General features: G+C 54.3%; 126 protein-coding genes and 1 pseudogene (1 of these 127 cut by a window edge). 63 read left to right on the top strand and 64 right to left on the bottom strand.

What is annotated here, in order from left to right; genetic code table 11:
• Together QTO30_RS21230 and QTO30_RS21225 are read left to right on the top strand one after the other, a co-directional pair.
• The coding region (locus QTO30_RS21230; protein ID WP_340426164.1) for a hypothetical protein at nt 1-396 on the top strand (396 nt) is incomplete at its 5' end.
• Nucleotides 371-1,309 carry an alpha/beta hydrolase gene (locus QTO30_RS21225; protein WP_340426163.1) on the top strand — a complete coding sequence of 313 codons (939 nt, stop codon included), beginning with the start codon at nt 371-373 and terminating at the stop codon, nt 1,307-1,309. The genes QTO30_RS21230 and QTO30_RS21225, both read left to right, overlap by 26 nt.
• Before the next feature lie 259 nt (nt 1,310-1,568).
• On the opposite strand, the gene QTO30_RS21220 is transcribed toward QTO30_RS21225, so the two are convergent.
• The 3 genes from QTO30_RS21220 to QTO30_RS21210 form a co-directional block, all read right to left on the bottom strand.
• Complete coding sequence (locus QTO30_RS21220; protein WP_340426162.1) at nt 1,569-2,042, bottom strand: hypothetical protein; 474 nt, start codon at nt 2,040-2,042, stop codon at nt 1,569-1,571.
• 5 nt (nt 2,043-2,047) lie between these two features.
• Nucleotides 2,048-2,443, bottom strand: a complete 396-nt coding sequence (locus tag QTO30_RS21215; RefSeq protein ID WP_340426160.1) for a hypothetical protein — start codon at nt 2,441-2,443, stop codon at nt 2,048-2,050.
• Nucleotides 2,444-2,590: 147 nt separating this feature from the next.
• The gene (locus QTO30_RS21210) at nt 2,591-3,253 is read right to left on the bottom strand and encodes an autoinducer binding domain-containing protein (protein WP_340426159.1); all 663 of its coding nucleotides are present in this window, start codon (nt 3,251-3,253) and stop codon (nt 2,591-2,593) included.
• Between the two features lie 160 nt (nt 3,254-3,413).
• On the opposite strand from QTO30_RS21210, the gene QTO30_RS21205 reads away from it, so the two are divergent.
• The gene (locus QTO30_RS21205; RefSeq protein WP_340426158.1) at nt 3,414-3,944 is read left to right on the top strand and encodes an acyl-homoserine-lactone synthase; all 531 of its coding nucleotides are present in this window, start codon (nt 3,414-3,416) and stop codon (nt 3,942-3,944) included.
• Here QTO30_RS21205 and repC read toward each other — a convergent pair.
• From repC to QTO30_RS21150, 12 genes are all read right to left on the bottom strand, one after another.
• Nucleotides 3,941-4,249 (bottom strand): replication initiation protein RepC, encoded by a 309-nt coding sequence (gene repC / locus QTO30_RS22195; protein ID WP_445327203.1) that lies wholly within the window; start codon nt 4,247-4,249, stop codon nt 3,941-3,943. The two genes, QTO30_RS21205 and repC, sit on opposite strands and share 4 nt — an antisense overlap.
• Nucleotides 4,250-4,341: 92 nt before the next feature.
• A complete protein-coding gene (locus QTO30_RS21200; protein ID WP_340426157.1) occupies nt 4,342-5,178 on the bottom strand; it encodes a helix-turn-helix domain-containing protein in 837 nt (278 codons plus the stop codon).
• Between the two features lie 1,073 nt (nt 5,179-6,251).
• Nucleotides 6,252-6,533 carry a hypothetical protein gene (locus tag QTO30_RS21195; RefSeq protein WP_340426156.1) on the bottom strand — a complete coding sequence of 94 codons (282 nt, stop codon included), beginning with the start codon at nt 6,531-6,533 and terminating at the stop codon, nt 6,252-6,254.
• Between the two features lie 88 nt (nt 6,534-6,621).
• Nucleotides 6,622-6,831 (bottom strand): hypothetical protein, encoded by a 210-nt coding sequence (locus QTO30_RS21190; RefSeq protein WP_340426155.1) that lies wholly within the window; start codon nt 6,829-6,831, stop codon nt 6,622-6,624.
• Between the two features lie 49 nt (nt 6,832-6,880).
• The gene (locus tag QTO30_RS21185) at nt 6,881-8,002 is read right to left on the bottom strand and encodes an alanine/ornithine racemase family PLP-dependent enzyme (protein WP_340426154.1); all 1,122 of its coding nucleotides are present in this window, start codon (nt 8,000-8,002) and stop codon (nt 6,881-6,883) included.
• Nucleotides 7,999-9,189 (bottom strand): DUF1611 domain-containing protein, encoded by a 1,191-nt coding sequence (locus QTO30_RS21180; RefSeq protein WP_340426153.1) that lies wholly within the window; start codon nt 9,187-9,189, stop codon nt 7,999-8,001. The genes QTO30_RS21185 and QTO30_RS21180 overlap by 4 nt, the downstream gene beginning before the upstream one ends.
• A 59-nt stretch (nt 9,190-9,248) precedes the next feature.
• Complete coding sequence (locus tag QTO30_RS21175; protein ID WP_340426151.1) at nt 9,249-9,929, bottom strand: hypothetical protein; 681 nt, start codon at nt 9,927-9,929, stop codon at nt 9,249-9,251.
• A gap of 136 nt (nt 9,930-10,065) precedes the next feature.
• The gene (locus QTO30_RS21170; protein ID WP_340426150.1) at nt 10,066-10,419 is read right to left on the bottom strand and encodes a hypothetical protein; all 354 of its coding nucleotides are present in this window, start codon (nt 10,417-10,419) and stop codon (nt 10,066-10,068) included.
• Between the two features lie 412 nt (nt 10,420-10,831).
• Nucleotides 10,832-11,383 (bottom strand): 2OG-Fe(II) oxygenase, encoded by a 552-nt coding sequence (locus QTO30_RS21165; protein WP_340426149.1) that lies wholly within the window; start codon nt 11,381-11,383, stop codon nt 10,832-10,834.
• 58 nt (nt 11,384-11,441) lie between these two features.
• Entirely contained in the window at nt 11,442-11,840 is a 399-nt protein-coding gene (locus tag QTO30_RS21160) for a BLUF domain-containing protein (RefSeq protein WP_340426176.1), read from the bottom strand.
• Nucleotides 11,841-12,121: 281 nt separating this feature from the next.
• Nucleotides 12,122-12,754, bottom strand: coding sequence for a tyrosine-type recombinase/integrase (locus tag QTO30_RS21155; RefSeq protein ID WP_340426148.1), 633 nt, complete (start codon nt 12,752-12,754; stop codon nt 12,122-12,124).
• Nucleotides 12,755-12,910: 156 nt separating this feature from the next.
• On the bottom strand, nt 12,911-13,462 hold the full coding sequence (locus tag QTO30_RS21150) for a Crp/Fnr family transcriptional regulator (protein WP_340426147.1): 552 nt from the start codon (nt 13,460-13,462) through the stop codon (nt 12,911-12,913).
• Nucleotides 13,463-13,539: 77 nt separating this feature from the next.
• On the opposite strand from QTO30_RS21150, the gene QTO30_RS21145 reads away from it, so the two are divergent.
• The 6 genes from QTO30_RS21145 to QTO30_RS21120 all read left to right on the top strand — a co-directional run bounded on the left by QTO30_RS21145 (nt 13,540) and on the right by QTO30_RS21120 (nt 16,746).
• Nucleotides 13,540-14,124 (top strand): Spy/CpxP family protein refolding chaperone, encoded by a 585-nt coding sequence (locus QTO30_RS21145; protein WP_340426146.1) that lies wholly within the window; start codon nt 13,540-13,542, stop codon nt 14,122-14,124.
• 64 nt (nt 14,125-14,188) lie between these two features.
• On the top strand, nt 14,189-14,524 hold the full coding sequence (locus QTO30_RS21140) for a hypothetical protein (protein ID WP_340426144.1): 336 nt from the start codon (nt 14,189-14,191) through the stop codon (nt 14,522-14,524).
• A 58-nt stretch (nt 14,525-14,582) separates the two neighbouring features.
• Entirely contained in the window at nt 14,583-15,050 is a 468-nt protein-coding gene (locus QTO30_RS21135) for a DUF411 domain-containing protein (protein ID WP_340426142.1), read from the top strand.
• Nucleotides 15,051-15,148: 98 nt separating this feature from the next.
• Entirely contained in the window at nt 15,149-15,514 is a 366-nt protein-coding gene (locus QTO30_RS21130; protein WP_340426141.1) for a c-type cytochrome, read from the top strand.
• 12 nt (nt 15,515-15,526) lie between these two features.
• On the top strand, nt 15,527-15,871 hold the full coding sequence (locus QTO30_RS21125; protein ID WP_340426140.1) for a copper resistance CopC family protein: 345 nt from the start codon (nt 15,527-15,529) through the stop codon (nt 15,869-15,871).
• The gene (locus QTO30_RS21120) at nt 15,868-16,746 is read left to right on the top strand and encodes a CopD family protein (RefSeq protein WP_340426139.1); all 879 of its coding nucleotides are present in this window, start codon (nt 15,868-15,870) and stop codon (nt 16,744-16,746) included. The genes QTO30_RS21125 and QTO30_RS21120 overlap by 4 nt, the downstream gene beginning before the upstream one ends.
• Before the next feature lie 4 nt (nt 16,747-16,750).
• On the opposite strand, the gene QTO30_RS21115 is transcribed toward QTO30_RS21120, so the two are convergent.
• Nucleotides 16,751-17,023, bottom strand: a complete 273-nt coding sequence (locus QTO30_RS21115; RefSeq protein ID WP_340426137.1) for a metal-sensitive transcriptional regulator — start codon at nt 17,021-17,023, stop codon at nt 16,751-16,753.
• 132 nt (nt 17,024-17,155) lie between these two features.
• On the opposite strand from QTO30_RS21115, the gene QTO30_RS21110 reads away from it, so the two are divergent.
• A complete protein-coding gene (locus QTO30_RS21110) occupies nt 17,156-17,941 on the top strand; it encodes a MauE/DoxX family redox-associated membrane protein (protein ID WP_340426136.1) in 786 nt (261 codons plus the stop codon).
• 787 nt (nt 17,942-18,728) lie between these two features.
• Here the strand turns inward: QTO30_RS21110 and QTO30_RS21105 are convergent.
• The 9 genes from QTO30_RS21105 to QTO30_RS21065 all read right to left on the bottom strand — a co-directional run bounded on the left by QTO30_RS21105 (nt 18,729) and on the right by QTO30_RS21065 (nt 25,221).
• Nucleotides 18,729-18,992 carry a hypothetical protein gene (locus tag QTO30_RS21105; protein WP_340426175.1) on the bottom strand — a complete coding sequence of 88 codons (264 nt, stop codon included), beginning with the start codon at nt 18,990-18,992 and terminating at the stop codon, nt 18,729-18,731.
• Nucleotides 18,993-19,108: 116 nt separating this feature from the next.
• Complete coding sequence (fmdA, locus tag QTO30_RS21100; protein ID WP_340426135.1) at nt 19,109-20,338, bottom strand: formamidase; 1,230 nt, start codon at nt 20,336-20,338, stop codon at nt 19,109-19,111.
• A 21-nt stretch (nt 20,339-20,359) separates the two neighbouring features.
• Nucleotides 20,360-21,049: an urea ABC transporter ATP-binding subunit UrtE gene (gene urtE, locus QTO30_RS21095; protein ID WP_340426133.1), complete on the bottom strand. Its 690-nt coding sequence runs from the start codon at nt 21,047-21,049 to the stop codon at nt 20,360-20,362.
• A gap of 11 nt (nt 21,050-21,060) precedes the next feature.
• Entirely contained in the window at nt 21,061-21,807 is a 747-nt protein-coding gene (gene urtD, locus QTO30_RS21090; protein WP_340426132.1) for an urea ABC transporter ATP-binding protein UrtD, read from the bottom strand.
• A gap of 18 nt (nt 21,808-21,825) precedes the next feature.
• Nucleotides 21,826-22,962, bottom strand: a complete 1,137-nt coding sequence (gene urtC / locus QTO30_RS21085; protein WP_340426130.1) for an urea ABC transporter permease subunit UrtC — start codon at nt 22,960-22,962, stop codon at nt 21,826-21,828.
• A gap of 12 nt (nt 22,963-22,974) precedes the next feature.
• Nucleotides 22,975-23,262, bottom strand: coding sequence for a hypothetical protein (locus QTO30_RS21080; protein WP_340426174.1), 288 nt, complete (start codon nt 23,260-23,262; stop codon nt 22,975-22,977).
• Nucleotides 23,263-23,308: 46 nt separating this feature from the next.
• A complete protein-coding gene (locus QTO30_RS21075) occupies nt 23,309-23,848 on the bottom strand; it encodes an ABC transporter permease subunit (RefSeq protein WP_340426129.1) in 540 nt (179 codons plus the stop codon).
• Nucleotides 23,849-23,984: 136 nt separating this feature from the next.
• A complete protein-coding gene (locus QTO30_RS21070) occupies nt 23,985-24,179 on the bottom strand; it encodes a transporter substrate-binding protein (protein WP_340426128.1) in 195 nt (64 codons plus the stop codon).
• A gap of 1 nt (nt 24,180) precedes the next feature.
• Nucleotides 24,181-25,221, bottom strand: a complete 1,041-nt coding sequence (locus tag QTO30_RS21065) for a transporter substrate-binding protein (RefSeq protein ID WP_340426127.1) — start codon at nt 25,219-25,221, stop codon at nt 24,181-24,183.
• A gap of 260 nt (nt 25,222-25,481) precedes the next feature.
• Here QTO30_RS21065 and QTO30_RS21060 point away from each other — a divergent pair, with 260 nt between their 5' ends.
• From QTO30_RS21060 to QTO30_RS21050, 3 genes are all read left to right on the top strand, one after another.
• Nucleotides 25,482-28,811, top strand: coding sequence for a hybrid sensor histidine kinase/response regulator (locus QTO30_RS21060; protein ID WP_340426126.1), 3,330 nt, complete (start codon nt 25,482-25,484; stop codon nt 28,809-28,811).
• Nucleotides 28,798-29,700, top strand: a complete 903-nt coding sequence (locus tag QTO30_RS21055; RefSeq protein WP_340426125.1) for a DNA-binding response regulator — start codon at nt 28,798-28,800, stop codon at nt 29,698-29,700. Before QTO30_RS21060 ends, QTO30_RS21055 begins: the two co-directional genes overlap by 14 nt.
• Nucleotides 29,701-30,072: 372 nt before the next feature.
• Nucleotides 30,073-31,182 carry an IS110 family transposase gene (locus QTO30_RS21050; protein ID WP_340426123.1) on the top strand — a complete coding sequence of 370 codons (1,110 nt, stop codon included), beginning with the start codon at nt 30,073-30,075 and terminating at the stop codon, nt 31,180-31,182.
• Between the two features lie 600 nt (nt 31,183-31,782).
• Here QTO30_RS21050 and QTO30_RS21045 read toward each other — a convergent pair.
• Together QTO30_RS21045 and QTO30_RS21040 are read right to left on the bottom strand one after the other, a co-directional pair.
• Complete coding sequence (locus QTO30_RS21045; RefSeq protein WP_340426122.1) at nt 31,783-32,469, bottom strand: SOS response-associated peptidase; 687 nt, start codon at nt 32,467-32,469, stop codon at nt 31,783-31,785.
• Between the two features lie 28 nt (nt 32,470-32,497).
• Nucleotides 32,498-33,223, bottom strand: coding sequence for a hypothetical protein (locus tag QTO30_RS21040; RefSeq protein ID WP_340426121.1), 726 nt, complete (start codon nt 33,221-33,223; stop codon nt 32,498-32,500).
• A gap of 206 nt (nt 33,224-33,429) precedes the next feature.
• On the opposite strand from QTO30_RS21040, the gene QTO30_RS21035 reads away from it, so the two are divergent.
• From QTO30_RS21035 to QTO30_RS20940, 22 genes are all read left to right on the top strand, one after another.
• On the top strand, nt 33,430-33,810 hold the full coding sequence (locus QTO30_RS21035) for a hypothetical protein (RefSeq protein WP_340426120.1): 381 nt from the start codon (nt 33,430-33,432) through the stop codon (nt 33,808-33,810).
• A 66-nt stretch (nt 33,811-33,876) separates the two neighbouring features.
• On the top strand, nt 33,877-34,173 hold the full coding sequence (gene traL / locus QTO30_RS21030) for a type IV conjugative transfer system protein TraL (RefSeq protein WP_340426119.1): 297 nt from the start codon (nt 33,877-33,879) through the stop codon (nt 34,171-34,173).
• Nucleotides 34,174-34,175: 2 nt separating this feature from the next.
• Nucleotides 34,176-34,730 carry a TraE/TraK family type IV conjugative transfer system protein gene (locus tag QTO30_RS21025; protein WP_340426118.1) on the top strand — a complete coding sequence of 185 codons (555 nt, stop codon included), beginning with the start codon at nt 34,176-34,178 and terminating at the stop codon, nt 34,728-34,730.
• Nucleotides 34,727-35,440, top strand: coding sequence for a TraK domain-containing protein (locus QTO30_RS21020; RefSeq protein ID WP_340426117.1), 714 nt, complete (start codon nt 34,727-34,729; stop codon nt 35,438-35,440). The genes QTO30_RS21025 and QTO30_RS21020 overlap by 4 nt, the downstream gene beginning before the upstream one ends.
• Nucleotides 35,437-36,747, top strand: coding sequence for a TrbI/VirB10 family protein (locus QTO30_RS21015; RefSeq protein ID WP_340426116.1), 1,311 nt, complete (start codon nt 35,437-35,439; stop codon nt 36,745-36,747). Before QTO30_RS21020 ends, QTO30_RS21015 begins: the two co-directional genes overlap by 4 nt.
• A 208-nt stretch (nt 36,748-36,955) precedes the next feature.
• Entirely contained in the window at nt 36,956-37,243 is a 288-nt protein-coding gene (locus QTO30_RS21010) for a TraV family lipoprotein (protein ID WP_340426115.1), read from the top strand.
• A complete protein-coding gene (locus QTO30_RS21005) occupies nt 37,243-39,723 on the top strand; it encodes a TraC family protein (protein WP_340426114.1) in 2,481 nt (826 codons plus the stop codon). The genes QTO30_RS21010 and QTO30_RS21005 overlap by 1 nt, the downstream gene beginning before the upstream one ends.
• Nucleotides 39,723-39,917 carry a hypothetical protein gene (locus tag QTO30_RS21000; RefSeq protein WP_340426113.1) on the top strand — a complete coding sequence of 65 codons (195 nt, stop codon included), beginning with the start codon at nt 39,723-39,725 and terminating at the stop codon, nt 39,915-39,917. Before QTO30_RS21005 ends, QTO30_RS21000 begins: the two co-directional genes overlap by 1 nt.
• The gene (locus QTO30_RS20995) at nt 39,914-40,177 is read left to right on the top strand and encodes a hypothetical protein (RefSeq protein WP_340426112.1); all 264 of its coding nucleotides are present in this window, start codon (nt 39,914-39,916) and stop codon (nt 40,175-40,177) included. The genes QTO30_RS21000 and QTO30_RS20995 overlap by 4 nt, the downstream gene beginning before the upstream one ends.
• Nucleotides 40,170-40,556 (top strand): TrbI F-type domain-containing protein, encoded by a 387-nt coding sequence (locus tag QTO30_RS20990; protein ID WP_340426111.1) that lies wholly within the window; start codon nt 40,170-40,172, stop codon nt 40,554-40,556. The genes QTO30_RS20995 and QTO30_RS20990 overlap by 8 nt, the downstream gene beginning before the upstream one ends.
• A complete protein-coding gene (locus tag QTO30_RS20985; RefSeq protein WP_340426110.1) occupies nt 40,553-41,095 on the top strand; it encodes a S26 family signal peptidase in 543 nt (180 codons plus the stop codon). Before QTO30_RS20990 ends, QTO30_RS20985 begins: the two co-directional genes overlap by 4 nt.
• The gene (traW, locus tag QTO30_RS20980; protein ID WP_340426109.1) at nt 41,092-41,724 is read left to right on the top strand and encodes a type-F conjugative transfer system protein TraW; all 633 of its coding nucleotides are present in this window, start codon (nt 41,092-41,094) and stop codon (nt 41,722-41,724) included. The genes QTO30_RS20985 and traW overlap by 4 nt, the downstream gene beginning before the upstream one ends.
• Nucleotides 41,721-42,119 (top strand): hypothetical protein, encoded by a 399-nt coding sequence (locus QTO30_RS20975; protein WP_340426108.1) that lies wholly within the window; start codon nt 41,721-41,723, stop codon nt 42,117-42,119. Before traW ends, QTO30_RS20975 begins: the two co-directional genes overlap by 4 nt.
• Entirely contained in the window at nt 42,116-43,117 is a 1,002-nt protein-coding gene (gene traU / locus QTO30_RS20970) for a conjugal transfer pilus assembly protein TraU (protein WP_340426107.1), read from the top strand. Before QTO30_RS20975 ends, traU begins: the two co-directional genes overlap by 4 nt.
• Nucleotides 43,087-43,803 (top strand): type-F conjugative transfer system pilin assembly protein TrbC, encoded by a 717-nt coding sequence (gene trbC, locus QTO30_RS20965; protein WP_340426106.1) that lies wholly within the window; start codon nt 43,087-43,089, stop codon nt 43,801-43,803. Before traU ends, trbC begins: the two co-directional genes overlap by 31 nt.
• Nucleotides 43,800-45,488 carry a conjugal transfer protein TraN gene (gene traN / locus QTO30_RS20960; RefSeq protein WP_340426105.1) on the top strand — a complete coding sequence of 563 codons (1,689 nt, stop codon included), beginning with the start codon at nt 43,800-43,802 and terminating at the stop codon, nt 45,486-45,488. The genes trbC and traN overlap by 4 nt, the downstream gene beginning before the upstream one ends.
• Nucleotides 45,475-45,873, top strand: a complete 399-nt coding sequence (gene traF / locus QTO30_RS22190) for a conjugal transfer protein TraF (protein WP_445327201.1) — start codon at nt 45,475-45,477, stop codon at nt 45,871-45,873. The genes traN and traF overlap by 14 nt, the downstream gene beginning before the upstream one ends.
• Nucleotides 45,870-46,130 (top strand): hypothetical protein, encoded by a 261-nt coding sequence (locus QTO30_RS20955; protein WP_340426104.1) that lies wholly within the window; start codon nt 45,870-45,872, stop codon nt 46,128-46,130. The genes traF and QTO30_RS20955 overlap by 4 nt, the downstream gene beginning before the upstream one ends.
• Nucleotides 46,097-46,693: a conjugal transfer protein TraF gene (locus QTO30_RS22185; RefSeq protein WP_445327202.1), complete on the top strand. Its 597-nt coding sequence runs from the start codon at nt 46,097-46,099 to the stop codon at nt 46,691-46,693. The genes QTO30_RS20955 and QTO30_RS22185 overlap by 34 nt, the downstream gene beginning before the upstream one ends.
• Nucleotides 46,690-48,078 (top strand): conjugal transfer protein TraH, encoded by a 1,389-nt coding sequence (locus QTO30_RS20950; RefSeq protein WP_340426103.1) that lies wholly within the window; start codon nt 46,690-46,692, stop codon nt 48,076-48,078. The genes QTO30_RS22185 and QTO30_RS20950 overlap by 4 nt, the downstream gene beginning before the upstream one ends.
• Nucleotide 48,079: 1 nt before the next feature.
• Nucleotides 48,080-50,731 carry a conjugal transfer protein TraG N-terminal domain-containing protein gene (locus QTO30_RS20945; protein WP_340426102.1) on the top strand — a complete coding sequence of 884 codons (2,652 nt, stop codon included), beginning with the start codon at nt 48,080-48,082 and terminating at the stop codon, nt 50,729-50,731.
• Nucleotides 50,732-50,759: 28 nt separating this feature from the next.
• Entirely contained in the window at nt 50,760-51,335 is a 576-nt protein-coding gene (locus tag QTO30_RS20940; RefSeq protein ID WP_340426101.1) for a cell wall hydrolase, read from the top strand.
• A 4-nt stretch (nt 51,336-51,339) separates the two neighbouring features.
• Here the strand turns inward: QTO30_RS20940 and QTO30_RS20935 are convergent, their stop codons facing one another.
• The 8 genes from QTO30_RS20935 to QTO30_RS20900 form a co-directional block, all read right to left on the bottom strand.
• Nucleotides 51,340-51,669, bottom strand: a complete 330-nt coding sequence (locus tag QTO30_RS20935) for a hypothetical protein (protein ID WP_340426100.1) — start codon at nt 51,667-51,669, stop codon at nt 51,340-51,342.
• Nucleotides 51,670-51,792: 123 nt separating this feature from the next.
• Nucleotides 51,793-52,134 (bottom strand): thermonuclease family protein, encoded by a 342-nt coding sequence (locus tag QTO30_RS20930; RefSeq protein ID WP_340426173.1) that lies wholly within the window; start codon nt 52,132-52,134, stop codon nt 51,793-51,795.
• Between the two features lie 95 nt (nt 52,135-52,229).
• Nucleotides 52,230-52,508 (bottom strand): hypothetical protein, encoded by a 279-nt coding sequence (locus QTO30_RS20925; RefSeq protein ID WP_340426099.1) that lies wholly within the window; start codon nt 52,506-52,508, stop codon nt 52,230-52,232.
• Nucleotides 52,509-52,532: 24 nt separating this feature from the next.
• Nucleotides 52,533-52,796: a hypothetical protein gene (locus QTO30_RS20920; protein WP_340426098.1), complete on the bottom strand. Its 264-nt coding sequence runs from the start codon at nt 52,794-52,796 to the stop codon at nt 52,533-52,535.
• A 35-nt stretch (nt 52,797-52,831) separates the two neighbouring features.
• Nucleotides 52,832-53,041 (bottom strand): hypothetical protein, encoded by a 210-nt coding sequence (locus QTO30_RS20915; RefSeq protein WP_340426097.1) that lies wholly within the window; start codon nt 53,039-53,041, stop codon nt 52,832-52,834.
• 824 nt (nt 53,042-53,865) lie between these two features.
• Entirely contained in the window at nt 53,866-54,162 is a 297-nt protein-coding gene (locus QTO30_RS20910) for a hypothetical protein (RefSeq protein WP_340426096.1), read from the bottom strand.
• A gap of 519 nt (nt 54,163-54,681) precedes the next feature.
• A complete protein-coding gene (locus tag QTO30_RS20905; RefSeq protein WP_340426095.1) occupies nt 54,682-54,885 on the bottom strand; it encodes a hypothetical protein in 204 nt (67 codons plus the stop codon).
• Nucleotides 54,886-54,997: 112 nt separating this feature from the next.
• Nucleotides 54,998-56,080 carry a hypothetical protein gene (locus QTO30_RS20900; protein ID WP_340426094.1) on the bottom strand — a complete coding sequence of 361 codons (1,083 nt, stop codon included), beginning with the start codon at nt 56,078-56,080 and terminating at the stop codon, nt 54,998-55,000.
• Nucleotides 56,081-56,317: 237 nt separating this feature from the next.
• On the opposite strand from QTO30_RS20900, the gene QTO30_RS20895 reads away from it, so the two are divergent.
• The gene (locus QTO30_RS20895; protein WP_340426093.1) at nt 56,318-56,581 is read left to right on the top strand and encodes a hypothetical protein; all 264 of its coding nucleotides are present in this window, start codon (nt 56,318-56,320) and stop codon (nt 56,579-56,581) included.
• Here the strand turns inward: QTO30_RS20895 and QTO30_RS20890 are convergent.
• The 6 genes from QTO30_RS20890 to QTO30_RS20870 form a co-directional block, all read right to left on the bottom strand.
• Nucleotides 56,578-56,784 carry a hypothetical protein gene (locus tag QTO30_RS20890; protein WP_340426092.1) on the bottom strand — a complete coding sequence of 69 codons (207 nt, stop codon included), beginning with the start codon at nt 56,782-56,784 and terminating at the stop codon, nt 56,578-56,580. The two genes, QTO30_RS20895 and QTO30_RS20890, sit on opposite strands and share 4 nt — an antisense overlap.
• A complete protein-coding gene (locus QTO30_RS22180; RefSeq protein ID WP_445327200.1) occupies nt 56,781-57,215 on the bottom strand; it encodes a GIY-YIG nuclease family protein in 435 nt (144 codons plus the stop codon). Before QTO30_RS22180 ends, QTO30_RS20890 begins: the two co-directional genes overlap by 4 nt.
• A gap of 4 nt (nt 57,216-57,219) precedes the next feature.
• Nucleotides 57,220-57,528, bottom strand: coding sequence for a TSCPD domain-containing protein (locus QTO30_RS20885; protein ID WP_340426091.1), 309 nt, complete (start codon nt 57,526-57,528; stop codon nt 57,220-57,222).
• Nucleotides 57,529-57,601: 73 nt separating this feature from the next.
• On the bottom strand, nt 57,602-57,775 hold the full coding sequence (locus QTO30_RS20880; protein ID WP_340426090.1) for a hypothetical protein: 174 nt from the start codon (nt 57,773-57,775) through the stop codon (nt 57,602-57,604).
• A gap of 2 nt (nt 57,776-57,777) precedes the next feature.
• On the bottom strand, nt 57,778-58,218 hold the full coding sequence (locus QTO30_RS20875) for a hypothetical protein (RefSeq protein WP_340426089.1): 441 nt from the start codon (nt 58,216-58,218) through the stop codon (nt 57,778-57,780).
• Complete coding sequence (locus tag QTO30_RS20870) at nt 58,218-58,904, bottom strand: DsbA family protein (protein ID WP_340426088.1); 687 nt, start codon at nt 58,902-58,904, stop codon at nt 58,218-58,220. The genes QTO30_RS20875 and QTO30_RS20870 overlap by 1 nt, the downstream gene beginning before the upstream one ends.
• Before the next feature lie 88 nt (nt 58,905-58,992).
• Between QTO30_RS20870 and QTO30_RS20865 the strand changes: the two genes are divergently transcribed.
• From QTO30_RS20865 to QTO30_RS20830, 8 genes are all read left to right on the top strand, one after another.
• A complete protein-coding gene (locus QTO30_RS20865) occupies nt 58,993-59,940 on the top strand; it encodes a type IV secretion system DNA-binding domain-containing protein (RefSeq protein WP_340426087.1) in 948 nt (315 codons plus the stop codon).
• The gene (locus tag QTO30_RS20860) at nt 59,913-61,310 is read left to right on the top strand and encodes a type IV secretion system DNA-binding domain-containing protein (protein WP_340426086.1); all 1,398 of its coding nucleotides are present in this window, start codon (nt 59,913-59,915) and stop codon (nt 61,308-61,310) included. Before QTO30_RS20865 ends, QTO30_RS20860 begins: the two co-directional genes overlap by 28 nt.
• Nucleotides 61,311-61,313: 3 nt before the next feature.
• Nucleotides 61,314-63,023, top strand: coding sequence for a MobF family relaxase (gene mobF, locus QTO30_RS20855; RefSeq protein ID WP_340426085.1), 1,710 nt, complete (start codon nt 61,314-61,316; stop codon nt 63,021-63,023).
• A gap of 2 nt (nt 63,024-63,025) precedes the next feature.
• Nucleotides 63,026-64,246, top strand: a complete 1,221-nt coding sequence (locus tag QTO30_RS20850) for a hypothetical protein (protein ID WP_340426084.1) — start codon at nt 63,026-63,028, stop codon at nt 64,244-64,246.
• Nucleotides 64,247-64,257: 11 nt separating this feature from the next.
• Entirely contained in the window at nt 64,258-64,815 is a 558-nt protein-coding gene (locus tag QTO30_RS20845) for a hypothetical protein (RefSeq protein ID WP_340426083.1), read from the top strand.
• A gap of 532 nt (nt 64,816-65,347) precedes the next feature.
• Nucleotides 65,348-65,674: a hypothetical protein gene (locus QTO30_RS20840; RefSeq protein ID WP_340426082.1), complete on the top strand. Its 327-nt coding sequence runs from the start codon at nt 65,348-65,350 to the stop codon at nt 65,672-65,674.
• A 156-nt stretch (nt 65,675-65,830) separates the two neighbouring features.
• A complete protein-coding gene (gene rseP, locus QTO30_RS20835; protein ID WP_340426081.1) occupies nt 65,831-67,093 on the top strand; it encodes an RIP metalloprotease RseP in 1,263 nt (420 codons plus the stop codon).
• Entirely contained in the window at nt 67,087-67,299 is a 213-nt protein-coding gene (locus QTO30_RS20830; protein ID WP_340426080.1) for a hypothetical protein, read from the top strand. Before rseP ends, QTO30_RS20830 begins: the two co-directional genes overlap by 7 nt.
• A gap of 802 nt (nt 67,300-68,101) precedes the next feature.
• Here QTO30_RS20830 and QTO30_RS20825 read toward each other — a convergent pair.
• A complete protein-coding gene (locus QTO30_RS20825; RefSeq protein ID WP_340426079.1) occupies nt 68,102-68,263 on the bottom strand; it encodes a hypothetical protein in 162 nt (53 codons plus the stop codon).
• Nucleotides 68,264-68,280: 17 nt separating this feature from the next.
• A complete protein-coding gene (locus QTO30_RS20820) occupies nt 68,281-68,607 on the bottom strand; it encodes a hypothetical protein (protein ID WP_340426078.1) in 327 nt (108 codons plus the stop codon).
• Between the two features lie 363 nt (nt 68,608-68,970).
• Here QTO30_RS20820 and QTO30_RS20815 point away from each other — a divergent pair, with 363 nt between their 5' ends.
• Entirely contained in the window at nt 68,971-69,270 is a 300-nt protein-coding gene (locus QTO30_RS20815; protein WP_340426077.1) for a hypothetical protein, read from the top strand.
• 83 nt (nt 69,271-69,353) lie between these two features.
• Here QTO30_RS20815 and QTO30_RS20810 read toward each other — a convergent pair whose 3' ends face one another.
• The 16 genes from QTO30_RS20810 to QTO30_RS20735 form a co-directional block, all read right to left on the bottom strand.
• Nucleotides 69,354-69,770 carry a hypothetical protein gene (locus QTO30_RS20810; protein ID WP_340426076.1) on the bottom strand — a complete coding sequence of 139 codons (417 nt, stop codon included), beginning with the start codon at nt 69,768-69,770 and terminating at the stop codon, nt 69,354-69,356.
• Nucleotides 69,763-70,023, bottom strand: coding sequence for a type II toxin-antitoxin system prevent-host-death family antitoxin (locus QTO30_RS20805; RefSeq protein WP_340426075.1), 261 nt, complete (start codon nt 70,021-70,023; stop codon nt 69,763-69,765). Before QTO30_RS20805 ends, QTO30_RS20810 begins: the two co-directional genes overlap by 8 nt.
• A gap of 75 nt (nt 70,024-70,098) precedes the next feature.
• Nucleotides 70,099-70,617, bottom strand: a complete 519-nt coding sequence (locus QTO30_RS20800; protein WP_340426074.1) for a hypothetical protein — start codon at nt 70,615-70,617, stop codon at nt 70,099-70,101.
• A 585-nt stretch (nt 70,618-71,202) separates the two neighbouring features.
• Nucleotides 71,203-72,090, bottom strand: a complete 888-nt coding sequence (locus tag QTO30_RS20795) for a DUF2493 domain-containing protein (protein ID WP_340426073.1) — start codon at nt 72,088-72,090, stop codon at nt 71,203-71,205.
• Between the two features lie 910 nt (nt 72,091-73,000).
• The gene (locus tag QTO30_RS20790; protein WP_340426171.1) at nt 73,001-73,303 is read right to left on the bottom strand and encodes a hypothetical protein; all 303 of its coding nucleotides are present in this window, start codon (nt 73,301-73,303) and stop codon (nt 73,001-73,003) included.
• Between the two features lie 270 nt (nt 73,304-73,573).
• Nucleotides 73,574-73,768, bottom strand: a complete 195-nt coding sequence (locus QTO30_RS20785; protein ID WP_340426072.1) for a hypothetical protein — start codon at nt 73,766-73,768, stop codon at nt 73,574-73,576.
• A 383-nt stretch (nt 73,769-74,151) separates the two neighbouring features.
• Entirely contained in the window at nt 74,152-74,619 is a 468-nt protein-coding gene (locus QTO30_RS20780) for a zincin-like metallopeptidase domain-containing protein (protein ID WP_340426170.1), read from the bottom strand.
• Between the two features lie 342 nt (nt 74,620-74,961).
• Nucleotides 74,962-75,990: an IS110 family transposase gene (locus QTO30_RS20775; protein ID WP_340426071.1), complete on the bottom strand. Its 1,029-nt coding sequence runs from the start codon at nt 75,988-75,990 to the stop codon at nt 74,962-74,964.
• A 27-nt stretch (nt 75,991-76,017) separates the two neighbouring features.
• The gene (locus QTO30_RS20770; protein WP_340426070.1) at nt 76,018-76,449 is read right to left on the bottom strand and encodes an ArdC family protein; all 432 of its coding nucleotides are present in this window, start codon (nt 76,447-76,449) and stop codon (nt 76,018-76,020) included.
• 86 nt (nt 76,450-76,535) lie between these two features.
• The gene (locus QTO30_RS20765) at nt 76,536-77,180 is read right to left on the bottom strand and encodes an antitoxin of toxin-antitoxin stability system (protein ID WP_340426069.1); all 645 of its coding nucleotides are present in this window, start codon (nt 77,178-77,180) and stop codon (nt 76,536-76,538) included.
• Nucleotides 77,173-77,559 carry a hypothetical protein gene (locus QTO30_RS20760; protein ID WP_340426068.1) on the bottom strand — a complete coding sequence of 129 codons (387 nt, stop codon included), beginning with the start codon at nt 77,557-77,559 and terminating at the stop codon, nt 77,173-77,175. Before QTO30_RS20760 ends, QTO30_RS20765 begins: the two co-directional genes overlap by 8 nt.
• Nucleotides 77,556-78,011: a hypothetical protein gene (locus tag QTO30_RS20755; RefSeq protein WP_340426067.1), complete on the bottom strand. Its 456-nt coding sequence runs from the start codon at nt 78,009-78,011 to the stop codon at nt 77,556-77,558. The genes QTO30_RS20760 and QTO30_RS20755 overlap by 4 nt, the downstream gene beginning before the upstream one ends.
• Nucleotides 78,012-78,093: 82 nt before the next feature.
• A complete protein-coding gene (locus tag QTO30_RS20750; protein WP_340426066.1) occupies nt 78,094-78,486 on the bottom strand; it encodes a DUF3768 domain-containing protein in 393 nt (130 codons plus the stop codon).
• Nucleotides 78,458-78,781 carry a hypothetical protein gene (locus QTO30_RS20745; protein ID WP_340426065.1) on the bottom strand — a complete coding sequence of 108 codons (324 nt, stop codon included), beginning with the start codon at nt 78,779-78,781 and terminating at the stop codon, nt 78,458-78,460. Before QTO30_RS20745 ends, QTO30_RS20750 begins: the two co-directional genes overlap by 29 nt.
• Nucleotides 78,782-78,901: 120 nt before the next feature.
• Nucleotides 78,902-79,588 (bottom strand): DUF736 family protein, encoded by a 687-nt coding sequence (locus QTO30_RS20740; protein ID WP_340426064.1) that lies wholly within the window; start codon nt 79,586-79,588, stop codon nt 78,902-78,904.
• Nucleotides 79,589-79,735: 147 nt separating this feature from the next.
• Nucleotides 79,736-79,969 (bottom strand): hypothetical protein, encoded by a 234-nt coding sequence (locus tag QTO30_RS20735; RefSeq protein ID WP_340426063.1) that lies wholly within the window; start codon nt 79,967-79,969, stop codon nt 79,736-79,738.
• 456 nt (nt 79,970-80,425) lie between these two features.
• Between QTO30_RS20735 and QTO30_RS20730 the strand changes: the two genes are divergently transcribed.
• Entirely contained in the window at nt 80,426-80,770 is a 345-nt protein-coding gene (locus QTO30_RS20730) for an H-NS histone family protein (RefSeq protein WP_340426062.1), read from the top strand.
• 165 nt (nt 80,771-80,935) lie between these two features.
• Complete coding sequence (locus tag QTO30_RS20725) at nt 80,936-81,463, top strand: YecA/YgfB family protein (protein WP_340426061.1); 528 nt, start codon at nt 80,936-80,938, stop codon at nt 81,461-81,463.
• A 614-nt stretch (nt 81,464-82,077) separates the two neighbouring features.
• Here QTO30_RS20725 and QTO30_RS20720 read toward each other — a convergent pair.
• Entirely contained in the window at nt 82,078-83,301 is a 1,224-nt protein-coding gene (locus QTO30_RS20720) for a cysteine desulfurase (RefSeq protein WP_340426060.1), read from the bottom strand.
• A gap of 594 nt (nt 83,302-83,895) precedes the next feature.
• Between QTO30_RS20720 and QTO30_RS20715 the strand changes: the two genes are divergently transcribed.
• The 3 genes from QTO30_RS20715 (at nt 83,896) to QTO30_RS20705 (ending at nt 86,549) form a co-directional block, all read left to right on the top strand.
• A complete protein-coding gene (locus QTO30_RS20715; protein ID WP_340426059.1) occupies nt 83,896-84,423 on the top strand; it encodes a glutathione peroxidase in 528 nt (175 codons plus the stop codon).
• Nucleotides 84,424-84,547: 124 nt separating this feature from the next.
• Nucleotides 84,548-85,642 carry an FAD-binding domain-containing protein gene (locus tag QTO30_RS20710; RefSeq protein WP_340426168.1) on the top strand — a complete coding sequence of 365 codons (1,095 nt, stop codon included), beginning with the start codon at nt 84,548-84,550 and terminating at the stop codon, nt 85,640-85,642.
• A 247-nt stretch (nt 85,643-85,889) separates the two neighbouring features.
• Nucleotides 85,890-86,549 (top strand): HAD family hydrolase, encoded by a 660-nt coding sequence (locus tag QTO30_RS20705; protein ID WP_340426058.1) that lies wholly within the window; start codon nt 85,890-85,892, stop codon nt 86,547-86,549.
• Between the two features lie 103 nt (nt 86,550-86,652).
• Here the strand turns inward: QTO30_RS20705 and QTO30_RS20700 are convergent, their stop codons facing one another.
• Nucleotides 86,653-87,045 carry a dihydroneopterin aldolase gene (locus QTO30_RS20700; RefSeq protein WP_340426057.1) on the bottom strand — a complete coding sequence of 131 codons (393 nt, stop codon included), beginning with the start codon at nt 87,043-87,045 and terminating at the stop codon, nt 86,653-86,655.
• Nucleotides 87,046-87,194: 149 nt separating this feature from the next.
• On the opposite strand from QTO30_RS20700, the gene QTO30_RS20695 reads away from it, so the two are divergent.
• Complete coding sequence (locus tag QTO30_RS20695) at nt 87,195-88,520, top strand: Y-family DNA polymerase (protein WP_340426056.1); 1,326 nt, start codon at nt 87,195-87,197, stop codon at nt 88,518-88,520.
• 12 nt (nt 88,521-88,532) lie between these two features.
• Here the strand turns inward: QTO30_RS20695 and QTO30_RS20690 are convergent, their stop codons facing one another.
• A complete protein-coding gene (locus QTO30_RS20690; protein WP_340426055.1) occupies nt 88,533-88,715 on the bottom strand; it encodes a hypothetical protein in 183 nt (60 codons plus the stop codon).
• Nucleotide 88,716: 1 nt separating this feature from the next.
• On the bottom strand, nt 88,717-89,049 hold the full coding sequence (locus tag QTO30_RS20685) for a hypothetical protein (protein ID WP_340426054.1): 333 nt from the start codon (nt 89,047-89,049) through the stop codon (nt 88,717-88,719).
• An 828-nt stretch (nt 89,050-89,877) separates the two neighbouring features.
• Between QTO30_RS20685 and QTO30_RS20680 the strand changes: the two genes are divergently transcribed.
• From QTO30_RS20680 to QTO30_RS20650, 7 genes and pseudogenes are all read left to right on the top strand, one after another.
• The gene (locus QTO30_RS20680) at nt 89,878-90,069 is read left to right on the top strand and encodes a hypothetical protein (RefSeq protein ID WP_340426053.1); all 192 of its coding nucleotides are present in this window, start codon (nt 89,878-89,880) and stop codon (nt 90,067-90,069) included.
• Between the two features lie 477 nt (nt 90,070-90,546).
• Nucleotides 90,547-91,017: a Dps family protein gene (locus tag QTO30_RS20675; protein WP_340426052.1), complete on the top strand. Its 471-nt coding sequence runs from the start codon at nt 90,547-90,549 to the stop codon at nt 91,015-91,017.
• A gap of 103 nt (nt 91,018-91,120) precedes the next feature.
• On the top strand, nt 91,121-91,660 hold the full coding sequence (locus QTO30_RS20670) for a response regulator transcription factor (RefSeq protein WP_340426051.1): 540 nt from the start codon (nt 91,121-91,123) through the stop codon (nt 91,658-91,660).
• 1 nt (nt 91,661) lies between these two features.
• Entirely contained in the window at nt 91,662-92,108 is a 447-nt protein-coding gene (locus QTO30_RS20665; RefSeq protein ID WP_340426050.1) for a thiol-disulfide oxidoreductase DCC family protein, read from the top strand.
• A 2-nt stretch (nt 92,109-92,110) separates the two neighbouring features.
• Entirely contained in the window at nt 92,111-92,923 is an 813-nt protein-coding gene (locus QTO30_RS20660; RefSeq protein WP_340426049.1) for an isoprenylcysteine carboxylmethyltransferase family protein, read from the top strand.
• 121 nt (nt 92,924-93,044) lie between these two features.
• A pseudogene (ubiG, locus tag QTO30_RS20655) lies at nt 93,045-93,632 on the top strand (bifunctional 2-polyprenyl-6-hydroxyphenol methylase/3-demethylubiquinol 3-O-methyltransferase UbiG); the annotation flags it as partial.
• The gene (locus QTO30_RS20650; RefSeq protein ID WP_340426048.1) at nt 93,632-94,027 is read left to right on the top strand and encodes a DUF4149 domain-containing protein; all 396 of its coding nucleotides are present in this window, start codon (nt 93,632-93,634) and stop codon (nt 94,025-94,027) included. The pseudogene ubiG and the gene QTO30_RS20650, both read left to right, overlap by 1 nt.
• Nucleotides 94,028-94,062: 35 nt before the next feature.
• On the opposite strand, the gene QTO30_RS20645 is transcribed toward QTO30_RS20650, so the two are convergent.
• The gene (locus QTO30_RS20645; protein WP_340426047.1) at nt 94,063-94,422 is read right to left on the bottom strand and encodes a PAS domain-containing protein; all 360 of its coding nucleotides are present in this window, start codon (nt 94,420-94,422) and stop codon (nt 94,063-94,065) included.
• A 267-nt stretch (nt 94,423-94,689) separates the two neighbouring features.
• Between QTO30_RS20645 and QTO30_RS20640 the strand changes: the two genes are divergently transcribed.
• The 5 genes from QTO30_RS20640 to QTO30_RS20620 all read left to right on the top strand — a co-directional run.
• Entirely contained in the window at nt 94,690-94,998 is a 309-nt protein-coding gene (locus tag QTO30_RS20640) for a hypothetical protein (protein WP_340426046.1), read from the top strand.
• A 41-nt stretch (nt 94,999-95,039) separates the two neighbouring features.
• A complete protein-coding gene (locus QTO30_RS20635) occupies nt 95,040-95,513 on the top strand; it encodes a hypothetical protein (RefSeq protein WP_340426045.1) in 474 nt (157 codons plus the stop codon).
• A complete protein-coding gene (locus QTO30_RS20630; protein ID WP_340426044.1) occupies nt 95,485-96,030 on the top strand; it encodes a hypothetical protein in 546 nt (181 codons plus the stop codon). Before QTO30_RS20635 ends, QTO30_RS20630 begins: the two co-directional genes overlap by 29 nt.
• Nucleotides 96,031-96,092: 62 nt before the next feature.
• Nucleotides 96,093-96,281: a hypothetical protein gene (locus QTO30_RS20625; RefSeq protein ID WP_340426043.1), complete on the top strand. Its 189-nt coding sequence runs from the start codon at nt 96,093-96,095 to the stop codon at nt 96,279-96,281.
• Between the two features lie 17 nt (nt 96,282-96,298).
• Nucleotides 96,299-96,396 carry the start of an NAD(P)-dependent oxidoreductase gene (locus QTO30_RS20620; protein WP_340426042.1) on the top strand. Its footprint extends 523 nt past the window's final position, so the window shows 98 of its 621 coding nt (coding positions 1-98); its start codon is at nt 96,299-96,301; its stop codon lies off the right edge, out of view.

The raw sequence follows: 96,396 nt of genomic DNA, 5'->3' as shown, positions 1-96,396 counted from the left end.
ATCCTAACGTGGCTTTACACTGATTTTATTCAGGTTTTTGTGAATTCCGAACAGCACGAAAATATCATCGTGGGTTATTCATTGAGTCAGTTTTCAACCATCATTTTCACCTCGGTCATCGCCGGTGTTTTCTTGTATATCTATTTTAGCGCCAAAGCAGTTCTGCATGGCCGAGACGAGTCTTCTGAACACTCCAAGGCATATGCCCCATGGAGCAAGTGGCTGACTGTAGTGGTTCTCTTGCTAGTTAATTTTCTGACCGTTGGTCAAGTGAGGGGTTTTTCACTGTTGCTGTTGCTTTCGATAGTCGTGACGGCATATTGCGTGTTGACCCATCCCGGCAGAAACTTCGACCTAGATCAGAGACATCATGGAAACAGCCCCGCTGAACAATGAAGTGGCAGAGACCGACGAGGTCGGGGCTGCCTACTGGATCAATACTGAGGACAAGGTTCGCCTTCGTGTCGGTGTGTGGTGTGACGAACGAGCGGTTAGGGGCACGATCCTGCTTTTTACTGGGCGCACTGAGTTTGTCGAGAAATACGGGAGAACCCTTCCTGGTTTTCTGGAACAAGGATTTGCCATAATATCTATAGACTGGCGAGGCCAGGGACTGTCTGACAGAGTTGCTTCGGACGCTCATCTCGGTCATGTTCATCACTTTTCAGACTATCAGAAAGATGTTGCCGCAATGATAGATGCGGCGAGATCACTGAATCTTCCTAAACCTTGGTATTTGTTTGGACATTCGATGGGTGCCAACATCGGTTTGCGGTCATTGATTGACGGTATTCCAGTCGTTGCAAGCGCCTTCACCGCTCCAATGTGGAGTATTACTGTTCCTTCGTTTTTGGAGCCTGTTGCTAGGCCGTTATCACGTTTGGCAGTCATGGTCGGACTGGGTGAAATGTATACCAAATCCCAAAAGGGACGCAGCTATGCCATCCATAAGCCATTTGAGAGCAACTCAATCACGAATGATCGGCCTATGTATGAATTTTTTATCAGGCAGGCGACCCTGTTCCCCGAGGCTCATATAGGGGCACCGAGCATGAGGTGGCTTTATGAGGGGTTAACCGAGTGTGATAGACTTTCTAAGCTCCGGTCCCCAGAAGTGCCCTGCACTGCCTTTGTCGGTGTAGATGATGTAACCGTTGGTCGCAAAGCAATAGAAGATCGAATGTCTAGCTGGCGAGATGGTGCATTCACCATCGTTGACGATGCGAAACACGATCCGCTGTGTGATCGACCAAACATCAGTAAGAAGATAATTCAGGATGTTTGCGCATTTTTTCGGCAACATTCATAATTCGAATTCTTTACCGCCTCTAGTGTGCGTCCCTTTGCACAAGGGAAGTGCCTGTCCGTTGAACCCTCCCTGTCTGTCCGGTACTTCCTCAGCGGAACGCAGAGGCCGCCTGCGAAGCGGTTCTGTAAGCGTCCGTTGGACCCGACCTAACGGCGTCCTGCGGGCGCGAGGCCTTCAAATATCGTTCGATAATGCTCCTGGATAGACTGACAGCATCGGTTCCGTCATGGATCGAAATCTGATTTCTATCTTAGTTCGGTCAGGCTGAAATCTGTTCTGAGTTTTGCGATACTGATGCGGCTAGAGATGCGCAAAATGGTTCTTTTGGCGGCTTCAGCAAAAATGTAGCAGGAAAAACAGGGATCCCGAACATTGTCATCTGGGCACGATTATTCGCTATTTTGACTTCTCCAACAGAGAATTCAGGTTGGCAGCTCTCGTGGTCGATTAGAACCCCTACCTCGTTTGTTTCAGTGCCAAAGTCGTTGGAGAGTTCGATTTCGATGACCTGTCCTTTGATCGGGTAGGAAAAGAGCCACAACAGTAGTGCTCCGTGGTCTGTCTGGATAAGCGAGCCAATTTTCACGGTTTCGTTGCTGTTTGGTTTGGAAAGATAGGCGGTGCTTAAGCGAACTTCATCGACCCGTTTGCTATAATGTCGGCGGTGTTTTGTGTTTCCATGGCGAAGTCCTACCGGATAACTTGTGACACGTGGCGTTTGGGAATGTCCCATGTCGTTCAATGCTTGAGTTGATGGCTTAGATCGATGCTCTTGAGACCTTCATGTATCAGCACTCTAGATCCTTTGACCGGTTTGCCGAAAAATCTAAGGGTGGCTTGGTTCTCATCAAAAGAAGCTAACCCAATGGGAAACCGAGCCTCACCCCCATCAAAGGCAAAGACGCCGACGATTTCTGCCTTCGTGCAACCATAGGGCGGAGCCATGTTTATGCTGATCGATGTACCTGCGTCTGGATACTCTTCGATAAGCAATTCAATCGTGCCATCGCTGTTGTTTGTCACCGTACCTTTTTTGGTAAACCGCTTCCGACCTTCTGCCTTCAACACTTGGGCGTTCAGCAGCTCAGAGTCGTCTCTTGCGGTCTGACGGACCTGTCCTTTTGTTAGTTCCATCGTTTGTTCCCTTGACGTCGTGTTGGCTGGCTCTAGCGAAGCATGATTGCCTCAATTTTTTCAAGGTTTAACCATTGGGACGCCTAATTTTAGCGTTTTGGGCTATCTAATTGGTATAGCTAATTTGGTAATTTTTCCGTTTTCACGTCACCATCGCATGCCACCTGGTATGTCGATCATGCCTCGCTGTTGAGCTATGGCGATCGCGTGTGTTGTTGATGTGCCGCGCAAGGTTCGAGTTGCTGACGCCAGTTGTAGTTTTACATATGCTGGCGACTTACCCATTTCTCTGGCGATTTCTTTCTGCGTGAAACCTTGTGCCGCCAACTCTAGAGACAGAAGTTCGCTCTTTTTTAACAGCACGGTTTCTTTGATGATTTTTGTACACTTAACGAAGGTAGTCCACAGTTCCTCACCTTCCGCGTCGGTGACTTCACGGTCTGGTCGTGCGACAGATAGGAATGACCATCCATCTGTGAATTCCGGATCTTTGCATGCTAAGGACATGCCAAAGTTCAGGCCATGTTTTTTGGCCCTTTTCATGACGATGTTGTTCAATGAGAAGGTTGCGTCCCTTCCAATGTCGGTCCAGCGTTTTGTGCCCTCGGATGACACGCACCATTTAGCTATCGGATCTACACTTACATACATTCTTTTCCGGTACTCCTCCCACCAAGTGGCGGGATAAGTGACTTCGATCACTTCCGGTCTTAGATACCGGATGTTCACAGCCAGGACGTATCCAGTTGTTCCGATTGTTCTCAGTTGGTCATCGATTTCGTTGAAATGGGGAATATAGTCTCGGATCATGACTGTCCTTCTCGCCATCTTGAAAAGTTACCACATTTGGTAATTTTGCCTCTTGGCTTCCACTCGTCAACCCTTGGTAGTAGTGGTTGGTCGATGACTGCAGGTTGAAACAATGCAATACTCTGTCCTACGCCTTCCACATTCGACCACAGGTTGGGCCTTGGTTTATGGTTACTATCGCCTTCGTAGTGATGTGTTCGTCGGCAAGTTGGGCTGGCCTTTAGAGGTGACCGGTGAGAACGTTGAATCCGAGCAGTATGATGCTGCACCCATTGCGCACTACGTCATCGCGCATGATCATCAAACAGTTGTTGGTGGGGCCAGGCTCGTAAATTGCAGCTTAGAGTTTGGCCATGGGCGGTCAGCTATCAGCTACATGATCCGAGATGCGTTTTTGGGTCGTATCAGTCTTCCTTCTGAAATATGGGCCGATGGTGAGCCGCCAACGGATGACAAAACGTGGGAGCTAACTCGCCTCGTTTCCGTTGATAAAAACCCTGAAACCACAAAGAACATCTTGGGCGCCTGCAACGAATACATCAAACGCATGGGGGCTGAACGTTGCCTTTTTTTGACCAATCCGTTGTTGCTCAAGATTGGCAAGCGATATGGTTACGATCCAATCCCGCGTGGTCCTGTCCTTTCGAATGACGACGGCCGTTTCTTGGCGTTTGAGTGTCCTGTGCGCTAGTTTCGTGTCCTCTCCGATATGGCGATCAGCGATGCGATAATGTTCAGTTTCCCGTCTTTGTGCTGCTTAATAAGTGTTCTCATGTAGGCCCCTGGTGATCGTACAGGGTTGTTCGGCCTGTTCATGTTTGCATCTGTGATAATGACGCAGGTTGTTGCTGCCGGACTTCCCATCGACTTACATGCTTCGTCCCAGATCGATTTGCTGATCCCGATTTGATACAACCGTTCGTAAGCTGCTTCCTCAAAGTCATGGTCTGCAAGTGTGGATCGTCCCCTCTGGGCAAGTTGGACTAGCTCTTGCATCTCTGGCGAACAAAAACTCAAGAACCGCTGTGGGCTGATCTTGTTCATAAATTCGTTCTTGTAGTCCGACGGTTGGTCTTCATACTTTTTTTCTATGCATGGTGCGGAGCCGTTAGGCGTAGCACCCGTAAATTAGCGTCCGAGGATTTATCCTCGGTCCATATTGCTTCGCTTGCGTTACAAGACTTATTTGAAGAATCTTGATTTGAATCTTGTATATAGGAAGCGCCCTTTTCTTCCGGTCGAGCGGCATATTCTTGGTATTTCAACTCTAACTCGATCACTTTGGCGCAAAGAGCTGCGGCTTCATCAACGTGATCGTAGAGGTCATCAAGTGTCATTCTGTGCAATGCAGAGCTATGAGGCCAATCATCGAACTTACAAAGTAGGTTGTTTAGTTCGGCATTTCGTCCGTATTGGGTAATCAGTTCGTTGAGCACGCCCTTGGTGTGTTTGTAATGGGTGCTCCGGAGCCCTCTCAGCTTGGCGTGTTCTCTTCGATCCGCTTCAGCCGCCTGGACCCGCGCTAGCATTTCTGGGATAGCGCGAATGGCAGCTGAGAAATAGATGCCGCACCCTTGAAAGCCTGTACGGGCTCCGTTTGCCATCGTCCGACGCTCTATCAAGCCTAGCTTCTCCAAAGCATGTTCGTGGTTGCGAACTGTCTTGGCAGACACCCTTAAGCTATGTGCAATCTCTGTTTGGTGGACGTAGCAAATGGGTTCGGCGTTTGGATCCTTGAAAGCTGACGGTTTTGTGCGCGAGATCATTGCCCGAAAGGTTGCGACGGCTTTAGCCTTCAGGCCGATCAAGGGTGCAACTTCATCGATCAGTCTGATGAGATTCTCGCGTTCCCAGTTGCTTGGTAGGCAAGGATGACCCTCGCTCTGTTGTCTTAGTTGCTCGATGTTGATGATGGTTTGTCCCATTCTATCTTCCTCACTTGGAGCAAGACGCAGCAGGCATATCTTCTCTGTTCGCAGAAATGCGTTTTTTTCTTGCCAGCTTTTTCAGGGAGTGTTAGAACCGAGCTTGAAACTTATAGCTGACTAGGGATTGCCGTCCCTTGGTTCTAAAACCCCCCGTTAGGTTCGCGCCTTGCGGGGGTTTCTACTTGTGGTGATTAGTTCCTTTCTTCCGAGTCGTAGTCATCTCGATCTTGTATCTTGTTTGGCTTTGATCGCAAATAGTTGTGATCGGCCATATGCTTTTGTTGATGAGTGACATGTCTCGGGTTTTCGTCCGTTCATTTTGAAATTCTTCAATCATTTGAAGCTGATTCACCTCGTTCATGCCATGTAGGATGAGGTTGCATCAAGAAAAAAGTAAATTTTATAAAATTACACCATTATCTTTTTTTCATAAAACAGCCATTTTTGGACGCTAATCGACTGTGTTTCCGACAGCTTGCGCTTTCTTCAGGCGTACCGATTCTCGTCCTGCAACCGTGTCCGCGTTGGTCGGCAACCGATGAGCGACAGAGTTTCTTTTCGTTCACTCGCCCAAAATACCAGATTTCCAGATCCATGCCTGCCGCTGGCCTTGGAGCTTGCGCACAGGTAGTCGGCCAACATGGGGTCGTTTGCGGGAGAGGGCGAAATGACACTCTAAGCTCTTTTCGGACTGTCCCAATTGAACCCCTTTGGTTCTGGACCTCTCAAAGTACTGATTTTGCGGGGTCGGATTCTGTATCGTTTGAACAACTGTTCTATTGGGACCAGCTGCGACAGCCGACCTTCGCTGCAATGCTCATGGATCAACATAACGCGGACAAAGCGGACTTGTGCAGGTGCAGCTATTGCTGACGCAGCATTTCTTCGCAGTCACACCATCGTTGTAGCTGCGATGCAGCTAACGTCATCGAAGCCGTCATTCAAACCTTCGGTTTTGAGCCGGTCGACACCAGCTTTTCGCATCGGCTGCGCCAATAGCCGTTTTTCTAACATACTCGGCCCATGGTGGGGGTACGTCTTTTGGGAGGCACTTTGCCAGAGGCGTGGTTCTAGAAGTCATCAGTTTCCGGAACACTCCCGAGCCTAACAAGAAAGCTCGGTGATCCAACCTCGCCACTCTCGGGGTCTTCACTAATCATATAGGCATCGGCACCGGCGCACTCCTCAGACTGAGCTTCCCGTTCTGCTCTGTTCTGAGCTTCTGCTGCCGTGGAATACTGAAATTGCTTGCCAATCTTCAGACTCGCTTGCTCGTCGCGCCTTGGCTTCTGTTCCACGTATGTCTGACAGATATAGTGAACTTTTGTTGTGCTCTCGTCTGCGTGCGTCATTGGCAAATTCCTTCTGGTGTGTCCGGTCGCTCAGGCAGATTGAAAGACGCAGGCGAAACGTGGGGTGCTGCGATGTAGTAGCCTGGGTTCAACCATTCCTGCGCCCCTGGCGCGACGGCTTTGTCGGAGTGTTGGCCTCCCGTTCAAGGCGCGCGTTGCGAAGACGGTCGTTCTTGGCTTGGCGCTGCTCAGCCTCTTCTGCGACCATCTTGCGAACGATGCGGGTTGTCTTGTCCAATGGTGTTTCCGCTTTGGAGCCTTGAGCCTTAAACACGCTTGTCTTTGTTAGTTTTGCCAAGTGATCATTTCCTTCTTGATTGCGCTTTGCCAGGCTCCAACACTGTCGGTCAAACCAATGCCAGGTGTTTCTTTGGACCATGGGCATCGTTTTCCTGTGACCGAGGCCGGTTATTGTGTAGACTCGTTTGAATGTCAGGCGCGGCCATGGCGCGCATCAATGCGCTATAGTTCATCTGAAACCGCATCTCCGATCCAACGCGGAGCTTCTGATCTGTCGTGCCAATGACGAGATGATCGCTTGTCGCACCGATAAGTGTACTGCCAGCAGGCATCGAAAGCCCGGCCACATCCACGTCTTGGTTTCCAAGGGCAAGAATAATCCTTGTCGTCTCGAGGGTGGCTGGAACGAGCCGAATGATTGCCGGTGCGTGATCCGCGGTACCCAAGAGTGGGCTCACTGTCTTGGTCTCGGTTTCGATAACTTCGGCGACAAGCGTAAAGCTGTCTCGAAACAAACCACCAATCTGAACTCCTGTGATCGGATCCATGCCAAGCAGTATGGCTTCGCCAATGCGCAGATCGTTGATCCGGCCGGTCGCACGCGAGCCGAACGCCCAAGGCAAATTTGCAGAATTGCCGCCAGATACTGTTTGAAGGAATGGGCCACACCGCCCCTCGACTTCATTGGCAAGTGCGGTCAAGGCCTGCATTTTGGTAGCTGTAGGGGCAATGCCGCTCAGACAGGCGAAATTGGCACCGATGCCTTTCAGCGCTACACCGGGCATGTCCACAACTTGCTGTCCTATACGTCCAATGTGTTGTGGCATGATCCCTTCGCGCAGGTCACCCATTTCGGCCATCAAGATGACGCCGTGAACCTTGTTTTGTCGGATTGCAGCAGCCGCCAATGCTGCGATCACAGGTATCTCTGTGTTGTAGCTCGCCTCACAGACTTGCACGATGTCATCGACCTGGCTCAACATTGGTGTGCGGATCAAGGTGATCGGACAAGTCACGCCAGCCTGGCGCAACCGCTTTACATTGCTCAAACGTGCCTCAGCCAACCCCGCCACACCACCATCAATCATGGCCTGGGCGACAGCCGGGTGCCCACACACGGCTTTGGTCACCGCTGTCACACCGATGCCACGTCCCTTCAACCGCTCAACAATGGTTCGCGTGTTGTGGCGTATCTTGCGCAGATCAATTTCTATACGCGGACCACTCATATCGCGGCCACGGGTGTTCTTTGCTGCAGACCGGGATAGGCCGCTACAACCATTGCCATTAAATGTGACGCTGGTCGCCTGAGTGCGTCGGTCACAGGCAGGCCGAGTTTCTCTGTTTGTACGCCAATTGTATCTGTAATTTCGGCTTCGGACATCCCCTCGTGATTGAGCGTTACACCGATGACCTTGGTATCAGAAAAAGCCTCGATCAAAGCAATCTCGCTTGCCGGGGTGGGCATTGGCATACTGGGAAAATCGCAGCGATGGCTGCGTTTTGGGGCATGCTGAAGGATGACGGCGTCGGGTTGGCTGCCGCGCAGGATAAAGGCCGATGTACAGAACGCCGGATGGCTGAGCGCACCTTGGCCCTCGATCAAAATGACATCGGGTTGTTCCGCCTCCGAGGCCGCAACGATCGCGCCTTCAAGTTCGCCACAGCAGAATTGGGGCGGGACGGCATCCATGGCCACGCCATATTTTGCGCCCTGCATCAGTCCCGTCTGACCGGTGCCAACCAGTACAGTCTTGATGCCCTTTGCGTTGAGGGCGCGTGCCAAGACCGTCGCAGTGGTCCGTTTTCCGATCGCGCAATCGGTCCCAAGAACGGCAATGCGCAGTGCATGAACACTTGCGACGCTGCCATCGAATAAGCGCATGACTTTGCTGAGCTTGGGTTTGCGGATATCGCGAATGGTGACCTGCCGTTCCGATGCCGCCTGCGCGATTTCGGTATCGTCGCTGAGGTATTCATGCAGGCCACTGACGATGTTCATGCCGCGCGCAATCGCATTCAGCACCACGTCACGATCAGCGGGCGAAAGCCGCCCTGTTGAGGGGGCCATTCCATAGATAAAGGTATCAGGCAAAGTAGTTGCATGGGCGATAGCGGCATCTAGACTTCCGAGAATTGGTATGGCGTTGATCACTTCATCAAGAACCTGACCGCTGTTCTCGCCGCTGTGCGCGTTGTCGATGACCGAGACGATCCTGTAGGCCTGTGAATGACGTACAAGGCCGTTGGCCGTCTTCCCGTCAATTTTGGCAAAGTTGCCCTCGCAATAGACAACCGCGGTCGGGATCTGAGTGCGCGAGGATGATCGTGTCGGTGCGGCTACGATCATGGGAGTCGCTTGCGTACTCCTGATGGGAAGGCGAACGGTATCTGCCGTCTGGAATTCGGTTTTCATCGTATTTTCCTTTTGATGACTAGCCCGTCTATTCAAACGGACGCTTTTGTGCGACGCGCTTAGTTATTGAGAACGCATTGGCCCTTGGACTTTTGGAAAATCCGGTTGCACTCCCAACGGTTTCCAGACCTGTCAAGATGGGCGTTTGCGGGGATATCGATTACAGCGCAGCCTGCACCGGAAACTTCATATCCCCTCTGGCACCTCCATCCCTCGCCGTAAGACGCATCGTCAAAGTATGCGAATTCTGGGATGACGACGGCCCGGCACTGACTATCCTGTTCGAAAAACCCACGTTCACATGACCAGGGTTGACCATAACGAGATCCGTTCAAGTAGCCGTTGGCGGGAACAGCAATGGCGCTGCAAAGGTCACCTGTCTGTTCAAACCCTCGATCACATTCCCAAGACGACCCACGGGACCCTTCCACCAGATAGGCGTTTTCTGGCACGACGACCTCTTGGCACGTATCGTCGACTTTAAAAAATCCGCGTAAGCAGTGCCAGCGTTCGCCAGATGGATCTAGAAACCCACCATCGGGGACAACGACTGCGACACATGCCGTCTCATCTACCTTGCGGAAACCGTGATGACATTCCCATCCGGATCCATAGGTGCGGTTAGTCTCATACGCATTGTCTGGGACGACAATAGCTGCACAGGTCTCGTCGGTTAGCCGATACCCGATATTGCATTCCCAACCGTCGCCATAGCTCTTTGCGCTGGCGTTTTCTGGCATGGTCTGGGCCATGGCGGGCATTACAAGGAGTAGCAGAACAAAGATTGGGCCCATGAAAACGGCCCAAAGTAGCCGAGCGTCCGCCAACATCGATGTCCCGCAAACTGTCTCTGACGATTGCGGCGGTATTTTCAAATTATGATCCATCCAACTCAAGCCCCGCGAGGCAAGCAGCTGCTAGGTCACGATCAGGCGTATCTGTACCGGGGCGCGTGGCCCAGCCCGTTTCCATCATTGCATTGCGGCGGCCAAAACTAGAGAGATCCTGAAGAGTTGCGAGCTTCTCTGTGCGTTCCGGATCAGCCGCTGACATATTGAGGCAGACCGGCACCATCGCCAAAGTCACCTCTTCAGCAGCCAAGTCCTGTGCCATGGTTTGGGCGTTGCTGCTTGTTGTCCAGCCACCCCAAGCGAAGCCAATTATAGAAACCGCAATCGCACCACCCAAAGCACCGTAGAGGCCGGGTTTCGTCCATTCTGGAAAAGTCATTTTTGATCCTTTGACGGAGAAAGCGCCGCCACGCTGTTTTTGCGCTGACAAAACATTTTGTCAGAGCGGCATCGAGATCGATTTATCGACAACACGCAATCCATGCCCGGGCGCAAATCGCTGGTCCGTCAGGCCGCCATGACGGAAAGTCATGACGCATGGGTGATGCGGTCGTGCGCCATCAGTCGGCAACCGTCCCAAGCGTCAAGTCCCTGTAAAGGCACGCCACAGTCGAATTCTAGTGATAGATAGTTGCAGTTGGCTCTGGCAGGCGATGCACCTCTGCCGAAGAAGACCACAACTTTGTATATTCTATGTAGTCGCCCAGAACCCAATTTACAATGCTGGCTGACTTGACCCCTTTTCAGAACAAAGCCCGTGGTTTCTAGCTCTTGACCTCTTTGAGCCGCCTTCAGCGAAACGCGGGGCCATGCGCCCAGACGGTCAACGAGCGCCGGATGCCCCGCTTGATCGGCGTCACCTGATGCAGTGCAAAGCTCGGAAACACACTTACAGACCCTTGCGCCCGATTGGCCAATTGGATGTGGGCGCTCGGCCTGATTTCCAAGTCACCCCCGTCGTAGGTGTCCGGATTGCTCAATTGCAGCACAAGCGTGAGCTTTCTTTTACCAGCAGCAGGACCATCGCCGATGTCAGAATGCCAGGCAAAATGGCCACCTTTGGCTGCATCATATTTGGCTACTTGCGGGCTTTCCGCAAATTCGCGCACATCGAAATCAAACCGGTGCTTGTTGGAATGACTGACAAGCTCAATCAACCGGTTCATCACCCAGCTGAGGTCTCCGACATCGTCCATCCAAACGAGTTCCGCATTACGCAGATTGTGATACCGCTTGCGGCCCACAAGCAGCGCGTCATCGGTGGGCATTTTGGCGATTGCCGCAACGATGCGTTCACATTCCCACGTCGTGAACGCATCGGGCACTGAGTGCACACCCATCATGCCGCCTACCATTTACAGGTCATGGTTCGCGTCTGCATCGATGCGAGAAGGATCTGCATCAATGTACAGCCGGTATCCCGGATCGATCCGATAGGTCTTTGAATACTTTTATGATTTCTGCTGTTTCTGCGCGATCAAGTGCGGCATTTGCGATCTCTTCTTCCGTCCAAATCCAAGTCTTCGCAGGATCATGAAGCATCGCCCAACTTGCAAACAATCGGGTTTGTATCCTGCGATTCAGGAGTTCTTTGACCCCAGCATGACGGTCATCGCGACAAATCCGAGCATAGGCTGCGCGCACTGCATCTTCCGGACCTTCCAGCAGTTGAAGGTAGATGTCATGTCTACAAACAAGCGCGCCGGTCACGTCATCCCGCTTATTACAGCGTCTGGCATCGAGCAAAATGCCTGCCAGTGTCGGCTCATCGTATCCAAACGGCTGTGACGCATAAACGATCTGAATGAGATTTGTGATGAATTGGCTCCCTGCGGGATTGAGCGATTCATGAAAGTACTATGGTAGAGGCACGATCACATCGCTTCAGGTGAGGACCGTACGGCTTCGGCGACGCTGAGTCTCTACCAAAGTGAACGAACGGCCAATTTGGCGAAATTCCTTTCAAGATTGAGGTTCTTGCCCTGTGAACTCAGAGGGTGGGCGCAATACGGCCCATCACCTCCCGAAAGATAAATAACCCCTTCGAAATGGCGAACGGCGGAGCCGCTCGCCAAGGCAAGTCAGATGTCAATGCGCTCTGCAATGCTAAGAGCATCTTCAAGCTCGACACCCAGATATCGAACGGTGCTGTCCACTTTGGTGTGACCAAGCAGCAGTTGGACGGCGCGGAGGTTGCCTGTCTTGCGGTAGATCTCCGCAGCTTTGGTCCGTCGCAGCGAATGGGTGCCGTAGCCACTCGGTTCCAATTCGATCGCCGTCACCCAATCGCGAACAATCCGACCATACTGACGGGTTGAGATGTGCGGGCGATCGTGGAAGCGGCTCGGGAACATGAAATGGCATCCGATCATCTCTGGTGATCTTACCCATGCAGTGACAGTATCTCTTGTGTTTTCAGTCAATTCGAACTGGACTGGCCTCTTGGTTTTGCTTTGCATCACCGAAACTCTTTCGCGAACGCGATCATTTTTGACCAAATCGCTCACGGCGAGTTTGACCAGATCACAGCCCCTTAGCTTGCTATCAATCGCTACGTTGAACAGTGCAAGGTCGCGAAGATAGCCCGCAAGTTCGAGCCGCGCACGGATAGCCCATACCTGTCTGGGAAGCAGCGGCCGCTTCTGGCCAATGATACGCCCCTTGTTCCAGGCTTTGCGCTTTGGGGTGACTGCGGGAAGTTGGACTCTTGGCATATTTTGCCCTCCAATCCTCCCTCCATACCCAGTCATCAGCACCTCGCTGACGCAGAGAGCTTAGCATGGCGTTGAATTGCAGTTTTCCGAAGAACCTGAAACATGGCCTCTCTGCAAGCGCATTGGGTGTCTCAGAGCCCTTCCTACCTTGTTGCTTCAGGACGGCGCGTTTTCGTTCTTCGTTCGACGCTTCGCCAGTTCTCGATATAACGCAGGGGGTGTCACACCGATCCAATCCGCGACCCGTACCCATCCGCCTTCCTCAGGGGGACCGTACAGTTCGAGATAGGCGTCCAGCCGATCTGCGACTTTGCGCAAACGCATAATCTCAATGCGAGTTCGCAAGGTCTGTAACTCTCTCGCTGTTCTTTCGAACGCTTTGATCAAAAGTTGATCTGATGAAACAGCATTTTCCAAATGCGCCATCAATTTAGCTCTGGGCAACCAAACGACCGTCGTCGCCGTGCCCGCCATTGCATCGCAGTGATACCTGTCCGCAAAGAGGGATGCTTCGGCGACCAGATCACCAGCACCGGTGCTGTGAAGGGTCAGGAGCCCGCCATCTTGGAGCGCCCGCCGAAGGGAAATACGCCCTTCACGGACCAGGAATGCCCAGTCAACTTTATCGCCTCGCCGAAATAGCGTTTCGCCTTCCGCCAGCGTTCTCTTAGGCGCGCCGTCAAAACAATGAAGCCAATGATCATACATGATTTCTATCATGTTCTGTACTGCTCACTCCATGCAATCCCTTTGCGCCAACGCCTGATCAATCAAGGACTTAAATTATGACAGCCATGCGCTTTGCACTTGTCATGGTGCTCTTGCCCACCATCGCCATTGCGCAGAGTCATGGCACTTTGCCCTCGGATTACGTGGGCGAAGAAACGCGCCTGATCAAATCCTTGTCGGGACAGGACTTAGAGGAAATCGCACGTGGCGGCGGATGGGGGCTTGCGCGTGCTGCCGAACTCAATGGTGTGCCGGGGCCGACGCACCTGCTTGAGCTTGCCGATGACATCGGTCTGACCGAACAGCAGCGCAGTGACATTGAGGCGATCCGGGCGCAGATGCAGGCAGACGCCATAACGGCCGGGGAGCGTTTCGTGGCTGCGGAACAAGCGTTAGACACAGCCTTTCAACAAGGAGCACCAGATGCCGAGGCGCTTGAACGGTTGGTTGCACAAGCCGGTCAAGCGCGGGCAGCTCTCCGCCTCGTTCATCTGAATGCTCATCTGTTAACTTTGCCATTGCTGACCGATGCCCAAGTCAGCCAGTACTCGGTCTTGCGCGGTTATTCAGATGATCCCTGTGCCTCTATTCCTGAGGGGCATGACCCCGAGATGTGGCGTAGCCATAACGGATGCAATTAGGCTCGATTACGGCGACACATCCTCGTGACTTGTCAAAGCCCTATACCCCCTGTAGGTATTGAGTATGTTTCGTTTGGTTCTGTCGATCATTCTTGTTTTTGCATTCGCTGGTGCATCCACCGCATCTGTGATGCATGGCTTGAACCATGGATCGGATCACGCCGCCCACCACGCCGAAATGTCAGAAAGCGATCCAGTGGCTGATGCTGAGAAGGCACTCGCGTACTGCTGCGATGCCACCAGCGGAATGGGATCAACCCCCTGTTTTGGCGATCTTGCGGCCATGTGGGCGACTTCACCGGATAATCCCGCAAACAGATCGGTTGTTGATGTTCTGCACGCCGATTTCGATTTTGCGAACCTAACGCTGGTTGTCCCTACTGGTCCTCCGAAAGTCTGAACGGCAACGGGCGATTGCCCGCCATCCATTCAACTTTCTAACAAAAGGACCGACAGACATGATCACACGTCGTAACTTCACTACTCTATCTGCAACAGCTCTTGTCGTGGCTGCCCTGCCTGCTCGTGCTGGCACACCTATGCGCGTTCTCGCGTCACCCGGCTGCGGTTGCTGTCACGCCTGGGCTGACCTAGCTCGCGCACGCGGCTACGCCGTCACCGTCGAGGAACTGACCGATCCTGAGGCGCAAAAGTCAGAGCGCGGCATTCCGCTTGATCTCGCCTCCTGCCACACTATTGAAGCGGATGGTTATGTCTTCGAAGGGCATGTGCCTTTCGAAGCATTGGAAGCAGTCTTGCAGGATCGCCCAGACATTACTGGGCTTGCTGTTCCGGGCATGCCGATGGGCTCTCCTGGCATGGGCGATGACCCTTCCGCCCGCTACGATGTCATTGCATTTGGTGGAGAGGCTGGCACCGGCACGGTATACTACCGCGTTGGCACGGCGCAGCCGTTCGACACCTGATGGTAAGTCGGAAAGCCGTTTTGATAAGCAGTGGGCTCACGCTCGCCGGTTTCGCAGCCGCATTTGTTCTGGCGCAACCTTCCCAAACGGTTGGTATTTTGACGCCTGACGACGCCGAAGTGATCGCCTTGGGCCAAAGCATCTACGCAGACCAATGTGCCGCTTGCCATGGTGCGCGCCTGGAGGGGCAGCCAAACTGGCGAATACGTGGAGAAGATGGACAGCTGCCAGCACCACCTCATGACGCAACAGGCCATACGTGGCACCATGATGATGAAACGCTTTTTACCCTGACCAAATATGGGCTTGCCGGTCTGATGGAGAACGCGCCACCATCCGGCATGCCTGTCTATGAGGGTGTGCTCACTGATGACGAGATCATTGCGGTGCTGTCCTTCATCAAATCAACTTGGCCCGACGACCTTCGTCAGTATCACGACGAACTGAATGCCCAGTCCGAATAGAGGAAAATTCAGATGATCAAACAAACTCTTCTCGGCTTGGCCGTTTTAGTTGCTCCCGCTCTTGCCTTTGCCCATTCGAAGTCTGAGGCCACAACACCCGCCGACGGTGCGACAGTCACAGAAGTGCCGGAGCTTTCAATGCGGTTCGATGATCCGATGCGCATCATTTCGGTCACGCTTACCTCTCCAGATGGAGATGTCGAAATAGAACGCGAGACAGGCATGGACCCCGTGAATGAGTTTCGAGCCATGCCTTTGGAAGAGCTTCCGCCTGGAAACTATCGCTTCGATTGGCGCGGTATGGCGTCGGACGGCCATCCGATGCAGGGCAGCTTCTCCTTCACGGTCACTGAGTGACAGGCCTCGCGCCAATCGACGGTCTTGTCGTTTTGGCCATCTTGGCCAAGGCGATTGGCTATGGCGCGGCTTTGCTCGCGGTGGGGGGCGTGCTGTTTTCCTTCATTTTCGCAAAGCGTGCTGAGGTGTCTATACTGCGCCTTGCAAGGCGGATTGCGGTCGGTGCGGCGCTCGTCGGTCTCGCCATGCTTGCCGTTCGGTTCGGTATTCGGGCGGCCCGGATATCCGGGATGGGCTTAGAGGGCGCGACCGACCCAGTGATGCTTGGCTTCGTTTGGGAAAGTCCACTTGGGACCACTGCGATTTGGCGCGGGATAGGCGAACTCGCGATACTGGCAATCTTGGTCCCCCGTATCGGGCAGTGGATCGCTCTGGCGGGGTCCGTTGCTGTGGCGATATCCTTTGCTCAAGTGGGCCACGCTCTTGGGGAACCCAGAGCTGCCCTGGCCGTCTTGTTGGTGCTGCATCTTCTAGCCGCTGCTTTCTGGGTTAGTGCGCTTGTGCCATTACGTAGGGCAGCGCTTGCTCGCACGGGAGCAGATCTGTTGCACTTCTTTGGCAATGTCGCCGTTTTTGGCGTAGCCATCCTGATCATAGCAGGCACATCGCTCGCTTGGCTGCTTTCAGGCTCCGTCACTGAGTTATTTGGAACGGCCTACGGCTTAGCACTTTTGCTCAAAGTCGCGATTGTTGCGGTGCTCTTGGGCTTTGCGGCCTTCAACAAAGTGAGGCTTGTCCCTGCTTTGCGCGCCGAGAAACCTGGCTCAATACATGCACTGCGGCGCTCTATTTCAATGGAGATACTGGCCGTCGTCGCCATCCTGTTGGCAACGGCAACGATCACCAGTGTGACAACGCCACCCGTCAATCTTTGAAGACTTAGCCGCGTGCCTTGTCGAGGAGTTCAAGGAGTTCGGTGAACTTTGCCCGCTGATTTTCTCGATCACCCGAAGCCAGCGCGTGTTCGATGCAATGGGATGCGTGATCATCAATCACGAGCTTCTCGACGCCTTTGAGAGCAGCGCGCACCGCCGCAATCTGTGTCAGAACATCAACACAATAGCGGTCCTCTTCGACCATCCGAGCGATCCCGCGGACCTGGCCCTCCAAGCGTTTCAGACGTTTTAATGTGGCTTCGCGGTTTTCGTGCATAGTCACTTTTCGCATAGTGGCAGAGAAAAAGTCGAGTGATCTTGGAACCAAAGCTGGCGCTATTGATTATATACCCTATGGGGGTATATCGAGATAAGCAATGCCCACGCAAGTACACTGACGGAGAAGCCAATGCCCAAAGACACGCGCGACGCAGCCGACATTGATTCAAACCCTGCCGAAGCTGCGGTGGGCAAAACGGCTGTGCTTTATCGGATGGCCCTGCCGGATCATCTGTGCCCATCTGGGCAAAAGGCGCGCTGGCTTCTCGAACGACAGGGATATGATGTCGATGATAGGCTCTTCCGAACCCGCGCCGAAGTGGATGCCTTCAAAGCCGAGTACGACGTTAAAACGACGCCCCAAGCGTGGATCGATGGCGAACGTGTTGGCGGTTATACGGACCTGCGCGAAAAGCTGACCGGCTGGAACCCGAAGGCAACCACCTATCGGCCAGTGCTTTATCTCTTCGCCGTCGCCGCATTCACTGCAATCGCGCTCTCCGTTGGGTTCCTCGGCGCAATCACATGGCAAACACTGGGCTGGTTCATCTCTGTCTCGATGATCCTTCTCGGCATGCAAAAACTGCGCGATATCGAGGGGTTCTCCACAATGTTCCTCAACTACGACCTTCTTGCGCGAAAGTGGGTACCTTACGCATACATCTATCCGTTTGTGGAAACCGGCGCGGGCATCCTCATGACCGGCATGATCCTGACCTGGGTGTCCGCCCCCGCAGCACTCTTCATCGCGAGTATCGGCGCCATCAGCGTTTTCAAAGCCGTCTACCTCGACAAACGCGAGCTCAAATGTGCATGCGTTGGCGGAAATTCAAACGTGCCGCTTGGGTTTGTGAGCCTCACCGAAAATTTGATGATGGTAGGAATGGCAGTCGTGATGCTTTGGTTGATGGTTTGAGTGACGCGGTCTTCGATTTATGCATTCTACAGGCCAAAAAGCAGACATTTGAATCGGGACTATCTTGGCAGGTTTTGCCAGCAGTCTGTCATTTCCACTTAAAAAATTCTGCATGATGCTCGAATGACCGGAGTTGCCGCTGCTTCGCAGTAGTCGAATCTTTGTAGATGCTGAGATTTTCTTGCTGCGCGCGCTCGCAGCGAGAAAACTGAATTCACAAGTTGGGCTCTTCGTCAGCTTTCGCCGCGATCCGCACGAACGCCTGCTATCTGTGCAAAGGTCTTAGAGTGTCATTTCGCCCTCTCCCGCAAACGACCCCGTAAAATCCGATGGCTAGATGGATATGGTGAGCATTTGGCAGAGATATTCCGTGTGGAGTAACCCTTAGTATCCGCCTCAAGGTCAGTCAACAAACTGACCCACAGCCTCTAAACGCATCCTCGAATGACTTTTCGGCAAAACCGCTACCGTACGATCCTGCCCCCTACCGGAATGGACCCCTACACCTGCCGTTGCATTGGAAGGTGGCAAAGGAACAAGATGCGGACAAAGCCTCCTTTCGGCTTCCTTGATCCAAAGGCGGCTTTGTGCGCATTTTGGCCGCAGAGAAAAGTGCGAGGGACGGCACGCATACATTAGCCGCGCTGTTGCGGTCTTGTATCGGCCTGGCAAAAGCCGATGTTCAGTATGGCCTATGGCTTCCTTGATGATTGCGAAGGAAGTTTCTTGCCTCAGAGATGCCAGAAGTTGCTAGTCTCTTAGTGGACAACCTATTGTTAATGGGAAATCATCCACGGCCTCTTTGTCGGAAAGCTCTTTGATCCATCAGGGCGGTACAACGTCTTGCTGGATTTTTTGATCCACCGCTACAACAACCGCAGCCTGGCCCGTGGGTGCTGGTACGTTTGGGGCTGTCGGCGGCGCGTTCGTTGGTCTCATGCGCGCGGCGGTTGGCGCTGGACACGGCCGACAGGGCCGGAACGCTCAGCATGACCCGGGGCGCGGAGGTCCCGCAGGCAGGACAATCGCAGGGATCGGAAAAGCGGCTCATGGGCACCATCTCTTCAAAGACGCCGCAATCGTCGCAGAGGTATTCATAGACGGGCATAGTGTGGCCTTTTCTTGCAAAAGGGCGACCACCGGGAATCGGTGGCCGCGGGTTCAGGCTCAGAGATCCGGGGCAAGCGGGATGTCGACCGATCCGTCGAGATATTTCGTTGGGCCATCGGCGTTCGGCATCATGTCCCATTGGAAGATATCGTTGGGCAGCCAGAGCGTGGCGCAGGCGTTCGGAATATCCACTACGCCTGAAATATGCCCCTGCACCGGTGCCGTCCCCAGGATTGCGTAGGCCTGCGCGCCTGAGTAGCCGAACTTTTTAAGATACTCGATCGCATTCAGACAGGCCTGCCGGTAGGCGATATGCACATCAAGATAATGCTGTTCACCGCTTTCATCGACGCTGATACCTTCAAAGATCAGGTAGTCGTCATATTTCGGCGTGATCGGCGAGGGTTTGAAGATCGGGTTCTTGATCGCGTATTTGACCATCCCGTCCTTGATCAGCGTGACCTTAAGGTGCAGCCACCCGGCCATTTCTATGGCCCCGCAGAAAGTGATCTCACCATCGCCCTGGCTGAAATGCAGATCCCCCATCGAAAGGCCCGCACCGTCCACATAAACCGGGAAATAACATACCGAGCCACGGCTGAGGTCCTTGATATCGCAGTTGCCGCCGTGTTCGCGCGGCGGCACGGTGCGGGCTGCTTCGGTCGCGGCCTTGTCGCGTGCGTCGCCTTTCATGGCCCCCATATGCGCACTTTGCGTGTTGGGCAGCGCGGCAAGGGGCGGGACGCGTTCGGGATCAGTGTTGACCAGCGCGGTTTCGCGGGTGTTCCACATGTCCAGCATCTTTTTGTCCGGCAGGCAGCCGATCAGCCCGGGGTGGATGAGGCCCGCATATTTCACGCCCGGGACATGGCGGCTTTCAGTGAACATGCCCTTGATGTCCCAGATGGACTTTTGCGCCTCGGGGAAATGTTCCGTCAGGAAACCGCCGCCATTCTGCTTGGAAAAGAAGCCGTTGAAGCCCCAAAGACTGTCATCTTTGGCCCCGATATCAAGGATCTCAACCACCAGTAGATCGCCGGGTTTCGCGCCTTTGACACCGATGGGGCCGGACAGGTAATGCACCTGTTCAAGTTCAACGTCGCGCACGTCGCTGGCGTCGTCGTCGTTCTTGATCTGGCCGCCAGTCCAGTCATAGGTTTCGATCTTGAACTCATCTCCCGGTTCGACCCAGACGTTGATCGGGATATCCGGGTGCCACCTGTTATGCACGTTCTCGTTGGTGTGTGGGCTCTCGTTCAGATCGACCGAGATCAAGGTATCCGTCATGGTATCCTCCTTGTTGGTTGCTTAAACGGAAAGAAATTTCGAGACCTTGGCCTCGTCGATACCCGCGCGGGGGCTGTCGTGGACGAAATTGCCGTTCTCCAGCACCATCACCCGGTCAGCCACATCCAGCGCAAAGCTGAGAACCTGTTCAGAGACAATGATGGAAAGACCCTTCTGGTCGCGGATCTGACGCAAGGTGCGGGCCATATCGCGAATGATCGAGGGCTGGATGCCTTCAGTCGGTTCGTCCAACAACAACACCTTGGGGTTGGACGCCAGCGCACGGGCAATGGCCAGCTGTTGTTGCTGGCCACCAGACAGATTGCCGCCGCGCCGGTCCTTCATCTCCAGCAGGACCGGGAAAAGTTCGTAGATGTCATCCGGCACGGTTTTGCTGCCGGTCACGGTCAGCCCGGTTTCAACGTTTTCCTTGACCGTCATGGCCGAAAAGATCATCCGCCCCTGCGGGACATAGGCGATGCCCTTGGCGACCCGCTTGTGGGATTTCAGGCCGGTAACCGGGGTATCACCCACGGACACGGTTCCGGCACGCTCTGGCACGATGCCCATGAGCGTCTTCATCAGGGTCGTCTTGCCCATGCCGTTGCGGCCCATGATGGCCACGATTTCACCGGGCTTAACGTTCAGATCCAGCCCGTGCAGGACCTCGCTTTCACCATAGGATGCTTTCAAGGAAGAGATATTCAGCATGTCGGTGCTCCTTAGTGGCCGAGATAGACTTCGATGACTTTCGGATCGTTCTGCACCCGCTCCATTGAGCCTTCGGACAGCGTCTTGCCCTGATGCAGCACCGTGACCCGTGTGGCGATGTCGGCGACAAAGCCCATGTCGTGTTCGATCACGATGACCGAGCGGTCCTGAATGATCCGGTTAAGCAGTTCGGCTGTTTTTTTGCGCTCGGCCACGGACATGCCCGCCACTGGCTCATCCAGCATCAAAAGCTCGGGGTCCTGGATCAGCAGCATGCCGATCTCGAGCCATTGCTTTTGCCCGTGGCTGAGGAAGGCGGCCTTTTCGTCCAACTGATCGGACAGGAAGATCGTCTCGGCGATTTCGTCGATCCGCGCGTTTACATCTGCATCGCGTTTGAAGGCCAAAGCCCCGAAAACGCCGTGTCCCTTGGGATAGCTGAGTTCAAGGTTTTCCGAGACGGTCAGGTCCTCATAGACGCTTGGCGTCTGGAACTTGCGCCCGACCCCGGCGTGGACGATCTGGTCCTCGCGCATGGTCAGCAGTTCCGTGCCGTTGAAAGTGACGGTGCCGTCTGTCGCCTTGGTGCGTCCGCAGATCAGATCCAGCACGGTGGTCTTGCCCGCCCCATTGGGGCCGATGATCACCCGACATTCGTTGCGTTGGACAGCAAAGCTAAGGTCGTTGACCGCCTTGAACCCGTCAAAGGACACGGTCAGCCCTTCGACCTGCAGGATATAGGGGGCAGCTGTGTTCATCTTACATCCCTTTCCGGATCATTCCGCAGGTGCGCCGTCGGGCGCGGTGGTGGGTTTTGCAGCAGTGCCTTTCATCTTGCGCAGCTGCGCGACGAGCCATGGCTCCAGCTTTTCAGACCAAACGCTTACCAGACCGTTTGGAAAGAACATGACGACCGCGATGAAAAGACCGCCTAGTCCAAGCAGCCACAGCTCTGGGAACGCCTCTGAAAAGGTGGTCTTGGCCCAGTTGACCAGCAGTGCCCCATAGACCGCGCCAAGGATCGACAACCGCCCGCCCACGGCGCAGAAAATCACCATTTCAATCGATGGGACGATGCCGACGAGCGTGGGCGACATGAAGCCGACCTGAAGGGTGAACATGGCCCCGCCGATGCCCGCGAACGCCGCGCCAAGGCAGAAGATAAATATCTTGAAGTTTGCCACGTTGTAGCCGGAAAACCGCACGCGATCTTCCTGATCCCGCATCGCGATCAAGAGTTTGCCCAGTTTGGATTTGCGCACGTATTGCGCGACAAACAACACCAGGAACAGCAGCACGCCGTTGACGAAATAAAGGGTGGTCTTGGCCTCATCCGTGCGGATGTCCCAGCCCAGCAACGTGCGCAGGTCGGTGATGCCGTTGACCCCGCCCGTGTAACCCTGTTGCCCGATGATCAGGATCGTCAGGATCGCGGCAAAAGCTTGTGTGATGATGGCAAAGTACACACCGCCCACACGCCGGGTGAACATCGCAAACCCGATGATAAAGGCGAAGATCACCGGCACCGCCACCACCGCCAGCAGGGCGAAGGGCAGCGAATAGAACGGTTGCCACCAGACCGGCAATTCGGTCAGCTGGTTCCAGTCCATGAAGTCCGGAATGCCCGGCGTCGACTGGATGGAGGTGTTTTCGGGCGTCGAGGCCTCAAGCTTCAGAAACATCGCCATACAGTAGCCGCCAAGGCCAAAGAACACGCCTTGACCCAGGCTGAGGATGCCGCCTGCCCCCCAGCAGAGCGACAGGCCAACCGCGACAAAAGCATAGGTCAGGTACTTGCCGAACAGGTTCAGGCGGAAGCTGTCCAAAACAGCGGGGAGGAGCAGGAAGATCACGGCTGCAAGGATGGCAAAGGCGACCATCTCTTTGCGGGACATGAAGGCGGAAAGGGACATGGTTGCGGCTCCTTACTTGCGCAGTTTCAGGGCAAAGAGACCTTGCGGGCGGATCATCAGAATCCCGACCACCACCAGCAGCGTGAGGACTTTCGCCATCGAGCCTGACAGGAAGAACTCCATGATCGACTGCGCCTGAGAGATCGAGAAGGCCGAAGCAATCGTGCCCAGAAGGGACGCAGCCCCACCAAAAACCACCACAAGGAAGGTATCGACGATGTAAAGCTGCCCGGCTGTCGGCCCGGTAGAGCCGATCATGGTGAATGCAGAACCCGCCACGCCAGCAACACCGCAGCCAATGCCAAAGGTCAGGCGGTCGGTCCATTCGGTGTTGATGCCTACGGCGCTAAGCCATCACCCGGTTCTGGTTGATCGCGCGGACCTGTCGGCCCCAGACCGACTTGAACATCATGATGTAGACGCCCAGCGAAATACTGACCGCAAGGATCATCACGAAAATACCATTGATCGGCACCTCGATCAGGTCGGTGAGTGGCAGCGATCCCATCATCCAATCCGGGATCGATACGCCCACTTCGCGCGCGCCAAAGACGCTGCGATAGATCTGTTGCAGGATCAGGCTCAGCCCCCAGGTCGCCAGCAGCGTATCAAGCGGCCGTTTGTAAAGGTGGCGGATCATGCCCCATTCCACCAGCAGCCCCAAGGCGCCGGAGGCAAGGAAGGCAAAGATCATCGCGACAAAGAAATAGATACCGTAAAGCCCCGGCATATAAGCCGAAAACAGGTTCGACATTAGATAGGTGACATAAGCACCGAGGATCATGAATTCGCCGTGGGCCATGTTGATCACACCCATCTGGCCAAAGATGATCGCCAGCCCGAGGGCCATCAGCACAAAGACGGAAAACAGGATGAGGCTAAGCAAAGCCCTGCATCGCAAAAATGGCGCCCAACTCGGGCCAGGAATAATCGGCGAACATAGGACCTCCGGCATCTGGGGATGTTTCGTCGTCAAGGGAAAGACGCGGCCCGGCAAGGAAAGTCGCCGGGCCGCCTGTGCGTTACTGATAGCCTTCGGGGAAAGGATCAGGCTCAACCAGATCGGCGGTCTCGAAGACGACCTCGTACTGACCATCGGCAAGCGCCTTGCCGACACGTGTCTTGGACCACAGGTGGTGGTTTTCGTGGACTTTCACATAGCCTTCAGGCGCGGTCGTCAGTTCAATGCCCGGGCTGGCCTCGCGGATCTTGTCCACGTCAAAGCTGCTTAGCTTTTTCGACCGCTGCCTTCCACAGCCATGGTCCCAGATAGGCGGCTTGCGTAACGTCACCGACCACAATGTCGTCGCCCCACATCTCTTTGAAAGCCTGCACGAATGCGATGTTGTTTTCGTTCTCCAGCGACTGGAAATACTTCATGCACGCATACGAGCCCGCGATGTTTTCGCCGCCAATGCCGCGGATCTCGTCCTCGGTCACGGAAATGGTCAACACAATCGGGCTTTCAGCTGCCGGATCGATGCCAGCAGCGATCAATTGCTTGTAGAAAGCGACATTCGATCCGCCCACGACGATCGCATAAATCACATCAGGCTTGCGCAGACGAATCTTGTTGATGACCGAGTTGAACTGCGTATGGCCGAGCGGGTAGTATTCCTCGCCCACGACCTCGCAATCCTCCATGAAGTTTTCGATGTGCTTGCGCGCGATCTTGTTGGAGGTGCGCGGCCAGATGTAGTCTGACCCAAGCAGATAGAAGCTCTTGGCGCCCTTGGTCTGGTTGACCCAATCAAGACCTGCGATGATCTGCTGCGTGGCCTCTTGCCCGGTGTAGATCACGTTCGGGCTCTGCTCGAGGCCTTCGTAGAACGTCGGATAATAAAGGAACCCGTTGTGCTGCTCGAAGACCGGCAGCACCGCCTTGCGGGACGCCGACGTCCAGCAGCCCATGACAGAGGCCACCTTGTCGTTGACAAGCAGCTTTCGGGCCTTCTCCGCGAAGGTCGGCCAGTCGGAGGCGCCGTCTTCTTGAATGTACTCGATCTTGCGGCCTAGAATACCGCCCTGCGCGTTGATCTGCTCAATCGCGAGCTTTTCGGCCTGAACCGACCCGGTTTCCGAGATAGCCATAGTGCCGGTGATTGAATGCAGGATACCGATAGTCACGGTGTCATCGGTGACCGCCAGGCCTGTCGTATTCACCTCGGCCGTGGGGAAGTCTTGTGCCCGCAACTCTTTGGGCGCAAACAATGATGCCGTCAGAGCAGCACTGCCCGCCAGCATCGCGCGGCGGCTCATGCCACCATGTTCCTTGGTTGGATCGTTCTTTGACATATCGCCTCCTTGTCATTGTGCTGAACAATCGGGCGATTCCACTTCGCCCGGCTCAAACTCAGGATCAGGGCGAATGCTGCAGTGCAGTATACGTCAAATGACGTATACCGCTGCGCGTTTTGCGCATTAATCTCTTGCGAGGTGGAAGAACGGACTTGGGGGAGGCCGAGCCGCGGCCAAATTGCGGCACGGAGTTTGTTCATCACGTGGTGATGAGGTGAACAATGACAGTTGCATTGGGGGCAACCCGCGAAAAGCGGACATACAACCGTTGGGTCGCAGACGAGACCATGGAAGATTTCGCGCTGCGGTTCACGGCACGCCGCGCACGGCGTTGGAGCTATGCCCGCGTTGCAAACACCGCCATCGGTTCGATCTCCTTTCTGGCGCTGGAAGCCATCGGCGCGGTCCTGACGCTGACCTACGGGTTCGATATCGCGGTCGTTGCCATCATGGTGGTGGGGGCCATCCTGTTCCTGACAGGTTTCCCGATCTCCTATTACGCGGCGAAGTACGGCCTTGATATCGACCTGATGACGCGCGGGGCCGGTTTTGGCTATCTTGGCTCGACGATTACTTCGCTGATCTATGCCTCTTTTACCTTTATATTCTTCGCGTTAGAGGCGGCGATCTTGGCCCTCGCGCTGGAGTTTTGCCTCGGGGTCCCGCTTTTTCTGGGGTATCTGGTCAGCTCGCTGGTGGTGATTCCGCTTGTGATCAACGGCTTTTCCAAGATCTCGAGTTTTCAGACGGTCACCCAGCCGCTTTGGGTGCTTTTGCATGTGTTGCCCTTCGTCTTTCTGGCATTCGTGGGCTATGACATTGACGCATGGACCTCTTTCAGCGGTCCGACAGAGGCACCCGACGCCGCGCGGCTGCTGATGTTCGGCGCGGCGACCGGAGTCGTCTTTTCGCTGGTCGCGCAGATCGGCGAGCAGGTGGATTTCCTGCGCTTTTTGCCGGAGCCCAAGACAGCAAGCGACCGGCGCAAATGGTGGCTGACCGTGATCGCCGCAGGACCCGGCTGGTCGGTTTTGGGGGTTCTGAAGATGCTGGCGGGGTCCTATCTTGTCACCCTTGCGATCCGGGAAGGCATCCCACGCGACGCCGCCACGGACCCGACGCAGCTTTACTATGTGGCATTCGGCCAGATTCTTGAATCTCCCGCGCTTGTTCTGGCGATCACGGGCGTCTTTGTGGTTCTGTCGCAGATGAAGATCAACGTGACCAACGCGTATGCGGGCTCTATTGCCTGGTCGAATTTCTTTTCGCGACTGACCCAATCGCATCCCGGGCGTGTGGTCTGGCTGGTGTTCAACGTGGGCATCGCGCTGATGCTGATGGAATTGGGCGTGTTCACCGGACTAGAACATGTGCTGGGCGTTTATTCCCATGTGGCCGTGGCGTGGATCGGGGCGCTGGTGGCGGACCTTGTTGTCAACAAATCGGTCGGTCTCAGCCCGAAGGGGATCGAGTTCCGCCGCGCGTATCTTTATGACGTCAACCCGGTCGGGATCGGCGCGATGAGCCTTGCCTGTGTGCTGGCCTTTGCCTCTTACGCCGGGCTCTTCGGTGAGCTTCTGCAGGCCTTCTCGGCCTTCGTGGCACTGGTGTCGTCCTTCGTACTGGCGCCAGTCATCGCCTGGGCCACCGGCGGCGCCTATTATCTCGCACGGCATCCTGACGACCTGCCGCAGCACTTGCATACCTGCGGCGTCTGCGAATACCGCTTTGACGCCGAAGACATGGTCGCCTGTCCGTTTCACGGGGCGCCCATTTGTTCGCTGTGCTGCACGCTGGAAACTGGCTGTCATGACACCTGCAAATCCCATGGCACCGTCGATCACATGGCCCGGCGCTGGATTTATAAGGTATTCCCCGGGCATATCGCGAACGCCATGATGACGCGACTGGCGAAATTCATTGCTGTCACGACCCTTTTGTCGCTCATCTTTGGCTCGCTCCTGTTGGCCATCCGCGCCTTTTCAGGGGCGGTGAACTTCGATGGAATCCTGTGGGTGATTTTTGGCGCAATGATGATCGTGATTGGCATCACGGTCTGGATGTACCTGTTGATCGGGGAAAGCCACCGGTCCGCCGTAGCCGAAGCCGAACGCCAGACCGAGCGGTTGCGCAAGGAAATCCGCGCACATGAGCGCACCGACCTTGCGCTGCAAGAGGCCAAGAACAAGGCCGAGGCCGCAAATCTTGCCAAGACCCGATATATGTCCGGCCTCAGCCACGAGCTGCGCACGCCACTCAACGCCATCTATGGCTTTGCGCAGCTTCTGGAAAAAGAACAGGAACTTGAACAATGGCGTCCTTCGCTGACCAGCATTCGACGCTCCAGCGAACATCTCGCAGGGTTGATCGACGGTCTTCTTGATATCGCGCGGATCGAGGCAGGGCGGATCGAGATCATGCGTGATCAGATCAACCTGCGCGTCCTGCTGGGCCAGATCGTTTCTATCTTTCGCGAAGACGCGCGCCGCAAGAGCATTGATTTCAACGTCGAAACCAAGGGCCGATTGCCCAGCTTCGTGCGGTCGGATGAAAAGCGCCTGCGTCAGATCCTGATCAACGTGCTGTCCAACGCGTTGCGATATACGGATGAAGGGGCAGTTACCCTCAGTTTCACCTACCGCAGTGAGACCGCCACCATCCGCGTCACAGATACCGGCATCGGGATCGCGCCAGAACATCTCGACCAGATATGGCGCCCCTTCGAGCGGGGAGAACGGCGCGATCAACAGGGCTCTGGCCTTGGGCTGACCATTACCAAACTGTTAGTTGAAATTCTGGGCGGAGAAATCGAAGTCGAAAGCACCCCCGGTGTCGGCAGCACATTTTCCATCCGGCTGATGTTGCCCTCTGTCACACCCAGCGCCTTTGATCCGCAAAGTCTTGACGCCCAAGGCGTGCCATTGCCTGTTCTGGGCTATGAAGGGCCGCGCAAGACCGTGCTGGTTGTCGATGATGATCTCAATCACCTTGCCCTTGCCGAGAAATTCCTGAGCAAAAGCGGCCTGATCGTGATCGTTGCCCATTCTGTCGACATGGCGGAAGCGATCCTGGTTGATGCGCGCCCGGACATCATTCTGCTGGACATCGACATGCCCGAACGGGACGGTTGGCATTTTGCCCGTACGCTGCGCGATGGCGACTATCCGACAACGCCAATCATCATGATTTCAGGCCATGCCCACGAAGAAGGGCTACACCGCAACGAGTTGGGCATCCACGACGCCTTCTTTGCTAAGCCGTTTAACCTTGATGACCTTCTGGTGCAGATCGCCGAACTTCTGCGCGTCAAACTCGTCCCGCAGCAGGAGGACACTGACACTGCGGCCCGCGCGCTGGTCCCGGAAGAAAGGGAACGTCTGATCGAGGCTGCCAAGATTGGGCATGCGAGCGGTTTCCGCTCCCTCTTGCAGGAGCTTGAAACCGAGGGGGCGGGTGATCCGGTTCTGCGCCGCAAATTATCCGAACGGCTTGCGCGGTATGACATGGAAGGCCTGATCAGCCTTCTGGAGGTTGGTCATGAAACTGTTTGAGCACGACGATAAAAGCATCGCGCTGGTGGTGGACGACAACCCCGAATCCCTAGGTATGGTGGCTTCAGCGCTTGAGGCGCAGGGCATGACGGTTCTGGTGGCGCGCGACGGCCGTGCGGCGATTAACCTGACCAATCGCGTGCAACCGGATGTTATTCTGATGGACGCGGTCATGCCCGAACTTGACGGGTTCGAGACGTGCCGCCTTCTCAAGTCGGGTCCCAACCCAACGCTGGCCCCAATCATCTTTATGACCGGCCTTAAAGAGCAGGAAAATGTTGTCAAAGGGCTTAAAGCAGGCGGGGTAGATTACATCACAAAGCCCGTCGAAATCGACGAAATGCTGGCGCGTCTGACCACCCATGTGGTGAACTCGAAACTTCTGAAAAGCGCGCGCCAAGCGATCGACGCCTTTGACCGCGCAGTATTGGCCTTTGACGGCAAAGGTGATTTCGCATGGGGGTCAGAGTTGGGGATGGCCGTCTTGAAAGATGGATCGCTAGATCTTGAAGATCCGGCGTTCCAAGCTTGGCTTCTGTCCTGCGTCGGACAGCCTGTCTCGGCCTGCGAGCCATTTACCAGCGACAAGGTGGAATTTCTTTACATCGGCGTTTCAATTGCGCAGGAAATCCTGTTGAAGGTCGTCTCAAAGCAGGGCGTGAGCAACGAAGAAACCCTGCAGAAAGCTTTCAACCTGACCCAACGCGAAAGCGAAGTGCTTTACTGGCTGACGCTTGGTAAAACCAATCGAGACATCAGTACAATCCTGTCCTTGAGCGCGCGCACCGTGAACAAGCACCTTGAGCAGGTTTTTCAGAAAATGGGCGTCGACAACCGGACTTCGGCGGCGGTGATGGCAGATCGGAGACTCAACGAAACTCAACACTAGAAAGCGAATTTGAAAGGTCTTTCACTAGCAGACATACTCTGGAATTGAAGCATGAAGACGGAGTGTCCCTACGCACCGCACTGTTGAAAAATCGAATGTGTTTGAACCAAAAGCCCGCTTCGATCGGCGCCGCCGTGGCATCGTGGTCATGCGGCAATGGTTGGCTTTCCGCCTTCCTGACGCGCGATAACGTCCGGATTACGTGCAACGCTGCTCTTCGCGCAGCATGCAGCATTTTGCTTTTTGGGCTCACAGTCAGATTTCGCCGCGTGCACCGCCAATGGCTGCTTAGACCAGATGAGCGTTTTGCAGCGGGCGTGATACCCGCGATTTTCTCGGCGAACATAGGATTGTTCGACGAAGGAGATACGAATGAACAAAACGCTTTATGTGGGCCTGGACGTCCACAAAGATACGATTGCTGTCGCGGTTGCTGAGGATGGTCGCGGAGCTGAGATCAGGTTTCACGGTACCATTGTCAACACGGCGGACGCCGTTTTGCGGCTGACGAAGACGCTCACCAAGACTGGGTACACGCCTTCATTTTGCTATGAAGCCGGTCCTTGCGGTTATGGCATTCACCGGCACCTCACTAAGCTTGGGTTCGAGTGCGCGGTCGTCGCGCCATCAATGATCCCGCGCAAGGTCGGTGATCGTGTGAAGACAGACCGGCGTGATGCCGAGATGCTGGCGCGGCTTTGGCGGGCTGGTGAACTCACGCCCATCTGGACACCGGACGAAGAGCAAGAGGCGATGCGCGATCTGATCCGCGCTCGTAAGCAAGCGATGGATGCAGTGAAGACCGCCAAACAACAACTGTTGAGCTTTCTGCTGCGCCACGGTCTTCGTTACGAGAACGGAAAATATTGGACACAGCGCCACCGGCGATGGCTTGCTGAGATGCGCAAGTTCCGGTTTCCGCATCAACAATTGGCCTTCGAAGAGTACAAACGCACGGTTGCACAGGCCGAGTGTCGCGTGGAGACATTGAACATGGCCATTGAAGAAGCGGTTCCGGATTGGCATTTTGCGCCAGTCGTTGATGCCCTGCGTGCTTTGCGTGGCGTGAACACCACCATCGCAGCCACTGTGGTTGCTGAGATCGGGGACATTACCCGGTTTGAGAATCCTCGCCAGTTGATGGCCTGGCTGGGATTGGTGCCAAGCGAGCACTCCAGCGGAAGCACAACGCGGCGCGGGCGATTAACGAAGACGGGCAACGCTTTGGCACGCACAATGTTGGTCGAGGCGGGATGGTCGTACCGCCACCCACCCAAAGAGGGACATCCCTATCTGAAGCGTTCAGCTCATCTCCCGCAGCATATCAAAGATATCGGCTGGAAAGCCCAGACCCGGCTCTGCAAGCGGTATCGAACTTTGAACCGGACGGGCAAACCGCAACCCCGAGTTCTGGCTGCCATTGCTCGAGAACTGGCTGGGTTTGTCTGGGACATTGCACGGCAAACGCCGCTCAAAGCCTGACCATCGCAAACAGACTGCCTGTGCAGTACGCTGGAGATGGCGGCCATTGATGGGGAAATCCTCGGAGTGCGTTGGGGCACATACCCGCTCTTAGAGAGAGGCAATCCCACGTCGTATTTGGTAAGGCGGTATCCAATCCGCGGATGAGAGCATGACAACACTCGATTGCGGCAACCGTCTCCAGCGCCTGCACAAGCTACAAACTTTGACCATCCCGCACCAGCGGGGTAGTCTCATCGTGCCGGGATAATCAAAAACGCTCATGAGAGATACGATCCTGCCCCCTACCGGAATCGACCCCAAACTGGGTGTTCGGCTGTTGATGTGAACATATTCCATTGTTTGGCACTTCGAGCACGCAAATGGCGGGATATGCATTGGGTGCGCTGGATCTATGACCTGAACCAAATCAGACGCCATGAAATTCATGCCCCGTTGGCATAGATTGCATCTTATTTCAACAATTTGACCTGCTTTTGCTGCGTCCGCGATCGTCCGGAACGGCTTTGCAGGGTGAGCACGAATTGGGGGTCTCGAAGAGGGCATAATCGAGATATAGAGAAAGAGAACACAAAGTGAACAAAAATCTGTGTAATCACATTAGCTGTTAACCACATCGTCCGTCAGAATGCCGACCCCCTCCATGACGACTTCCATTTTGTTTGAGGGGTAAGGCCGCAGTAGCGCGGATGCTTCTTCTTTTGATCCAGTAAGCCAGGTTTCATAGTCAGACGGATCAAGAATGACCACCATCCGCTGTGGATGCACTGGCCGCACGATTTCATTGGCCGTTGTCGTCACCACAGTGTGAGACAGGCCGGTGGGCGCATCAAGCGACGTCGCCAAGGCAGGTGGCGTTGGTTGCCACAGTCCAGCCATTGCAAACGGCGGTCGTGGTTCGTCACCTTTGACTGCAAACCAGAAGTCATTCGCCGGACGTTTGCCTTTTGCTTCCCGGAAACTGCTGGCCGGGATCAAGCATCGACGCTTTAAGAAACTGCTCTTCCAAAGCCCGTTGGTCCTCACTTTGTCATCGCGCGCATTGTTCCAAGCCTGCGGCTTTAGTTCCTTGCCGGTCTTTTTGCTTACGTTTTTGGTCAGAAATCCCCAATTCATCTCCACAAGTTCGCGTTCACCATCTTCCGCGATGCGGACGACGGGTCCTGGGTATTTCGGCCATATGGCTGTTTTTGGTTCAGCGTTACCCAAGCGATCCATGTCAGGTTTGACCTGGAACAGTTCTCGCATGGCTTCGACACTTGATGTCGCTGAATAGAGGTTGCACATGATGGATCACTTTACATGCTTTTCCAGGCTATCCCCAATCTATCTTGGGCCACATTTCTAGTACTTTGCGTTTGGCTATCCGCGCTAGTTGGTTTTTCACATCTGGGATGTCATCACCTCTTTGAAGGACATGATAGAAGGCGTGGTACTTATGGCCCTTCTCAAGACACCATGTCCTTAGATTTAGGTCTTTTTTTGCAAGTTCTTCGCTGACCCATTGGCTCCTTCGAAGCCTCGCCTGGAAGTATTGTCTCGTCGCCGGGCTGATTATGAGTTCTGCTGTTGTTGCTGTCGCAAAACGAGCTGTGTCAATCACTCCTCCGAATGCGCCTATTCTTAAAGGTTTGTTCCTGTCACCTTTTAACGATTTGCCTTCGATTTCGAGTGTCCAGAGGATCTTTGGGTTTGGCCTCTGCATCCTGATTACGCATTTCTTCGCCTCTTTGGGCTCTTCGCCGAATGGGATCAGGGGAAGCACAAAGCTGTCCACATCGCTATGCGTTGCCATTATTTGAAATAGTGAAATTCCCTCAACCTCAGCTGGGACTGCTGACGTAGATTTCTTATCGATCGCGACGAGCGTCTTTGCTTCGTTGTTCTTCGAAAAAGTGACGTTATAGCCCTTGGCGCCTTCACGCAGGTACGCATTGACCTGATATCCGGCGGCTACTAGGTCGGCAGCTTGATCCCAAAACACAGCATTCACTGATAGTATTTGGTCTAGTTCTGCGCTCTTCAATGCTTCAGCCTTCATACTTGCCCGGATCGCCTGTTTTTGTTGGCTTCCAATGTTGCCTATCTGAGCAACGGAGTCATCACATTTTTTACCTATTTTCCGGATGAGTACAAAACGTAATGGTGTAAAAAATAATCTTTGTCACTTTTTCTCTTGCATCTTGACTATCGATGTTTCTACCCTGGGGCGAGGGCGCGTTGCTCTCCCCAACAGAGGAAGAAACTATGTTCAAAAAACTTATCCTATCCAACTATGGCCGTCTGGCTGTTGTGACGGCGGCCGTTTTGGCTCCTTCGTTTGCATCAGCTGCCGGTGCCGGTACAGGCATCGATGCATCGTTCACAACGATGCTTGGCGACCTCAACACAATGCTCGGCGGCAACTTCGGTGCTTTGATGCTGCTGGTTTCGCTGATCATTGGTATCGGCGTCTATGCCGTCACATCGAACTGGAAGTGGGTCATCTCAAGCGTGATGATCGCGTTCCTGATCGGCTATGGCGTTGAAATCATCAACGGCATCGGTGGTGTGACAGCGACTGTCGATATGTTGACAGCCGCTGCCGAGGTTCCATCCGTCCCCCTTGACGGTGTCGGCCCAGTCTAAAGCTGGGTCCGTGGGCTCCGCAGTTGGCGGCGGGGCCCACATCAACTTTGATCATGGGGGATCAAGATGTCTGATAATTCTAACATTGTTCTGATTGAACAAAAGCTCGAAGTACCCGGGCGCCTGTTTTTCTTCACTGCTGACGATGCTGCGATGTTTCTTGGCCCATGCTTTGTCGGGTTCTTAGGTCGCAACCTTATCGCTGGTATTGTGATTGGCCTGATTCTTTTTGGCCTTTGGCGGCGTCTGAAAGGGGAAGGTGGGATCGAGCGGCTGAAGGCCGCCGCATATTGGTTTTTGCCTCCTGAAATCTCGCCATATCGGTCGTTCCCGCGATCGGATGTGGTCCATTGGAGGGGATAGTCATGAGCCCTAATCAACAAGCACGTCAGTTGCGTTCTTCGCGTGGTATGCGCAACCTTTTCATCATTATATCGCTCGCCGAACTTGTGGTTATCGTCATGCTGGTGGGTTCTTACACCCAAATCCAGCGCACAACTGTTCTTGTTCCTTCGCGCATCAGCGACGGAATGGTTGCAGCTGGCGCTGTGGATTCGCGGTATGTTGAATCTCTAGCTCTGGATGCTGTTTACGCTTTCTACAATGTCTCACCTGAGACTGCGGCTTATGGTCGGCGTGTTGTCGAGCGGCTTTCGAGTGTGCGTGACCGTCCACGTTTGTTGGATGCATTTGATGCCGTCGCCGAAGACATTCGTGAACGCCGCATCTCAACAACCTTCTTTCCGCAGCGACTTGATCATGACCTCGATGGTTTGCGTATTGTGGTCACTGGTAACCTTTCCACCTTTATCGAAACCCAGCGCGTTACTCGGGAAGAACGGGTTATCACCCTGATCTTCGTTGAAGAAGCGTCTTCGGTACGCTTGGCCTCAATGACTGTTGAGGAGCCGTCGTCATGAACCGTTTCTCTCCAATTTCGTTTCTGATCTGTGTTTGTTTGTTCGCATCGTCGGTGGTTGCAGACACGGTTCGTTTAACAACGCGACCAGATCAAAACATCTCATTCGATGTATCTGTGACGGGTCCAACGCGCATTTCTGTTGTCGATAACCGTATCTCGAAGATCCTTCAGAGTTCGAGCAACTTTGAGATGGTGAACGATGAAGGCACTGGCGATGTGTTTTTGCGGTTCGCAGGTGGTCAGCCCACTTCGGAGAGTGGGTACATTGTGACAGAGACCGGCCATACGATTGGCTTCACCATGAACCCAAAAACCGATCTGGAAAACCACACCGTTCTGGTGACCCTGCGCGGTGTATCGTCATCGTCTGCCCCGTCTCAACAAGCTAATTCCTCCCCGAATGCATCAGGTTTTGCGGTTAACTCAGGTGGCAGTGGTTCTTCCCGTACCTCAAATTTGGTCAGTTTCACTCGTCAAGCATATGCCGCTCGGATTGGCAATCGTCCTGCCTCTGGACAGCGCGTTGGCAGCTTTGCTTCCTATTCGGCTGGAGGCCTGATTGCTCGCATTTCTGTCGTTAGCGCCCGGAGTGGTCAGATCCCCGCCGAACGTCAGTTTTATCGATCTAGCCGTACCCTCGCTGTCTACGTGGACCGCGTAATTTCAGGTGGGAAGGTTTGGGTGATTGTTGTGGAGGACACAAGATGAGCAATACGTCTCGCAGAAATAAGCAACTGATCATCGCTAGCATGTGTGGTGCCGTTGGCCTCGGTGCGATGTTTGTCGTCAGTCAGACACTCAATAGCAGTACACCAGGTCTTCCGATTGGGCAGTCAGAAAGTGGTGTGACAACGACAATGATCGCCGATCGTACCCGTGCTGCTGCACCCGAAATGTCTTGGATTAAGGATGCGGCCACAGAACTTGATGACCTTCGCGACAAGTACGTCAACCTGGAGACTTCGGTCCAAACAATGGTCGAAAATCATGAAGCTGAGAAGGCTCAAACGGCCAGTGAATACGACGCAATACTCTCGCGATATGAGGAGACAATCAATGCTCTGCAGCAACGGCTTGAGGCAGGGCAGGGGGGCGCACACAATCCCGCGTCAGGCACTACTCAAAGTACGGGGTTCAACCTCCCAGGCAGTGATATGGTGGCAGATTTTCTGTCGCCAGCTGCTGTGCGTCCCCCTGCAAATGGTCCGCTTGGGCCGCAGACGTCACCAAACAATAACTCTGGTGGCACATTTCCCATACAAGGACAGGCTGGGACTGGCGCAGCGGCGTCAGGGACCACACCTGGTTTCGAACCTATCCCGTTTTCACGTCAATTCACACTGACGTCTTCGGGTGGTGCTGCAGAAGAGGAGGATGTACCTCCGCATCTGTCGAATTACTTGCCTGCAGGTTCGTATGCTCCGGCCATCGTTTTGTCTGGTGTTGATGCTTCGACATCGGTGACAAGTCAGGCTGAACCTGTGCCAGTCGTTTTCCGGATTACGTCTCCTGCGATCACAGCTGGGACACGTTCCACTCAGGGCCACACGATTGATTTGACTGGTTGCACTGTCACCGGGTCGGCGCGAGGTGATCTTAGTTCCGAGCGTGTCTATGTCCGGCTTTTGAAGCTGTCTTGTGTTCAGTCGGGCGGTCGGGTGTTCGAACGGGATGTTGCTGGCTACATGAGCGGCGCTGGCAAGGCTGGTGCGCGTGGTTTGGTTGTGTCGCGCGAAGGCCGATTGATCAACAATGCAGCAATTGCAGGCGCGCTTGGTGGTTTGGCAGACGGGATCAAGAGTGTCGGTGATGCTGCTTCTGGTGCTGAAGCGACGTCATTCGAAGATGTGCTCAATAGTGCGGGTGCGTCTTCCGCTGCCGGTGGTGTTAGCGGCGCCGCTAATCGCCTCAGTGAGTACTACATCGAACGCGCAGAACAGTATCAGCCCGTCGTGTCGCTCTACGGTGGCACACAAGTCGAACTCGTCTTCATGGAAGGCGTGAACCTTGAGTAGGTTCCGCCTCTTGATCTTGTGCGCGTTTGTTAGCGCATGCGCGGAGCATGAACCGTTTTGTGGCCCCATGCTCCCCTCATATTTGGAGAACTCAAAATGAACCGCCAACTCATTTTTGTCGTCGCCGTTGCTTTGGCTAGACTGTGGTGAAAGCAGCACTGAAAAGAATTTCCTGTGTGGTGCACAGACGGGACAGCCTTGTAGAACGATGGCCGAGATTGATGGATCTGGCGTCATCGGCGGCGCAACCGTTTCTGAAAACCAGCAAGACAGTCAAAACGACCAGTTGACGCAACCGATCCTGACCGGTGGCAAGCCTGGGTCTGCTGTATCTGGTGTTCCCGCGGGCGGGGCTGCTTATCAGTCGGCGCAGTATAGAATCCCGGAAAAGACGGGCCGTTTATGGTTGCCTCCATATCTCGACGAAGCCGAAATCCTTCATGAAGGTACATACGCCCATTTTGTTGTCCGTGAAGCGCGCTGGGGAGCAAGATAATGGGAGGGTTTGCCAACTTTATGTCGTCACTGTTCGATGATGCCCCATTCACCATGGAAGATCGGCAGTCTTTTGTTGACCATGTTTTTTCTGATCTCCTGTCCTACCGTGTGTACGATCCAGAGGACAATTTGTTCCACAACGATGGGACTGTCGGCTTTCTTCTTGAGACGCCACCGGTCATTGGTGCCGACGTGTTTCGGACACTTCAAACAGCCATTTCCAGCTACTGCCCACCCGATGGAACAGTTCAATTCATTTCCTGGGCATCACCAAATCTCATGCCGAATCTTACCAGATGGTCCAGCCAGCGCCACATTCAAACCCCACTAATGCGCAAGATGGTCGAACGGCGGATTGGTCACTTCAACAGCCTTCGCTTTGGAACGAATGGCCATATGAAGTGCGTTCCACATTCGCGTCGCATTTTGATTTCTGGGTGGGTCGATGGGGATCCGTCGCAAAGCCAGCTGAAAGGTCTGAAGGAATTCCGCCGCAACCTCATCCTTGCGATGGGTGGCGACCAGCTCTGCGTGAACGTGCAGCCTAGTGTTTTTTTGGAGCTCCTTTCAGAGATGCTGCACACTCGGGGGTCTGTGTCTGCAGAACCACTTGTTTATGACGATGATGTCCCACTGAACTATCAACTGCCGGGTGCTGGCTTGGCCGTCGCGAGCGACGGCATGTCTTTCCTCAATTCTCCAGAGTTGTCCGTCTCTTCTGCGACGGTCCGCATGGTCCCGCACGAGTGGGCTGCAGCGCTGGGATCATTGTTTAATGGCTCGCCCGACAGGCCAGATGATAACCCTCATGGGCCGGTTTTGACATGTCTAACGGCCCGTTCAAAACCAAACCGTCAGAGTATGTCTGAGGTGGTCAAAAAACGTGCGAAACTTGAACACGCAAAAACGACTAACTTCGGGAAGTGGATGTCGGATTTGCCGGAGCAAGATGCTGAGTTTGAAGGCCTTCAAAGTCAGCTCGAACGTGGCGAACGTATCTTTGAGACACTAACGACCGTTTCAGCCTACGCGCGCGGTGACGTTGATGACAGTACTGCGGCCTTGTCCGAGATGCGCAAAATCTACTCGATGGTCGGCGTTACGTTGGAAAAAGACAACTTTCTTCAGCTCCCAGTGTTTCTCGCAGGTCTTCCGTTTCAGGCCAGTGGCCCACGTATCGAAGACATGCGGAAAGCCTCTCGTGTGAAAAAGAGGAAGGGTGCTGCAGTCACCGCATTGGCTCCGATCCACGGTGAATTTGTTGGTGCGCGAGAGTACACAGGTTTGCTGTTGTGCGGTCGCCAAGGCCAATTGTGTGACTGGGACAACTATCGCTCTTCCGGCAACTACAACGTTTCGGTTGTTGGTAAGTCGGGTGCCGGTAAGTCAGTATTCATGCAGGAACTGGTCACTTCAATCTACTCTGGTGGTGGCCGTGTTTTGGTCATCGATGATGGACAGTCGTTCAAGACTACTTGTGAAATTATTGGTGGCGATTGGCTGAGTATCGGATCTGGCAGTCAGTTTCGTCTCAATCCATTCGCAATGCTCAGTGCTGAACACATGGATTCAATCGAGTATCGGGGCGAAGCGCTGGAATTGATCACTCGCGTGATCGCAACGATGGCCAACCTGGGTGAGCAGCGCGAAGGTCGCGTTTCCGGGATTGAGGAAGAGTTTATCGAATTGGCCTGTGCTGAAGTGTGGGACAAGCTCGGCAACGATGGCAACGTCACCGAAGTTCTAGGCATCCTAAAATCCAACGTCGAGAAAGAACCTCGCTTGATTGACGTTATCACCAAGCTGAGCCGTTACGCGGTCGGCGGGACATACGGTGAAATGTTTGACGGGCCTTCAAACGTGTCGATCGATAGCGCCTTCACTGTTTTCGAGATGTCTGAGCTGAAGTCTCAGAAGGATCTCGAAGCCGTTGTTCTGCAGATCATCATGTTCCTCGGCACAGAACTCATGTTCAAAACGGATCGTTCGACCCGTGTCGCCATCCTGATCGATGAAGCTTGGGACATGCTTGGTGCTGAGACGGCGAAATTTCTCGAAGGCGTGGTTCGGCGCGCCCGCAAATACACCGGAGCATTGATTACTGGCACGCAATCGATGCTGGATTACTATGAAAATCCGGCTGCACTCGTTTGTCTTCAAAACAGTGACTGGACCATCTTTCTGTCGCAGAAACCAGAGGTCATCGATCAGCTTGTGGCTGACGGGCGGCTGAATGCCCCTGAAGGCATTGCGCATAGTTTGAAATCACTCACCTCCGTCAAAGGCCAGTTTTCCGAGTGCGGCATTCGCGGCCCGGAAGGCTGGCTCTTTGGTCGACTTCTCCTCGATAAGTACTCCTTGGCGATTTTCTCGACCACAGGACACATGGTCCAGAAACTTAATGACCTGGTCAATGTGCGTGGCATGAACATGGGTGACGCCCTCGAACAGCTTGTTGAGAGCGGGGAGGTCATCTGATGCTTGATGGACTCACTATTTGGCTGGCTATGGTCGGTGTTGCGACCATTGCAATGTTCACATTCGACGGCCTGTGCTGGGTTTGGCGGAAGCTCTCTAAAGAGTTTCGTCGGTTTGGTTTTGTCCATGATGCAGGGCGCTCCAAAGCGCATTCTAATAAGAATTTTTCATCGTCTAAGGAGCATATCGAATGACCGATCAATCAAAATCGACTGAGCCGTCCGCTGTGAGCTTTGTGTATCTTTTAGGCTCGCTCGTCTTTTTCATAATTCTTCTTGTCTTGACTTTGGCTGAGGTCCCCGATGCGTGGCGCGGTGGCTACATGCAGGAGCACATTTTGGTGTCAGGTTTTATGATGTTGGTACCTCTTACATTTGGTCTGGTTGCCGGTGCCTCTGCTCTTAGTCCGCCGGTTGATAACGAGAGTTCTGAAGAAGAGAAATCCGATGCCTGACCACAAAAATAAGGTCAGTACGACTGACTTATTTAACATAACCAACCTTATCGGCTTTTTGGGCGGGGCCGCCTGTTTCGCTCTTGTGAACGTCGCAATCACCCTGACGGTGTTGGATCGTACCGGCAATCTGGGGCGCCCTGAAATCGTTTCTATTGATGCAGCTGATCTCATCCGTGGTTTCGTTGATGCGCAGGGCCGCGATGTATCTGATGAAGAGCTGCAGGCGCGTGTCAGAGTATTGAACGCCAACTTGGATCCCATTGTCCAAGCATACGCAAGCGAGCGTGGCTTGATGATCGTCAATTCAGCTGCCGTTCTTGGCGGTGTGCGCGACATCACCCCTGACCTTCTTCAACAAACGGGGCTTCTACAATGACTGACAGTTCTGAGACCAAATCAACCAAACGTAAGCCTTCCCGCGCACGCCGCGCATTTGGATACGGGACCATCATTTTTGGCGTTGGCTGCATCTTTGTGGTGGATCAGTTCAATCTCATCATGAATGCGTCACAGTCGCTGGAAGAACCTGCTTTTGTTGTGTTTGAACATCCAATTCTGCTTCGCCATGGCACTGTTATTGCTGCTGAGATGCCGGAAATCCTTCAGGATCGATTTGGTGAGTTTCAGTTTGTGAAGCGGATTGGCGGGCTGCCAGGCGATGAAATCACGATAGATGCCGATGGTAGTCCGTGCGTCAACGATCATTGTTACCCGCTTTGGATTAAGGACGGTCAGCCGGTTGCTGCCAGGATTGCGCCCGGCGTCATACCAGATGGCCACTACGCTGTTTTTGGCACTTCACCAGATAGTCTCGACAGTCGCTACAGTGTGATTGGTCTTATTTCCAAAGATCAGTTGATCGGGCGCGGCTGGCCTCTTCCTGTGATGGCCGATTTCCGGGAGGCAGGGCTGTGAAATCCTTCTTGCGTGTCTTCGCTTCAGTTCTGTTTCTTTCCGGTCCTGCTCATGCGGTTGACTATGGCGTTTTCGGCGCATTGTTCCCGGTCGAAGAGCCTTCCGTTCTTGATACCATTCTGGGTCGCCTTTCCGAGATGGAATCGAATGGCGAACTCGCGCAAATGCAGGAAGATATGCAGGAAAAAGCGCGTTCCAGGGTCAACAGGCCGATCCCCGTCGCCGGTATGCGCCCTGCAGAGGTTTACAGAAGCTATAATGTCGATCTTTCCATCATTCTGGATCGCGATCTTGCAGACCATCGCGGGGTTGTGTTTGCCCGCGCCGGTACTCGTGTGAACCCGCTTGAGCATAGCCGCTTCAATCAGCGGCTGGTGTTTATAGATGGTGACGATTCCGATCAGGTCGCCTTTGCTGTCAATCTGGCCGATCAGGAACCCGTGAAAATCATCCTCGTCAATGGTGCGCCACTGGAGCTGACAGAAACCCACCAAAAGCTCTTCTACTTCGACCAGGGAGGGGTGATCTCCGCGCGCTTTGGCCTGACTGTGGTCCCTTCCGTGGTCAGCCGTGCTGATCCTTTGATGATGGTTGAAGAAATCCCAGTCACAGGAGGGTCTGATCGATGAGCAAACTTACGAATGATGACTTCGTCTTTGTCGAAGTGACCAAGACATACATGTTAACAAGCGATCAGGCGAAGCGGCTTGTTTCCATCGCGAGGCTTGTTTGCGCCGATACCCAGTCATTTTCGATTGAAGACGATGGGTCTGAACTAAGAACCCTCGGCGAAGACTTTCTGACCGATGACGGGCAGCCTGACTATGCAGATGCTGCAGGCCAGCTTGCCGATCCCGAAGGACTGCTATCCGCTGAGCTTGTTTCAACCTCGACACTTAATCTCGACGATACTCAAATTGAGGAATTCACTAGCTATTGGCCCGAAGATTGGCGTGAAGAAGCCTACAATCGCCAACACAATATTCGGGATGCTGGTGACAAAAAAGCGGGGTGGCACAAGTGAAACGCCTCGCACCACTCATCTTCTCCGCCATTGTGGCGATTTTCATGTCCGCCAATGTGGCCCAAGCCAAATGCAATGCGCGCTTCCTCAATCCAATCACGGAAGTCTGCTGGGATTGCATTTTCCCGATTTCCGTTGGTGCTCTTTCTATGAACCTTGGTGCATCACGTCCTGACACAAACAACCCAAATTTTCCGCTTTGCGTCTGCCCGGCTTTTCCGATCCCTCGCATTGGCCTGTCGATCGGCATTTGGGAACCTGCACGTTTGGTTGATGTATCCAACGAAACTGGGTGCTTTTCAAACCTTGGCTTCGACGTCGATTTCGGTTTGTTTTCACGCGGCAGGACCAGCGTCAACGCGAGCAATGGTGGTGACAACGGGTCCAAGTGGCACGCGCATTATTATTACTACCCGCTGATTTCGATGTTGGGAACAACGATCGATGCCCTTTGCCTGGAGACGACAGCATTTGATCTTGCGTGGATGAGCGAGCTTGATCCCCTCTGGATGGATGCGGAGCTCTCGACACTTTTGAACCCAGAAGCCCTGCTGTTTGCCAATCCGATTGCTCAAGGTGCCTGTGCTGCCGATTGCGCCGTTGCTTCATCTGGCAACCTTCCACTTGATGAGTTGTTTTGGTGCGATGGCTGCTCTGGTCCGCTCTATCCCGTGACCGGTGACGCCAACAATCATACTGGTGGTGTCCAAGCAACATCGGTCGTTTCGGCAAAGCTTCTTGCGCGCATGCATCGGATGTTGCTGGCACAGCGCACGGCATCAAACACCTCGCTCTGCACACCGCAGCTCGCACCCATTATCCCTAAGAGCCAATATCGGCGGCAGATTACGCGACCCTTCCCATCCACGTCCGGCCGCTACGCATGTGCGCCCATTGGGGCAACCACCCAGTTTTACGACCGATTCAAAGAGACCCCCTACGTGGGTGAGTCTTTTGGATATCTATTTTGGAGGAAGAGAAATTGCTGCGCACTTTAACCCTTCTCATTGGCTTTTCAGCTTCTTCTCTTTCCGCCGATCAACTGCCAAGTACTGCCACTCACGGAGCCTTGATTGATGATCGTATGGAAGAGGCGGATGCGATTGGAGAAGATCTCCAGTCGCGTCTGCGCCTTCTTCAACAGGAATTTGACCTTCCCGATGATATCACCGCGCGCGCCCTCGACAGCCTCGAAAATGGTCGCGTACGCGAGATGCTGAACATTGGTCCTGGGGACCTACCAGAGGGTGTCGGTGAAGATCGTCGTTATCCTGGCGGCGTGTTTGTCTTTGCTTCGTTTTCGATGCCCGAACCGTCATTGAAAGCTGTTCTGACTGATGCAGCTGATCTAGGCATACCCGTCGTGTTCAATGGCTTTGTCGACAACTCGGTGTTGGCAACTGAGGAGCGTGTTCGCTCTGTATACGAAGGCTCTGATATCTCTCAAGGGTTCATAATTGATCCGACGCTCTTTACACGTTTTGAGGTTTCAGCAGTCCCTACGCTCGTTTCAACGATGGTCAATCTCGATGTCTGTGAGACCCAAGGTTGCGATGCCGATGTAGTTCCGGAGCATGATCGTGCCGCTGGCAATGTGCCCCTTCGATTTCTCTTGGAAGTGATTGCCAAGGGCGAAACTGCAAATGCAGTTCCTGTTCAAGTGATTTTGGAGTCTGAGCAATGATAAGAGGAATTGTTCTAGCATTGCTCATATTGCCTTCGTTTTCTTGGGCTCAGTCTGATGTTGACTACCAAGGCCTTGCTCAAGATGCGTTGGGGAACGCTCAACGTTTCACGGATTACGACAGGTCAACGGCTGAAGATGTGCTCGCTGTCCCTGTTGAAACCGATCTACCCCTGTCGGACATGGGGACCGGGGATCTCGAAGATGGTGGGCTAATTATGTCCGGCTCGGATACGGCGGAAGGCAACGCGTATTCAACATTTACGAACAACGTCAGTGATTGGAGTGTGTCAGCCGCTGATCAAAGCCTACTGGGTGTTGCTGATGGCGCTGTGTCTAATCCTGAAGCACTGATTGATCCTTCGACCTTCTCGACATCCGGTGGGACCTGCAGCGTGGAGAACTTTGAAGATGCCCCGCTCTTGCAGCGGGTTTGCAATCGTTCCCGCACACAGACGACATCGGTTTGCACCTCAACGGCGGAAATCACGGTCATTAAGACGCAGGCGCACCGCTGCGAGACACTGGGTGGCATCTTTGGGGATGATAGCAGCTGTCACGATGATCTCACTGCAGCCTCTTATTGCACAATGACTTCAGATGAATGTGAGTCTTTGTTCATTTTTGGTGAGTGTTTCAGGCGCGTTTCAGAGTTTGTCTGCTCAAGCGATGAGCCGATGACAGTTGTTGGCAACCCTGTTGGTGCCATCATCATCAATGACCCGATCATCACATGGTCTGAAACCTGTGAAGATGGATTTTCATCAATGTTGTGTGGAGCGCCCGTGACAACCTGTACTGCCGGGCCTTCGGTCGAAGTTGTGAATGATGAGCTTGTCCCGATGGATTGCACTGAAGAACAGACGGAGTGGACCTGCGCTTCGACAGAGTACACCAGTGATTGCGGAGCACTAGAAAGCGATGCCGGCTGCAGCCTGACCAACTCCGTTTGCTACTCGATGGACGAAGATGGCATCTGTGGCGCCTTTGAGCAGACATACCAATGCGGTTCCCCTGATAGTCAGGCGTTCGATGCGACATGCGAAGCCGTCAATGTGACTGTAGGCGGTGTAACGCAATCGATCCCGCACGATACTAACGATGATATTGGTGTCGCACTCGTCGGCATCGAAGCTCTGAACACGATGGCGAGTGAGTTTGAGCACGATATGTCCATCATCGATCGTCTACTTGGCAACGTCGACGGGGATTTTGACGTTCAGTATTTTAGCGCGACGCGCCGCCGCTGCCGTGTTGGTATTTTGGGAACGATCAACTGTTGTGCCGATTCTGGATGGGCACTTGGTACCATCGCTGAATGTAACTCAGGGGAAGTTGCTTTGTACGGTGCTAAACAGGCTGGTGCTGCCGTTTACATGAGTACTTATTGCTCTCGACGCCTCCTATTTGTCTGTGCTCAGCGTTCACGTCGTTACTGCACTTATAACAGCCGCATCGCCCGCATTATCTCAGAGCAAGGTCTTCGTCAGTTGTATGGCTCGTTCAGTTGCCGCGCGATGACACAGGACGAGATGGAAGCCATCGATTGGAGCCTTATCGATTTCTCGTCTGCATTCGGTGATGCCTTCGAGGGTGTTGGATCAATCGCACCCTCCGATCTTTCGGGGTTGATCCAGGACAACATTCTTCTTTCACAGCCGGAGGTCCGAGATGTCTATGAATAGGCGTAAGTTTGTTGCTGCATTGCCTGCAGCACTTCTGCTGTCAGCTCAGGCGGCCAATGCATCACCTTCCAGGTTGGGTGTGATCTTTGTTGCTCAAAGCACGTGTCCATACTGTGCGGCCATCGCTCCGGTCTTGAAACAGCTTCAGGAGCAAGCAGGTATCGATGTGCTCGTGGCGTCAATGGATCGGCAACCAGTATTGCCATTCACAACCTTTGAAGATGGCCTGCGTCATCCGCTAACGTCCCATTTTCAGTCTGTTCCGCAGGTCTTGATCTTCAACAGCAAACATCAACGCATCACGCACCAATTCGGCGGTGTCAGGACTATGCGCCATTTCGTGACCCGGCTGTCTTCCGCTCTTCAGCAAAGCTCGGTCCTATGAACCTGTTTGGCTTCGCTTTCCTCGCCACGCTGGCCGTTTCTGCTCCCGCGTTTGCCGATCTGACAGAACCGACTTCGGGTCGTGGTTTCGCCTGCGATGATCAGCGAACCCAGGGCTGGAACTTCTACTGCGACCCCAACGCAGTGGTTGAAGAGGAGCCGGAGGCGGCTGCGGAACTTCCCCCTGCCCCGCCGCCGCTCCTCCGAAAACCTACACAGAGCAAATTGAAGAGTATCGCGTCCAACTCGATGAGCTGAAGCATCGCGCAATACTCGAACCGACTTCGGACAACGTTGTCGCCTACATGGAAGCGCAGGCGGCCATGGTCCGGCAGGCAGGCTTGTTCACTGAAGTGTGGCAGCGCAGCTTATTCGCGAACCCGAGCCTCGATGCAAACGTCGATCGGCCGCTGTCTCAGATTGGCAGCAATCTCTATCAAGATAGGCTCGATGTTGATCGTGACGCCGCGTTTCAGACAGCCACGACGGAACGCGCGCTCATGTTCGTATATGACGGTTCACCGTCTTGCCTCGTTTGCGCCACGCAAGGCGAAGTCCTTCAAGCCCTCGTTCAACAGTATGGAGTCTCAGTTTTGGCTGTGACGCGGGATGGCATCGTCTTGCCGACGTTTCCAGACAGTAAAGTCGATCAAGGCGAAGTTCAAAACCTTGGTTTCGCAGACGTTCCGTCTCCATTCCTAGCGTTGGTAGAACCACGTTCTGGACAGGTCGATCTCATTGGCGTCAGGCCTGATGACCCAAGACATAGTCTTGGATCGCATTCGCATCATTACCAGCATTCCAGAAGGAGAACTCTATGATTAAGTTTCCGCTCTCGGCCTTGGCAGTTTCTGTCTCGTTGCTGGCACCAGGTGCAGCTTTTTCGCAAGTTGAAAGTGACCTCGCTGATTTCTGGTCGCGCTCATCTGGCGGCGTCAATGTGACCAGGCCATCCGCCTATGATGGTCAACGCGCTGGCTACGTCTCATTGGGCTCCCTTTATGTGCGGACGCAACCCCGCAACAGCCAGCTTGCCTCCATTCAGCTTCCTAGTGTGCGATCTGGTTGCGGTGGCATCGATATCTTCGGCGGTGCTTTCTCTTTCCTGTCTGCTGATGAGTTGATCGCAATGATGGAAGCGATCATGGCGAATGCCTCTGGCTTTGCCTTTGAGTTGGCTTTGGAAAGCCTCTCTCCTGCAGTTCAGGAAGTGGTAGGCAAGCTGCGTGACCTGCAGCAGCAGGTAAATTCAATGAACATCAATTCCTGCGAAGCGGGTCAAGCGCTCGTCGCTTCTGTCTGGCCGCAAACTGACGCCGCTTCCCAGCATATTTGTCAGTCAATCGCGACCCAAAGCGGATTGGTGGCTGACCGTGCCCGGGCCCGTCATGGGTGTGGTACGGGCGGTGATCATACTAGCACTCTCGCTGCCGGTGATCCCGAAATGCAGGCGCAGCTGCCGGTCAATGTGAACTATGCCTGGAAAGCCTCGCGCAACAACACGTTCCTTGCCTCTGATGATGAGCTGGCCGAATTCTTCATGACAATCACTGGTACGATCATCGTCATTGGTGGCACAGACGATGACACGCCGCGCTCTCACACCAACTACCCCCCTCGCGCATTTTCATCGCAGATGATCCGGACAATGGTTGAGGGTGGTGACGTCGAGGTGTTGCGCTGTGATTCTGATCCCGCTGATCGCTGCCTGAACCCAACATTTGCAACTTTGTCCCTTGCCGCTGACCAGGCACTGTATGCCCGGGTGACCGAGATCCTTGAAGGCATCAACAATGCGCTCGCGACCGACACTGATTTGCCAACTGGATCAGAGGGTTTGATTGGTATGACGTCAGTGCCGGTCTATGAAATCTTGAAGACTGCCCGTTCTTACAAGTACGAGTTTGTCGGTGATGAGATCGCTCTGATGGCCGAACTGGTCGCGTTAGACTTTGCGATGCTTTACACTCGCGAGGCCCTTGAAGAGATGCTGAAACTCGCAGGCAACACGGAAGGGTTGGGCCCACAGCTTGGCGAGTATCGTGAGCAGGTTACCGACAGCTATTCGAACTTCTCCGCCATGCGTCGTGAAGCTGCTGAGCGCTTCAATGATGCCGTCGCTACCCTGACCAGACTGATGAGCGTACAGTCTACGCTCTCTGGAGAGCGCGCGGGATGGCTGGCCACACAAGTAGTGGAGTTCTGATATGCTGGAAATTTACTCAACGGGTGGTGGCGAGTATCTAACCACCACGCTCAACGCCGTTGCTGCGTTCTTCAATACCGGAAATGCTCTGGCGATGGTAAACTTGGCCTTACTGGTAGGGCTAATTGTTCTGGTTTTCCAGCTCGTCTTTGGCGGTGATTTCAAACAAGCGGTCAAGGCATACGTCGTGATAGGCCTTGTTGGCGGTTTGAGTGTCGCTGACAAATCGGACGTCATCATTTTCGACAAGACAAAGGGTCCATTATGGTTTGCGACGGTAGACAATGTACCTACCTCCGTTGCCTATGTTGGCTCGTTCACATCGCGCGTGTCGGATGTTCTGACCACGCAGATGGAAACGCTTTTCTCGCCTCCTACCAACCTCGCCTATCAGCGTCACGGAATGCTATTTGGCGCAACTTTGATGACGAAATCCGCACGCTGGCGTGCCGTTACATCAAGCGTGCACGAAAACCTAACAAACTTCTTTGATCAATGTGTTATCGATGCCGTCGATCTTCGCTACATCTCACCCGAACTTGTGACCCGTTCTGGAAACCTAGAAGCCACCATCACGGCCAACATGCCGGCGTCACTTGCTTACTATGATGTCGTTACACAGACTACGCGGACCTGTGCAGACGGGTGGCCCGATATTGTCGGTCAAATCAATGCTGAGGTGGACGTCGTATTGGGGGCACAAGCGGCGTCGACCTTCCAAGGTGGTGATCCCACTCTTGCCATCAATGACTTGCGGGCGACGATATCCGATTTTGCGACTTTTGCTGGCTATGCGTCTACCGCTGCTGAAGACCACATCAAGCAATCAATGCTGATTGCAGCCTTTGATGACGCAGCAAATCGTGGCATATCCGCAACCGGCAACGCAGCCGCTCTGCAACACCTTCAGTCAGCGCGCGCCGAAGTTCAAACTAGGTCGAGTTATCAGGCGATTGGTTCCAATGCTCTGAGTTGGGTTCCCTACCTCAAGATCGTCTTCGAGAACCTTTACTATGGCGCGTTTCCAATCGCCCTGGCTCTTATGATGACGCCATTCGCTCTCACCGTTGTCCGGGGTTACTTTGGTGGTTTTGTGTGGCTGGCCTCCTGGGAGCCCCTTTCGGCAATTCTTCATTCTTTGATGATGAACGCCTCCGTGGAGCGTTTTCAGACCATTACCTCCGCCTCGACCAGTGGTGCTTACACCGACAGCGTCATGAACTGGGCCAATCACTTTGGGGTCTATTCTATCGGTCAAGATGTCGCCGTGATGGCTGGCTATTTGATGATGTCTGTTCCATTCGTTGCTGCTGCAATCTTCTTTGGCACCCAGAAGATGGTTGGTCTTGCTACGTCGATGTTGGCAGTATCGCAGAGCGCCGCGTCTGAGACCGGTCGCGAAATGGCGACAGGTAATCTCTCTTATGGCAATGCAAGCGTTGGCAACCGTAATTTCCGCAATGTGAGCATGGATAACTACGCGCGGAACAACGTCTCCTATGACAACACTTCAGCCAATCGTAATGTCACCTCTCCATTCACAGATACGGGACGCTCAAGTTATTATGGGCAGGATGGTTCTCTGATTACCACGAACGCGAATGGATCTGTTGGCATTGATGGCGGTAGTTCTCGGGTGAACACGGCCGCAAATCTGTCCATCGGTCAGAGCGTCGTTTCATCTCTACGTGATACTGCAACCGGTTTGCGCGAGACAGGAAGCAACTTGCGCCAGACTTTTGAGCGATCCGTGTCGGAACTTTCTTCGAACACCAGCTCGTTCATGCAATCCATCACGACTGGTGAGGCCTGGTCAACCGGTACTGGCGTCAACACGAGTTCGGAAGAAAGGGCGTCTTTGACCGAATCTATGGAAGTCCTAGATCGCTTCGCCGAAACTCACGCCATATCCCGTCAAACAGCTATCCAGGTTGGTACGTATGCAAGCGCAGGTATTGGATGGGGCGGGTTGTCAGCCGGTGTGCGTGCCAGCCTCGAAAGACAAGGTGTGTCAGCTGAGAACTATTCATCAATTACCGAAGCGAGCCGCCGTCAAGGCATCGATAACGCCATAAGTAATCTTTCTCGCGCTTCTGAATCCGCCAGTCACACCGAGAGTGGTAATTTGAACACGACCGGCGACAACGGTTTCAGGGACACAGTTGACGATATTGAACGTCAAGGCCGCACTGCAGACAATTACTTTCGAACCGCCAACAGCTACAGTGAGGCTGCCGATCGTGCGCAAAGCGACTTTTACGACAGTCGTCTTGATGTCTCCGGTGCTTTTGCGAGCTGGATGATCGACGACAAAGGCATGAATGCTGGTCAAGTCGCTGAGTTGATGAACGGTCGCACTGACAATCCCCGTTTGGCTCAGCTCCGGGGCGAATTCTCCGCGCGCTACATTGACGAGATGGTGAAGCCACAAATTCAAGGTGATTTAAGTGGATCCGTTGGTACACCAGCAGATCCGGGTCATGGCGATCTTCCCGTGCCTGGTTTCCCATATAATCACATGATGCCGGAACATGCTCCACTTGCAGAACGATCAGTGGCTGCAGAAACCGAAATTCTCTATCAGTCAGGTAAAATTGATGACGTTGGGACCGGTGCCGTCGGAATCGAAGGTCGAGCGTCCAACATTGCTTAAACCGCAACGCGCAAGCTAACACCAACTCTTGGGCCAATGGTGCCGAAGCGAACTGATTGACAGAGCTCCTGGGGGCGAGTTAGTCCAAGACGGCAATAGAGTTGAGTGGCGGCCGTCCGCCGCAAATGCACCTAACTCTATCAGCCTCGATGCTGGTGATCGTGACTTGGTCATTCGCACCATTGCAGCTGAAGCAGGTTCAGAAACCCGTCAAGGCCAGGTCGCAGTTGCTTCAGTCATTCGCAATCGAGTGAACGACGATCGTCATCCCAATGATGCGTCCGCCGTTGTCTTTGCTCCCAACCAGTTTTCCGCGTGGAACACGGACGGGACCGGCAACAACATTGGACGGGACCTTCGGACCGATTCAGAGCTTTACCGCCAAATCGGTGACGTTGTTGATGACGTTTTCTCAGGCAATGCTATCGATCCTACAGGTGGCGCAACACACTACTATAGCCCGGCCGGAATGCAGGATTATGTGAATAACGGTCATCAAAGCAATCTGGAGCCGACTTGGCAGAAAGCCACCGAGGCTGAAAGCGGCGGGACAGTCGATATTGGCAACCATGTCTTCTCTGGTCGCACCGTAGATGAGCGCTGAGCGCTCATCTATTCATTTCGTGATAGTTTCTGTTGTGGCTTTCCCGCATCCACTCGTAAGCACCACTCTGATTAGACCGGTCAAGTTCATCAAGATCTATGCCAGCAGACCCTCGGCTAGGAAACGTCTTGGTGCGGCCAAAACCACCATGAAAGATGCCGTATCCTAAGACGGCAAAGAATGCACTCACCATGCATACGAAAACGATCAGGTTGCTGTCGCCGCCCAATGCAACTCCGTTCTCATACGCCCAAAAGGCATATGGAGCCAGGGCGCCCAACAAAGCTCCCAAGATGCCGCGACGGCGAGTATTATGGATCACAGAATGCAACATGTGTTCATCATATCAGACATTCGACCTCCTTTCTACTTCAGGACGAACCGTTCAATGCGAAGTGTCCTTTTTGCCTGCCTTGACGATTTCTTCGCAAGTGCCCTTGGTGTTGTCGTCGGCAACCTAGCAGTATCTTGCCCTTGTCAGTCTCGACTTGGCCGCCGGCGTTTCGAGATGCGCATATCGACCGCCTGAGTATCTTTCGCAGTCGAGCGCATATCCCGCGGCAATGACGGCCGCCCCAACGTCTTCACCGTCGGCAAAGCAAATCCCTACCCAACGGTCATGAGTTTTCTCCCCGTTGAGATCACACACTACCACCTTATCTCGCAGGAAATTTACCATCCATCGGCGGGAATCCTGCCCCGCCCGAGTAGCCAACTCAGGTGCGTCTATCCCATTCAGTCTGACCGGCGTTCCATTCACAACGATTGTGTCTGCATCACGGACTCTCACTTCCGACATCGCTCCGGTTGCCCAGAAAACCGTTGAGATGCAAAACATCCTTGCCAGCACATGCCAATGTTTGGATCGAGGTTCATTATCCGCTGGCTGTTGCTTCATACATCATCACTATTGCCAACACGTCTCTTAAACGTCAGCTGCAGCCACCCAGCGGCTAGAATTAGAAAAGCACCCACCAATGATAGTAAAATTGCTACAGCCAAGATGACACCAAGAAGCAGCTGAGAGCTTACAATGAGAGCTGCCCCTACTATTAACAGGGTGTTGGTCATTTCCGCGAGTTGGGCTCTAACCTTGATGCCTTGTGCTATTTCGAATGCACGAATTGGTTTTTTCCAAAGAATCATGAAGTAATCGCTATCGAACAGCCTCATTGATCTACACCTTTCTTTGAGAAATCATCCATACCAACCGTGTAGCCCATCCCAAAGCCAGTTCAACATTCGACCCGCTTCCAGGTACTCAGCCTCGCCCTCGTAGAACCCCGTCAGTGCAGCTGTCATTGCTGTAATCCCCCCAAGGTCACCCAACACTTCTCCAGCGCGCCTAACCCTAACGTAATCCGGATCACCTTCGCTGATCTCCCCAATTTCCTTTCCGGTCGCCACCCATGCTTCATAAGCATCTCTGGCTTCGCAAACTGCGCGCGCGAAGTCGCTCATCTTTTTTTGATCCATTGTTGTACCTTGTTCCTAGCTTACGTTGTCAAACCAGCGGCCCGTTGTGCATGACCCATAGCCACAGCAACTTCATTTATGTCGTTTTCGCAAGCGGCTAACACCGACTGCCTGACAGCCTCAATATCGACCTCGCCTGTCTGCGCAATCTGAGCCAATACAAAGCCTTGGGCCATAATTGCTAGGCTAGCTTCATCCAAGTTTTTGATCTTATATTTTTGATCTATCATCTTTCTCTCCTTCACTGATAGTCGGAATCCCACCATTGGGGGATGTGACGGTCTTCACAAGTTGCATCTGTAGGATGTCTCAAACCTTTGACTCGATGCGACGAAATTTACACCTTCATTCATGGCGCGGCGTCTCGCCATACTGGCCTAAACGTCACATATTTTTGACCCAGACCCGACACCGACTGTCCAGTTGGTAGTCAACGCGCTGCCAACAAACTCTGCATTCTCGGTCACTAGAGGAATGTTGCGTTCACAACCCGCAAACGCGTGTCCTTAGCCGCAGTCGGCACGTTTGTTGAAAAACTTCATTGATCAATGAACTGCATTGCAAACCCCGCTAGCAAGAGAGCTGGCCCAAGATTCGCAAGCAAGTTCGCGGTTCTCCGGCTGAAGGTCCGCCTCCATGCCAACCACCGGTCCCACAGCGATGGTCTCGCGTCTGGCTCAGGCAGTGGCGGAAGATCCGCAAAACTATTGAGATTTGGTCGAGTCGCAAATTCAACCCAAAGGACAATCACACCTATGGCTTCAATTAACAAACCCCACTGCGTTAACGTCATCATCTGTCAGCACCATTTTGCGAACTATTGATCCGACGAACCTCTGACAAGATTGCTGCTAGAGCTAGGAATATAAGAGAAAATACAGCGATCGAAATATTAAGGTCTAGATCTCGGCCAGGGCCTGCGTATCGGAGTGCAGTTGCGTCATCAGCGAAGATTTTGATTGCTGCATTGGACCCAGCGATCACTAGCCCACAACATCCAACGATCCGGAGTATGATAACCATTAATCCGCCCCTCGTTCAGAAGTCGTCAAATTCACTGACACATTCCCCAGTATGATCCCCCATCAGCCACCACAAGGAGCGGTTTGTCCGGACCTTCGACGTATTCCGCTACCTCGTAGTATCTGATGTTGCCACCTTGACCACTATCGGCGATTACTTTGAAGCTCCAATCTGATGACCCAGAGTTCAAAATCATGATATGATTGAAGCTGGTATTTCCCAAGCTAGAGTGAATGACCCGCCCCGTTTCTCGGTCAATCGTCATGGCTGTACGCTGCGCGTCCATAAAACGCATCTCCGCAACGGCATCACCCAAATGATCAGGCACATGAGATCCTTCAATGCTGCAAATATAGCTTGTTGAGCCAGCGAATGCTCCACCAACATTCAATGATCCAAGTAACGCAGTTGCTATGACTATCGTTCTCGCGATCCTCACGTCTTTGTATCGGCTCATCGAACGCGCCAGCCAAATTCTTGCCGTGTGTGGATGGTTACTTCGCAGTTACCCCCACCCCGCAAAACATGCTTTTCCGGCCGGTATCGCCGAAGCAACGGATCTTTATGTGATCGATCACGATGTCCTCTAGGCCATCATCATTAACGTCAGCCCGGACAACATCCGTGAAGTCAATTTCGCCTCTCGCTCCGCTGCAAGCCCTTGTCAATGTAAGCGCAATCAACCTTTCTTCGTCAGTTGCGCCGCTATTCGATAGTATCGCCTCTTGAGCGAAAGCCAGTGGAGTCCAACAGATGAATGTCAGCATCCACAACGTTGTTTGCAATATGGGCTTACGATCATCGAACTGCATCCTTCTCGCAGTCAACCTACGCCGAGCGGCCCCACTCATATCGTACCGACCATGAAGCCAATTAGCCCTCCGACAATCATCGCAACACCAACCCACAACGCCAGTTGTCCACCGATATGGGATCTGTGCCAGTGATTGACCCCTTCGATCTGGTCATCAGTCAAACCTTGCGACTTCAGGAAGTCATAGGCTTGTTTCTCATCGTTTTTTGTAAAGTATGTTCCGTGGGCCCATGGCATCGATGTTTGTCCTTCATTTGCTTACACTTACAACCAGTCTGTATGACCATTACATCAATACTCGCAGCCCTGATTAAGATTTGTCTTCACCAATCATTCGCTATGGCGATCTTCAACGCATCGCTTCGAACGCCAGCAAAACTTCGCGTATTGCCCGCTTATCTGAAGCCGATAAATTCACATCACGATGATATTGCTGACCGCGGAATCGCAGTGAAGCTTCATCAGCATTCGCCAAAGAACGGAGCACTTCCAGTTGGTAGTCGTCCGGAGCAACGTCCATCCACTCCCAAATCGTTGAGTTGTTGTCTCTTTCGAACACCCCAGCAACCAACGGCTCTGATACGCCGTCATGATATGCTGTTACCTCGTTGACGAACAGCCAACTGGATGCCGCATACTGGACCCTCATCCGAAGCCACGGCCTTCCCGAATTTACTTCGTCGCCCAGACCTCGACGTCCTATATAGAGATATGCTGTAGACCGGCTGTTGGTGTATCTGGGTTTGTTCGGGTGCTGATACCATGTAATGCGGTCAACGCGGTCCTCATTCACATTCAGCCGCGTAATCGCTGCTATTTGCGCTTCTTCCCGTTCGCGTCTGGCGCGATCGGCCGCTTCCTGCCGTTTTGTTTCGTAGAACTCGATCTTTTCAGCATAGCTCTCGTTGTCTGGACGTAGATCAGCCAGATTGCGATATCTGGTTAGATTTCCCTCAATGTCAGATACCGGCAATGGCCGGACCTGATCCAACATTCGGCTTTCCAATGCATCTTTGATTGTGTCGGTGACTACATTTTCAGATTCTAGCTGCGCAATCGCCGTCTTGGTCTGCCGCCATGAGCTCAGAGTGCCAGCGTCAAACAACGCCAATATGTCTTGAACCTCACTTTCTGTAGGTACTCGGGGTTCCGTTGGCATGTCATCTACCCGAGATGACGTTGTGACAACCACTGCGTCTGGCTCTTCCTCAAGTTCAACCACGACATCCGCATCATCTTCCTGTTCATTGACCACCACATCGGGTGCCGCTTCTTGGTTTTCTGGGCTGGGCGCAGATATTCCAACGACAACGAACGAGCCTACGAGAACTGCTAACGCCATCTTCCGAGAGGGATACGGCTTGAACGGGTAAATCACGGCCACAAAAGAGACGATCGTCACGAGAGCGGCGATTGATGCAATTACTTCCAATGAAAACCTCAAATACAGTTTGATCAGCGTGCTTCAGAGTCATTCAAACTGTTAGACAAAGAATATGGCCGGATAATGAAACAAAAAATTATGGAATTCTATTCGGACGATTTGTGCCAGTTGATGAAGTAAAGGTCAAAGTTATCTGACTGACATCTAGTAGCATCCACTCACTTTCAACATACGACCAAGTCAAAAAATACTGGAACAAACATAGAACGTGTGCAACGTGGCAGTATGCCATACGAACCTGTCACCCTCGGCTTCAAGTTTGCGATCCGCCTGAAACAGCTTACGGCGCGTGACGTTCTGGTCGTCACCTGCCCTGCCTGTCACAAGTCGTACTACGTTGCGCCACACATTCTTTTGGAGCGCTATCATGAACATCGGCCGATCGAGAGCTTCGCGAGCGATTTCGTTTGCAAACGATGCGGCAATCGTCACGACATGTCCTGGCGGATTGATCGTGCAGTTGGACCTGAGTTTCCACGTTCAGCCTAGCTGTCAGGAATCGCACGTTGTTTTAGGATCTCAGATGCTGGCCAGAGAACTTCGCCACTTGATGCCGATATCATTTTGATCCCGAGGAGCGATATGATTGGTGTCTGTTCCAGCCGCGTGATCCCGTAGAGAACGCCTGATCTATGTTCGTCAGAAAAGACTTCTTCTCGTCCGTCCTCGAAGATGACCTTAAAGGTGGTCATGAAAGCTGCTTTGTCGCAAATGTTCGGATCTTGCTACTACCGCCCCAAGAAAGCTTCAAACGTGCTTCGAATTGCACCTCATTCGCAGTTCGCAGGATCCTGGCCGCAATGTCCTCTATGGTTTCTCTCCGACGCAAGATGAACCATTCTGTTCCTCGACGGTCGCGACGTCCGAACCATCGACCTGCTAGTCCTTTCAGCGTCCTTTGCTCCGTCACATATGCATGCGGCATCGATACAGTGAACACGATGCGTAGACCTCCATCAACCAGGCCCTTTAGTTCGTTTCGACGGGTGTCTGTCTTTCGTTGAGTGAACCCCACCTTGAATAAAGCGGGTTCTGATCGGGACTGAAGCAAATAGACTGTCCCCCACCCTCTCGTCCTAAACCAAGGGATGTAGTTTTTTCGATGCCGCCTTCGCTTTCTCATAGTATCAAGCCCATTTTGGCGGTTTCGAGAGTTCATTCACGATCAGCCCGGATATGCTCGCGAATGACAGCGTTCCGTCAGGGTTTTCCTTGCGTGCCAGCGATTTCGCCACCTCGTTTGGTTTCATCCCGTACTGCAGCAGAAGCGAAAACAGCACGCAAAAATCCTGCACCTGAAACTCAAGCATCGATCCGGACTTGAACCCTGACGAATAGAAGACCTCTCTTGGTTCATCCGGTTGGTCCGGATCGTATCCCACTGACAGGTACACCGTTTGGCCGACGTCTGTCTCAACCTTGCGAGTTTCTGTCAATCTCCTATCCGGCAGTCTTTTGCGTACCTTCTTTGGCCCCATCTTTTTAGATCCCATGTTGTTGAGGTGGACGTCAGAGCGTCGCTTTCGCTCTTTGGTTCATGATCATATAAAGCCAGAACGCTTCCTGCTTGGCCGTTGCCGGGTCCTGCTCCACCAACTGCGCCACAGATCTCTTCAGCCAGTCGGATACATGATCCGACGCAAGTACCTGCTCCACTGATGGCACTTCAAATGGACCCAACACCGTTAGCAGCCCTTTTCGACGTATGCGCGTTGCAACTCCGCGGAGCGCTGTAGTAGCGCCAGGGAGTCCGTCACATTTGCGATGGACCCTTGTCCCTGCTCTGCCCTACGCACTGCATCTACTCCCTGTGCGGTGGCAGACGCCGCTCGTATACCGTTGAGGCCGCCCTGCGCGCCTGCTCCAAGAACGGCTGTAAGCCCAACACCAACAACGGCATCGGTTAGCGCATTGGCGCGTGCTGCACGCTGCTGTTCTGCCTCAAGCTCCCTTACTCTGACGGTGATATTGTTGCTCCTCGTCGCCAGCTCGTTGCAGCTGAGGGCAAGTGTAGATGCATCGCTTGTTCGTTGGCCGACTGTCGGCAATGACTGGACAGTCGGCTGTTGGGTGTTCATGCAACCTGCCAATGTCGCGGCGGAAATCAGTAGAATTGTAAGTCTCATCAGGATTCGTCCTTTTCTGTGTCGAGAATTTCCACAAGCTCTTCGGGATTCAGCATGCCATCATAGATCTGATCCCGCCCAACGAACGTTGGTGTGCCTCTGATCCCTAGGGTTGCTGCAAGCCGTTGGTTTCGAAGGATCTCAGCAGCCACATCGTTGGACTCCGCCTCAACGGCAATGGCCTCGGCGTCGTATCCAAGGCTCGCTGCTAGTCTAACTGCGCTTGCTGTGTCACCTACCCGGCCTGCCGCGTCAAAAACCGCATAATGGAAGCGTAGATATGCTTCTTCGCCAGCCACGTTCCGAACGGCGATCGATACCTTAGCGATATCATTTGACGCCTCGCCCAAAATAGGAAATTCAATCAATCGAACGCTGTCTGTCATTTCGTGAGGTAGGGTCTGCATCTGTGACGCGCTTTGCGCACAATACCCACAGCGGTAGTCAAAGAACTCCACAAGCCGGATCTCTGGGTCGTCCCCAAACAGCTGCTCGGCTACCTCCGCGATCTGACGCCTTTCAACTTCCGTTGCTGCCAATTCTCGCTCAGCCTCCAACCTTTGGATCGCGAGCAATACTACCTCTGGGTTATTCAGTATTGCCTCGATGACCCGCTGATCAAAGTCATCTTCCGCCGCAAGTGGCGATCCGGCCAGCAATACACTTGCAAAAACCAAAGCACGCATTTTTTCATCCCTTAATAGTGTAAAAACTTTTCTCTAACACTTTTATGGACTAGTCTAGCCACAAATACATCAATTTTTTGGGGATTTGATGATGGCCAAGACAGTAAGCTCAGCTTCAACACTCATCCGTGGCGGTCAAACGGCACAGCATTGGTGGCGGATGGGATGGCAGGTTCTCCGGTTTGCGACTGTCGTCGGCGCGTTGATCTACGTCTGTAGCTTCGTTTACTTGGTTGCCCGCACATACAACCCCAGCGAGATGCGCATCGCTTTCTACTATGAAATGGCAGAACGCGGTGTCGTCGGACAAAACGGCTTCGACCAGCTCTACACCTTCAAAGACCTCACAGGAGACACCATCACCGTTCCAGCCGTGCAGATTTATCGTAACACTGAATATCGACGCATCCGTGACGGGTTCTTTTATACTTTCCATAGCTCGGCCAGGCTCGCAGGCATTCCTGCCGTGCTCTTGGGGCTGCTTTCCTTGCTTATCTTTATAAAGACAGGAAACCGCATCCAGGAGGATGAATTCGTTCGCGGCGCTCGCCTAGTCTCTGCTTCTCAGCTCAAAGGCTGGAGTGCTCTCAAATGGCGCAAATACAAGAAAAAGCACAAGGGACGGAAAACAGCCAAACCCTTGACGATTGCTGGCATTCCATTTCCCCCAGACGCCGTCGAAGCCCAGACGATGCTGAATGGTACCGTCGGTGTCGGTAAAACCAATGCCATGATTGAGATGCTTTCCATCATCCGAGAGAATGGTGGGAAGGCCATTATCTATGATCGGATGGGTGGCTTCGTTTCTCGCTTCTACGATGAAAGCACAGACTATCTCATCAACCCGTTTGATGATCGCTCATCATCCTGGAACCCATTCGATGATGTTCTCGATGCGGCGTCTTTTACCCAACTTGGCGAAGTCATGATCCCAGAACATCGCGGCGCTGCAAGCGACCCTTTTGGTCACAGGCGGCGCGCATCGTCTTCGATTACGCTGCGCGGGAATTGTACAAAACAAAGCGTCGTACCGTAAAATCACTTATCCAGCACTTGCTGCATCTCGACTCAGAGGTTCTGGCGAAACTCATTGCCGGAACGCCTGGCTCCCACTTTTTCAACGAAGACATTGTCAAGACGGCCCAAAGTATTCGCGCAAACCTGATTTCTGAACTGCGTTTTCTTGAATATCTCAGGGACGATGCTGAGGCCTTTTCGATCCGAGAGTGGATGAAATCAGATGAGCCGTCTTTCCTTTTCCTAACTGGTGATGCTGAGCATGCGGCTGCAACGCGCAACATCATTTCCACGATGCTCGAAATCTCTGCCAACGCTTTGATGGGGATGGGGCCTGCAAGCGAGCCACGCTGTTACTTCTTCATGGATGAGGTCCCTACCCTCAACCGTCTTCCCTTCCTGATCAGCTCACTTGCTGAAATCCGTCAGTTTGGTGGCGCTTTCGTCCTCGGTTATCAGGTCTATAGTCAGCTTGAAGATATCTACGGCCGCGAAGCTGCTCAAACCATTTCCGGTACCGTTAACAACCGGATCGTCTTCAACACCCCGGACTTTCGCACGGCAAAGCTCTGCTCAGAAATGCTAGGCAACCAGGACAAGTGGGAGTCGAACACAAACATCAGCGTCGGTGCGCACGAAGCACGTGATGGCGTCGGCTTCACCCAGCAACGTGTCGAACGCGCAATCATCACACCTGCGGAGATACAAAGCCTTCCTCAACACCGTGCCGCAGTCAAATTCGCCTACGACTCTCCAACTGCGGTTGTAGATATGAAACAAGTCTTTGTGGATGAAACACAGCCGCGGTTCTTGCCTTACATGGGTAGCGCGTCTGGTTTTGCGGAATATGTTGAACCAAAGGCCAAGTCTCCGAAAGAAGATCCGGCAAAGACTGTCGAGATTGTTCGGGCTTTTCATCAATGGTGTGGTTGGCGCTTTCACTGCGACGCCAGCGAATTTCCCTCGGATGCGACCGAGCCGTGCGCCGCATACAAAGTCTACTTTGATCATTTCAAGAGCTGCTTAAATGCTGGAACCCACCCTGAAAACATCCATCCCGTCGTCGCTTTGGGTGATGGGCTGGCGAGGAACGCACCCATTTGTCCCAAGAGCGATGAAGATGATATTTCAGGGACAGACAATGGCGTCTACGAAGACGTTATAAGAACGGAAGGACCAATTCCGCCGCGTTACGACGGCCCTGAATTCGACCAGCCACCTGTTGAAATCAACCTATTCAATCACACTGAACCTTCTTCCGATGCAGACCCTATCCCGGAACCAGAACCAGGCCCCGTCGATCCCAAAGCCTCACCCCCAGCGGAAACGCCCCAACCCAAATTGCCATTGCCGAGTGGCTGGTCACCTGACGCACCATCGGGGGCTTGATCGATGCTTTCGATGTCGAACGTATCCTCTGGTCATGCGTCCAGCGGATACTACAAAGCCGAAGGCTACTATTTAGAAGGCAGCAACGATGCCGAGAAATCATCACAGTTTTATGGCAAAGCTGCTGAAGAAGCTGGCCTGACAGACTCTTTCTCGGATGACCGCTTCACCGCCATTCTGGATGGCCAAACACCAGATGGTAGGATGTTAGGCCGGTTCCGTGATGGCGAGCGCGAACACAGACCCGGAATAGACCTCACTTTTTCAGCACCCAAGGCCGTTTCTATTGCAGCCCTTGTAGGTGGCGATACGCGAATTCTGAAAGCGCACACCGATGCTGTCAAAGTTGCCTTGGACTATGCTGAGGCAAATCTTGTTCAAACACGAAAATACGTGAACGGACAGATCCAAACAGAAAAAGGCGGCAAGATCATTGCTGGCCTCTTCCAGCATGACACATCTCGCGCTCTCGATCCGCAGCTACATACTCATGCTGTCATAGCGAACATGGTTAAAGACAGCACCGGCACGTTTCGATCCCTGTCAAATGAAGCCCTCTACAACGGAAAGATGCTCCTGGGTCAGATCTATCGGTCTTCTCTGGCGGAGAACCTGCAAGATCTTGGTTACGAAACCAAAGCCTTAGATAAAGGCCTTTTCGATATCAAAGGCGTTCCTCAAGAGCTCGTCGACACCTTCTCAAAACGTCGCGAAGAGATCGAACAAGCTCTCAAGGACAAAAGTTACGAGCCCACCGCTGTCGCCAGCTCCCTCGCGGCGCTGGCAACCCGATCGGCAAAGAAACCGGTTCAACGCTCTGAACTTCGCGCGGCATGGTCCGCCGAAGTTAAATCTCTCAACGTTGATCTTCAACAAGCACTTCGTGATGCGTCGAATCATGAGCAACCCTCATCTACCGTGAGGGAGAAATCCGCAGGCGATGCCGTCGACTTTGCGATAGCTCATCACTCTGAACGTGAGGCAGTCTATTCGGAGCGGGATCTTCTGATGACGGCTATGAAGTTTGCGCCAGGCGTGACTCAAAGAGCTGCTGCATCAGAACTGAAGGAATATGTCAAAGATCGCATCCTCTACCCTGTCGATCTAAAAGAGGGCCGTTTCTACACAGATGTCGAGAACATACGTCTGGAAACGGAAAACAAGGATCTGATGCGAGCCGGGATGCGGCGTGATGTTGTTGATCTTCGTAACACTATGGAACGGGCTACGCGACGCAGATCTGACGCTGTTATTTCACGAAAACTAGATCGCACAACACTCACTGATGGCCAGAAAGAGGCCGCCGGCATGGTGCTTTCGTCAACGTCGTATCTGACTGCGGTTCAAGGCTACGCCGGGGCAGGCAAAACTTACATGCTGGAAACTGCTCTTCGGATGGCGCAGGCGCGTGGATACGAGATTGAAGGCTTGGCCCCATCGCATAAAGCCGTCACAGCGCTCAACGATGCCTTACCCGTCGCGTCCACGGTAGAGAGCGCACTTGTGCGGCACGAAAACGGCGCCAACCTGGGTGACAAATCCAAAACCATTCTCGCGGTTGATGAGGCCTCGATGCTGTCGTCAGACTCAATGAACCGTGTCCTCAAGATGGCGTCTGCCCAAGGCTATGCCAAAGTCGTTCTCATCGGTGACGTTAAGCAGCTGGAAGCCGTTGGCGCCGGATCTGCCTTCCGCGCCCTTCAGGATGCTTAAGCATGCCAACCGCTTCTATGACTGACATTCAACGGCAACGGACTGATGAGGGCCGCTCTGTCGTCCTATCGGCCATCGCAGGTGACATCAAAACGGCAATGGCTGGCGTCAATCAACTGACAGAGGTTGGTGGCGGTAAACTGGCTGACGTTCGCGATCAAGTCGCGACTGCTATGGCTGATACCTACATGGCGATGACGCCAGAACAACGCTCCGCCACCGGCCTGATCGTTCTCACCAACGCCCTGCGGAAGGATGTAAATGAACAGATCCAGGGTCAGCTTCGCAGTGCCAACCTCATTGGCGAAGACGCTGTGAAAGTCACATCGCTTTTGCCCCGCAATTTCAGCCAGGCTGAAGCTAGAGAGGTCGGGAGTTACAAGGTTGGTGATATCGTAGTTTCGCCTGTCGCCTCGTCCCAATCTCCGATGATGGCAAACGTTCTTTATACGGTGACCAGTGTCTCTCGCGATGATCAAAAACTGGCCCTTCAATCCCCCGACAATGACATCGTCTCACTCAGTCTTGCGCATGGCAGTTCGGATGCCCGAAAGCTCGCCGTGTTCTCGGCCGACAAGCAGGACTTCCATGTTGGTGACGCGGTCAAGTTCAAGATCACGGACCGCGAACATGGCATCTTCAACTCAGCTGAAGGACACATCAAATCCGTCAGTAGAGACTCGTTCTCTATTGTCACGAAGGACGGTGATGAACGTCCTATTCCTACGGACAGCTTGGCCGCCCGAGGCATGCAGTTGGCCTACGCATCCACGGCCCATGACTTCCAGGGAAGTACCGTGGATCGGGTTCTCTTGGCGATGTCTTCAGCTGAACAACTCACCACTCAGAAGAGCTTCTATGTCTCGCTGTCTCGGATGCGCGATACGATCCACTTGGTGACCGATCGTGTGGACAAACTTGCTGCCACAATCGCTGACCAAACCGGCGAACGCATGAACGCTTTGGAGGCGCTAGCCGCCCAACGCGACGAAGCAAAACCGGATGCTAAATCACCCCACAAAGAACGAGACGAAACTGGCAAAAACGAGCGCGATATTCAGGTCGAAAAACGCGACAAAAAGCAGCCTGAGAAACACACCGAAAAAGAGCCCAAAGATCAGGACCAGGATGACAAGTCGAAGGACGCTCAAATGAGCTTCGCTGATCGCCTGATCGCCAGCATGAACCAAGACCAAAAACAGCGTGACGAACGCTCTCGATAGGAGACCCATCAATGCCTAGTGACACGAAATCTGGATACCGTATCAAGCTCGGTCCCGTTGCGACTGACCTACTTGACCGACAGCCAGAACAAACCCCTGCGGCGCTCGATCTTGAGATCGCACGCCTGCTACAGACAACTGATCGCGTCGCTCATCTTGAAGCTCAAGCGGTCTCAAATGCGGATACTGTTTCACGTTTGGTAGAGATCAATAGCGCGTTCTCCGCCGCTCTTGGATCAACTTCCACGTCCGTCACACACCTCACTGACATGCTCGACCACCGCACCCGCGAGTTCGAAAAGCTGCTCATCCATATCAGCACCATGGTCGGCAGTCACCTTAGCGATGGCGACGAACGCGATCGCCTCCATACCCGTCTACAGGAAATTGAAAAAGATCTGGGCAAACAGATGTCCGCCCTTTCGTCGCTCGTGCAGGACCAGAACAAGTCCCGCCAGGTTCAGGTCCAAAACGCCATTGGTCGCGCTGAAGAGGAGCGACTGACAATCGCAGAACAAGAGACGGTCCTTACCAAACCCCAACACGAACGCGCAGGAACGGAGCGATAAAATGACCTTGCAGACCTTTCAGAATCCCCCAAATCGGTGCCATATCGTGCCATATGGCCTGCCACACCGTGCCACAACCGTGGCACAGAATGGCACGCAAAACCCTAAATCACTGATAACATACAATAAAAATAGACTGTACCACATAAATGCACCGTTTTCTGCTCAAAAACCCCTTATTTTATTGAGCGAAACGCCCCTGCAGCTTCAGCTGCGTCAGGTGTGTCTTTCTGATCGGTCCAAAGGGCCGAAACCTCTTCTGCTCTTGCGATTCATTTGCAACTGGTGGTCGGATGCTTACACAATCGCGCGACGGTTTGGGACTGCCGCTCAGCTGGTGGTAATCACTGCGGCCCTTGCCTCACCTCTCTCGGCTGAAGGCTGGACACCTGTTTCCAGCGGTGTTGGCTGGTCATCAGCTGACAGGTTCTCGCCTGCTTCTGCGACCGCGGCCTCGCCTTCCACTGCGCATGAGGCAACGCGCCGGGTTGTCCCTTTCGTGCGTGCTGTCCAGCAAAGCCAAGGTCCACAGATGGACCGACTGCTGACACTGATCAGCCAAGCGGAAAGTCCGGTCCATGGATATGACAGTGTGCATCATGGCGCGACGATACGTCCGCCGAAGCGACCCAGTCAGATGACCATCTCCGAGATTGTCGCATGGGTCCGTGCCACGCCTGGACAACCCCATGCTATCGGTCGCAACCAGATCATTCCCGCGACATTCAATCGGGTGGTCCGCGCATTGGGTCTCTCTGGCGGCACGCTCTATGACCGCCGGACACAAGACATGATGGGCCGCTACCTGGTCGAAGAGGCTTACTTACTCCGACTTCATCAACGGACGCATCACCCGTGATCGGTTCATGGACCAGCTGGCAAAAGTCTGGGCTGGTCTACCGCTGGCGAATGGCCGGTCTCACTACCACGGATATGCCGGTAACCGCGCGACGATTACACGCGCTGAATACAGCTCGGCGATGGTCGCAATTTTCCCAGTTCGGAGGGCGTCGAATTGATCGATATTCTTGCAGTCTTTTTCGGGATCATTCTGACCTTTCTGATCGTCGTTGTGATCCATGAGCTGGGTCACTTTTTTACGGCCCGAATGGTGGGGGTCAAACCTGAGATTTTCAGCGTCGGATTTGGCAAGCCGATCTGGTCGCGGACAGACCGTCACGGGATCATCTGGCAGGTCTCTCGCATCCCGGCCGGTGGCTATGTCCGCTTCATTGGTGATGAGAATGCAGCCTCCCTTTCGTCGGTGGCTGACGGTCCCGTCATTGCCGGGTCCCTCAAGGCCGCGTCCAAAACTGCGCAGGCTTTCATCGCCATTGCTGGGCCTTTGGCGAACGTCATATTCACAGTCGTCGCGTTGTCGGTTCTTCCGTTTATGTCCGGTGTCACCGCCTACCCTTGGACGGTCGCGAATGTGACGCATTCATCAGATGTGACCGGCCTCCGCGTTGGTGACCAACTCGTCGCCGTCGCTAATGAGGAAATCACATCGCAGGACACGCTGGGATCACTCCTGAGCCGCCTGCCGTCCAATTCCGAGGTGGTCTATCAGATCGAACGTGATGGTGTTCTCCGGGCCGAAATCGCACCGCGCCCTGACCTGCCTTTGATCGGCAATGTTGCGGACGGGTCAGCTGCTGCTGATGCTGGCCTGCAGCCCGGCGACTTGCTCAAGACTATTGATGGCGAACCTGTCCACGCTTGGTCAGATCTTCAACGGATCGTGGCGGCGTCCGATGGAGATCCCATGACCTTCATCTATGATCGGAACGGATCAGAGATGACGGCTCAGATCGCTCCGCGCCAATCCGATGGCAGCTGGCTTGTCGGTGTCGGTGGACTTCCCCTCTTCACCCTCGCCACTGAACGCCCCGGGATTGGTGAAGCGGTGCAGTCTGGTGTCTCCCGCTCGTGGGACCTGCTGACCAATCTGGTGACGGGTCTCGCCGGATCACTGACCGGCCAGAACGATAGCTGCGATCTTGATGGCCCGATCCAGATCGCCTCGGTTGCCGGTCAAGCCATCCAGCTCGGTCCTGAAACCTTCCTTCTGTTCCTTGCTATCATCTCGCTCGGTCTTGGTGTTTTGAACCTCTTGCCGGTCCCGATCCTCGATGGTGGTCATCTGATGCTGCTTGGCTATGAGGGTGCGACGGGTCGACCTCTTGGCAAGAAGATTCAAGCTGTCCTGTTCATCGGCGGTGTGACCGTGATCGTCTTCCTGATGCTCACCGCAACTGTGAACGATCTGACGTGCTAGCCGTCATCACACCGCAAAATGCTGCCCACCTGTTGCTGGATGCCATCGATGTCTGGTGCGCGTGGTGCTTCACCGGTGTGCTCTTTCACATGATCAAAGGTGACGCGGAACGCTGCATGTTCTGGGTCATCGTCACCGTCGTCTCGGTTCCTGCTGGTGCGCTACTGCTGTTCGTCATGCGGTTGGTTGGCCTCCCCGTCCCCTGATCCCTGTCAGCCTTCACTTTCGGTCTTGCTTTGATGCCAGAGGTGAGGGAGCGCACCGGCCCCCCTCGGGGGGCCAAATAATGATCGTGGCCGCTTGCGGCCTCTTTGTCAGGACAGCGGCCACAGTGCGCCTCGTCTGGCTTGCTCGTCAGCCGTCGGATCGGTCGCGCGTCAATCCTCATGTGACGGAGATGGCGCGGCGCACAAGGGGGACCGTGGAATAACGAGCACGCGAAGCGCGCGCAGCTTATGCCGCGAAAGCCCCCTTGGGTGGCATGACAGCTTCGGCTAAGTGAAGTGCGCGACTGATTGACGGCTGATGAGCTGCACGACGCTTTGGGCACATCGGACCAGGATCTCCAACGTATCAACATCCCCTGCTCTTTCACCGATGCGCCTGTATCCCACCGCAGGTCAGCCGTATCGCAGCCTAAGGATCGCGTAGGCGAATCCTGCTGGCGAGAAGACGGATGACCGGCCCGCAAACGCCACACGGCCGCCCAACAAGGCGACGTCTTACAGCACGCAACGCCCCGCCTGCGCAAAGCCGCCCAACAAGGCGGCCAGCGGGTGGGAGATCACACGCGCGGTGGACACGCAGTCTGATGCAATCAGTTCGCGCTTGCGCGAATGGGGGCGCGCCCGGCGTAGGGGGGCCTGACTATATTTTCAAGGAAGCGAAGCGACTATGAAAATAAGGAAGGGGCCAAGACGCGCGCGCCTCCCACGCTATCAACACTGCCAAACGGTTCATTTGAGAAGGCAGACCGATCCCATTGGACCGCCCTGCCCTCTTTGCCTCTCAGAACGGGAGCCTGTCCCATTCCGCCGTATCGATCTCGGAGTGACCGTCGTCTTTGTCGATGAACCGTGCCGGTTTTTCTTGCAGCCTGAGGATGCGGAAGTTGTCGCCCTGCAGGGTGTACCAGAATTCGCGACGTGCTGCCTTTGTGTCGTCTGTCATATCAGTCTCTCCCATGGTCATCCGTACAGTGCCTCTGCAGCGTCTTTCACTGCATCTGCCGCGAAGCGCGCAAGGTCTTGTTCACCCGTCTCGGCGATTTCTGGCATGGACAGTTCCCGCGCCCACTTTTCCTTGAAGGCCTGATAATCGGCGACCTTGGCCGTGACTGCCGCCGCGCGGATGATGTCCAGGTTGTCCGCCACCCACTGTTCGTAGACCTGGCTTGGCCGCAGTGTTGCAAGATCGCGTTTCACGATGGCATCTGCGTTGCGCAGTGTTGTCCGGCGCTTCACGTCTCCCCAGTATGCGGGTGTACTCGCGTTGAGTGTGATAGTCTCTGTCATGTGTCATGTCCTTTGTCTCAGCCGCTCCACGGAATGCGGAACATACCGACCACCCTCGTCCAAAGCGGTTCGGGTCAAGGACGCCGCAGGCGCCAGCTCTGCTGGGCCCGGTATTTTCGGAGAACAACATTTCAACACGCGCGCGCTCACCGATTGGCGCGATCCTGGCCACGCTCCCTGCCCTTGCCGAAAATACCGTGGATCCTTGAGGCGGGCCGCTTTGGGTACCATGCCGGAGGCTATGCTTCCGCTTTTCGTAGGAGGAGGATTACATGAGGCAGGCGATACCGGCGCAGGCAAAGGCTGGTCTGCTGCGCAGCGCCGACGACGGAGTGGAGGAACGCCTCATCTGAGCTTGCTCAGATGATGGCTGACGGAATGCAGTCTTCGGCCAAGCGGCAGATCAGACTGCTCGTGCCGCAATCGACTGGCGGGCCACCCATCGCAACATCCACACGACTGTGTGAGATCGCGGGCGCGATCTTCAGACTTTCGACACGCGAAGCCGAGAAAGGCTGGCCGTCAGGCCTTGCAACATTTGTTTTGGATCGCAACCGACGCACAAAGCGCCCGGCGAAGGGATCGTTACCCCTTGTGGGCCGAGACACCTCTGGTGGCTCGGGTGGAGCGCAGCGGAACGAGAGCCCGGTCAGCTTCAGCTGATCGCCCCAGATTGACGCATTGAGTCAACAAGTGCAGCGCGATCAAAGCTACTGACATTCCAGCAACTCTGGTCGCGCTGTACGCTAGTCTGTCCGCTTGACCTCTTGGGTCTTTCTGGCGCGGATGGCCTCTGCGAAACGTCCCGCCATGACCTGCACGAATGCCTTCGAGAATGATCCGATCCCGGCGTGTGACTCAAAGTAGAAACTCGTTTCCAGTTCATCGCGGTTGTACTCGTCGATGATGACCCACAGCCGCTTGTATTCACTCAGCCCTGCCCGGCGGATTTCGGTCGCCGGGATTTCCAGTGCATTCTGATCGGCGAACGGTTCTGTGCCGGTGATGGGGAGTAGGTAGAGCCGTGTTGATTTCTGCGAGACTGGCACAACAGCCGCGAGTGCCGTTGGCCTCGGTTTACGTCCGGTCTCTTCGCCGTCTAACGCTTCGCGCCTCCACAGATAGGGATAGCGCCAGACATCTCCGATCTTTGGCTCAGTCATCGCTTCTGATCACTTCGTCCAGAACCTTTAGCAACGCGTCCGCTTCGTCGTCTGGTGTTTCAGACGTAGCGCGCACGATCCTGGTATCGGCCCGCGATGTGAGATCATCGAACATATCGCGCGGCATCAGGACAAACCGCGATGTGCCGTGATCAGACAAGCTGACTGGGCCGCGCGATGCTGCCATCCATACATCGGTGGCCTTGCGGTTCATGGCCGTTTTGGGAAATTCGTCTACGATCTTGATTGGCATGGCGTCCTCCATTGCGTAATCAACGTAATCTATGTATTTTACGTATTTTACGTGTGGATGTCAAGGATCGTCGCCTCAATCGCGCGCTTTGGCGATCACACCATCTTCGGTGATGGCCGCAATGCTGTCGTCCGTCCGGCGTGACAACTCCACCCCATCGCCTGACATCAGTGCATCGACAAACTCAGTTTTCTTCAGGACTGCGCCGTCACCCTCGATGTAGGTTGTTGCGCTTGCGTCTTCGTGGCTGATCGACCCGTCGTGCTTGATGCGGATGCGAACACCATTGACGCGGACGGCGATCTCATCCTCGCGGACAATGATGCCTTCCCACGCAAAGCCCTCGTCCCGCCGGACGACGATCTGATCCGGGCGTAGTTTGATCTGTACGTCGCGGCCATGTGTCTTGTCATCAGCAGCCAGTTGCAGGAACACCTCTTGCTTACCCTCATCGGGATGGATGCTGGCTTTGCCGTTTTTTGGTGGCCAAACCTTGGGATGTTCCCGGACGTTGCCATTCTGATCGGTATGAAACCCGATGTAGAGCTGCGCCGATTTCCAAACGCGCCGTGCCGTTTTTGCAATTTTGCTCATTTTAGTCCCCTTGGGCCTGCCGGTTGTTGAAACGTTACTCTTAACTTGCTCTTGCTGTCGCATCCCCCGCAAGGAGTGGGACGTGGACGCTTACTTAGCGCCGTGTCATGCAACGCCAGATGCCATCCGCTTGGAAGGCCCTTTCAAACAGGCCAAGGAAACGGCCTGTTCTGCGCTGCCATTTGCCGCTTGTCCCCCTTTCCCGCGTTTTTCCGGCGCAGAGGGAGGCCGGTGAAAGATGACCCGTGCTGATTCAAGCTGGCGGACACCCGCAGGGCCGGAACGCAGAGGAGGACCGCGCCCCGCGCGGTTGGGAGCCAGACTGAATCTGCTAAGGGAAATCGCCGGGCACCCGATAGACGGAAATCAAGCACAGTCGCCCAAAGGGCGGCGATGCGACAACCAAACATCGTCAGAATTGCGAGAGCGTCAGCGGAGGCAGATCTGTCTTGCTCACATGCGCGATCCTTGCACTTGGCAAGGTTCTCCACTGAATTCATCGTCCATGACATCGCCGACTGACACTGCAGTTGATTTGCCACATAAAAATGGACGGCCCCTCTACAGGACCATCCGATATTCTGTTCACGCGACCTCGAAATGACCGATCTTGATGCGCTTGGCTTCTGCTTTTTGACCCAGGCTCATTGCGACCCCATTGCCCCCGAAGATCAGGACACCGATTGGCCTTGCCGCGATGATCGCATCGTTGGCTTTGAATGGGGCTGCTTTGCCATGTCCCTGCCAGTTCGGGCGGAACAGGATCTGGCGGACCTTGTTGTTGCGGGCCCATGTGGCTGCAATGCGCTCCACACCTTTGCCGTGACCCTTGTGACAGAGAACCATGTCTGGGTATTTGGCGAATGTCTGATCCAAAATGCGGTAGATTTCGCGGCAGTCTTTGGCCTCTGCATCGCCGGTGATCGCAATCTTTGGTCCCTCGACCGTGTTGCGATCGGCTTGCTCGCGGTCGTGTCGGTTCAGAAGCTCTTTCGCTTCGAAAACCGCACCCGTCGCCTGCGCATCCTTTGTGGTGCGGCTGCCCGTCACGGGCGTGTATGCCGTCCCGGTCTCGACCTCGTAGCACTGTGCGGCTTTTTCAGCCATGATCTTCAAGGCTTCCGCTTTTTCCCAAAGGGTCTCAAACCGGCTGGTTGTCTTTTCCAGTTCCATCTCGGCAACCTCGGAGCCGTCCTGGGCTTCAATCAACCCTTGGATTTGGCGCTTGTGCTTGTCTGCTTGCCCCGCCAGTGCCGTTGCACGGCGCTGTAGCAATGTGGCCAAACCATGTGCCAAGGCTTCAATCTCGGACGCGAGCCCTGTGCCCTGCAGCCCGCCGATCAACGTCTCGAAGGTTTCCAGAACGATTTGATCCCGGAGCTCGTCATCATTGGGGATGATCAGATCGTCTGTGCCATTCTCGGTCAGGCCAAAGAGTTCAATCGCGTCATATGTTGTTGTTTGGTCAAGCATCTCATTTTCTCCTTAGGATGTCTCATCTGCTCCACGGAATGCGGAACATACCGACCACCCTCGTCCAAAGCGGTTCGGGTCAAGGACGCCGCAGGCGCCAGCTCTGCTGGGCCGGAGTATTTTCGGAGAACGTCATTCCAACCGGCGCGAGCGCGCGGAAAGGAGCTTGCCGGTCCACACGCCCCTGCCCCGCCGAAAATACGCAGGATCCTTGAGGCGGGCCGGTTTGGGTGCCATGCCGGAGGCTATTGTTCCACATTCAGTAGGAGGAGGATTACGTGAGGCAGGCGATACCGGCGCAGGCAAAGGCTGACGGGCCGTGCTGCGCCGATGACGGAATGGAGGAAGGCCTCATCGTAGCGTAGCAGAGATGATGGCTGACGGAATGTAGTCCTCGGCCAGGCGGTATGTCAGACTGCTCGTGCCGCAATCGACTGACGGGACACCGAACGCAACACCCACACGACTGTGTGAGATCGCGAAAGCGATCTTCAGACTTCCGACACGCGAAGCCGAGGATGGTCTGGCCGTAAGGCTTCTTTCCGAGCCGTTGTCAGAGACATAATATTACTCAAAATAGCCCTATCTAGTAACACTTAGAATAACTGGGTCATGGTCGATTTGAAATAATATTACCAAGTGGTAAAACTAGGGTTTTTTTAATTGAACCAATCCGAAGATGGCTCCCCCCATTGCAATGACGGATACCACCGCATCTGCGACCGCTTGCGTTAGAGAGATAAACAATTCCATCATTGTCAGTACCACAAATACAATGACTTAGCTAGTTTGCAGTCGTCGCCCGGCGAAGGGATCGTTACCCCTTGTGGGCCGAGACACCTCTTGTGGCTCGGGTGAGGCTCCGCCGAACTAGAGCCCAGTCAGCTTTAGCTGATCGCCCCAGCCAAACTTACTTATTGCAATCGATCCACCTGGACATGAGGCCTTTGTCGCGAAAGCACTCATGAGGCACTTCGCTGCGCTTGTAACGGGCGATGCGCTCGGCAAACTGGACCTGTTTTGAGGATGGATAGTTGTCAAACTGGCCTACGCTTGGGCGAACGGACTTTTGCGCTTCAATCCAATCGGACAAGCTGCGGCGGTCTTGCTGTGTTTCCCATGGCAGCACAATGCCCGTCTTCTGCGACAGGAACCTCGCATATTTCAGCTGCTTTTCGGTCGCGGGCAGCTGGTGATAGTCATTTGACTGCATCGGTTCGTAGCTTTGACTATGTGAATGTTGCATCTCACTCTCCATCATGCGGAGAGAATAGAACAAATAGGGAACAAAAGCAACTTTTTCTCTGCAAATGGGCGCCTGCCCCTGTCGAAACCTCCGGTTTTAAGACCGCAACGCGGTCTTCGGGCGGCCGATCGGCTCCCGGTGCCTCATAGAGGCACTTCGCGGCTTTGATGCTTTGCTGCGGTGATTGTCGTCGTAAAATGGGGAAGGCGGTTGGCCTTCCCCTTAGAAAAGCGACGGTTATTCCTGGTCACCATCGCGTTCTTTAGGTGGGAAGATGACCAGTTTGCCACTGGTTGGCGTTGCGAAGAGTTCGATGGTCATGATGGCTTTGGAATCTTCCTTTGCTGGAAAAGCGACCCCGACCCGGTTGAAGCGTGTGATGCCATCGCTGCCTTCGACGGGTGTGGTGACGTTGTAGAATGTTTTAGACATATCGTGTTCCTTTCGTTTTCGATGCAAATCTTCCACGGCCCCGCTTGTGGGCAGATGTCAGGCGCAACTTTGTCTCGCGCGGAATGGGCGCGCAGCGCACAGGGGAAAGTTGTGCTTGAAGGCACCCGCGTGTCGGCATCTGGTCCAGGGGCCGGATCTTGCATCTTCAAAAAAACGAAAGGGATGCGATCTGTCTGATTGGATATCTACGTCACCCTGATCGATGCAAAACCGGCGTTGCATCAATCGGGCTGGGGTTGCTGGCGCGCAATGTCTTTCCAAAGCCATCATGGCCATCTATGCCTCAGCGCCATTCTCCTTGCTGCAGATCATCAAAGACGGGAGACGCCTTTGATCTTCTGGGGCATCGTGATTGATGGGAGCTAGGCGGCTTCGCTTCTTTTGCTGCTGACTCCGCTGACAACCGCGTTGATGTGATCGACGGCTTTCTGCGCCTCAGCCGCGGCTTTGAAGATAAGATCCTTGTCGTCCTTCAGGGCGCGCAACCAGCTTTTCACGTAGGCCGCACTTTGATCAAAATCGGGCTGTACGCCCAACTGCACCCCAAGAAAGCACGCGCCGATCTCGGCCACCAACTCGTTGAAGGCGTACGCACGCTTGTTGCAGTTGACCTTCTGCGTATCGAGACGCTTCGGCCCGAAATCCCAGTGCACGGTCTCATGGCCGAGCACCCCATAGTATCTGGACGCTTCAAAGAACGTGGCAATAGGCGGCATGTGGATAATATCCTTGACCGGGTGGAAGTAGGCCCGTGGCTCATCGCTGGTGATGATCTCCGCACCGGTTGCGGCAAAGAACGCATCAAGCGCCGGGTCACTCTGGGTCCCCAGATCGCGGGGTGGCTCCGGGCGGATGTAGTAATCCTCGGGCAGACCCTCGATCTGATCTTGTGTGGATGCTCCCGGTTTTGCAAGTCTGCTCTGTTTCGGATTTTTGACATCGTGATCGGTATCGCTCGTGTGTCAGGCCTCTCAATGTGACACCTTCCGCCACGGGCCGTTATGGTGTTCGAGGCTTCGGTTCCAAAATCAGCGTTCCGGACTCGAAGATCCTGGACCAGAGTATGGTTTTCCCGAAGCTGAACGTATGATCAGTTAGCCCATAATCCTCTCAGAACTACTTGCTTTCACCTCAGGCGTTACGCCCTCGGCAAACTCGACCAGGTGGCTTTGTCAGGCATAGGTGACCAAGCCGCCAGCGTATTCCTCTTTCTTTGTGACCATGGCCCAAAGTGCCCGAGCCATCTTGTTGGCCAGCGCGATCGCCGCGACCTTCCACGGTTTTCTCGCCATCAGGCGGCCAAGCCAGCTTTCAGGATCAACACCTTTGGCTGCGGCCCATCGCATACAGACGGTCGCGCCGTTCACAAGAAGCCGCCTCATGTCCGACTGTCCCATCTTGTTCACCCGACCCAGTCGGGTCTTCCCGCCTGTCGAGAGCTGCTTCGGGACCAACCCAAGCCACGCAGCAAAGTCGCGGCCGCGTTTGAAGGACTCCATCGGTGGCGTGAAGGCCAGGAACGCAGCTGCATTGATCGGCCCGACACCGGGCATGGTCTGGATGCGACGGGCAACTTCGTCCTTCTTGGCAATTTCGGTCATCTGCCGCTCCAACGTCTTGATGGACTGACCGAGCTGCTGGATTTGATGATAGAACAATCGGACCGCCTCGAGCACCAGATCCGGGACACGCTCGGGGCTTCTTTCAAGCTCTTCCTCGAAGGCGAGAAGCGCTGCATGGCCCTTTGGCACGATGACGCCGTGCTCTGCGAGTTGACCGCGCAGCGTGGTCATCATCCGAGCCCGCGCACGCGTGAACGACTGGTGCGTGCGAAAGAGAATGGCCTGAGCCTGTTGTTCCTGGCTCTTCACGGCCACGAAGCGCATGTCGGGCTGCCGGACCGCCGTGGCAATAGCCGCTGCGTCGTTTGCATCGTTCTTTCCGCGCCTTACAAACGGCTTCACGTAGACCGGCGGGATCAATTTCACTTCGTGGCCCGCCTCACGAGCCGTTCGGCCCCAGTGGTGGCTCGTCGCACAGGCCTCCATTGCGACCAAGCAGGCCGGATGAGATGTCAGAAACTGCTCGAACTTGGCGCGGGAATATTTCCGATTGAACAGAATCTCGCCGTCTGCGGTGGTTCCGCAAACCTGAAAACTGTGCTTTGCGAGATCAATGGCCAAAATGCTAACGTCCTTCATGGGTGCTCCTTTCCAATTTCACTGGCTTCAATCAAGTCCAGTTTGGCACATTGCGATGCCGTTGTGGGAGGGAGCATCCACCCCATCAGCATTGAAGACGTTGTTGACCTTCGCGAAACGGCTTTGCCGGGTTTCGGTTTCTCCGGTCTCTGCGTTTTCGGCGTCACGCTCATATGTGCCGTAGTAAACCGAGCGTGTCGCCTTCTCGCCTTTCCGGACGCAGCCGCCCAGTTCAAGCGCCTGGCGGAAGGTCATCCAGCGGGATGACTGAAACCCTCGGATGCTGGCCGTGGCCCAGAGCATCAGGATGTTGATCCCGCGATACTGCTCGCCGTTGTGCCGACGCGGGAATGGAATCCCTGGTGTGTCCCCTGTCCACGGCTTGCGCCACGGCGGGGTGCCCTCTTCGATCTGGGCGATGATTGTGGCGGTGACATGAGCCTTGATGTCGATCTTCATGATCTTTCCTTTCGATGTGGTGAGACAAAAGAGGCGTCACGCTGATGCGCGACGCCTGCGGCGGTCGGGATTGATTGTGATGGGTGTCAGCCGAAGCGGCGGCCGCTCACGGCGAACGTGTATTCATTGGCGATGATGGCGGCCGCGATCTCGGTGTCTGACGTGATGTGCTCATATTCGGCTTGGAGCTGCTGGTAGAGCCATCGGGCGAGGTCGCGCATCGCGAACGTTACCGCGTCTTCTGCGTCGTCAGTGGGTGGTTGAGAATGCGTGTTGTCGCGTTCTGCGGTGATGACCATTGCGTATTCATGGCAATACCGCCCTTCATGGCCGATATCGGCGACAAGCTGATAGAAATTGCGCTGTTGCACCTCTTGCAGCCGATCGGCAATTTCATGAAGCGCTTCATCTTGCGGCGCATGGGCACGGATTGCGAGATTACCACCGCGACGGTAACGCCATGTACCTTCAAAACATGCACCATCGCCCAGATTGCAAAAACCAGAAAACCAAATGCAAGGTTCGGTCATCGTTCCCCCGCCATGCAGATTCACAGAGCGCGTCTTAGGCGCGATGCCCAGACAGTTGCAGATCATTGTGAAATCCTCATAGACCGACTGCCACCATCCGTGATGAGCGCCAAGCTGGCGATACCAGTCTCTGGCCGCTTCCCGGGCGGCGCGTGAGAGTTCGTCAAAGGTGTACACGATGGTTTCAATGACCTCAGGCATCGGCACTCTCCTCTACTTCGGGCAATGCAGGCCAGGCTTCAGCAGCATCAACCGCGCGCTGAATGCTGCCATCTTCATCGTTGAAGATGCCTTGCATCTGGTAGACTTGGTGCAAAAGGTCGGCCAGTTGGGCTTTTGCGGATTTTGTCAGGTCAGCAAGCGCGTTTGTGGCGTCGATTGCGTGTTTTTCGATCCAGATGGCGTCGTCGAAATCCCCAAGCGCTTTATAGGCGTCACGCCAACTGTCTGGGCATGGCGCGGGTCCGCTCCAATCTTCGGCACACCATGCCAGTGCGGCGGCATCGGCTCCTGCTTCCGTGGTGAATGGGCGTGCTCTGATCCCGTTGCTGTCGTCGGTAATGACAATCCAGATGCTCATAATCTTTCTCCTTGATCCGTTTCTGAACCATCTGAAGCCGTCTTTCTCTTTTCGTGGGCTGCGTCGTCCCTCTCTGCGGCGTAGATGCGGTAGGCGCTGTTGTCCCAAAGTCCGAACGCCAGATTTTCCTGATCTGCCAAGTGGCGCAGGTCGCAGAGGGCAAACATGAGTGCGTCTGCGGTGCATTCGGCGTCTGGGTATGCGCGCGCCAAAAGCTCGTTCATCTGGTCACATTGCCATCGGGTATCGGACCTCGGCTCCACATTCCCATATGTCATCGCTTCCGATTGGACGTGTTGGATGGTCAGCCCTTGTAGTGCCACATCCGTCGTACTGTCCGCATCCAACAGCCGGGCGACATCATCGTGGATAAGATCGGACTGCGCCGAGAGTGATTTCTCCGCAGGGCAGCTGTAAATCAACTGTACCGTCGCTGTGATCTCTTCATGCATTGGTCGTCTCCTTTGAAATGAAAACGCGCCCCGCTGTTTTCGGCAGGCGGCGCGCGCATGTTGCTGTTTGTGAGGGCGTTGATCAGTATTCGGAGGGCAGCAGGATCGTCATGACCCGCCGCGTTTGCGCTGGATCATCTGGCTTCTCGGAACCCGCCGCATATTGCCGGTCGTAAAGATCAATCTTGAACCAAATAATGGTATCTTCGCCGTCCACTTTGATGGTGAATGCACCAAAATCATGTTCGGCGTATGGGTCATTGTCTGCTGAGAAATTGTCGAACAGCACGATCTCGGACTGGATACGCTGCATTGTGATCGCATCAAAATCCGCGATGCCCGGCGTCATCATAATGCGGCCACGGATGCGGCGTGATTGGCCATAGCTGCGGCGGAATTCATCGTTCTGGCGGGCAATCTCACCGTGGTCAATTTGGGGGCATCGGTCATGAGCCTGCCCCCTGCCCAACTGCATCACACGCTTTCGTTCCAAAACGCGGCCAGTTCCGGATATGCTTGAGGCCTTCAGCAGCGTCTTCGATCTCGGCCGGTTTTCCGATCTTCGCTTCCCAGGCACGCAGAAATGTGTGGGCATCGCAATCTTCTTCCAGCGCGATCGTTTCGCCCGTGATGTCACGATAGGAATAGGGCGTGATGTCCTCTTCGCTGATACCGACAGCGCGCAATTCGCCGGGCGTGACCAAAAGCCAACCGTGGCTGGGATCACTGATGAAACTGAAACATGTGCGTGGTTCGGGGATATGTCCCATTGGGGTCTCCTTTGGTGTCGTGATGGATGTGCCAATGGAAAAGGGCGCCATGCTCTCGCATGACGCCCTCGGTTCGGGGTCCTAACAGGGAGGGAACTGGACCCCGGTGTTAAGCGACGCTTAGGCCGCGTCTTGCATTGGCTGCTCTGCCAATTTGATGATGTTGAACATCCCCGCTGCTGCGCCCTCGCCCTGAACGGCGTTTGCGCGGTGCTGTGACCCTGTGGGTGCGTAGAAGGACAGCGAGAAATAATCGTTGCCACGGTCGGATACCGCCTTCCATGCCGAGCCGATGCGGATGACATGACCGGATGGAGATGTCACTTCCATGCGGAAGTCGGGGTGCTTTTCATCCTGCTTGTCTTCGACAGGGATCAGCACGACATTCATGGAGAAATCGTAGCTTTCGATAATGCCTGCCAATGCGCCATCGTCGGTCAGCTCGAGGTTGCCACCAACCATGATTGGTGTCGTTTCGCCGCCAGCCAATGGAACGACTGTGAATTCGCCTTTGGGCGTTGTGTCGTTGCGCACAGCGTTCATACGCCATGTCTTGCCGTTGCGGTCCGTGACGGTGATGGCGTAGTAATCGTTGCCCGAGTTGACGCCCACGGCTTTCCACATCGAACCGACACGCAGGGCATTGCCGCGGGGTGTCCGTGCCTCGATGTGATAATCAGGGTGGTTGTCGGCATTCTTGTATGCGTTGGGGATGACCCGCAGGTCAGCGATGTCGAAGAGCAATGTTGCGATGCTCAGCTTGAAGTTTGGTGATTTTGCGATTGGTTTCAGTGTTCCGGTGATCATTTTGGCTTCCTTTGATTTGAGGTTGTGACCCACGCACATGTGCTGGATCTCTTTTCCGATCCTGTGGGATCGCCCTCGGCGAAGCCGCCTTTCACCTTTCCTGTGCTACCGTAGCCCTAGACACCATACCAGCGACGGCATTCTGCCCTAACCAAAAACGACAGATTCCCAATCACCGTCGCTTTCGGGAGCCTCTTCCTGTGCGCAGAGATGAACACCGCTGGAATGTGTACGAACATTGACCCATTCTTTCGGCCACAGGGTTACTGCAACCGGGCCAAGATGTTCAATTGGCGCGTAAATGGGAAATTCATTACCGTCATCCGTTGTGATGGTTCTCTTGGCAACTGCGCCTGGCACGACAACAAGTTCTTTTGGCATATCTTGGCTCCCCAAAGCACTGTGCACAAATGATCTTCGTATTATGATATCATGGTTTTGTTATTATGAAAGAAGGCTGGTCATATCCGTGATCACCTTGATGAATATTGCGAGCCACATCTCCGTTCCGCCGAGATAACCTGCAATGAATACACTCCCAAACCCCAGTCGCGTATGCAGCTGGGACCGTGGGAACTTCCGCAAAAAGAAGAAAGCGGCACCCGTGAAAAAGACGATGATCCATCCGAACATAGAGTATGATTAGCCGGTACCGCCGTCATCTATCAACTTTTTCAGCCTACAGATTATGAAGCTGGCTCTTGGGCGCTTGATGCATCAGTCCCAAAAAGGCGGCAGATGTGCTCCGCAGTGCGTTCACGCGGTACGCGCTTCTTGTGGTTCACTCTGATTTGCGCATGTGATGTAGTGCGGCTAGCAATCACAAGGGACACCAATATGAAACCTGACCTCAAATCCATGACGCGCAAGCAGCTCGAGAAGCTCAGCGCAGATATCGACAAAGCGCTCACGCGCGTCTCCAAGACAGAAATGAAAGAAGCCTTAGCGGCGGCAGAGAAAGCGGCCAAGGCACATGAGTTTTCGCTCGCAGAGATTGCGCCGGGTAGTCGCCCAAAGGAAAGGCCGAAGAAAATTATGGCGAAGAAGCCGAAGAAACCCGGTAGCCCCAAATACGCCAATCCGGACGACAAGACCCAGACATGGACCGGCAAAGGGCGGCGACCCGCTTGGTTCATGGCCGCGATGGAAGCAGGCAAGTCACCGGATGATCTCGCGATCTGAATGCCTAGTTTTTGCGGGTCACAAAAAGGATGAGGATCGTCTGATCTATGAGGCCTGTGGAAACCCTGACCAAGGGTTCTTGGCGACAAAGGACCGCCGCATCTGACCGTTTACAAAATGGTCTATGCTGATAGTTGGATGTTGTCCCTGCATATGAGGCCCACCATGCCGGATCTGTTTCAGGAACTCGACGCGTATCTGCAATCAGAGGGCAGTCCGCCGGACTGCCTGATGCTATCCGATCTGGACGGGTTTCTGACGGGCATTGCCTGCACGCCCGTGCCGGTGGCGAATTGGGCAGATGTGGCTTTTGGCGCGGGCGCGCGTGTTCCGCCGCGGATCATGCAACTGACCCGGAAACGGCTGAATGACATCACCGCATCCTTGTCCGCAGAACCGGGACTGCTGGAACCTGTCTTCTGGCAAGCACCTGAGGGCCATGCCATCGCCATGGACTGGTGCGAAGGCTTCATGGAGGCCGTCAAGCTCAACACAGTACGCTGGGACAAGTTTGCGCAATCGACGACCGGTGCAAAGCTTCTCATGCCGATCCTTGTCCACATGTTTGACGACAGCGGCAATTCGCTCTTTGGCATCGCACAAGAAGATATTGATCAGACGCTGGAGGCAGCAGCGGAAGCGATCCCGCAAACCGTGCCGTTGATTTATCGTGAGATGAAGATGTTAGGGTGATGCGAAAGCTTGCGATCGGTCAATGAGCGCGCCGCAGCGATCCAGAATAATGACGAGTAGTGATTTTTGGGGCCTGCACGGCCCGCACTCGGGTAACGACGATCCCAATACTTACCGTTCAGCTCTCGATTGGTCTTTCCGGACATTCAGACTGCACGCTGCGGAGGTACCAAAAGAGCCCTTGGCAGAAGTGACAATTTCTCGTTGCGCGCACTTGCAGCATGAAACTCGCCGCATAAGCTCAAACATTTGCGCCGCCATACAGCAAAGAAACCGGCCATTCGCCGACGTCTACCTTGGCCGGGACAAAGCCATTCTCCAACAACGAGAAAGGATCAAACGAAAGCCGCTCGAAGGGCGGCGCTAGCATCACTGCAAACACGCCGCATAATCAAACCAACCAGATGAGCCAAACTCTCTCTTAGTTGAGGCCGCTCTTGGTTCCAAAAACCATGACGACGGACAGTTGGTTTTGCGCATTTGATGCCTTAAACATGTCGCCCATTATTCTATCGGCGCTCCAGAAAAAACTGCATTGTCGGACGCGGGATCAACTTACAAATAACATCTGCAAACTAAAAATAGGATGTATGAATGCGCGTTCAACCAGCGAGTTATCCAAACAGGTCGTGGCAAAGCTCCAAAGCATCCATCAACACATCTACCTCATTTTTTGTGTTGTACAGACCAAAGGATGCCCTGCAAGTCGATGTTAATCCGATGTGCTCCATCAGCGGCATCGCGCAATGCGCACCTGCGCGCACGGCGATCCCCTTTTTATCAAGCACAGTCGATATATCATGGGGATGCGCCGCACCGTCCAACGTGAATGAGAAAATTGCTCCTTTGGTTGTGGAATTGCCCTGAACATTCAGCCAGTTGAGCCCGTCCAGACGGGCACGGGCGTAATCGCGAAGGCTCCTTTCATGCGCAGCAATGTTGTCCATTCCAAGACCAGTCATGTAGTCGATTGCAACGCCGAGGCCAATGGTCTGAACAATACCTGGCGTGCCTGCCTCAAATTTCATAGGTCCATCGTTATAGGTGACCAAGTCCCGGCCAACATCGCGGATCATGTCACCACCGCCCAGGAATGGGCGCATCTCGTCCAATCGGTCCTGACGGACGTAAATAGCGCCTGACCCAGACGGACCATACAGTTTGTGCCCAGTCACTGCATAAAAGTCGCATCCGATGTCTTGAACATCGACCGGCATATGAACGGCTGCCTGCGATCCGTCCACCAGCACTGGTAAGCCTTTGGCGTGAGCGCCTGCGGTAATCGCCTTTACGTCCACGATGCTACCCAGCACGTTAGACATATGCGTAATAGCCACGAGTTTCGTCCTAGGACCAATCGCATCAATCACACTTTGCGGATCCAGATCGCCATTTGCATCTACATCCACCCATTTGATCACCACACCCTGACGTTCGCGCAGGAAATGCCAAGGAACAATGTTGGCGTGATGCTCCATGATGGACAGGATGATCTCATCTCCCGCCTGCATGCGCGGCATGGCCCAGCCATAGGCGATCATGTTGATGCCTTCGGTCGTTCCAGAATTGAGGATAACCTCGTCATCCGATCCGGCATTCAGGAACCGGGCAACTGTTCCGCGTACTGCCTCATATTTCTCCGTAGTCAGGTTGCTCAGATAATGCAGGCCACGATGCACATTGGCATAATCCTCTGCATAGCCACGGGTCATGGCATCAATTACCACCTGTGGCTTTTGCGCAGATGCGCCATTATCGAGGTAGACCAATGGCTTGTCATTTACCTGCCGAGACAAGATCGGAAAATCGGCGCGAATGGTCGCAATATCGTAAGTCATGAAGTTCCTTTATGCAGGTTGCCTGCGAATACATTGATAAGCTCAACAGTGTTGGTGATACCGATGTAGTCCAGCACGCATCCCACCAAACTCTGATCTCTTCCCGCCGTGAGGTAGCGCACCTATGCATTCCTCAATGTACCAAATCACCGCACCCTTGGCGTTTAACCTCAATTCTTAGTCACATGGCGTTGCACGACGGAACAACGCTCAGATCTGGGAAGCCTTCTTTGGCGACATGCGCAAAGATCCGTCGCTTGTGTCCGGCATGATCGTTTCGGCTAGTTTCGACGCCGCACTGCTTTGAAACCCCGCCGCCCAGCGTCGCATTAAATGCATCCAACCCAAGCCCTCAGACGTAATCACAGGGAAACAATGAATACACATAGACCGAGAGGCGCATTTGTCAGATCAGTTTAAATCAACTTGGTGATTTGGCTGCTCCCACAAGCACAGAGGGATCAAAGTTGCAACACATGCGCCTTGGACATCAGAAGCAAACATCTGCGAAGAAGGCAAAGCAGGACATCGCCGATATCACGCGTTACTCGAAAATTTGGTGACCTAAAAAGCAATCGCACAAGGGCGGCATTCATGATCAAGCGGTTTTTTATCTGCGCACTTACTTTTTTAGGAACTCAAACAGCGGCGCTTGAAACCAACGCTTTATTTGAGTCCATTGATGGTGGCACACTTTCCATCGACCAGTGGCTTGGGCAGCCAGTGCTTGTTGTGAACACAGCATCGCAATGCGCCTTCACCCGACAATACCGCGGGCTTCAAGACCTTTACGATGCGTACCGCGCACAAGGGCTTATCGTTCTGGCTGTGCCATCTGATGACTTCAATCAAGAACTCGCAACCGACGCAGAGGTCAAAGACTTTTGCGAACTACAGTACGGAATAGATTTGCCGATGACGGTGATCACACATGTGAAGGGGGTAGATGCGCATCCGTTCTACGCGTCGCTCAAAGCTGAAACGGGTTTCACACCCCGTTGGAACTTCAACAAAGTGCTCATTGATGAAAGTGGTGCGGTCGTCGCAACCTTTGGGTCCAACACACCACCGCAATCGCCTGCGATTACACGGCTGATCGACGGCATGCTGATCAATGACTGAAATGGTACCCTCACGGGCTGCTGGCCTTGCCGCAATGCAGGCGTTTATTCCTGCAATGGGTCACCGATACGAGAATGGCCGCAATTATGATTACGGTCCGGGCTAGAAGCACAAAGCCGTGTCAATGTTATCACCCTACATCCGTCGCAGGCTGATCACGGAAGCAGAGGTGGTGACGGCGGCACTAGATGCACACGGGCCCGAAGGTGCTGGAAAGTTCATCGAAGAAGTGATCTGGCGTGGTTACTACAAAGGATGGCTGGAACGACGCCCGCAGGTTTGGGACAGCTATGTCCAAGGGTTAAACACAGATCTCTTGTCCTTCGAACGCGATCGCCGTTTGCGGCGCGACATAGCATTGGCAGAGACCGGTCAAACGGGTTTGGATTGTTTCGACGCGTGGGCGCATGAATTGGTTGAGACAGGATATCTGCACAATCATGCGCGTATGTGGTTCGCGTCGATCTGGATTTTTACGCTTGGCCTGCCTTGGCGACTTGGGGCTGATTTCTTCTTTCGTCATTTGCTGGATGGGGACGCTGCATCAAACACGCTGGGGTGGCGTTGGGCAGCGGGGCTACATACCCGTGGCAAGCCCTACCCCGCACGTGCGCAGAACATTACGACATTTACCAATGGTCGTTTCACCCCAGGACATGGCGACCTTGCGGAGGTTGAGCAGGGATTGGAAGCATCAGAGCCAGATGGCCTCCCGACGGTGCTGCCCTTGCGCAAAGTGCGCAAGGCACTGCCCGACGTGCCAACCGTGCTTTTGATCACGGACGAAGACTGCCTGATCGAGGATTTTGAGTTTGCCGCCCTTGATCTGCGCGGTGCGGCGACAGTGTCATGTAGTAATCTGCGGTCACCGCGTCCTGTGTCAGAGGCCGTTTATGCCTTTGAAACAGGTGCATTGGCCGATGCAGCGTTGCGTTCGCATTTAGACATCACGCATCTCAAAGCGGGTGAACCGTCGATTTTGGCAGACTGGGCGGCCAAAGCAGGGGCAACGCAAATTGTTACGCCATTCGTGACCTACGGGCCTTTGCGCGACTGGCTGAATCTAGCTGAGCCGCACCTTGTGGCACGTCGCATCACGCTCTGTGAACTTCGGCGCCCGTGGGACGAAACAATTTGGCCATATGCAACTGCTGGGTTTTTCAAAGTCAAAAAACAGATACCGCGAATCCTGGACCAAATGATAGAGATGGATCCATGATGCCGCCTCTCCACGCCCGAACGGCAGATCTGATCAGTCAGCATATGGTGTTCACAAATGAAATCATGCCTCAAGTGGTAGGTAACTGATCGGTTAACCAGCCCGTTCGTACGGATCACTGTTTTCTGCGCATCCTTCTATTTGGCGACTTTGCTTAAATTTCTGGATGAGAGGGTCGAATTTCACTGCTTGTGATCCACTTCTACAATCGAAACGAATTTCTCCCAGTTTGAAAGGCGCAAGCTTCGTGAAGGCACTCTTTTTTGGCTCAATTGGCACGATCGTTGAAACGTCGCGGCTGCAGTATGATGCATTCCATGCCGCCTTTGCGCAGCATCACTTGGACTGGCATTGGGACCTGCCGACTTACCAAGAAATGTTGAAAATATCAGGTGGTGCGAAACGCATCAGTACCTTTGCGGATAAACGCAACGAGCAGGTCGATGCGACGGCTGTCCACGCGACGAAAACGTCGTGGTTTCTTGAAAAATTACAGTCTGACGATATCAAACCCCTTTCGTACGTTGGCGTTGGCCTCAAGGCGGCTCAGGAACACGGGATAAAGACTGGATTTGTCTCCACGACCGAGAAAGCGACGGTGCGTATTATCGCCCAAAAGCTGGTCGCAGAAGGTCATCCAGATTTTGATATTATGACACATGGTGGACTTGGCTTGCCTGGAAAACCTGAGCCGGATGCCTACATTCATGCGTTTGAAACCCTTGGGATTGAGGCACAAAATGCGATTGTTATCGAAGATAACGTCGATGGGGTTGCGGCTGCCAAGACCACGGGCGCGCGCGTGGTTGGCGTGCCGGGGGCCTTTGCACAGCAGACCGATTTGAGAGCAGCGGATACAACCGTTGCCTCGGGATCAGACATTGACTGGGCAAGGTTGTTGGGCTGATTGTCTGGATTAAAATGACGTTCCAATGATCCGCGCAGAGGGTCGCAAGGCCAAGGTCCAATCGTAAAAGACGTGAGGTATTATAGTTATCTTTCGCAAGCCATCACAGACTGTTGCGAAGTTCTGCCAAATCGTTCTTGTTTAGGGTGAGCCGGACACCAAGTGTGCCACTGTCCTGATGGACCGGAAATTTCCGCAGATAGACATCAGCGGCCCGGATGTCTCTGTACTGCGCGCGCAGATGCACGATTTGGCTGATCAGCCATTCCTGTGTTTCGCGGTGCCCGGTATTGGCCAGCGTCAGAATTTCCGCGATCAACGGGTCGTAGTCGAAAACATGCGCCATGCCGTCGCCCGGGATGAGGACCTGTGTTGCGGCAACGGACAGTATTAGATCAAGAAGATGATGATCTGGTACAGGATCATCAGGGCCATATGTGCCGATCTTCGTTGGCAAAAGCATGTCGCGCAGTTCAATTTTGCTGGTCAGAGTCATATCCGGTTTAGTCCTCGGTGGCGGCGCATGTCAGCTTCGGTAAGTAGCCGCAATCGGACCTGGGGCAACGCAGGAGTTTCTGGGCATTTACGCGTCTCATGTTAGATCACCAGATGAACGGTAAGAAAACGCCTGACAGGAGGCCGGACATGTCTGACAACACCAGCCTTCCCGAACGGCTATACCTTGATTTTGACAGCTTCTTTGCTTCTGCCGAGCAGCATTTTAATCCGGCGCTACGGGACAAACCGATTGGGGTCGTCGTACTTGATTCCGCCCATACCGGCTGTATCGCGGTCAGTCGTGAAGCAAAGGCACTTGGCGTGAAAACCAATATGCCTGCACGAGAAGCAAGGGTGTTAGTGCCCAATATGATTTTTGTGGTGGCACGTCCCGATGTCTATGTCCGACTGCATAAACGCATTCTTGCCGTGATCGAAACTGTCGTTCCCATTCAACACGTCAGATCGATTGACGAAGTAGTTTGTGCATTACTGCCCAGCGAAGGGCGGCAGCGTCAGGCCCTGGCAGCGCAGATCAAGGCGGCTTTGTTACAAGAATTCAGCCCTGTGCTGACCTGTTCAATTGGCATGGCCCCGACTGAATTGTTGGCGAAGATCGCAGCGGAGCGACAGAAACCTGATGGGACGCTGGTATTGGACGTGGCGATGTTGCCTGCTGCCTTGGCCGATCTGAAGCTGGAAAAGCTGCCCGGTGTCGGCGACGGCATGCGCACACGGTTGGCTGCAGTAGGGGTCACCGACTTTTCCGCTCTTTGGGCCCTCGCGCCGAAACAAGCGCGCGCAATCTGGGGCAATGTCGAGGGGGAGCGGTTTTTGCAGGAACTACATGGCATGCATGCCCCACGTTCCGCGACCCGCAAACGCATGTTTGGCCATAGCCGAGTGCTGCCACGTGAATGGCGCAGTCCTGAAAAAGTAGAAGACTGCGCCCGCCAATTGCTCGCAGGGGCCGCCCGCAGGCTGCGGCGTACAAACCTGCGTGCGTCAAAGTTGTCGCTGTCACTTCGTAGTCAACGTTTGCGTTCAACACGCGCGAAAAGCGTTCAGGCGCAGCGGTGGCATTGGGAAAGGCAGTTTGCGCCATCGCGCGATGACCGCAGCTTTGGCCGCACGTTGGCGCAAGGGTTGGCTGAGGCGCGCGCGCATATCAAATTCAGCCCCCATGCGGTCTCTGTCATACTGCACGGGCTGGATAGCGAAGCTGATCTCACTGGGGATATGTTTGATATGTTATCTGACAACGCGGATGATCGTGCGCGGTGGGAAAAAGTCAGCGATATGATGGACCAAATGCGCGCCCGGTTTGGTGGCAAAGCCTTGTCACTGGGGGTGCATGACGCGGTGCCGGGCGGGTACGTTGGCGGTAAGATTGCGTTTGGCCGCATCCCGGAGGCGGAAGATTTCGAAGGGGCCATAGGCGAAGATAATGATACGCATTTCTGCACGTTTTAAGCTGCCGTCGGCCTATTCTTCATCATCCAGATGACGCAGTAATTCTTGGGTCAGTCGTTTCTTATAACGCCGTTGCCGCCTGCGTCCTGTCGCGGCGGTCGCGCGCCAGCCTGCGCGTTTGTCAGACACAAGTTCTTCGATATCGTCGGCAACCTCGACATTGGCGGCAGTCTGCAAAGATGTGCGTTTGGGCATGTTATCCTCTATTGCGCACAGGGCGCAGTTTGCCGCGCCAGATAAGAGACTGCGTGTTTAAGGCGGCCAGATCGGCCTTGCCTGCAACGATATCATTGCAAAGCGCCGCCGCCAGAATTGCTTGCGCATGGGTCAGGTTTTTGTAAGCCGGACGTTGCAAATGATCGTACCAAACGCCACCGCATATCGTGTCCAGCACAATGCGCTGAAAGCAATGATCATTGCGTACGGGCCAGTGCGTGTGTGTCGTGCGCGCCAGATTGGGCATCGTTTCTTTGGTCATCACGGCATAGCGTGAAACGAGATCGGCTGTCCGCGGGTCGCGATTAATCATTGTAGCTCCATCACTGACGCTAGAAATTAGCGCGCAGACATGCGTTGCAAACGCCCAATTGCCGCAGGGGCTGGGCCTCGACCTTGGACGATTTGCCGCTACCTCCCGAGATATGAAATGCTTTGATAAACGGCGGTTGCTGCGTCTTCTGAAATTTGCTTTTGGCATTGTCCGCGCCCCTGCCGGGGCAAATCGTATTTCATTGGCTGTCCTTTCTGGCGTCATTTGTCAGGTGACATTTGCGGCAGCTGTGCTGGCGATTTTCAATGAGATGTCCCAGAGTTTAGGCAATTTCCCCGCACCTTGGTCAATCCTCGCAAACGTAGCGTTGGTTCTCCAATTCCCGCTTGCGCATCATCTGCTGCTATCGGATCGGGGCATTGGCGTGTTGGCAAAATTTGCCCCAAAAGTACACGGGTCAACCCACGCCATAACCACAAATGCGATGATCGCGTCGCTCCATTGGTCACGTAGGCGACGCGAATGAAGCGGGTCAAAACGGACGGGCCGAAGGCAGAAAACAAGGACAGCCGATTTCGCAAAAGGGCGATCGCATGGGTTAGCATTTCGCTCACGTTACCAGTTGTCATTGGCAGTATGACTGCCGTCTTAATATCTTGGTTGCTCGGCTTTTAACGAGTTGCAACAGAGGTCCGGCTACGAAACGCATGCCATAGTGAAAATGCACAGCACCTCAGAGGTGTTATTTACTGGCCCGACAAACCTTCGCGTTGCCCTGATCGAAAACCTAGCTCTGAATGTCTGGTCTTCGACGGCTTGCCATCTATTTCAACTGTATCTGGAAACCTAAACAAGGGAGCTTACCAAATGGTACTTTCTACTCTCGTCAAACTGAAAACGATTGGTCTTGCACAACAGGTCGTCCTCGGAGCGTTCATCAACGGCGCTTTGATTGGCGCGACGGTTGTCGCTGGTGCTGCTATTGCAAGGGGTGCACGCCCGGGCACAGGCGGGCTTTGCGACCAGTCAAAAAATCAAAGTTCCTCTGGAGCCGATTAACAGATCAAGCTCAGCGTGCTATCCCAATGTATGAGCGCGCAGGCCCAAAACTGATAGACATTTCCAATTTGGATCGAAATCGTAATCTGCCCGGCACTCCATCTTAATACGCACTGGTACTTAATTACGATTGAGAAATACAGTCGTGAAGTGATCGTTATGCAGTGATGCCGTATCCTCAGTTATGAGGCTGTTTACAGGGAATTGATCGCACAGTTGGCGGTTGCATCTGGCCATCTCATTAGCGCCGCCGACTAAATCCTCGCCAGCACATTTCCGTGAAAGTAGAGCAAAGATCGTTGGGGAGACTACAGAAGTGCATGTGGCGTTTCTGAAGGCTCAGTGGACTCCACCGCAAAAGTCCCCACATCACACGTTTTACCCGGCGCTGCGCAGCGCGACGGAACGTCGCGACTGCCATCCGGTGCATGAGTTTGGACGTAAAAATTAAAGAATGAAGAAAAAAAGGGGTCAGAAATGACTTTCGCCGCTGAAAAACTGGAAATTACTGGTCAGGCAGAGATATGCGCTGTTTTGAACACGGCCCTCGCCGAGACGACCGTTGCGACAATGATGGCACAAAACTTCCACTGGAACGTGACAGGCATGAACTTTGCCTCGCTGCATCAGCAGTTTCAGGAAGTCTACGAGGATCACTTTGCCGGGCAGGACGATCTGGCCGAACGGATCAAGGCCCTTGACGGGCATGCCGATGGTAATCTCGCACGCATGCTTGAGCGCTCAAGCATCGCGGAACCTCAAGGAACGTCGACGCCCGTGGACATGATTGCCGCGCTTTTGAGCGCTGAAGAGACGCTGGCGGCAACTCTTAAGACGTCCGGCGCGTTGGCAGCCGACCACGGCGACACGCTCACGGAAGATCTGTGCATCGCGCGCGGACATGCTCATGAAAAGTTTGCCTGGGTGCTACGCGCCCACCTGCGCTGATCACAGCCGCAGACGGACACACCCAAACCCCTTGGCCTATCGCAGCCCAAATGCCATTCGCGCTTAGGCATCGTCGCGACCAGCCGACACAAGGAGAAATCAAATGTTAGACGCAACCAACGAAAACACCCTTTTGATCGTTGAAGACGACGATGTGCTGCGGGATAGACTTGCGCGTGCTATGGAAAGGCGCGGTTTTGACGTACGCGTGGCGAGGTGTTTGTCAGATGCAGTGGATCAGGCCAATGCCGAATTGCCGCGCTATGCGATCGTCGATCTGCGTTTGCAGGACGGCAGTGGCTTGTCCCTTGTAGAGATGCTTGAAGAACGCGATCCAAACATCCGCGCAATTATTCTCACCGGCTACGGGAATATTCCGACTGCCGTTGCGGCAGCGCGTATCGGCGCCATCGACTACATTGCCAAGCCTGCAACAGCCGACGAAATCGTAGATGCGCTCATCAGGCCGAGAAACGAACATGCCCCGGCTCCAACCAACCCAATCGTGCCCGAAGACGCCCGCAAAGAGCATATCACGCATATCTTCCATGAAATGAACGAAAACGTATCGCAAACGGCTCGATCCTTGGACATGCATCGGCGGACACTCCAGCGCCTGCTCAAACGGTACGAGATCGTCTGAGATGCGACAGGCAAAGACCAACACGATCATTATGCAAGCCAACGGTGAAACACCCGCCAAGGCGACCGTCTACTTTGATGGTGCGTGCCCGTTATGCACGGCGGAGATAAGTCACTACAAGTCGCAAGTCGGCGGAGATCAGATCTGTTTTGTTGATGCTTCCCAGGCGAATGCACAGCTTGGCCCAGACCTGAACGTGGACGCCGCGATGCGCCTACTCCACGTGCGCCTGCCTGATGGGACGCTGGTGTCGGGCGCGCGCGCCTTCGCTATCATCTGGCAAACCCTGCCGGGTTGGCGGTGGGCGGCACGGATTGCCCGAATACCCGGCGTGACACCTCTTTTGGAGCTGGGCTACCGCCTATTTCTGCCGGTTCGGCCTCTGCTGTCCAAAGGGGCTTCGTGGTTTGTTGCCAAGCCGATGTCACAGCACGGACCGGACCGTTAGCGATGGCATCAGAGACCCATTTCCAACGGCTTCAAACCCTTGTGCGCGGCGCATTGGCACCGCCACCCGGGGCGAGCCGCATCGCTTTGGCGCTGACCTTCGGCGTGGCTCTGCATCTGATCTTTGCGGTGGCCGTCGTGGCGATGATCCTGGCGATGTATTTCGGGATGAGCCGCAGCTTGGGCAGCGTCCCTTGGCCGTACGCAATTGTGGCCAACGCCCTTCTCATCCTGCAATTTCCGCTCGTGCACTCGCTTCTGCTGACTGGTCCCGGCGGGCACGTCCTGCGGCGTTTGGTTCCGGGTCCTCATGGGCAGACCCTCAGCACGACAACCTACGCGCTGGTCGCGTCGCTCCAGTTGCTGGCCCTATTTGCCCTTTGGACGCCCTCTGGCGTCGTCTGGTGGCGCGCCGAAGGCGCGGCGCTCTACGCGGTGACTGCGGTTTATACGATTGCCTGGGGGTTATTGATCAAGGCAAGTTGGGATGCGGGCGCGGAAGTCCAATCTGGCGCATTGGGCTGGATGTCCCTCATGCGCAAGACCACGCCAAAGTTCCCCGATATGCCCACTGGCGGTCTGTTCCGCATCATCCGACAGCCAATCTACGTCGCCTTTGCGCTGACGCTGTGGACCGTGCCGACATGGACCCCGGACCAACTGGCGCTTGCGATTGGCCTGACGGCCTACTGCCTAGCAGCCCCCAAGCTGAAAGAACGCCGGTTTGCGGCCCGATACGGCGACCGCTTTGAAAGCTACAAGCGTCAAGTGCCTTACGCAGTCCCAGCAATTGGAAAAAGTATACGACATGACTGAGAAAACCCGTAATGACCTGACCATTTATGATGACGTCGCCACCAATTGGTGGTCCGATGACATCCGCTGGGTCCGTACGCTCAAAAACCTCGTACCGGGCTAGCTCGCGTGGTTCGACAAACACGTCGACTGGAACGGTTTGAACGTTCTCGATCTGGGATGCGCCGGGGGTTTCATGGCCGAAGCGCTTGCCGTACGCGGTGCCAAGGTCACAGGGATCGACCCGGCGGCACAAGCGGTCAATGTCGCGCGGGTCCATGCGGCCGAGGCCGGACGCGAAATCCAATACGACGTTGGGGTGGGAGAGGAACTCCCCTATGACGACGCAGCCTTCGACGTCGTTGTCTGCGTCGATGTACTGGAACATGTGGACGACGTGACCAAAGTCCTCGCTGAAGTGGCGCGGGTTCTCAAACCCGGTGGCCTTTTTCTGTTCGACACGATCAACCGCAATTTTTTGTCGCGTTTTACGACGATCACCATTACCGAAGATACCCTTGGCCTACTGCCCAAAGGCACGCACGATCCGGCGCTTTTCATTCGACCCGCAGAGCTGCGTACCGGACTAGAGAAAGCGGGCCTTGTGTCCGGTCCGATGACGGGCCTTGGACCTCGGGGACTGAACCGTAACGGTGATTTCACCTTTGGCCCGCTTCCGATCCGAACCGTGATCTACATGGGCATCGCCCGCAAACCGGGGAACCACTGATGATTGAAATCACCCTTCTGGTCACCGCGCTGCTGTTTGGCGGTATGGTGCTCTATTCTTTCGGCTTTGCTGCCTTTGTCTTTAACGCACTTCCGCCCGAAACCGCAGGCCCGCTCATTCGACGCGCCTTTCCGCATTTCTATCTGTTCGTGTTGGCCAGTTCGGCAGTTGCAGCGGCCATTGCATTTGCGTTCGATCCCGTTTCAAGCGCCATTCTCATAGCTATAACGGTCACGACGATCCTCGCGCGCCAAGTCCTCATGCCCGCAATCAACACCGCCACCGATGCGGGTTCAAAAACTCGGTTCAATGTCCTGCACAGTCTTTCGGTTGTGATTACGCTGGCGCATATTGGCGCTGCCGCTATCGTGCTTATCCGGCTTGCGGGATCCTGACGCGAGGGATCTTTCTTAAACTGGATTCTGTGCGCTTAAGCAAAAAACATCAAACCACCATCGGCATCGTAAATGGGCCGTATGCGCAACCGATTCAGGAACGGTGATCCGTCTTTACGATAGTTCAGGATATCGATGGTAAAACGTGTCTCCGCCTTCAGACCCTGGCGAATTGCCTCTATTGCATGAGGACTGGTCTCTGGTCCTTGTAAGAAGCGGCAGTTGCGCCCAATGGCTTCTTCCGGTGTATAGCCGGTCTGATCTTCGAACTCATCGCTCACAAAAATCATCGGGTTGTCAGAAACAGACGGATCCGAAAAGACCACGCTCATTTCAACTTCGTCGTCTTCCAGAAGCGACCTGAGGTAAGATTGATCAATTTCAGAGTTTGACATGGAATTCCCCTTCGCAGGAAATCACTTAACGAACAAGTTCGCCTACCTTGTACTCATCCGCACCGGATTGGCCAGAGGCTGATATCAACTAACTCTGCTTCAAGAATCTGAGTCAGCTTACCGGTGCGCTGCATTCCGTCGGTTACGACCAGCGGGGCCGGTCTGATTAGCTTTGGAGCCAGAAGGTTTGATCCAATCAGGCCACTGCTGCGTACTTATAAAGGTAGAAAAAATTGTAAATCAGCTTTAAGATGGAGGATCAAGGCAATGTTAACTAATGCGAGAAACCACGTCTGTTTTACGTGGAACTTCATATTCGATCTCGAAGTAAGCCCGCTTCGTAACATACCAGACGTCGCAACCCGGCATTACGTGTTCCAAGTGTTGGGCGCAATGTGGGCTGTGGTGGCGTCGGTCGCTATCGGAAGCTACACGTTTTTTGCCGCGAGCTTGATTGGTCACTCTGTCCTGATTGCAGCTGCTGCGATTACTGTCGCAACCTTCACCACGGCTGCGACGAAACCCAATGTCTTTATGCATAATTCCGGTCGCAGAAACGATGGTGAACATGAGTAGGCTTGTTTCATAAGCGCTTGAAGAGAAGTTAAGGAAAAAAAGTGGGAAAGTTGAGCTTGGTAGGGTTTACCCTGACGATAAGCGTGATTGGAACGGGTGCCGCGGCTCATGTGAATTGGTTTGTCGAGCGTGACGCAGAACCTCTTGTCAATGTCAGTTTAACCGACCCCATTTTCCTGGTGTGGATATGCCTCGCGTCGATGATGGTTCTCTTCTCCGTCTGGATTGACGGGAAATTGCCTACGCTTCGCGTTGCAGAGAGCAAGCTTCGTCACGATTTCATGGAGATTTTGCGCGTCTTCACGGGGATGAGCTTTCTTTTGACCGCCTATGAAGGGTCTCTGGTCGCGCCACACAAGGTTGCGGACGGGACATTCGGCCTTGCTCTTGTCGTGATGCAGGCCGCCATTGGTATCATGCTGATCGCCAATCGGTGGATCAAGACTGCGGCTGTCATGATGTTGGTTCTGCACGCCGGCTGTCGCAATGAAATTCGGTCTGTTTCCCGCACTTGAATATGCGATCATTATCGGGATCGCGTTCTTCTTGCTGCTAAACTCGATCGAGGATGAGGCACGCCGGGATTGGCTGAAACCGTATTCAGTAGATGCGTTGCGGATTTGGACGGGAATTTCACTTGTGGCTCTGGCCGTGGGAGAAAAACTGGCTCCCTCGGCATTGGGGCAGGTTTTTGTTGCGCAGTATCAATGGAACTTCATGCAAGCCCTCGGCTTCAACGTCTTCGACGATCGCCTGTTTGTCCTGTCCGCGGGCATGGTCGAAGCCGTCATCGGGATCGTACTAATCCTTGGCACGACAGTCCGCCTCGCGGTTTTGGCCTTGTCCGTCATAATGGCGATATCGAACATCGTTTTCATCGTCCAAGGCAACAACGAAGCCGCGCTTGTCGAATTTATCGGACATATGCCGATCATTGGCATAGCCCTGCTCCTTTTGTTGTTGGGGTATGGCCAAAGGCTGAAAATCACGCACGCCTTTTCGCAGCAGCAGGCTATTTCGAGTAGCGTATGAATGTGGACGTCTGACGCCACAACCGCCAAAACAGCCCATACCGACTTAGAAGGAGTATAGACATGAGCAATGCTAATAGTCTTGGGAACGCAACGCATGCGGACGTCAAAAGCCAACTGAGCCCGGCCACGCCAAGCCTGGACCGCCCGTGGGACTCCTTGAAAGAAGTCCTTCGTCGCGTGAATGTCCGACAGGGCGACCGGGCCACACATCGCGCCTATCATAGTCTTTACGAAGACATGCTGAATTGAGCGCACTGATACTCATAATGGGCGCGACCTCTGGCATCGGCGCGCTGGCCGTTACGGAAGCTGTCGGTCGCGGACTGCCCGTGCGCGCCTTTGCGCGCAGCGCTGACAATCTTGA

Origin of the sequence: Yoonia sp. GPGPB17, assembly GCF_037892195.1 — a bacterium.
Classification (GTDB): domain Bacteria; phylum Pseudomonadota; class Alphaproteobacteria; order Rhodobacterales; family Rhodobacteraceae; genus Yoonia.
Note: the sequence above shows the minus strand (reverse complement) of the source record. Positions and strands in the feature narration are given on the sequence as shown.

What these genes read in the sequence shown, in the direction of transcription:
- QTO30_RS21110 (WP_340426136.1), top strand. Translation starts at nt 17,156, where the DNA reads ATGCCCAAAGACACGCGCGACGCAGCCGACATTGATTCAAACCCTGCC.
- QTO30_RS21200 (WP_340426157.1), bottom strand. Translation starts at nt 5,178, where the DNA reads ATGGGACAAACCATCATCAACATCGAGCAACTAAGACAACAGAGCGAG.
- QTO30_RS21155 (WP_340426148.1), bottom strand. Translation starts at nt 12,754, where the DNA reads ATGCCAAGAGTCCAACTTCCCGCAGTCACCCCAAAGCGCAAAGCCTGG.
- QTO30_RS20990 (WP_340426111.1), top strand. Translation starts at nt 40,170, where the DNA reads ATGCCTGACCACAAAAATAAGGTCAGTACGACTGACTTATTTAACATA.
- traF (WP_445327201.1), top strand. Translation starts at nt 45,475, where the DNA reads ATGTCTATGAATAGGCGTAAGTTTGTTGCTGCATTGCCTGCAGCACTT.
- QTO30_RS21140 (WP_340426144.1), top strand. Translation starts at nt 14,189, where the DNA reads ATGTTTCGTTTGGTTCTGTCGATCATTCTTGTTTTTGCATTCGCTGGT.
- QTO30_RS21020 (WP_340426117.1), top strand. Translation starts at nt 34,727, where the DNA reads ATGAACCGTTTCTCTCCAATTTCGTTTCTGATCTGTGTTTGTTTGTTC.
- QTO30_RS20805 (WP_340426075.1), bottom strand. Translation starts at nt 70,023, where the DNA reads ATGCCAATCAAGATCGTAGACGAATTTCCCAAAACGGCCATGAACCGC.
- QTO30_RS21035 (WP_340426120.1), top strand. Translation starts at nt 33,430, where the DNA reads ATGTTCAAAAAACTTATCCTATCCAACTATGGCCGTCTGGCTGTTGTG.
- urtE (WP_340426133.1), bottom strand. Translation starts at nt 21,049, where the DNA reads ATGCTGAATATCTCTTCCTTGAAAGCATCCTATGGTGAAAGCGAGGTC.
- QTO30_RS20930 (WP_340426173.1), bottom strand. Translation starts at nt 52,134, where the DNA reads ATGTCGGAAGTGAGAGTCCGTGATGCAGACACAATCGTTGTGAATGGA.
- QTO30_RS21150 (WP_340426147.1), bottom strand. Translation starts at nt 13,462, where the DNA reads ATGTATGATCATTGGCTTCATTGTTTTGACGGCGCGCCTAAGAGAACG.
- QTO30_RS20865 (WP_340426087.1), top strand. Translation starts at nt 58,993, where the DNA reads ATGATGGCCAAGACAGTAAGCTCAGCTTCAACACTCATCCGTGGCGGT.
- QTO30_RS20660 (WP_340426049.1), top strand. Translation starts at nt 92,111, where the DNA reads ATGGCATCAGAGACCCATTTCCAACGGCTTCAAACCCTTGTGCGCGGC.
- QTO30_RS20740 (WP_340426064.1), bottom strand. Translation starts at nt 79,588, where the DNA reads ATGATCACCGGAACACTGAAACCAATCGCAAAATCACCAAACTTCAAG.
- QTO30_RS21195 (WP_340426156.1), bottom strand. Translation starts at nt 6,533, where the DNA reads ATGACGCACGCAGACGAGAGCACAACAAAAGTTCACTATATCTGTCAG.
- QTO30_RS20795 (WP_340426073.1), bottom strand. Translation starts at nt 72,090, where the DNA reads ATGCTTGACCAAACAACAACATATGACGCGATTGAACTCTTTGGCCTG.
- urtD (WP_340426132.1), bottom strand. Translation starts at nt 21,807, where the DNA reads ATGAACACAGCTGCCCCCTATATCCTGCAGGTCGAAGGGCTGACCGTG.
- QTO30_RS20715 (WP_340426059.1), top strand. Translation starts at nt 83,896, where the DNA reads ATGATCAAGCGGTTTTTTATCTGCGCACTTACTTTTTTAGGAACTCAA.
- QTO30_RS20725 (WP_340426061.1), top strand. Translation starts at nt 80,936, where the DNA reads ATGCCGGATCTGTTTCAGGAACTCGACGCGTATCTGCAATCAGAGGGC.
- QTO30_RS20955 (WP_340426104.1), top strand. Translation starts at nt 45,870, where the DNA reads ATGAACCTGTTTGGCTTCGCTTTCCTCGCCACGCTGGCCGTTTCTGCT.
- QTO30_RS20850 (WP_340426084.1), top strand. Translation starts at nt 63,026, where the DNA reads ATGCCAACCGCTTCTATGACTGACATTCAACGGCAACGGACTGATGAG.
- QTO30_RS20720 (WP_340426060.1), bottom strand. Translation starts at nt 83,301, where the DNA reads ATGACTTACGATATTGCGACCATTCGCGCCGATTTTCCGATCTTGTCT.
- QTO30_RS21185 (WP_340426154.1), bottom strand. Translation starts at nt 8,002, where the DNA reads ATGAGTGGTCCGCGTATAGAAATTGATCTGCGCAAGATACGCCACAAC.
- QTO30_RS21025 (WP_340426118.1), top strand. Translation starts at nt 34,176, where the DNA reads ATGAGCCCTAATCAACAAGCACGTCAGTTGCGTTCTTCGCGTGGTATG.
- repC (WP_445327203.1), bottom strand. Translation starts at nt 4,249, where the DNA reads ATGCAAGAGCTAGTCCAACTTGCCCAGAGGGGACGATCCACACTTGCA.
- QTO30_RS21000 (WP_340426113.1), top strand. Translation starts at nt 39,723, where the DNA reads ATGCTTGATGGACTCACTATTTGGCTGGCTATGGTCGGTGTTGCGACC.
- QTO30_RS21045 (WP_340426122.1), bottom strand. Translation starts at nt 32,469, where the DNA reads ATGTGCAACCTCTATTCAGCGACATCAAGTGTCGAAGCCATGCGAGAA.
- QTO30_RS21180 (WP_340426153.1), bottom strand. Translation starts at nt 9,189, where the DNA reads ATGAAAACCGAATTCCAGACGGCAGATACCGTTCGCCTTCCCATCAGG.
- QTO30_RS20890 (WP_340426092.1), bottom strand. Translation starts at nt 56,784, where the DNA reads ATGACCACCTTTAAGGTCATCTTCGAGGACGGACGAGAAGAAGTCTTT.
- QTO30_RS20680 (WP_340426053.1), top strand. Translation starts at nt 89,878, where the DNA reads ATGGTACTTTCTACTCTCGTCAAACTGAAAACGATTGGTCTTGCACAA.
- QTO30_RS20800 (WP_340426074.1), bottom strand. Translation starts at nt 70,617, where the DNA reads ATGAGCAAAATTGCAAAAACGGCACGGCGCGTTTGGAAATCGGCGCAG.
- QTO30_RS20755 (WP_340426067.1), bottom strand. Translation starts at nt 78,011, where the DNA reads ATGCATGAAGAGATCACAGCGACGGTACAGTTGATTTACAGCTGCCCT.
- QTO30_RS20920 (WP_340426098.1), bottom strand. Translation starts at nt 52,796, where the DNA reads ATGAGCGACTTCGCGCGCGCAGTTTGCGAAGCCAGAGATGCTTATGAA.
- QTO30_RS21145 (WP_340426146.1), top strand. Translation starts at nt 13,540, where the DNA reads ATGACAGCCATGCGCTTTGCACTTGTCATGGTGCTCTTGCCCACCATC.
- QTO30_RS20730 (WP_340426062.1), top strand. Translation starts at nt 80,426, where the DNA reads ATGAAACCTGACCTCAAATCCATGACGCGCAAGCAGCTCGAGAAGCTC.
- QTO30_RS21040 (WP_340426121.1), bottom strand. Translation starts at nt 33,223, where the DNA reads ATGAAGGCTGAAGCATTGAAGAGCGCAGAACTAGACCAAATACTATCA.
- QTO30_RS20870 (WP_340426088.1), bottom strand. Translation starts at nt 58,904, where the DNA reads ATGCGTGCTTTGGTTTTTGCAAGTGTATTGCTGGCCGGATCGCCACTT.
- QTO30_RS20690 (WP_340426055.1), bottom strand. Translation starts at nt 88,715, where the DNA reads ATGCCCAAACGCACATCTTTGCAGACTGCCGCCAATGTCGAGGTTGCC.
- QTO30_RS20645 (WP_340426047.1), bottom strand. Translation starts at nt 94,422, where the DNA reads ATGTCAAACTCTGAAATTGATCAATCTTACCTCAGGTCGCTTCTGGAA.
- QTO30_RS20810 (WP_340426076.1), bottom strand. Translation starts at nt 69,770, where the DNA reads ATGACTGAGCCAAAGATCGGAGATGTCTGGCGCTATCCCTATCTGTGG.
- QTO30_RS20670 (WP_340426051.1), top strand. Translation starts at nt 91,121, where the DNA reads ATGTTAGACGCAACCAACGAAAACACCCTTTTGATCGTTGAAGACGAC.
- QTO30_RS20745 (WP_340426065.1), bottom strand. Translation starts at nt 78,781, where the DNA reads ATGGGACATATCCCCGAACCACGCACATGTTTCAGTTTCATCAGTGAT.
- QTO30_RS21060 (WP_340426126.1), top strand. Translation starts at nt 25,482, where the DNA reads ATGACAGTTGCATTGGGGGCAACCCGCGAAAAGCGGACATACAACCGT.
- QTO30_RS20675 (WP_340426052.1), top strand. Translation starts at nt 90,547, where the DNA reads ATGACTTTCGCCGCTGAAAAACTGGAAATTACTGGTCAGGCAGAGATA.
- QTO30_RS20815 (WP_340426077.1), top strand. Translation starts at nt 68,971, where the DNA reads ATGATGGCTGACGGAATGCAGTCTTCGGCCAAGCGGCAGATCAGACTG.
- QTO30_RS20650 (WP_340426048.1), top strand. Translation starts at nt 93,632, where the DNA reads ATGATTGAAATCACCCTTCTGGTCACCGCGCTGCTGTTTGGCGGTATG.
- QTO30_RS20995 (WP_340426112.1), top strand. Translation starts at nt 39,914, where the DNA reads ATGACCGATCAATCAAAATCGACTGAGCCGTCCGCTGTGAGCTTTGTG.
- traL (WP_340426119.1), top strand. Translation starts at nt 33,877, where the DNA reads ATGTCTGATAATTCTAACATTGTTCTGATTGAACAAAAGCTCGAAGTA.
- QTO30_RS22180 (WP_445327200.1), bottom strand. Translation starts at nt 57,215, where the DNA reads ATGAGAAAGCGAAGGCGGCATCGAAAAAACTACATCCCTTGGTTTAGG.
- QTO30_RS20820 (WP_340426078.1), bottom strand. Translation starts at nt 68,607, where the DNA reads ATGACAGAGACTATCACACTCAACGCGAGTACACCCGCATACTGGGGA.
- QTO30_RS20735 (WP_340426063.1), bottom strand. Translation starts at nt 79,969, where the DNA reads ATGCCAAAAGAACTTGTTGTCGTGCCAGGCGCAGTTGCCAAGAGAACC.
- QTO30_RS21225 (WP_340426163.1), top strand. Translation starts at nt 371, where the DNA reads ATGGAAACAGCCCCGCTGAACAATGAAGTGGCAGAGACCGACGAGGTC.
- QTO30_RS21010 (WP_340426115.1), top strand. Translation starts at nt 36,956, where the DNA reads ATGGCCGAGATTGATGGATCTGGCGTCATCGGCGGCGCAACCGTTTCT.
- QTO30_RS20665 (WP_340426050.1), top strand. Translation starts at nt 91,662, where the DNA reads ATGCGACAGGCAAAGACCAACACGATCATTATGCAAGCCAACGGTGAA.
- QTO30_RS20935 (WP_340426100.1), bottom strand. Translation starts at nt 51,669, where the DNA reads ATGTTGCATTCTGTGATCCATAATACTCGCCGTCGCGGCATCTTGGGA.
- QTO30_RS21210 (WP_340426159.1), bottom strand. Translation starts at nt 3,253, where the DNA reads ATGATCCGAGACTATATTCCCCATTTCAACGAAATCGATGACCAACTG.
- QTO30_RS21175 (WP_340426151.1), bottom strand. Translation starts at nt 9,929, where the DNA reads ATGCCAGAAAACGCCAGCGCAAAGAGCTATGGCGACGGTTGGGAATGC.
- QTO30_RS21220 (WP_340426162.1), bottom strand. Translation starts at nt 2,042, where the DNA reads ATGGGACATTCCCAAACGCCACGTGTCACAAGTTATCCGGTAGGACTT.
- QTO30_RS21125 (WP_340426140.1), top strand. Translation starts at nt 15,527, where the DNA reads ATGATCAAACAAACTCTTCTCGGCTTGGCCGTTTTAGTTGCTCCCGCT.
- QTO30_RS21115 (WP_340426137.1), bottom strand. Translation starts at nt 17,023, where the DNA reads ATGCACGAAAACCGCGAAGCCACATTAAAACGTCTGAAACGCTTGGAG.
- QTO30_RS20790 (WP_340426171.1), bottom strand. Translation starts at nt 73,303, where the DNA reads ATGCAGTCAAATGACTATCACCAGCTGCCCGCGACCGAAAAGCAGCTG.
- QTO30_RS21135 (WP_340426142.1), top strand. Translation starts at nt 14,583, where the DNA reads ATGATCACACGTCGTAACTTCACTACTCTATCTGCAACAGCTCTTGTC.
- QTO30_RS20840 (WP_340426082.1), top strand. Translation starts at nt 65,348, where the DNA reads ATGGACCGACTGCTGACACTGATCAGCCAAGCGGAAAGTCCGGTCCAT.
- QTO30_RS20770 (WP_340426070.1), bottom strand. Translation starts at nt 76,449, where the DNA reads ATGAAGATCGACATCAAGGCTCATGTCACCGCCACAATCATCGCCCAG.
- QTO30_RS20985 (WP_340426110.1), top strand. Translation starts at nt 40,553, where the DNA reads ATGACTGACAGTTCTGAGACCAAATCAACCAAACGTAAGCCTTCCCGC.
- QTO30_RS20775 (WP_340426071.1), bottom strand. Translation starts at nt 75,990, where the DNA reads ATGAAGGACGTTAGCATTTTGGCCATTGATCTCGCAAAGCACAGTTTT.
- QTO30_RS21015 (WP_340426116.1), top strand. Translation starts at nt 35,437, where the DNA reads ATGAGCAATACGTCTCGCAGAAATAAGCAACTGATCATCGCTAGCATG.
- QTO30_RS20975 (WP_340426108.1), top strand. Translation starts at nt 41,721, where the DNA reads ATGAGCAAACTTACGAATGATGACTTCGTCTTTGTCGAAGTGACCAAG.
- QTO30_RS20905 (WP_340426095.1), bottom strand. Translation starts at nt 54,885, where the DNA reads ATGCCATGGGCCCACGGAACATACTTTACAAAAAACGATGAGAAACAA.
- QTO30_RS20825 (WP_340426079.1), bottom strand. Translation starts at nt 68,263, where the DNA reads ATGACAGACGACACAAAGGCAGCACGTCGCGAATTCTGGTACACCCTG.
- QTO30_RS20700 (WP_340426057.1), bottom strand. Translation starts at nt 87,045, where the DNA reads ATGACTCTGACCAGCAAAATTGAACTGCGCGACATGCTTTTGCCAACG.
- QTO30_RS21055 (WP_340426125.1), top strand. Translation starts at nt 28,798, where the DNA reads ATGAAACTGTTTGAGCACGACGATAAAAGCATCGCGCTGGTGGTGGAC.
- QTO30_RS20760 (WP_340426068.1), bottom strand. Translation starts at nt 77,559, where the DNA reads ATGAGCATCTGGATTGTCATTACCGACGACAGCAACGGGATCAGAGCA.
- QTO30_RS20685 (WP_340426054.1), bottom strand. Translation starts at nt 89,049, where the DNA reads ATGATTAATCGCGACCCGCGGACAGCCGATCTCGTTTCACGCTATGCC.
- QTO30_RS21005 (WP_340426114.1), top strand. Translation starts at nt 37,243, where the DNA reads ATGGGAGGGTTTGCCAACTTTATGTCGTCACTGTTCGATGATGCCCCA.
- QTO30_RS20845 (WP_340426083.1), top strand. Translation starts at nt 64,258, where the DNA reads ATGCCTAGTGACACGAAATCTGGATACCGTATCAAGCTCGGTCCCGTT.
- QTO30_RS21170 (WP_340426150.1), bottom strand. Translation starts at nt 10,419, where the DNA reads ATGACTTTTCCAGAATGGACGAAACCCGGCCTCTACGGTGCTTTGGGT.
- QTO30_RS20915 (WP_340426097.1), bottom strand. Translation starts at nt 53,041, where the DNA reads ATGATAGATCAAAAATATAAGATCAAAAACTTGGATGAAGCTAGCCTA.
- QTO30_RS20625 (WP_340426043.1), top strand. Translation starts at nt 96,093, where the DNA reads ATGAGCAATGCTAATAGTCTTGGGAACGCAACGCATGCGGACGTCAAA.
- QTO30_RS20750 (WP_340426066.1), bottom strand. Translation starts at nt 78,486, where the DNA reads ATGCAGTTGGGCAGGGGGCAGGCTCATGACCGATGCCCCCAAATTGAC.
- QTO30_RS20950 (WP_340426103.1), top strand. Translation starts at nt 46,690, where the DNA reads ATGATTAAGTTTCCGCTCTCGGCCTTGGCAGTTTCTGTCTCGTTGCTG.
- QTO30_RS20895 (WP_340426093.1), top strand. Translation starts at nt 56,318, where the DNA reads ATGCCATACGAACCTGTCACCCTCGGCTTCAAGTTTGCGATCCGCCTG.
- QTO30_RS20925 (WP_340426099.1), bottom strand. Translation starts at nt 52,508, where the DNA reads ATGAGGCTGTTCGATAGCGATTACTTCATGATTCTTTGGAAAAAACCA.
- QTO30_RS20765 (WP_340426069.1), bottom strand. Translation starts at nt 77,180, where the DNA reads ATGCCTGAGGTCATTGAAACCATCGTGTACACCTTTGACGAACTCTCA.
- QTO30_RS20875 (WP_340426089.1), bottom strand. Translation starts at nt 58,218, where the DNA reads ATGAGACTTACAATTCTACTGATTTCCGCCGCGACATTGGCAGGTTGC.
- QTO30_RS20710 (WP_340426168.1), top strand. Translation starts at nt 84,548, where the DNA reads ATGTTATCACCCTACATCCGTCGCAGGCTGATCACGGAAGCAGAGGTG.
- QTO30_RS20695 (WP_340426056.1), top strand. Translation starts at nt 87,195, where the DNA reads ATGTCTGACAACACCAGCCTTCCCGAACGGCTATACCTTGATTTTGAC.
- urtC (WP_340426130.1), bottom strand. Translation starts at nt 22,962, where the DNA reads ATGTCCCTTTCCGCCTTCATGTCCCGCAAAGAGATGGTCGCCTTTGCC.
- QTO30_RS20630 (WP_340426044.1), top strand. Translation starts at nt 95,485, where the DNA reads ATGAAATTCGGTCTGTTTCCCGCACTTGAATATGCGATCATTATCGGG.
- QTO30_RS21065 (WP_340426127.1), bottom strand. Translation starts at nt 25,221, where the DNA reads ATGAGCCGCCGCGCGATGCTGGCGGGCAGTGCTGCTCTGACGGCATCA.
- QTO30_RS21165 (WP_340426149.1), bottom strand. Translation starts at nt 11,383, where the DNA reads ATGATGGGTGTGCACTCAGTGCCCGATGCGTTCACGACGTGGGAATGT.
- QTO30_RS20945 (WP_340426102.1), top strand. Translation starts at nt 48,080, where the DNA reads ATGCTGGAAATTTACTCAACGGGTGGTGGCGAGTATCTAACCACCACG.
- mobF (WP_340426085.1), top strand. Translation starts at nt 61,314, where the DNA reads ATGCTTTCGATGTCGAACGTATCCTCTGGTCATGCGTCCAGCGGATAC.
- traN (WP_340426105.1), top strand. Translation starts at nt 43,800, where the DNA reads ATGATAAGAGGAATTGTTCTAGCATTGCTCATATTGCCTTCGTTTTCT.
- fmdA (WP_340426135.1), bottom strand. Translation starts at nt 20,338, where the DNA reads ATGACGGATACCTTGATCTCGGTCGATCTGAACGAGAGCCCACACACC.
- QTO30_RS21105 (WP_340426175.1), bottom strand. Translation starts at nt 18,992, where the DNA reads ATGAGCCGCTTTTCCGATCCCTGCGATTGTCCTGCCTGCGGGACCTCC.
- QTO30_RS20785 (WP_340426072.1), bottom strand. Translation starts at nt 73,768, where the DNA reads ATGTCTAAAACATTCTACAACGTCACCACACCCGTCGAAGGCAGCGAT.
- QTO30_RS21050 (WP_340426123.1), top strand. Translation starts at nt 30,073, where the DNA reads ATGAACAAAACGCTTTATGTGGGCCTGGACGTCCACAAAGATACGATT.
- QTO30_RS21215 (WP_340426160.1), bottom strand. Translation starts at nt 2,443, where the DNA reads ATGGAACTAACAAAAGGACAGGTCCGTCAGACCGCAAGAGACGACTCT.
- QTO30_RS20640 (WP_340426046.1), top strand. Translation starts at nt 94,690, where the DNA reads ATGTTAACTAATGCGAGAAACCACGTCTGTTTTACGTGGAACTTCATA.